107 protein-coding genes, 1 tRNA gene and 2 pseudogenes (2 of these 110 running past the window's edge) are annotated in these 113289 nt (G+C 61.7%); 59 read left to right on the top strand and 51 right to left on the bottom strand.

From position 1 onward, the window contains the following. Positions 1–1330 carry the 3' portion of a PAS-domain containing protein gene (locus PAF18_RS12975; protein WP_271116119.1) on the top strand. The gene continues 236 nt to the left of window position 1, outside the view, so the window shows 1330 of its 1566 coding nt (coding positions 237–1566); its start codon lies beyond the left edge, outside the window; the stop codon is at positions 1328–1330. Between the two features lie 47 nt (positions 1331–1377). Here the strand turns inward: PAF18_RS12975 and PAF18_RS12970 are convergent, their stop codons facing one another. From PAF18_RS12970 to hslV, 3 genes are all read right to left on the bottom strand, one after another. Further along, entirely contained in the window at positions 1378–1569 is a 192-nt protein-coding gene (locus PAF18_RS12970) for a PLD nuclease N-terminal domain-containing protein (RefSeq protein ID WP_271116118.1), read from the bottom strand. Between the two features lie 67 nt (positions 1570–1636). Then, positions 1637–2935, bottom strand: coding sequence for an ATP-dependent protease ATPase subunit HslU (gene hslU / locus PAF18_RS12965; RefSeq protein ID WP_271116117.1), 1299 nt, complete (start codon positions 2933–2935; stop codon positions 1637–1639). A 58-nt stretch (positions 2936–2993) separates the two neighbouring features. Further along, entirely contained in the window at positions 2994–3551 is a 558-nt protein-coding gene (hslV, locus tag PAF18_RS12960) for an ATP-dependent protease subunit HslV (RefSeq protein WP_271116116.1), read from the bottom strand. Positions 3552–3652: 101 nt separating this feature from the next. Between hslV and PAF18_RS12955 the strand changes: the two genes are divergently transcribed. Next, positions 3653–4528, top strand: a complete 876-nt coding sequence (locus PAF18_RS12955) for a hypothetical protein (RefSeq protein ID WP_271116115.1) — start codon at positions 3653–3655, stop codon at positions 4526–4528. Positions 4529–4564: 36 nt separating this feature from the next. On the opposite strand, the gene trxA is transcribed toward PAF18_RS12955, so the two are convergent. The 9 genes from trxA to PAF18_RS12910 form a co-directional block, all read right to left on the bottom strand. Beyond that, entirely contained in the window at positions 4565–4885 is a 321-nt protein-coding gene (trxA, locus tag PAF18_RS12950; RefSeq protein WP_271116114.1) for a thioredoxin, read from the bottom strand. Between the two features lie 58 nt (positions 4886–4943). Beyond that, the gene (addA, locus tag PAF18_RS12945) at positions 4944–8321 is read right to left on the bottom strand and encodes a double-strand break repair helicase AddA (RefSeq protein ID WP_271116113.1); all 3378 of its coding nucleotides are present in this window, start codon (positions 8319–8321) and stop codon (positions 4944–4946) included. Continuing rightward, positions 8314–11262: a double-strand break repair protein AddB gene (addB, locus tag PAF18_RS12940; RefSeq protein WP_271116112.1), complete on the bottom strand. Its 2949-nt coding sequence runs from the start codon at positions 11260–11262 to the stop codon at positions 8314–8316. Before addB ends, addA begins: the two co-directional genes overlap by 8 nt. Further along, positions 11252–11920 carry a nucleotidyltransferase family protein gene (locus PAF18_RS12935; protein WP_271116111.1) on the bottom strand — a complete coding sequence of 223 codons (669 nt, stop codon included), beginning with the start codon at positions 11918–11920 and terminating at the stop codon, positions 11252–11254. The genes addB and PAF18_RS12935 overlap by 11 nt, the downstream gene beginning before the upstream one ends. Next, a complete protein-coding gene (gene tsaE / locus PAF18_RS12930; protein ID WP_271116110.1) occupies positions 11920–13350 on the bottom strand; it encodes a tRNA (adenosine(37)-N6)-threonylcarbamoyltransferase complex ATPase subunit type 1 TsaE in 1431 nt (476 codons plus the stop codon). Before tsaE ends, PAF18_RS12935 begins: the two co-directional genes overlap by 1 nt. Beyond that, complete coding sequence (locus PAF18_RS12925; RefSeq protein WP_271116109.1) at positions 13332–14390, bottom strand: aldo/keto reductase; 1059 nt, start codon at positions 14388–14390, stop codon at positions 13332–13334. Before PAF18_RS12925 ends, tsaE begins: the two co-directional genes overlap by 19 nt. Before the next feature lie 65 nt (positions 14391–14455). Further along, positions 14456–16237: a sensor histidine kinase gene (locus PAF18_RS12920; protein ID WP_271116108.1), complete on the bottom strand. Its 1782-nt coding sequence runs from the start codon at positions 16235–16237 to the stop codon at positions 14456–14458. 6 nt (positions 16238–16243) lie between these two features. After that, positions 16244–16834, bottom strand: a complete 591-nt coding sequence (locus tag PAF18_RS12915) for an RNA polymerase sigma factor (RefSeq protein WP_271116107.1) — start codon at positions 16832–16834, stop codon at positions 16244–16246. Positions 16835–16839: 5 nt separating this feature from the next. Continuing rightward, positions 16840–16986 carry a NepR family anti-sigma factor gene (locus PAF18_RS12910; RefSeq protein WP_271116106.1) on the bottom strand — a complete coding sequence of 49 codons (147 nt, stop codon included), beginning with the start codon at positions 16984–16986 and terminating at the stop codon, positions 16840–16842. A 93-nt stretch (positions 16987–17079) separates the two neighbouring features. Here PAF18_RS12910 and PAF18_RS12905 point away from each other — a divergent pair, with 93 nt between their 5' ends. Both PAF18_RS12905 and PAF18_RS12900 read left to right on the top strand, forming a co-directional pair. Continuing rightward, the gene (locus PAF18_RS12905) at positions 17080–17883 is read left to right on the top strand and encodes a response regulator (protein ID WP_271118136.1); all 804 of its coding nucleotides are present in this window, start codon (positions 17080–17082) and stop codon (positions 17881–17883) included. Then, on the top strand, positions 17880–18980 hold the full coding sequence (locus tag PAF18_RS12900; RefSeq protein ID WP_434802261.1) for a THUMP domain-containing class I SAM-dependent RNA methyltransferase: 1101 nt from the start codon (positions 17880–17882) through the stop codon (positions 18978–18980). The genes PAF18_RS12905 and PAF18_RS12900 overlap by 4 nt, the downstream gene beginning before the upstream one ends. Here the strand turns inward: PAF18_RS12900 and PAF18_RS12895 are convergent. The 4 genes from PAF18_RS12895 to PAF18_RS12880 are packed head-to-tail and all read right to left on the bottom strand — an operon-like array spanning position 18962 to position 22082. Continuing rightward, complete coding sequence (locus PAF18_RS12895) at positions 18962–19861, bottom strand: YihY/virulence factor BrkB family protein (RefSeq protein WP_271116104.1); 900 nt, start codon at positions 19859–19861, stop codon at positions 18962–18964. The genes PAF18_RS12900 and PAF18_RS12895 overlap by 19 nt on opposite strands. A gap of 49 nt (positions 19862–19910) precedes the next feature. Then, on the bottom strand, positions 19911–20633 hold the full coding sequence (gene dnaQ / locus PAF18_RS12890; RefSeq protein WP_271116103.1) for a DNA polymerase III subunit epsilon: 723 nt from the start codon (positions 20631–20633) through the stop codon (positions 19911–19913). Next, complete coding sequence (gene coaE / locus PAF18_RS12885; RefSeq protein WP_271116102.1) at positions 20626–21225, bottom strand: dephospho-CoA kinase; 600 nt, start codon at positions 21223–21225, stop codon at positions 20626–20628. The genes dnaQ and coaE overlap by 8 nt, the downstream gene beginning before the upstream one ends. After that, the gene (locus tag PAF18_RS12880) at positions 21222–22082 is read right to left on the bottom strand and encodes a shikimate dehydrogenase (RefSeq protein ID WP_271116101.1); all 861 of its coding nucleotides are present in this window, start codon (positions 22080–22082) and stop codon (positions 21222–21224) included. Before PAF18_RS12880 ends, coaE begins: the two co-directional genes overlap by 4 nt. Before the next feature lie 370 nt (positions 22083–22452). Here PAF18_RS12880 and PAF18_RS12875 point away from each other — a divergent pair, with 370 nt between their 5' ends. The 7 genes from PAF18_RS12875 (at position 22453) to PAF18_RS12845 (ending at position 29697) form a co-directional block, all read left to right on the top strand. Continuing rightward, positions 22453–22899 carry a CopD family protein gene (locus PAF18_RS12875; protein ID WP_271116100.1) on the top strand — a complete coding sequence of 149 codons (447 nt, stop codon included), beginning with the start codon at positions 22453–22455 and terminating at the stop codon, positions 22897–22899. 166 nt (positions 22900–23065) lie between these two features. Further along, positions 23066–24337, top strand: a complete 1272-nt coding sequence (rho, locus tag PAF18_RS12870) for a transcription termination factor Rho (protein ID WP_271116099.1) — start codon at positions 23066–23068, stop codon at positions 24335–24337. Between the two features lie 6 nt (positions 24338–24343). Then, complete coding sequence (mnmE, locus tag PAF18_RS12865; RefSeq protein ID WP_271116098.1) at positions 24344–25603, top strand: tRNA uridine-5-carboxymethylaminomethyl(34) synthesis GTPase MnmE; 1260 nt, start codon at positions 24344–24346, stop codon at positions 25601–25603. A 12-nt stretch (positions 25604–25615) separates the two neighbouring features. Beyond that, positions 25616–27454, top strand: coding sequence for a tRNA uridine-5-carboxymethylaminomethyl(34) synthesis enzyme MnmG (mnmG, locus tag PAF18_RS12860; RefSeq protein WP_271116097.1), 1839 nt, complete (start codon positions 25616–25618; stop codon positions 27452–27454). A 2-nt stretch (positions 27455–27456) separates the two neighbouring features. Next, a complete protein-coding gene (gene rsmG, locus PAF18_RS12855; RefSeq protein ID WP_271116096.1) occupies positions 27457–28050 on the top strand; it encodes a 16S rRNA (guanine(527)-N(7))-methyltransferase RsmG in 594 nt (197 codons plus the stop codon). After that, positions 28043–28822, top strand: coding sequence for a ParA family protein (locus tag PAF18_RS12850; RefSeq protein WP_271116095.1), 780 nt, complete (start codon positions 28043–28045; stop codon positions 28820–28822). The genes rsmG and PAF18_RS12850 overlap by 8 nt, the downstream gene beginning before the upstream one ends. Beyond that, positions 28819–29697, top strand: a complete 879-nt coding sequence (locus PAF18_RS12845; protein ID WP_271116094.1) for a ParB/RepB/Spo0J family partition protein — start codon at positions 28819–28821, stop codon at positions 29695–29697. Before PAF18_RS12850 ends, PAF18_RS12845 begins: the two co-directional genes overlap by 4 nt. On the opposite strand, the gene PAF18_RS12840 is transcribed toward PAF18_RS12845, so the two are convergent. From PAF18_RS12840 to rph, 4 genes are read right to left on the bottom strand one after another with little or no spacing between them, the layout of a single operon-like run. Further along, complete coding sequence (locus PAF18_RS12840; RefSeq protein WP_271116093.1) at positions 29694–30047, bottom strand: YbaN family protein; 354 nt, start codon at positions 30045–30047, stop codon at positions 29694–29696. The two genes, PAF18_RS12845 and PAF18_RS12840, sit on opposite strands and share 4 nt — an antisense overlap. Then, positions 30047–31201 (bottom strand): radical SAM family heme chaperone HemW, encoded by a 1155-nt coding sequence (gene hemW / locus PAF18_RS12835; protein ID WP_271116092.1) that lies wholly within the window; start codon positions 31199–31201, stop codon positions 30047–30049. Before hemW ends, PAF18_RS12840 begins: the two co-directional genes overlap by 1 nt. Positions 31202–31261: 60 nt before the next feature. Beyond that, entirely contained in the window at positions 31262–31873 is a 612-nt protein-coding gene (rdgB, locus tag PAF18_RS12830) for an RdgB/HAM1 family non-canonical purine NTP pyrophosphatase (protein ID WP_271118135.1), read from the bottom strand. Further along, positions 31870–32580 (bottom strand): ribonuclease PH, encoded by a 711-nt coding sequence (gene rph / locus PAF18_RS12825; protein ID WP_271116091.1) that lies wholly within the window; start codon positions 32578–32580, stop codon positions 31870–31872. Before rph ends, rdgB begins: the two co-directional genes overlap by 4 nt. A gap of 62 nt (positions 32581–32642) precedes the next feature. On the opposite strand from rph, the gene hrcA reads away from it, so the two are divergent. From hrcA to PAF18_RS12810, 3 genes are all read left to right on the top strand, one after another. After that, a complete protein-coding gene (hrcA, locus tag PAF18_RS12820) occupies positions 32643–33698 on the top strand; it encodes a heat-inducible transcriptional repressor HrcA (RefSeq protein ID WP_271116090.1) in 1056 nt (351 codons plus the stop codon). A 65-nt stretch (positions 33699–33763) separates the two neighbouring features. After that, positions 33764–34255: a nucleotide exchange factor GrpE gene (locus PAF18_RS12815; RefSeq protein WP_271118134.1), complete on the top strand. Its 492-nt coding sequence runs from the start codon at positions 33764–33766 to the stop codon at positions 34253–34255. Between the two features lie 41 nt (positions 34256–34296). After that, positions 34297–34917 carry an ATP-dependent Clp protease proteolytic subunit gene (locus PAF18_RS12810; RefSeq protein WP_271116089.1) on the top strand — a complete coding sequence of 207 codons (621 nt, stop codon included), beginning with the start codon at positions 34297–34299 and terminating at the stop codon, positions 34915–34917. Between the two features lie 136 nt (positions 34918–35053). Here PAF18_RS12810 and metK read toward each other — a convergent pair whose 3' ends face one another. Both metK and ahcY read right to left on the bottom strand, forming a co-directional pair. Further along, positions 35054–36241, bottom strand: a complete 1188-nt coding sequence (gene metK, locus PAF18_RS12805) for a methionine adenosyltransferase (RefSeq protein ID WP_271116088.1) — start codon at positions 36239–36241, stop codon at positions 35054–35056. A 1-nt stretch (position 36242) separates the two neighbouring features. After that, complete coding sequence (gene ahcY / locus PAF18_RS12800; RefSeq protein ID WP_271116087.1) at positions 36243–37634, bottom strand: adenosylhomocysteinase; 1392 nt, start codon at positions 37632–37634, stop codon at positions 36243–36245. 127 nt (positions 37635–37761) lie between these two features. Between ahcY and PAF18_RS12795 the strand changes: the two genes are divergently transcribed. From PAF18_RS12795 to PAF18_RS12780, 4 genes are all read left to right on the top strand, one after another. After that, complete coding sequence (locus tag PAF18_RS12795) at positions 37762–38688, top strand: glucokinase (protein WP_271116086.1); 927 nt, start codon at positions 37762–37764, stop codon at positions 38686–38688. An 82-nt stretch (positions 38689–38770) separates the two neighbouring features. Further along, complete coding sequence (locus PAF18_RS12790; protein WP_271116085.1) at positions 38771–40684, top strand: autotransporter assembly complex protein TamA; 1914 nt, start codon at positions 38771–38773, stop codon at positions 40682–40684. Beyond that, positions 40684–46698: a translocation/assembly module TamB domain-containing protein gene (locus PAF18_RS12785; protein WP_271116084.1), complete on the top strand. Its 6015-nt coding sequence runs from the start codon at positions 40684–40686 to the stop codon at positions 46696–46698. The genes PAF18_RS12790 and PAF18_RS12785 overlap by 1 nt, the downstream gene beginning before the upstream one ends. Positions 46699–46854: 156 nt before the next feature. After that, on the top strand, positions 46855–47196 hold the full coding sequence (locus PAF18_RS12780; protein ID WP_271116083.1) for a DUF2853 family protein: 342 nt from the start codon (positions 46855–46857) through the stop codon (positions 47194–47196). Between the two features lie 9 nt (positions 47197–47205). On the opposite strand, the gene PAF18_RS12775 is transcribed toward PAF18_RS12780, so the two are convergent. Next, positions 47206–47820 carry an enoyl-CoA hydratase/isomerase family protein gene (locus PAF18_RS12775; RefSeq protein ID WP_271116082.1) on the bottom strand — a complete coding sequence of 205 codons (615 nt, stop codon included), beginning with the start codon at positions 47818–47820 and terminating at the stop codon, positions 47206–47208. Between the two features lie 74 nt (positions 47821–47894). On the opposite strand from PAF18_RS12775, the gene PAF18_RS12770 reads away from it, so the two are divergent. From PAF18_RS12770 to PAF18_RS12760, 3 genes are all read left to right on the top strand, one after another. Then, complete coding sequence (locus PAF18_RS12770; protein ID WP_271116081.1) at positions 47895–49565, top strand: DUF2125 domain-containing protein; 1671 nt, start codon at positions 47895–47897, stop codon at positions 49563–49565. 115 nt (positions 49566–49680) lie between these two features. After that, entirely contained in the window at positions 49681–51018 is a 1338-nt protein-coding gene (locus PAF18_RS12765) for a TldD/PmbA family protein (RefSeq protein ID WP_271118133.1), read from the top strand. Next, positions 51005–51793: a 3'(2'),5'-bisphosphate nucleotidase CysQ gene (locus PAF18_RS12760; RefSeq protein ID WP_271116080.1), complete on the top strand. Its 789-nt coding sequence runs from the start codon at positions 51005–51007 to the stop codon at positions 51791–51793. Before PAF18_RS12765 ends, PAF18_RS12760 begins: the two co-directional genes overlap by 14 nt. A gap of 24 nt (positions 51794–51817) precedes the next feature. On the opposite strand, the gene PAF18_RS12755 is transcribed toward PAF18_RS12760, so the two are convergent. Genes PAF18_RS12755 through PAF18_RS12740 form a run of 4 tightly spaced genes read right to left on the bottom strand, consistent with a single transcriptional unit; the run spans position 51818 to position 55877 of the window. After that, positions 51818–52465, bottom strand: a complete 648-nt coding sequence (locus PAF18_RS12755) for a PqiC family protein (protein WP_271116079.1) — start codon at positions 52463–52465, stop codon at positions 51818–51820. A gap of 2 nt (positions 52466–52467) precedes the next feature. Next, the gene (locus PAF18_RS12750; RefSeq protein ID WP_271116078.1) at positions 52468–54513 is read right to left on the bottom strand and encodes a PqiB family protein; all 2046 of its coding nucleotides are present in this window, start codon (positions 54511–54513) and stop codon (positions 52468–52470) included. A gap of 3 nt (positions 54514–54516) precedes the next feature. After that, positions 54517–55206 carry a paraquat-inducible protein A gene (locus PAF18_RS12745; RefSeq protein WP_271116077.1) on the bottom strand — a complete coding sequence of 230 codons (690 nt, stop codon included), beginning with the start codon at positions 55204–55206 and terminating at the stop codon, positions 54517–54519. Next, positions 55203–55877 (bottom strand): paraquat-inducible protein A, encoded by a 675-nt coding sequence (locus PAF18_RS12740; protein ID WP_271116076.1) that lies wholly within the window; start codon positions 55875–55877, stop codon positions 55203–55205. Before PAF18_RS12740 ends, PAF18_RS12745 begins: the two co-directional genes overlap by 4 nt. Positions 55878–56031: 154 nt before the next feature. On the opposite strand from PAF18_RS12740, the gene PAF18_RS12735 reads away from it, so the two are divergent. From PAF18_RS12735 to PAF18_RS12710, 6 genes and pseudogenes are all read left to right on the top strand, one after another. After that, on the top strand, positions 56032–57624 hold the full coding sequence (locus tag PAF18_RS12735; protein ID WP_271116075.1) for a GMC family oxidoreductase: 1593 nt from the start codon (positions 56032–56034) through the stop codon (positions 57622–57624). 72 nt (positions 57625–57696) lie between these two features. Beyond that, positions 57697–58452: a flagellar motor protein MotB gene (locus PAF18_RS12730; protein WP_271116074.1), complete on the top strand. Its 756-nt coding sequence runs from the start codon at positions 57697–57699 to the stop codon at positions 58450–58452. An 83-nt stretch (positions 58453–58535) separates the two neighbouring features. Then, positions 58536–59897: a flagellar hook protein FlgE gene (locus PAF18_RS12725; RefSeq protein ID WP_271116073.1), complete on the top strand. Its 1362-nt coding sequence runs from the start codon at positions 58536–58538 to the stop codon at positions 59895–59897. A 12-nt stretch (positions 59898–59909) separates the two neighbouring features. Continuing rightward, the gene (flgK, locus tag PAF18_RS12720; protein WP_271116072.1) at positions 59910–61367 is read left to right on the top strand and encodes a flagellar hook-associated protein FlgK; all 1458 of its coding nucleotides are present in this window, start codon (positions 59910–59912) and stop codon (positions 61365–61367) included. Positions 61368–61369: 2 nt separating this feature from the next. After that, positions 61370–62383, top strand: a complete 1014-nt coding sequence (locus PAF18_RS12715) for a flagellin (protein WP_271118132.1) — start codon at positions 61370–61372, stop codon at positions 62381–62383. Further along, positions 62380–63482 (top strand): annotated as a pseudogene (locus PAF18_RS12710) (flagellar basal body P-ring protein FlgI). Before PAF18_RS12715 ends, PAF18_RS12710 begins: the two are co-directional and overlap by 4 nt. Before the next feature lie 164 nt (positions 63483–63646). Here PAF18_RS12710 and PAF18_RS12705 read toward each other — a convergent pair. Next, entirely contained in the window at positions 63647–64426 is a 780-nt protein-coding gene (locus tag PAF18_RS12705) for an SDR family oxidoreductase (RefSeq protein WP_271116071.1), read from the bottom strand. 169 nt (positions 64427–64595) lie between these two features. Here PAF18_RS12705 and PAF18_RS12700 point away from each other — a divergent pair, with 169 nt between their 5' ends. From PAF18_RS12700 to PAF18_RS12660, 9 genes are all read left to right on the top strand, one after another. After that, complete coding sequence (locus tag PAF18_RS12700) at positions 64596–65132, top strand: DUF1269 domain-containing protein (RefSeq protein ID WP_271116070.1); 537 nt, start codon at positions 64596–64598, stop codon at positions 65130–65132. Between the two features lie 58 nt (positions 65133–65190). Continuing rightward, complete coding sequence (mtgA, locus tag PAF18_RS12695) at positions 65191–65922, top strand: monofunctional biosynthetic peptidoglycan transglycosylase (protein WP_271116069.1); 732 nt, start codon at positions 65191–65193, stop codon at positions 65920–65922. A gap of 161 nt (positions 65923–66083) precedes the next feature. Next, on the top strand, positions 66084–67130 hold the full coding sequence (locus PAF18_RS12690; RefSeq protein ID WP_271116068.1) for an autoinducer 2 ABC transporter substrate-binding protein: 1047 nt from the start codon (positions 66084–66086) through the stop codon (positions 67128–67130). Between the two features lie 66 nt (positions 67131–67196). Further along, positions 67197–68717, top strand: coding sequence for a sugar ABC transporter ATP-binding protein (locus PAF18_RS12685; RefSeq protein WP_271116067.1), 1521 nt, complete (start codon positions 67197–67199; stop codon positions 68715–68717). Next, positions 68714–69706, top strand: a complete 993-nt coding sequence (locus PAF18_RS12680) for an ABC transporter permease (protein WP_271116066.1) — start codon at positions 68714–68716, stop codon at positions 69704–69706. Before PAF18_RS12685 ends, PAF18_RS12680 begins: the two co-directional genes overlap by 4 nt. A gap of 10 nt (positions 69707–69716) precedes the next feature. Further along, on the top strand, positions 69717–70727 hold the full coding sequence (locus PAF18_RS12675) for an ABC transporter permease (protein WP_271116065.1): 1011 nt from the start codon (positions 69717–69719) through the stop codon (positions 70725–70727). A gap of 1 nt (position 70728) precedes the next feature. Continuing rightward, a complete protein-coding gene (locus PAF18_RS12670; RefSeq protein WP_271116064.1) occupies positions 70729–71811 on the top strand; it encodes a DUF4432 family protein in 1083 nt (360 codons plus the stop codon). A 1-nt stretch (position 71812) separates the two neighbouring features. After that, positions 71813–72739 carry a ribokinase gene (rbsK, locus tag PAF18_RS12665; RefSeq protein WP_271116063.1) on the top strand — a complete coding sequence of 309 codons (927 nt, stop codon included), beginning with the start codon at positions 71813–71815 and terminating at the stop codon, positions 72737–72739. A 276-nt stretch (positions 72740–73015) separates the two neighbouring features. Beyond that, a complete protein-coding gene (locus PAF18_RS12660) occupies positions 73016–73189 on the top strand; it encodes a hypothetical protein (RefSeq protein ID WP_271116062.1) in 174 nt (57 codons plus the stop codon). Positions 73190–73201: 12 nt separating this feature from the next. Here the strand turns inward: PAF18_RS12660 and rlmN are convergent, their stop codons facing one another. Together rlmN and PAF18_RS12650 are read right to left on the bottom strand one after the other, a co-directional pair. After that, positions 73202–74374 (bottom strand): dual-specificity RNA methyltransferase RlmN, encoded by a 1173-nt coding sequence (gene rlmN / locus PAF18_RS12655; protein ID WP_271116061.1) that lies wholly within the window; start codon positions 74372–74374, stop codon positions 73202–73204. Positions 74375–74501: 127 nt separating this feature from the next. Continuing rightward, entirely contained in the window at positions 74502–75026 is a 525-nt protein-coding gene (locus PAF18_RS12650) for an invasion associated locus B family protein (RefSeq protein ID WP_434802221.1), read from the bottom strand. A 146-nt stretch (positions 75027–75172) separates the two neighbouring features. Between PAF18_RS12650 and PAF18_RS12645 the strand changes: the two genes are divergently transcribed. After that, positions 75173–76159: an asparaginase gene (locus PAF18_RS12645; protein ID WP_271116060.1), complete on the top strand. Its 987-nt coding sequence runs from the start codon at positions 75173–75175 to the stop codon at positions 76157–76159. Positions 76160–76264: 105 nt separating this feature from the next. On the opposite strand, the gene ykgO is transcribed toward PAF18_RS12645, so the two are convergent. Both ykgO and PAF18_RS12635 read right to left on the bottom strand, forming a co-directional pair. Further along, entirely contained in the window at positions 76265–76390 is a 126-nt protein-coding gene (gene ykgO / locus PAF18_RS12640) for a type B 50S ribosomal protein L36 (protein WP_042245282.1), read from the bottom strand. A 79-nt stretch (positions 76391–76469) separates the two neighbouring features. Continuing rightward, positions 76470–76544: transfer RNA gene (locus PAF18_RS12635), tRNA-Val, on the bottom strand. Between the two features lie 161 nt (positions 76545–76705). Between PAF18_RS12635 and PAF18_RS12630 the strand changes: the two genes are divergently transcribed. From PAF18_RS12630 to PAF18_RS12620, 3 genes are all read left to right on the top strand, one after another. After that, entirely contained in the window at positions 76706–77584 is an 879-nt protein-coding gene (locus PAF18_RS12630) for an N-formylglutamate amidohydrolase (RefSeq protein WP_271116059.1), read from the top strand. Between the two features lie 20 nt (positions 77585–77604). Beyond that, positions 77605–78039, top strand: a complete 435-nt coding sequence (locus PAF18_RS12625) for an NUDIX hydrolase (RefSeq protein WP_271116058.1) — start codon at positions 77605–77607, stop codon at positions 78037–78039. Between the two features lie 233 nt (positions 78040–78272). Continuing rightward, a complete protein-coding gene (locus PAF18_RS12620; protein ID WP_271116057.1) occupies positions 78273–78977 on the top strand; it encodes a FadR/GntR family transcriptional regulator in 705 nt (234 codons plus the stop codon). Between the two features lie 201 nt (positions 78978–79178). Here PAF18_RS12620 and PAF18_RS12615 read toward each other — a convergent pair whose 3' ends face one another. Together PAF18_RS12615 and PAF18_RS12610 are read right to left on the bottom strand one after the other, a co-directional pair. Beyond that, positions 79179–79844: an HAD family hydrolase gene (locus tag PAF18_RS12615; protein WP_271116056.1), complete on the bottom strand. Its 666-nt coding sequence runs from the start codon at positions 79842–79844 to the stop codon at positions 79179–79181. Continuing rightward, a complete protein-coding gene (locus tag PAF18_RS12610) occupies positions 79841–80593 on the bottom strand; it encodes a hypothetical protein (protein WP_271116055.1) in 753 nt (250 codons plus the stop codon). The genes PAF18_RS12615 and PAF18_RS12610 overlap by 4 nt, the downstream gene beginning before the upstream one ends. A gap of 170 nt (positions 80594–80763) precedes the next feature. On the opposite strand from PAF18_RS12610, the gene PAF18_RS12605 reads away from it, so the two are divergent. After that, on the top strand, positions 80764–81174 hold the full coding sequence (locus tag PAF18_RS12605; protein WP_271116054.1) for a RidA family protein: 411 nt from the start codon (positions 80764–80766) through the stop codon (positions 81172–81174). A 310-nt stretch (positions 81175–81484) separates the two neighbouring features. Here the strand turns inward: PAF18_RS12605 and PAF18_RS12600 are convergent, their stop codons facing one another. After that, positions 81485–82402 carry a LysR substrate-binding domain-containing protein gene (locus tag PAF18_RS12600; protein ID WP_271116053.1) on the bottom strand — a complete coding sequence of 306 codons (918 nt, stop codon included), beginning with the start codon at positions 82400–82402 and terminating at the stop codon, positions 81485–81487. A 54-nt stretch (positions 82403–82456) separates the two neighbouring features. On the opposite strand from PAF18_RS12600, the gene PAF18_RS12595 reads away from it, so the two are divergent. Continuing rightward, on the top strand, positions 82457–82855 hold the full coding sequence (locus PAF18_RS12595; RefSeq protein ID WP_271116052.1) for an ATP-binding cassette domain-containing protein: 399 nt from the start codon (positions 82457–82459) through the stop codon (positions 82853–82855). A gap of 530 nt (positions 82856–83385) precedes the next feature. Here PAF18_RS12595 and PAF18_RS12590 read toward each other — a convergent pair. From PAF18_RS12590 to PAF18_RS12565, 6 genes are read right to left on the bottom strand one after another with little or no spacing between them, the layout of a single operon-like run. Then, positions 83386–84798 carry an FAD-dependent oxidoreductase gene (locus PAF18_RS12590; protein ID WP_271116051.1) on the bottom strand — a complete coding sequence of 471 codons (1413 nt, stop codon included), beginning with the start codon at positions 84796–84798 and terminating at the stop codon, positions 83386–83388. Continuing rightward, positions 84798–85733, bottom strand: a complete 936-nt coding sequence (locus PAF18_RS12585; RefSeq protein WP_271116050.1) for a polysaccharide deacetylase family protein — start codon at positions 85731–85733, stop codon at positions 84798–84800. The genes PAF18_RS12590 and PAF18_RS12585 overlap by 1 nt, the downstream gene beginning before the upstream one ends. Next, positions 85730–86674: a polysaccharide deacetylase family protein gene (locus tag PAF18_RS12580; RefSeq protein WP_271116049.1), complete on the bottom strand. Its 945-nt coding sequence runs from the start codon at positions 86672–86674 to the stop codon at positions 85730–85732. The genes PAF18_RS12585 and PAF18_RS12580 overlap by 4 nt, the downstream gene beginning before the upstream one ends. A gap of 28 nt (positions 86675–86702) precedes the next feature. Further along, complete coding sequence (locus PAF18_RS12575; RefSeq protein ID WP_271116048.1) at positions 86703–87380, bottom strand: isochorismatase family protein; 678 nt, start codon at positions 87378–87380, stop codon at positions 86703–86705. An 8-nt stretch (positions 87381–87388) separates the two neighbouring features. After that, positions 87389–88273 carry an isocitrate lyase/PEP mutase family protein gene (locus tag PAF18_RS12570; RefSeq protein ID WP_271116047.1) on the bottom strand — a complete coding sequence of 295 codons (885 nt, stop codon included), beginning with the start codon at positions 88271–88273 and terminating at the stop codon, positions 87389–87391. 29 nt (positions 88274–88302) lie between these two features. Continuing rightward, positions 88303–88794, bottom strand: a complete 492-nt coding sequence (locus PAF18_RS12565) for a nuclear transport factor 2-like protein (protein WP_271116046.1) — start codon at positions 88792–88794, stop codon at positions 88303–88305. Positions 88795–88897: 103 nt separating this feature from the next. Here PAF18_RS12565 and PAF18_RS12560 point away from each other — a divergent pair, with 103 nt between their 5' ends. The 6 genes from PAF18_RS12560 to PAF18_RS12535 all read left to right on the top strand — a co-directional run bounded on the left by PAF18_RS12560 (position 88898) and on the right by PAF18_RS12535 (position 94803). Continuing rightward, positions 88898–89671 carry a GntR family transcriptional regulator gene (locus PAF18_RS12560; protein WP_271116045.1) on the top strand — a complete coding sequence of 258 codons (774 nt, stop codon included), beginning with the start codon at positions 88898–88900 and terminating at the stop codon, positions 89669–89671. Positions 89672–89826: 155 nt separating this feature from the next. Continuing rightward, on the top strand, positions 89827–91224 hold the full coding sequence (gene leuC / locus PAF18_RS12555) for a 3-isopropylmalate dehydratase large subunit (RefSeq protein WP_271116044.1): 1398 nt from the start codon (positions 89827–89829) through the stop codon (positions 91222–91224). An 11-nt stretch (positions 91225–91235) separates the two neighbouring features. After that, positions 91236–91883: a 3-isopropylmalate dehydratase small subunit gene (leuD, locus tag PAF18_RS12550; RefSeq protein WP_271116043.1), complete on the top strand. Its 648-nt coding sequence runs from the start codon at positions 91236–91238 to the stop codon at positions 91881–91883. Positions 91884–91923: 40 nt separating this feature from the next. Beyond that, a complete protein-coding gene (gene dctP / locus PAF18_RS12545) occupies positions 91924–92925 on the top strand; it encodes a TRAP transporter substrate-binding protein DctP (RefSeq protein WP_434802220.1) in 1002 nt (333 codons plus the stop codon). A gap of 67 nt (positions 92926–92992) precedes the next feature. Further along, positions 92993–93493 carry a TRAP transporter small permease gene (locus PAF18_RS12540; RefSeq protein ID WP_271116042.1) on the top strand — a complete coding sequence of 167 codons (501 nt, stop codon included), beginning with the start codon at positions 92993–92995 and terminating at the stop codon, positions 93491–93493. After that, the gene (locus tag PAF18_RS12535) at positions 93493–94803 is read left to right on the top strand and encodes a TRAP transporter large permease (protein WP_271116041.1); all 1311 of its coding nucleotides are present in this window, start codon (positions 93493–93495) and stop codon (positions 94801–94803) included. Before PAF18_RS12540 ends, PAF18_RS12535 begins: the two co-directional genes overlap by 1 nt. Positions 94804–94942: 139 nt before the next feature. On the opposite strand, the gene PAF18_RS17510 is transcribed toward PAF18_RS12535, so the two are convergent. Further along, positions 94943–95185 carry a MerR family transcriptional regulator gene (locus PAF18_RS17510; protein ID WP_353620660.1) on the bottom strand — a complete coding sequence of 81 codons (243 nt, stop codon included), beginning with the start codon at positions 95183–95185 and terminating at the stop codon, positions 94943–94945. A 62-nt stretch (positions 95186–95247) separates the two neighbouring features. On the opposite strand from PAF18_RS17510, the pseudogene PAF18_RS12525 reads away from it, so the two are divergent. After that, a pseudogene (locus PAF18_RS12525) lies at positions 95248–95388 on the top strand (IS5/IS1182 family transposase); the annotation flags it as partial. Between the two features lie 77 nt (positions 95389–95465). On the opposite strand, the gene PAF18_RS12520 reads toward PAF18_RS12525, so the two are convergent. From PAF18_RS12520 to PAF18_RS12505, 4 genes are read right to left on the bottom strand one after another with little or no spacing between them, the layout of a single operon-like run. Next, entirely contained in the window at positions 95466–96779 is a 1314-nt protein-coding gene (locus PAF18_RS12520) for a TRAP transporter large permease (protein ID WP_271116040.1), read from the bottom strand. After that, positions 96779–97339, bottom strand: coding sequence for a TRAP transporter small permease subunit (locus PAF18_RS12515; protein ID WP_271116039.1), 561 nt, complete (start codon positions 97337–97339; stop codon positions 96779–96781). Before PAF18_RS12515 ends, PAF18_RS12520 begins: the two co-directional genes overlap by 1 nt. A 4-nt stretch (positions 97340–97343) precedes the next feature. Continuing rightward, on the bottom strand, positions 97344–98387 hold the full coding sequence (gene dctP / locus PAF18_RS12510; protein ID WP_271116038.1) for a TRAP transporter substrate-binding protein DctP: 1044 nt from the start codon (positions 98385–98387) through the stop codon (positions 97344–97346). A 35-nt stretch (positions 98388–98422) separates the two neighbouring features. Next, positions 98423–99721, bottom strand: coding sequence for a hydroxymethylglutaryl-CoA reductase, degradative (locus PAF18_RS12505; protein ID WP_271116037.1), 1299 nt, complete (start codon positions 99719–99721; stop codon positions 98423–98425). Between the two features lie 120 nt (positions 99722–99841). Here PAF18_RS12505 and PAF18_RS12500 point away from each other — a divergent pair, with 120 nt between their 5' ends. Further along, positions 99842–101245 carry an aminotransferase-like domain-containing protein gene (locus tag PAF18_RS12500; RefSeq protein WP_271116036.1) on the top strand — a complete coding sequence of 468 codons (1404 nt, stop codon included), beginning with the start codon at positions 99842–99844 and terminating at the stop codon, positions 101243–101245. 241 nt (positions 101246–101486) lie between these two features. On the opposite strand, the gene PAF18_RS12495 is transcribed toward PAF18_RS12500, so the two are convergent. Further along, complete coding sequence (locus tag PAF18_RS12495; protein ID WP_271116035.1) at positions 101487–101894, bottom strand: LysR family transcriptional regulator; 408 nt, start codon at positions 101892–101894, stop codon at positions 101487–101489. 108 nt (positions 101895–102002) lie between these two features. Here PAF18_RS12495 and PAF18_RS12490 point away from each other — a divergent pair, with 108 nt between their 5' ends. The 9 genes from PAF18_RS12490 (at position 102003) to PAF18_RS12450 (ending at position 110102) form a co-directional block, all read left to right on the top strand. Next, positions 102003–103031: an ABC transporter substrate-binding protein gene (locus tag PAF18_RS12490; RefSeq protein ID WP_271116034.1), complete on the top strand. Its 1029-nt coding sequence runs from the start codon at positions 102003–102005 to the stop codon at positions 103029–103031. 74 nt (positions 103032–103105) lie between these two features. Beyond that, positions 103106–104173, top strand: a complete 1068-nt coding sequence (locus tag PAF18_RS12485; RefSeq protein WP_271116033.1) for an ABC transporter ATP-binding protein — start codon at positions 103106–103108, stop codon at positions 104171–104173. Further along, complete coding sequence (locus PAF18_RS12480; protein ID WP_271116032.1) at positions 104170–105021, top strand: ABC transporter permease; 852 nt, start codon at positions 104170–104172, stop codon at positions 105019–105021. The genes PAF18_RS12485 and PAF18_RS12480 overlap by 4 nt, the downstream gene beginning before the upstream one ends. Then, complete coding sequence (locus PAF18_RS12475) at positions 105018–105818, top strand: ABC transporter permease (RefSeq protein ID WP_271116031.1); 801 nt, start codon at positions 105018–105020, stop codon at positions 105816–105818. Before PAF18_RS12480 ends, PAF18_RS12475 begins: the two co-directional genes overlap by 4 nt. Then, on the top strand, positions 105815–106933 hold the full coding sequence (locus tag PAF18_RS12470; protein ID WP_271116030.1) for an NAD(P)/FAD-dependent oxidoreductase: 1119 nt from the start codon (positions 105815–105817) through the stop codon (positions 106931–106933). The genes PAF18_RS12475 and PAF18_RS12470 overlap by 4 nt, the downstream gene beginning before the upstream one ends. After that, a complete protein-coding gene (locus PAF18_RS12465) occupies positions 106926–107219 on the top strand; it encodes a (2Fe-2S)-binding protein (RefSeq protein WP_271116029.1) in 294 nt (97 codons plus the stop codon). Before PAF18_RS12470 ends, PAF18_RS12465 begins: the two co-directional genes overlap by 8 nt. Beyond that, complete coding sequence (locus PAF18_RS12460) at positions 107216–108607, top strand: FAD/NAD(P)-dependent oxidoreductase (protein ID WP_271118129.1); 1392 nt, start codon at positions 107216–107218, stop codon at positions 108605–108607. Before PAF18_RS12465 ends, PAF18_RS12460 begins: the two co-directional genes overlap by 4 nt. Continuing rightward, positions 108607–109761: an NAD(P)/FAD-dependent oxidoreductase gene (locus PAF18_RS12455; protein ID WP_271116028.1), complete on the top strand. Its 1155-nt coding sequence runs from the start codon at positions 108607–108609 to the stop codon at positions 109759–109761. Before PAF18_RS12460 ends, PAF18_RS12455 begins: the two co-directional genes overlap by 1 nt. Beyond that, on the top strand, positions 109758–110102 hold the full coding sequence (locus tag PAF18_RS12450; protein ID WP_271116027.1) for a RidA family protein: 345 nt from the start codon (positions 109758–109760) through the stop codon (positions 110100–110102). Before PAF18_RS12455 ends, PAF18_RS12450 begins: the two co-directional genes overlap by 4 nt. A 245-nt stretch (positions 110103–110347) precedes the next feature. On the opposite strand, the gene PAF18_RS12445 is transcribed toward PAF18_RS12450, so the two are convergent. The 4 genes in view from PAF18_RS12445 to PAF18_RS12430 are tightly spaced (each overlapping or abutting the next) and all read right to left on the bottom strand, a layout consistent with a single transcriptional unit that may run on beyond the window. After that, positions 110348–111151 (bottom strand): HpcH/HpaI aldolase/citrate lyase family protein, encoded by an 804-nt coding sequence (locus PAF18_RS12445; RefSeq protein ID WP_271116026.1) that lies wholly within the window; start codon positions 111149–111151, stop codon positions 110348–110350. Continuing rightward, a complete protein-coding gene (locus PAF18_RS12440) occupies positions 111145–112008 on the bottom strand; it encodes an HTD2 family dehydratase (protein ID WP_271116025.1) in 864 nt (287 codons plus the stop codon). The genes PAF18_RS12445 and PAF18_RS12440 overlap by 7 nt, the downstream gene beginning before the upstream one ends. Beyond that, positions 111996–113105, bottom strand: coding sequence for a CaiB/BaiF CoA transferase family protein (locus tag PAF18_RS12435; RefSeq protein ID WP_271116024.1), 1110 nt, complete (start codon positions 113103–113105; stop codon positions 111996–111998). The genes PAF18_RS12440 and PAF18_RS12435 overlap by 13 nt, the downstream gene beginning before the upstream one ends. Continuing rightward, on the bottom strand, positions 113105–113289 hold the end of the coding sequence (locus tag PAF18_RS12430) for an acyl-CoA dehydrogenase family protein (protein WP_271118128.1). It continues 979 nt past the right edge of the window; the window shows 185 of its 1164 coding nt (coding positions 980–1164); the start codon falls outside the window, past its right edge; the stop codon is at positions 113105–113107. The genes PAF18_RS12435 and PAF18_RS12430 overlap by 1 nt, the downstream gene beginning before the upstream one ends.

Genomic DNA, 113289 nt, shown 5'->3' with positions numbered 1-113289 from the left:
GCTGACCCGGCATTTCGACGGGCTGGACGGGCTGGACGATCACGGTACCGGGATCGAGCTTCTGGGCAAATCCGGGACCGGCTCGGCTCGTCTGCGTCTGCTGGCGGAACCCGCAGCGGACGGAGCGTTACGGCTGACCCTGGTGCGACCCGATGCAGAGGCGGCGGGTATCGTAGTCGATTCCCTCTCTCAACAGGCGATGGAGGAGGAGCTTTCGCTTCTCCGCGGGATGCTGAACCATGCCCCGGCGATGATCGCCAGGCGCGACAAGGACGGTCAGGTGATCTGGGCCAATGCGCGCTACCTGGCGGCGGCAGAGCGGCGAATGAATGACGAAACGTCCTGGCCGCTCCCCGATTTCATCGAGATCGACCCAAACAGCACCGCCAGCGACGGCGCCCGGCGCGCGCGGGTGGATGCCGCCGGGATCGCCTATTGGTTCGACTGTCATGAGCAAGAGGATGATCATGGCAGCACCGTCTATGCGCTGCCCGCCGATGCAACCGTCCGGGCCGAACAAAGCCTTCGCGAGATCCTGCAAACCCTGACAAAGACCTTTGCTGACCTGCCGATCGGGCTGGCGATCTTTGACCGCGAAAGGCAGTTGCAGCTGTTCAATCCCGCGCTGATCGACCTCACCGGCCTGTCCGCAGCATTTCTCTCCAGCCGGCCCTCGCTGTTCAGTGTGCTCGACCAGCTACGTGAGCTGCGCATGGTCCCGGAGCCGCGCGACTACCGATCCTGGCGCAAGCAGATCACGACGCTGGAATCGGCCGCATCGGCCGGACATCATGTCGAAACCTGGTCTCTGCCGGGCGGGCGTACCTATCGTGTTACCGGCCGCCCGCATCCGGGCGGCGCGGTGGCCTTTCTGTTTGAGGACATCACCTCCGAAATCACGCTCGCCCGCAAATTCCGAGCCGAGCTGACATTCGGGGCACAGGTGCTCGACGGACTGGACGAAGCGCTGATCGTGTTCAACGCGGTCGGGCAGGTCGTGACGACGAATCAGTCATATCAGAAGCTATGGGGCGATCCTCCCGAGCGCATCAACGAGGCGCTGCGCATCTGGCGCGGCGACTGGGACGAGGCCCCCGGACTTGAACGGCTCGAGGAAGAGCTTCACCGAGAGGACTGCTCCGGGGAAGGTCATGGGGTGTTATTCGGCCCGGACCGCAGCGGCGTGCTGGCCTGGACAGTGCGCGCGCTGCCCGGCGGCAAACGCATGTTGCGGTTTTCGCAGACGAGTGCTGCCCCTACGAAAAATGCCCTGGTCGAAGAGCGACCCACCCTGCTGAAAGACGACCGGCCCGAAAGCCTGCGAGGCTGACGGGCCGGAACGTGATTTTCCAAAACGTTGCGCCGCCTCGGCGCGGTTTATCGAAGGTTCGATTTCGGACCCGCAATATACCAGGCGATCAGGCCCACCACCGGCAGCACCGCCACGATGATGACCCAGATGATCTTGCTGGATTTCTCTGCGCCCGAATTAATGATCTGAGCGATGGCCCAGACATCGAGCGCAAAGATGATGAGGCCGATCAGGCCACTGAACATGTTGAACTGCATAATTGCTCCACTGACGAATGGGACTTCAGCGACTCAACGATAGGCAGGCGGCACAGGTTCCCCGCCGCTACAGCACATAGCGCGACAGATCCGCCGAACGCGCCAGGTCGCCCAGATGCTGTTCAACGAAACCGGCATCGACCCGCACCGTCTCGCCATTGCGGTCCGGCGCGGTAAAGGAAAGCTCCTCGAAGACCCGCTCCACTACGGTGTAAAGCCGACGTGCGCCGATATTCTCGACACTGCCATTTACCTCGGCGGCAATCCGCGCGAGGGCCGCGATGCCGTCCTCGGCGAACTCGACCTCGACGCCTTCCGTGCCCATCAGCGCGGTATATTGCCGGGTCAGCGCATTGTCGGTTTCGGTAAGAATCCTCACGAAATCCTCTTCGGTCAGCGCGCGCAGCTCGACCCGGATCGGCAGACGCCCCTGCAATTCGGGCAGCAGATCCGACGGTTTCGAGACATGGAACGCGCCCGAGGCAATGAACAGAATATGATCCGTCTTCACCGGCCCGTATTTTGTCGACACCGTGGTGCCTTCGATCAGTGGCAGAAGATCGCGCTGCACACCCTCGCGGCTTACATCGCTGCCGCGCGCATCGGTGCGGGCCGAGACCTTGTCGATCTCGTCGATGAAGACGATGCCGTTCTCCTGCACCGATTCCAGCGCCGCAGCCTTTACGGCCTCGTCATCCAGCAACTTGTCGGCCTCTTCCGCGATCAGCAGCTCATAGCTTTCCGCGACCGAGACCTTGCGCGTCACCCGGCGCCCGCCGAAGGCTTTCATCAGCCCGGACAGATCCATCATCCCCATGCCGCCTTGTCCGGGGATCTCCATCCCGCCGAGCGGATTGGAATTGTCAGTGATCTCGATCTCGATCACCGTGTCATCCAGCTCGCCGCGCTTCAGCTTGTCGCGGAACATGTTTCGGGTCTGTTCGCGCGCGCCCTCACCGGCCAGCACCTCGATCACGCGATCCTCGGCGGCCTGATGCGCGCGAGATTTCACATCCTCTCGCATCCGCTCACGGGTGTCGATCATCGCTGCGTCGGTCAGATCGCGGATGATCTGTTCGACGTCGCGCCCGACATAGCCCACCTCGGTGAATTTGGTCGCCTCGACCTTGATGAAGGGCGCATGCGCCAGCTTTGCCAGCCTTCGGCTGATCTCGGTCTTGCCGACGCCGGTCGGGCCGATCATCAGGATGTTCTTCGGATAGACCTCGTCGCGCAGGTCGTCCGAAAGCTGCTTGCGCCGCCAGCGATTGCGCAGCGCCACGGCCACGGCGCGCTTGGCGTCCTTCTGGCCGATGATGAAACGATCCAGCTCGGACACGATTTCGCGGGGGGTGAGTTCAGTCATGTTCGCTCTTTCACCTTGATCGAAATATCCCGGGGGTGCGGGGGCAGCGCCCCCGATTTCAGGCCCCAAGCGTTTCGACGGTCAGATTTCCATTGGTGTAGACGCAGATATCGGCGGCAATCGCCATCGCCTTTCGGGCCACCGCTTCGGCGTCCAGATCGGTTTCCAGCAATCCCCGCGCTGCGGCGAGCGCGAAGTTTCCGCCCGAACCGATGGCCGCGATGTCATGCTCGGGCTCCAGCACGTCACCCGCGCCGGTGACGACATAAAGCTGAGCGCCATCGGTCACGATCAGCATCGCCTCCAGATTGCGGAGGAACTTGTCGGTGCGCCAGTCCTTGGCAAGCTCGACGCAGGCGCGTTGAAGCTGACCGGGAGAGGCCTCGAGCTTTTTTTCCAGCCGCTCCAGAAGAGTGAATGCATCAGCGGTCGATCCTGCGAAGCCCACCACGACATCCTGCCCGCCCGGGGACAGCCGCCGCACCTTGCGCGCCGAACCCTTCATCACCGTCTGGCCTACGCTGACCTGACCGTCGCCGGCCACGACGACCTTGCCGCCGCGCTTGACCGCGAGGATGGTGGTGCCGTGCCAGCCCGGAAAACTTTCATCCGCCATCAATCTCTCCTTCGTTCCTGTCCAGATAGGCAAGCCCATCCCGGCCCGCAAGCCATTGCCCGGGCGCGCGGCCCGTTCTAACCTGCGGAATGGCCGAAAGAATGCTGCGAATTCATCTGGATCCGGCGATGCTGGATCACGCCCGCTCGGGCAATTTCAACTTCATGAACCGGGTCCGGGCTGCCGCCGAAAGCCGCGGCTGGCAGACAGAGCTTGCCCCGGAAAGCGATGCGCCGCCGGAACGCTATGTCTACGCGCTGCATCACATGGCTGGTCCGTCGCATCGGCGCGCCAAGATTTTTCGCCGCACCTATATCTATCCCTACTGGCATATCGAGCGTGAACCTCAGCGCTGGCGGTGGCCGGTCGCCTCGGCACGTTTCGATCCCGACACCATCGACCAGGATGCGGCGCGCAAACTGATCCACGAGCTGCGCCGGCGCGTCATGCCGGATCTCGCCCCGACCGAGCCGACCCATGTGCTGATCCCGCTGCAACGCCAGCTGACCGAAACGCGCTCGTTTCAGACCATGAGCCCCGTCGAGATGGTCAATGCCGTCGCCGCCACCGGACGACGCTGCATCGCTACGCTGCACCCGAACGGAGACTATACCCAAACCGAGCTTGACGCGCTGCACACACTGACCGCTGTCTATCCCAATCTCAGCATCGGCGGCGACAGCCGAGCCTTGCTGGCTGGCGCCGAATTCGTCGCCACGCAGAACAGCGCCGTCGCCTTTGATGCCTATCTGCTGGCCCGTCCCGTGGTGCTTTTCGCGCAGATCGATTTCCACCACATCGCGCTGAATGTCTCTGAACTGGGCGTTGAAAAAGCGTTGGAACGCGCGCCGGACTACAAGGCGCATTATGCGAAATATCTGTGGTGGTTCCTGAAGGAACAGGCCATCGACGCCATGGCGCCGGATGCCGATCTGCGCATTCTCGCGGCATTGAAAAAGGGCGGCTGGCCTATCTGACCGCCGCCCCCCCTTTGGATCATCCGCCCCGGAGGATCAGACGTTCTCGTCGATCCAGGCCTTCAGCGCCGCTTTCGGGGCCGCGCCGATCTTGTTCGACACGACCTTGCCGTCCTTGAACATGAACAGCGCCGGAATGCCGCGAACACCCATCGAGGCCGGGCTCTCGGGGTTTTCGTCCACATTCACCTTCACGATCTTGATCTTGTCGCCATATTCGTCCGAAAGCTCTTCCAGCGCCGGGCCGATCTGCTTGCACGGTCCGCACCATTCGGCCCAGAAATCGACGATCACCGGAGTGTCGGATTTCACGACTTCGGCGTCGAATTCGGCGTCGGTGACAGGTTGGGTGGCCATGGCAGTTTCTCCTGAATGGCGGCCGGACATGCCGGCGGGAATAAGGTTAACTCAACAGCTAGGAACGTTGCGAGGCAGGGTCAAGGGCCGCGCTTGCCGCATCGAGCAGCGCATCGGGCAGCCACATCAGCGAGCGGGACGCAGTCCACAACACACCGCTGGCAACCTCGCGTTCCGGCCAGAGCGCCCGCGCCGCGGCCCGATAGACAGCCATCTGACGCATGATCCCGTCCGGCACGGCCTCGGGCGTTGGCGGCACGGTGGCGTTGGATTTATAGTCGATCACTCGCACCAGATCAGGGGTGACCATGATCCGGTCCACGACGCCGCGCACCACGCCCGGCCCTGCAAGCGTCAGGGTCAACTCGACCTCAGTCAGAACCGTCGCCGCCTCGGGCAGCGCGAACAGCCCGGCCAGAGGGGGCGCGTCCTGCACGGATATGAACTCTGCCATGAGACGGTCGAACATGCCGCGATCCGGCAGCCCGCCTTCCGAGGCGCTCAGCAACGCGCGGGCGCGATCCTGCCATTCTTCCCGAGGCAAGCCGGGCAGATGTTCCAGCAACAGATGAAGCCGCGTGCCGAACAGCATCGCCGCCTCCGGATCGTCGCCATCCGGCCCGGGCAGAGCCTTGGCCCCGCCCAGATCCGACGCGGCACGGGGCGCCCTGGGGCGCGGCACCGGATCGGGCAGGGTCCAAAGCCATGGCGCTTCGGCGCGCGGCGCAGGCTCTGCGGCGATCCGTTCCTGCGCCTCAGGCCATTCTCCGAAACTGAAGCGCCGGGCCATGCCGAGCGCGGTTTCGAAACCCTCTTCCGGAAGGTCGCTGCGGCCAAGCCCCTGTTCGATCATCGCATACCAGCTTTCCTCGCCGCTTCCGGGATCCCCGTCGGTCGCCACGATCAGCCAACTTTCGGCCCGCGTCATCGCCACGTAAAGCAGCCGTTTGCGTTCACGCTCCTCGCGTTCGGTCGCGTCGTCGATCATCGTCTGAACCGGCTGCGGTCGCTCGTCCTTGCGGCCTGACAACATCGGCACCGCATCCGGCCGACGCAGCACCTGCGCAGGGGGCTTGGCGCGCGTCTTCTTCGTGTCAGGCAGGATCACGATCGGGCTTTCCAGGCCTTTCGAGCCATGCACCGTCATCACCCGGATCAGATCCGCGCCTGAGCCGGGCTGGCGGCGCACCTCGACGTCATCTGCTGAGAGCCACACGAGAAATCCGGTCAGCGACGGCACCTCTGTCCGCTCATAGGCAAGCGCCTGGGTCAGCAATTCGTCGATCCCGTCCTCGGCCTCTGGCCCGAGCCGCGCCAGTAACCGCTCGCGCCCGCCATGCCGGTTGAGAAGCCGAGAGATCAGATCGAAGGGGCGCAGTTCGGATCGGTCCATCATATCGGACAACAGCGCCAGCGCCGCGCCATGATCCGACGCACGCAGCCGCGTCCACAGATATTCGCCCCGCTTGCGACCATGCGCGAGCCGATACAAGGCATCCTCATCCAGCCCGATCAGCGGCGAGCGCAGCAGACCGGCGAGTGACAGGTCGTCCTCGGGCGTTGCAAGGAAGTTCAGCATGGCGCGGATATCCTTGACCGCTAGCTCGGCGGCGAGTCTCAGCCGGTCCGCACCGGCCACCGGCAGCTCTGCCGCTTTCAGCGCGCGGATGATCTCGCCGAAAAGCGGTGATTTCCGGCCCTGAACCAGGATCAGGATATCGCCCGGCTGCACCCGGCGAACGGATTCGCGTGTCTCGATCGATGCGCCGGATACGGGATCCAGCATCAGTGCCACCTGCCGAGCGATCTCGGCGGCGACGCGAGTCGAAGCTGCGTCGGGTGCAAGCTGATCGACAGGGTCTTCCCAGGGCGCGTCCTCTGGTCTTTCCGGCGTCTCGGGCACCGGCCACAGATCGACACGGCCGGGGCGGCCCGAATGGAACGCCCGATGCGCGCTCTCCTGTCCCAGCGCGATGCCACCATCATCCGCGAATACTGCGTCGACGGCGCCCAGTATCGCCGGCGAGGACCGGAACGAAAATTGCAGGTCCAGCATGGCCATCGGGCGATCCACCGCGTCAAAATCCCGTTCGAACTGGTCGCGGCGGGCTTCGAACACCTGAATATCGGCACCCTGGAAGGAATAGATCGACTGTTTCGGATCGCCGACGACGAATAGCGTCCTCAGCCGCTCGGACTCGCCCGCGGTGAATTCGGCCGTGAGGCGCTCGACGACGGTCCATTGCTCGGGGGATGTATCCTGCGCCTCGTCCACAAGAATATGGTCGATCCCGCCATCCAGCCGGAACAGCACCCATTGAGCCAGCGCCGGGTCCGACAGAAGCCCTGCGGTGCGGGTGATGAGATCGTCGAAATCCAGCCAGCCCGCTGCATTCTTGCGCCGCTCGTAGCGCCGCGAAAATTCGCGCCCGAACCGCAGCAGCGCCGCGCTGCGCCGCGTGAAATCGAGCGCCACGCGTTTCTTGCGCGCTTCGGCCACGCGCTGCATCAGATCGTTGAACTTGTCGATGAAGGGCGCGCAAGAGCCCTTGCTCAGCTTCTGCGTCGGCAGCTTGCCGATCTTCGGCCCGAAAGGCTGGGCGGCGCCTGAGCCAAAAAGCAGCGCGCTTTCCAGCAACGCAAGATCCGCGACGCCGGGCGCAGACCAATCCACACTATCAAGATCCGCTGCGAGATTTGCGTCGGTTTTTCCGCCCGCCGCCAGAAGCGGGATCAGCTCAGCGATCCAGGCGGCCTCATCGCCCTGAAATACATCAGCGATAAGATCCGCCTCGGCAAGCGGGGCAGGCAGACCCACTGCCGCGCGCAACGCCTCTTCCCCATCTGGGATATCAAAGCCCCGCGTGAGCTGGGCCAGCAGGACATCGACCCTGTCGCCGGAATCTATGGCTGTGATGTCGGCAATCTCCGGCACCTGGCCAGCCGCCATTTCTTCCAGCACCTCGGCACGCAGCAAGCTGGCCGAGCGGTCATCCAGCTCGGTGAAGCCGTGCGGCACCCCGGCTTCAAGCGGGAAGCGCCGCAGCAGCGCCGCACAAAAGCTGTGAATCGTCTGCACCTTCAGCCCACCGGGCGTCTCGATCGCCTGCGCAAAAAGCCGGCGCGCCGCGGGCAGATCGGGCGCGTCGGCCACGCCCAGATCCCGCAGCGCCACGCCCAGCTTTTCGTCCGGCAGCATCGCCCAATCGCCGAGCCGCTTTAGAAGGCGGTTCTGCATCTCGGTCGCGGCGGCTTTGGTGTAGGTCAGGCACAGCACCCGCTCCGGCGCGACGCCGTTCAGCAGCAGACGCGCAACGCGGTCGGTCAGCACCCGCGTCTTGCCCGAGCCCGCATTCGCGGTCAGCCAGACGGAGTGCCGGGGATCGGCGGCGATAAGTTGCTGTCTCGTGGCGTCATCGGGACCGTGTTCAGTCATCGCCGCCGACCCTCATCCGCATCGGCGCGTCGCGCGCTCCCCATTCCCCATAGCGCGAAAGATGGTCGTAATCGCTGACATCACCGGCTTTCTGCAAGGCGCGCCGTGCCGTGAAGCCCTGATCGCCGCGCAGGTAGCGCTGCATCAGGATCAATAACTTGGCCCAGGTCTCATCAACCATATCGGGAGAGAATTTCCGATGAAGCGTTTCGCCGTCTCCGCCAAGCTGGATATAGCTGACCCCTTCCACCGCCACCGCGCCGAGCGTCGGGAACGCACCCTTCACCACCATTGCCGCTTCCAGCATCAGCTGCTTGTCGAAATGGGCCATCTCGTTGTCGTTCGGCGGTTTGCCTGATTTATAGTCATAGACATGCGCGACCATATCATCGTCCAGCAGGTCGATGCGGTCCGGCTTAGCGTTCAGACTCGCGCCGAGACCGGGAAGATCGATCCGTCCTCTGCTCTCGACAACCACCGGCCTGCCGCGCGACAGACGATGAAGCTCATCGGTTGCGATCTGGTCGGAGATACGGTCCATCCGGGTCTGCCAGAAGGCGCGCGCCGCCGGCCAGGGCACTTCCGAGGCCAGCACCTCGGCGGCGACTTTGCGAAAGCGCGCGCTGAGCTCGGAGATCGGGGTTTCCGGGTCGGGCGGCGGTTGCAGAAGCCGCTCGGCGACCTTGTGCAGCACCTGACCGCGCAGCGCTGCACCCGGTTCGGGCCGCAGCGGATCGAGAGGACGCAGGCCGAGGACCTTGCTGGCATAGATCGCGTAGGGATCACGGATCAGCGTGCGGACCTGGGTGACCGAGATATTGTCGAAGGCAGGCGCGGGCGGAATCGGCGCCGGCCGCGGCGCGGGATCAAGCTGATAGCGCGGCTGGTTCAGCTGCCGCGCAAGATCCAGCCACGCCGCGCCACGCTTGCGCATCGCACCCAGCGCCTGCGGTCCCGCGCGCTCGGGGAGACCGGCCATGAGATTTGTCAGGCGGTTCAGCCAGCGTGACGGAATGGTCTCGGCATCCGCATCTCGACGCGCGCGGGTCATCACCACCTCGGGCGCGGCAACAGCCTGCTGGAAGTCATGCGCCGACAGACCGATCTGCCGCTCTGGCAGGGTCAGCCCCGCCTCTTTGCGCATGGCACGTGACAGCCACGGATCGGGCGGCAGGGCCTGCGGCCAACCGCCCTCGTTCAGCCCGGCGAGGATCACGATGGCCCCATCTCCGCGGTTTGCCTCGGTCCGGGCATCGCGGGGTCCGAAGGCGCGGATCAGCGGATGGCCCTGATCGCGGCCGCGAACCGCATGTGCGGAAAGATGGCGGTCCACCAGATCGGCGTAATCATACGCGCTCATCGGCTGCGCCCGGTCGGCATGTTCGGCAAGCTGCGCCAACGCCGCATCGGCCAGCCGTCCTGCCGGCTCGTCCCAAAGCCGTGACGCCTGTGCCGTTCCGCCCGGCCCCGCCGCGAGCAGCTCGGCAAGCTGCAGATGTTGTGCAAGGCGAGACGACACCGGGCGCGGCGACTCGTCCTGTTCAACAGCGACCACAAGATCGAGTGTGTCTGCAAGCCACTGCGCCCAGATCTTGCGGTGCTCATCGTGCTTCGTGGCCCACTCCCGGAGAAAGGCGGGGTCAGGGAAGGCGGGACCGTTCCTCCGCAACTCCAGTTCGAGGTCGCGGGTCTGGCGAAGAAATTCCCCATGGGTCGAGCCGGTCGCTGTGATCGGGTGTTTCAGAAGGGTAAGCAATGCATCGACGCTCAGCTTGCGTCCGAACAAAGCTGCCACATGCCGCAGGAACAGCCCCTGCGCTGTCAGATGCAGCGGCTCTCCGGCGCTGTCTTCGATCACGAGCCCCCAGCGGTCGAGTGACGCCGCCACCCGCCGCACCAGACCGCGATCCGCCGCGAAAAGCCGGATGGGTCGGGACTCGCCCACCGCGTGGCGGATGAGCGCGGCGATGGCGTCAGCCTCTTCCTGCGGCTGATCCGCCTCGATCAGCGTCAGCCCTGCCGTCGGCCCCGAGAGATCGGGCAGTTCAGGACCCTCGGCTATCCACTGGTCAGTGACCGGCGCCGGACGCAACGCCAGTGAGATCAGCCGGTTGCGGTCCGGGATCTCTGTTTTCACCCATGGCCTGACACCACCCGCTCGCAACGCGGCCAGACGGGCCTGCGGGTGATCGTCCGAAGGACCGTCCAGCATCCGCCAGATCGCTTCCGGCTGCACGAAGTCATAGCCCGGCAGCACGATCGTCCCGAGCCGCTGCGTCGCAAGCGCTTTCAGAAAGCATCGCGTCGCCCCGTGCGAACCGGTCGAACCCACCGCCAGGATGGGCGCATCAAGACAATCCGGCCCCTCCGCCCACTGCCGCGTGTAGGTGTCGGCCGCATGACGCTGCCGGGCCGGCCGATCGACCGGCGGACCCCCGAGATAGAACTCCGCGGCAATTTTCAGGAATGCGAGAGAGCGTTGCCAATGTGCAGCATGATCCCGCGTATCGATCCGGCTCAGGCTATCGACCCCGCAGCCTTCGAACTGCATCTCGCCCATCAGGTCAGCGAGCGATTGCGACAGCTCCGGCACGGACTGGCCAGCGCCAAGCGCAGGCTCTCGCTCGATCAGCCGTGAGACGAGGTTCCCAAGCTCCAACACACGCGCCAGCGGCGCCACCGGCCCGTCCGGCAGATCCGTATCAAGATTGGCCAGAAGTCGGAATTTCGGCAGCAGAAGCGGACCATGGTCGGCAGCATATTCGTCAAAGGCCGTCCGAAGCGAGGTCATGGTGCGGGCGGCGTTGACATAGACGGTGACGGCGGCAAGTGCCTCTGGCGGTTTTCCTGCGGTGCGCGCGATTAGCCCCCGAACCACGTCGCGACAGAAATCAGCGCCCGGCGGCAGGGCATAGACACCGCCCTCCCAGTCATTCCACATTTTCGGCCAGCATCGTCTCGGCAAGAGGGATCGTCTCGGGCCGTCCAAGATCGCACCATTCGCCATTATGGACGACACCAAAGGCGCGACCCTCGGCGATGATCAGATCCCACAGGCGGTTCAACGAGAAAGCGTCGTCCCCGACCTCGGACAGCCGCCCGGTCTTGCAGATCTGGCAACCGGCATAGATCATGTCGCCCGCTCGGCTGATCCGACCCTCTGCATCTCGGCTGAAATCTCCCGGACCCACGCGACCCCGCGCGCGATCATGCGGAAACAGCATCAGCAGCGCATCCATGCGCTCTGGCTCCCAGGCTGCATTCAGCGCCCTTAGCGGATTGGACCCGGTCCAGATCACATCCGGGTTCAACGTCATGACCGCATCCTCTCCCAGCAACGGCAGCGCCTTGCGCAGCCCGCCGCCGGTTTCCAGCAACGCCTCGGATTCGTCCGAGATCGCCACGTCGCTGCCCGCCAGGTGATCGCGGATCTGATCGCCGAGGTAATGCGTGTTCACCACGATCCGGCCAATTCCCGCCTCTCGCGCCATATCGAGGCTGCGATCCAGCAGGCTGCGCCCGGCCACCTCGATCAGCGGCTTGGGACGTGTATCGGTCAGCGGGGCCATGCGGGTGCCCTTGCCGGCGGCGAAGATCATCAGCGGGGGCATTGCGCGCGGATCCTTTCGATATTTTTCTGTGTCGGTGCAGGGATCCGTGCCACCAGCCGGGCGAGCGGTGCCAGCGCCGGGTGACCGATCTCGCGCTGGATCAGCGACCAGCAATGCGGCATGAAATCCAGATAGCGCGGTTTTGCGTCGCGAATGCAAAGGCGCGTGAAAATTCCCATGATGCGCAGATTACGCTGTGCGCCCAAAAGCGCAAAGGCCGGGTCGAATGTTTCGCGCGCCATGCCCGACACGGCGAGGAACCGGGCGATTGCAGAATCTTCGACATCGCGCGGGATGGCGCGGCGCGCGTCATGCAGGGCCGAAACCAGATCATAGGCCGGATGCGTCGCCACCGCGTCCTGAAAATCCAGAAGGCCAAGCCGGTCATCCGGCGTCAGAATGATGTTCTCGGCGTGAAAATCGCGCAGGCTGGTGACAGGTGCAGCGCCAGCGCAAAGCTCTGCGTGAAGCGCGGCGATGGTCGGTGCGATCTGCGCCGCGGCAGCACGGGCATCGGCATCCGCACCGATCGCTGGGGGGTAATGCTGCGCAAAAATGCCGACCTGCTCGGCCATGCGCGGACCATCCAGAGCCATGATCCCCGGCGCGGGCGGATAAGACGCAAGCCGGGCCAGCATCTCTGCGATCCGCTCGTAAAGCGGAGCGATGCGCGCCGGCTCGGCATCGATGATCCGTGCCACCTGCGCGTCTCCAAAATCCTCGATCAGGGCCAGACCGGCTGGACGATCCGCCGCATAGACGCGCGGCACCGTAAATCCACGTTCCGCGAGCCATGCGGTCATCGCGAGATAGGGCGTCAGCGTCGCCGCATCGGTGTCCATCAGCACCGCAGAGCCGCCATCACGGTTCAAGCGGAAATAGCGCCGTGCCGAGGCATCCCCAGCCAGAAACGCGACATCCGCATCCGCCCAGCCTGCATCGTTGACGAAGGCGGCCCGCTCAGCAGCGCGCCGAACCCGATGCCATCGCGCGGTGTCGCCGTGAAGCGTGACCTGGCGTTGATCGGGGTCGTCAAGATGCGCAAAGCTCAGCCGCAATGTGTCCGGCCAGTCTCCGGCCCGATCCGGCCATTCGACCAGCAGGATGGAATCGTCAGCGGCATCGGTCAGGCCAAGCTCGTCGATCTCTTGCGGGTCGCCGAGCCGATACAGATCTGCGTGCCAGATCGGCGGATCGGCATCGTAGCTTTGCACCAGTGTGAAGGTCGGGCTTGGCACATCTTCATGGGAGTTGCGCAGCCGGGCGCGGATAAGACCCCGCGCAAAATGCGATTTGCCCGCACCCACCGGACCATCGAGCAGCAGCGTATCGCCTGCGCGAAGCTCTGTCGCGACGGCGCGGGCGAGCGCGTCGCTCAAAGCGACGCCGCCGGTCAGCGTCAATAGGGCATCGGCCATGCGCGGTGCACGTCATCTATCGCTGTTTTCAGCTCGTCACTGAGCGTCGTCTCAAGCCCTGTGAGCTGATGCTTCAACTGATCGATCGACGTCGCACCGAGGATCGGGATCACCGGGAAAGGCCGGGTGCGCTGCCACGCAAGCGCCATATGCACCGGGTCGATGCCATGCTCTTCGGCCAGCTTCAGATAGGCCGCGACAGCGCCATGCGCGCGTTCTGTCTTGCGTCCGCCCAGAATGCCGCCGCCGCCATGCGCCAGATCGACCGCAACCCGGCTGCCCTCGGGCACCGCGTCATCCTGATATTTCCCGGTCAGCAGCCCCGCAGCGAGCGGAGAGTAAGACAGAAGTGTGACATCTTCATTGACCGCAACCTCGGCCATATCGGTATCGTATAGCCGTTGCAGCAGCGAATATTCGTTCTGCACCGATACCACCCGCGGCGCTCCGAGCCGCTCGGCCATATCGATCCAGCGGATTGTGCCCCAGGCGGTCTCGTTGGACAGGCCGAACTGGCGGATCTTTCCGGCACGCACAAGATCCTCCATCGCGCGCAACACATCCTCGAAATGATCGAGATTGCTCGCGCGGCTCTGACCCGAAGGATCGTAGCGCCAATTCTGTCGAAAGCTATAGCTGCCGCGTGCCGGCCAATGCAGCTGATAAAGGTCGATCACATCGGTTTGCAGCCGCTTGAGCGAGCCCTCGACGATGCGGGACAGATTCTTGCCGGAAAAACCCTCGCCATCGCGGACAGCGCTTCCTTCGCCTGACGCCTTCGTGGCGATCTCGACCTCGTGCCGCCGCCCGCTGCCGGCAAGCCAGCTTCCGATATATTCTTCGGAGCGTCCTGCTGTCTCGGCGCGGACCGGGTTGACCGGATACATCTCGGCGCAATCCAGGAAGGTGATGCCGGCCTCCAGGGCCGCCTCGATCTGCGCGTGGGCATCATCCTCGGCGGTCTGGTTGCCGAAGGTCATTGTGCCGAGCGAGAAGGCGCTGACCTCCAGATCGCTGCGGCCGAGTGTTTCGCGTTTCATCCGGTCTCCTTTAATCTTCGCGCGCGACGCTATCGCCGCCGGCGCGGGATGGAAAGCCCGCGCATCTAGTGACGCGACCCTTCCCGCGCTGCCGAGGTCAGCACGACATTCCGGTCCTCGATCGGCAGCGGGCGGATTTCCTCGATGCGGAATACGAGGGACAGCGTGAATTCGGTTTCCGACGTCTCGATCACCGCCTCACCATCGAGTTGCAGGGCGAACGCCTCGATCAGTTGGCCGCCGAGGCCCGTGCTTTCGATGTTGAGGTCCTTCTCGCCGATCGAATTGGTCACTTTCAGCTCGGCATGATCGCCATCCACGCGCACCAGGCTGACCCGCGCCCATGCCTCATCGTGGCCCGGCGGGATGCCTGCATATTTCATCGCGTTGGTGAAAGCCTCGTTGGTCAGCAGCGTCAGCGGCACTGCCTGATCAGGCTGAAGGATCAGAGGCTCCAGCTTGGTGTCGACCTTCAGCCTCTTTCCGGGGCCCATCGAAGCGCTGGTCATCTGATTGATAACCTCGGAAATGAGCCGATCAGCATCGACCGATTCCAGATGTTCCGCCTGATAGAGATTCTTGTAGATCGAAGCCAGAGACGCCACACGATCCTGCACGGACCGCAGCGTGCGCTTTGCATCGTCATCCTCGATCAGCCGCCCCTGCATCGAGATGATCGAGGCGATAAGCTGAAGATTGTTCTTCACCCTGTGATGCACCTCTTTCAGCAGGACGGTCTTCTCGTCGATAGCCGCTTCGAGCGCCGCCTCGTCGCGATTGAGAATTCGCACCATGTTATGAAAGGTGCGCGACACATCGGCGATCTCGGTCGGGGCGTCTTCCATGATGCGGGGCGGCGCGGCGCGGTCGCCCACGGCAAAGCGGCGCATCTGGCCGCGCAACTCGCGGATATGGCGCAGAACAAGACGATACACCGCGTAATAGGCGACGCCAAGCGACACCGCCCAAAGCGCTACGGCAAACAGCACCGCGGTCAGCTTGGTGACGCGGTAGCCCTGCACCCCTGCCTCCATCGGGCTGAAACTGCCCAGCGCATAGACAAGGCCGGGAACCACCGAGACGACGGCAAAGACGCGCTGCTCACCCGAGGCCGTGATGTCCGTAAAGGTGGTCTCCGCCCGTGATATCAGGCTGCGGAGTGTCTCATTCCGGGGCAAGGCGCCGCTGATATCTTCGACGACACCCTCATCGGCGGACAGTATGTCGCCCTCGGCATTGAAGGTGATGGTGCGCGCGCCCTTCCCGCCATAGATCGACCCATGCGTCGATTGCAGCAGTTCCTGAGACAGCGAGACCGAGACATAGCCCAACAGCTCGCGTTCGCGATAAAGGGGCTGCGCGACCACAACCACCGCCTGCTGACTGACCGCGCCGCGCCGCATCGGGACCACAACGGTGGTCGGGCTCGCGAGAAAATGCTCATAGGCGGTGAAGCCGTTCATGTCCGCGACGATCTCGCCGGAATTGCACTCCGATGTGCCGTCCAGCCGGGTGAAGCCGGCATAAACATAGGTCGCGCCCCGTTCGACGAAGCTCTTGAGCATGTTGGAACAGGCCGCCGCATCGTCGATGCCGCGCAGCACCGCAGGGCCAAGCGCATCCGCTGTTCCAAGCGCGCTCTGAAGCAGCGCCCGCTCACCCGCAGCGGCTGCGCCGGTGCGCCCGACAATGGCGGTCTCTGCCGAGCGTTCCGCTTCGCCCGACAGATACATCGTCTGGATCAGCGACATCAGCCCGATCGGCAGGATCGCCACCGAAAGCAGCGCCGCGAGACGGAATCCGAGACCCTTCGTGAACTGGAGTGTCTCGAGCAGGCCCCGCAGCATCGTGCCTCAGCGCATCACGGGCGAGTTCGACGCCATCGCCGCCAATGTGGTTCGGTCGGTCATTTCCAGCTCTTCGCCCTCTTCGAGATGAAGCAGCTCGGCCAGCTTGCGGCGGCCACGATTGGCGCGGGATTTCACCGTGCCGACCGCAACGCCGGTCATTTCAGCGGCTTCTTCATAGGAAAACCCGGAAGCTCCGACCAGGATCAGCGCCTCGCGCTGCTCATCGGGCAGATGGGCGAAGGCATCGCGGAAGTCCGACAGGGCGAGACGCCCGTCATGTTCGGGGCGCGTGGCCAGCCTCGCGGCATGAATACCGTCTGCGTCAGACACTTCGCGCTTGGTCTTGCGACGGGCGGAATAGAAAGTGTTGCGCAGAATGGTGAACAGCCACGCCCGGAGATTGGTGCCGGGCTGGAATTTATCCATATTCGTCCAGGCCTTGACGATGGTGTCCTGCACAAGATCATCCGCCGAGGCACCTTCGCGGGTCAGAGACAGCGCAAACGCGCGCAGCGCGGGAAGATGATCGACAAGTTCGTCGCGGGGGTTGGCGCCGGACTTCTGATCCTGCGCGACCTTCGATTTATCAGCCAAGTCTCTCACTCCTGCTCGCGGAGTTTTTCAAGCAAGGCGAGCAATTCGTCGGGTATGTCCTGCTCACTGTCCTGCTGGTAGACGCGTTTCAGATTTTCGTCGATCTGCTTGTCGAGAGCAGCTTTTTTTCGCTCGTCGCGCTTACTCGTCATAATTTTGTTAATCCCGCCAATCTTGTGCGCACGCCGCTCAACCGATAGATGACACCTAGGTTCCATTTGAGGGCCGCGACGATCGAGGTTTACATGTCTTCTGCCGATCTTGCCAAGTCTATCGGGCGCGAGCTGCCCTTTTTGCGGCGCTACGCCCGCGCGCTTACGGGTAGCCAGACCGTCGGCGACAAATATGCTGCCGCCGCGCTGGAGGTCATCCTGACCGACCGGAGCGTGATGGACGGGCTCGACACGCGGGTCGGATTGTTCCGGGCGTTTCACGCCATCTGGGATTCCAGCGGTCAGCCGGTCGCCGACGCGGATGGGGGCGCGCGGGGGGCGCGGGCGCAGTCGCTGATGTCGAAACTGACGCCCAATTCGCGCGAGGCCCTGCTGCTGAGCTCGATCGAGGGGCTCCGCTATGACGAGATCGGACAGGTGATGCAGATCGACGCCGGTGAGGCCGAGGATCTTGTGCGCATCGCCATGGACGAGATGAGCCAGTCGGTCCGCGGCAAGGTGATGATCATCGAGGATGAGACCATCATCGCGATGGATCTCAAGGGCATCGTTCAGGCGATGGGCCATGAGGTGACGGGCATCGCACGCACCCACTCCGCCGCGATCCAGCTGGCCGACGAAAAACGTCCCGACCTGATTCTCGCCGATATTCAGCTGGCCGACGGATCGTCGGGCATCGACGCGGTGAACGAACTGCTGCAATCGCTGGGCGACGTGCCGGTGATCTTTGTCACCGCCTTCCCCGAACGGCTGCTGACCGGCGACCGGCCGGAACCGGCCTTCCTGATTTCGAAACCCTATACCGAGGATCAGGTCAGCTCGGCGCTAAGCCAGGCCATGTTCTTCTCGTCGACCGAAGGGCTGGCGGCAAGCTGAGCGATCTGGGGATTTTCCTTGTCGCGACGCCGGGGTTGGAGCAGCCGCTGGCCGATGAGGCGCGTGATGCGGGCTTTGCCGATCCGAAGATCGTGCCGGGCGGGGTCGAAACGCAAGGCGACTGGACCGAGGTCTGGCGTGCCAATCTGACGCTGCGCTGTGCGACGCGGGTTCTGGTGCGGGTCGCCTCGTTCCGGGCGATGCATCTGGCGCAGCTCGACAAGCGGTCCCGGAAGCTGCCCTGGGCCGACTGGCTTGACCCCTCTGTCCCGCTTCGGGTCGAGGCAAGCTGCCGCAAGTCGCGTATCTACCACGCCGGCGCCGCAGCTCAGCGGATCGAGCGCGCGCTGCGCGAAGAGCTTGGCGCGAATATCTCGCCCGATGCCGACGTTGTGGTAAAGCTGCGGATCGAGGACGACCTCGCCGTTGTCAGTCTCGATTCCTCTGGCGAGAGCCTGCACAAGCGCGGCCACAAGGAGGCCGTGGCGAAAGCCCCGATGCGCGAGACCATGGCCGCGGCATTTCTGCGCGAATGCGGTTATCAGGGGCGCGAGCCGGTCCTTGACCCGATGTGCGGCTCGGGGACATTCGTGATCGAAGCCGCAGAGATCGCAGCGGGGCTGTTGCCCGGCCGGGACCGGAATTTTGCGTTCGAGCGTTTTGCCAGCTTCGATCCGGATATTTGGGTCAGGATGAAAAGCACCGCCGTGCGAGCTCCGAAGTTTCTTTTCAGCGGCAACGACCGCGATGCCGGAGCCGTGCGGATGAGCCGCGAGAATGCCGAGCGTGCGCAGGTCTCGGCGTTCTGCGATTTCCGACAGGGCGCCTTCGCCGATCTGAAACCGCCCGAAGGGCCGCCGGGGCTGGTCATCATCAACCCTCCCTATGGCACACGAATTGGCAATAAAGGCCCGCTTTTCGGGCTGCATGCGCAGATGGGCGAGGTGCTGATGTCACGTTTCCGCGGCTGGCGCGTGGGGATCGTGACGTCGCAGCCGGGGCTGGCAAAGACCACTGGACTGCCCTTCAAGCCACCCGGCCCCATCGTGGCGCATGGTTCACTGAAGATCCGGCTCTATCAGACAGACCCGCTCTGAGCCTGTTCTGCCTCGTCACGCAGGGATTGTCGTGCCTCGCGCGCAGCGGCGACGCGGCGGCGGCGGCGCAGCTCGACATTGAAGATCGCGCCGAGCATCACCGAGAAAGCCGCCAGATAGAACCACATCAGCAGCGCCACCACCGCCCCGATGGAGCCGTAGATCCGGTTATAGCTGTTGAAGCTGCCCAGATAGGCTGAGAACGCCAGCGAGGCGAGGCCCCAGGCAATGGTCGCCACGATGGAGCCCCAGGTGAAAATCGGCGTGCGCGGGCGGCGCACATTCGGGCCGTAACGGTAGAGGATCCCGATCCCGATCATCACGATCAGCAGCATCCCGGCCCATGGTAGCCCGGTAATCAGCCAGCCGCGCAGCGGACCAAGCGCGAAAAGATTGAGGATGATCGGCACGACCACAATGGTCACCAGCCCCATCAGCACGACGCCCACAATCGCCAGCGTCAGCACATAGGCCAGCACAAAGCCGACGATGGTCGAATGGGCGCGCACCCCATAGGCGGCGTTCAGGCCGCGCACAAGCGCGTTAACCCCGGCCCGCGCGGCGATGGTGGCGATCATGAAGGACAGAAAGGTCGTCCAGCCAAGCTGCGTGCGCCCGCCTTCGGTCAGCGAATCCACCTGTGCCTGAAGGATATCCATCGCCTCTGGCGGGATAAATTCTTCTCCGACATGGACATATTGCTGAATGATGTTGGGATCATACCAGAGCCCCCACAGCGCGATGATCGCCGCGAGGCCTGGAAACACGGCAAACATCGCATAGAAGGCCACGCCTGCCGCGATCAGACCCATATGGATCTTGTCCATCCGCTCTCCGAGAGCTGCGATGAACTGCCAGATGTCCCGCAATGGCCCGATCATGTGCCCCGCCCGTTCAACTGGGTCAGTGTCGGCGCTCTGTTCGGGAAGATCAACCGGCTGAGGGGCTGACGTAGCGATGCCACAAGGCGTTTTCACCGATCTTCGCGACGAATTCCTCATGGGCGGCACGTTCTGCATCGCTCAGCCGTGAAGCGAGTGCTGCGGGGCGCTGACGCGCGTCGCTGCGCGATTGATGCCGTTCGGTTGGGCCGTTTTGATCATGCTGCTCAGACGGCGCGCTTAACACAAGGTCGGGTTGGCGACCGCCGATCAGTTCGAGATAGACCTCGGCCAGGATCTGGCTGTCGATCAGAGCGCCGTGCAAGCTCCGCGCCGAGTTGTCGATATTGAAGCGGCGGCATAGCGCATCGAGCGAGTTCTGAGCACCGGGAAATTTTTCGCGCGCAATGGCCAGCGTATCGATCGCGCGCGACCAGGGCAGTTTCGGACGACCCAGAGCAGCCAGCTCGGCATTGAGAAATTTCATGTCGAAACTGGCGTTGTGGATGACCAGCTTCGCGTCAGGGCCGATAAAGTCGAGAAATTTGTCGGCGACCTGTTCAAACAGCGGCTTGCCGCTGAGAAATTCCTGCGTGAGGCCGTGGACGGCGACCGCCTCGGCCGGAACATCGCGCTGCGGGTTGATATATTCGTGGAAGGTATTGTCGGTGGGCAGATGGTTGATCAGCTCGACCGCACCGATCTCAACCAGCTTGTCGCCCTTGTCCGGGTCGAGCCCGGTGGTCTCGGTGTCCATGACGATTTCACGCATCTTTCCGCTCCTCAATTTCGCGGCAGATTTCGTCGACCGCCGCATGCGCTGAAGACAGATCGTCGGTGGGAATGACCCAATCCGCGCGGGCACGTTTTTCGTCGTCGGGAAGCTGGCGAGACAGGATCATCGACAGCGTTTCTTCGGTCATTCCCGGACGGGCCAGCACACGCTTCCGCTGGGTGGCGGCGTCGGTCGAAACGACGGCGACCCCATCCATTCCAGCTTCCGCCCCGGTTTCGAAGAGCAGCGGAATATCCAGCACGACGAGGGCCGCGCCGCCTTGTGCGGCCTGCGAAATGAACTCTGCACGGTCCCTTGCGACAAGCGGGTGGACGATGGCTTCGAGCTTTTCAAGCGCAGCGTCATCCTCTGCCAGAGCTTCTTTCAGAAGCGCGCGATCCACAACACCGTCCCTGATGACACCCGGAAACGCGGCAGAAACCTGCGACATGGCAGCGCCGCAGCTGGTATAAAGGCGATGGACGGCGGCGTCGGCATCCCAGACCGGATAGCCACGCTCGGCGAACATGCGCGCTGTCGTGGACTTGCCCATGCCGATGGACCCCGTCAGGCCAAGACGAAACGTCACAGCACAGCCTCGCGCAGCGCATCATCTACTTCTGGCCTTATGCCAAACCAGCGCTCAAAACCCGGTGCCGCCTGGTGCAGCAGCATGCCGAGGCCGTCCACGATCTCGCATCCGCGCCGTTCAGCCTGTTTCAGGAAATCTGTCATCAGCGGCGTATAGACGAGATCTGTTGCAAGCGTCCCCGCGGAAAGCGCTTCGAGCGGCAGCTTCAGCGGGCTTTTCCCCGCCATCCCCATCGACGTTGCATTCACAACCGTGCGCGACCCTTCCAGCATGTTTCCGGCCTGCGCCCAGTCATAGACCACGACCTTGGCACCGAATTCAGACTTGATCTGATCGGCGCGCAAGCGGGTGCGGTTGCTGATCCGGAGTTCGGGCACACCGCTTTCAAGCAGCGATGCGACCACAGCACGCGCCGCGCCGCCCGCACCGATTACCGCGGCCGGCCCCTGATCGGCGCGCCAGTCTGGCGCATATTGCATCAGATTGGCGATGAATCCGTAACCATCTGTATTATCAGCATGAATTTTTCCATCCTGGCGAAAGATCAGGGTGTTAGCCGCGCCAATCAGCGCCGCGCGATCCGTGACAATATCGGCCAGCTTCAGCGCCGCTTCCTTATGGGGAATCGTAAGATTGACGCCGACAAATCCCATGCGAGGCAAAATGCCCAGCACCGCACCGAGATCTTCGGGATGCACCGGAAGAGCTATATAGGCGCCCGGCAATTCGTAGCGTTTCAGCCAGTGACCATGCAGAAGCGGCGAACGGGAATGGGCGATCGGCCAACCAATGACTCCGGCAATTGGCGCATGGTCCGGTCTCGAACCCGGTTCTTCTTGGTTTTGCAAGGTCATGGGATCTTGGATAGCGTTACTCTCCCACCGGTGAAAGCGAAAATCCTACCTCGTCAGAGTGCTGGCCTTGGATGAAATTGTGGATAAGCGCGGGGATGGAAGCGGGGGCGGATCGCTCTGGGGATATGCGATGAGAACCGAGCGCGAACGACAGGCTTTCATCCACAGTTGGACAAAACTGTCGTCGCTTTCCACAGTGTGTGGAAAAGAGGGTCTTATCTGTCTAACTAACTGTTATAATAATATAATTGTCGTTATTCTTTACTGGCTTCTGTGGATAACACGGGGTCGGGCGCTCTATCCCATCATACACATGGCCTACAAACATCATCATCTTTCTTATCTCATATTTTATTTATAAGAGAGGTCCATGTCTGATCTTCTCTCTTCGATCTATCCATGGATAAAATCACTGCATATCATGGCCGTGATTGCTTGGATGGCAGGCCTTTTCTATCTGCCTCGGCTGTTTGTCTATCATGCCGAGAGAGGTGGAAACTCAGACGAGCCGGCGGCGTCCTTCATGATTATGGAGGATAAGCTGCTGCGGCTGATCATGCGTCCCGCGATGATTGTCGCATGGATCTGCGGAATGCTGTTGGTGCTCACGCCGGGTATCGTTGACTGGACGATGGTTTGGCCTTGGCTGAAAGGTGTTTCCGTCCTGATGATGACCTGGTTTCACCACTGGCTGGGACGCCAGCGTGTCGCTCTGCGTGATGGGGCCGGGCTGGATGGTCGGCGTTATCGGATGATGAACGAGGTTCCGACCCTGTTGATGGTGATCATCGTATGTTCTGTGATCTTGAAGTTTTAAGAGATGGCTTCCATCTGTTGATCCGAGATGAGTCCGTGCGCCTGACACGTTGACTCGAATCACGCGCTGCTTTAAGGGCCGCGCAACGGTCTGCCCGTCCGGTGCGGATATTTTCCTTTGAACAATAGAAATCGATGCCCGTGCGGGTGCGATATGCGGTGATGCGATGAGCGAAGAGCGGTTGAATCTGTCCGATCTGAAGGCGAAAAGCCCGAAGGATTTGCTGGCGATGGCCGAGGAATGGGAGATCGAGAACGCCTCGACCATGCGCAAGGGCGAGATGATGTTCTCGATCCTCAAGGAGCATGCGGAGGATGGCTACGATATCGGTGGCGACGGTGTGCTGGAGGTCGTTCAGGACGGGTTCGGCTTTTTGCGCTCGACCGAGGCAAATTATCTGCCCGGCCCCGACGATATCTATGTCAGCCCCGACATGATCCGGCAGCACGCGCTGCGCACAGGCGACTCGGTCGAGGGTGTCATTCGCGCGCCCGGAGAGAATGAGCGTTATTTTGCCTTGACCAAGGTCGAACGCATCAATTTCGAGGACCCGGAGCGGGCCCGGCACAAGGTGGCCTTTGACAACCTGACGCCACTTTATCCGGATGAGCGGCTAAAGATGGAAATCGAGGACCCGACCATCAAGGACCGCTCTGCGCGGATCATAGACCTGGTGGCTCCGATCGGGAAGGGGCAGCGTTCGTTGATCGTGGCGCCTCCGCGCACGGGTAAGACGGTGCTGCTGCAAAACATCGCCCATTCGATCGAGAAGAACCATCCCGAGTGCTATCTGATCGTGCTGCTGATCGACGAGCGGCCGGAGGAAGTGACCGATATGCAGCGCTCGGTGCGTGGCGAGGTGGTCAGTTCGACCTTCGATGAACCGGCAAGCCGACATGTGGCCGTGTCGGAGATGGTAATCGAGAAGGCGAAGCGCCTGGTCGAGCATAAGCGAGATGTGGTGATCCTGCTGGACTCGATCACGCGGCTGGGACGTGCGTTCAATACCGTGGTTCCTTCTTCGGGGAAGGTTCTGACAGGCGGTGTGGATGCGAACGCGCTGCAGCGCCCGAAGCGGTTCTTTGGTGCCGCGCGAAATATCGAGGAGGGTGGCTCGCTTACGATTATCGCAACCGCGCTGATCGATACGGGATCTCGGATGGATGAAGTGATCTTTGAAGAGTTCAAAGGCACTGGTAACAGCGAAATCGTGCTCGACCGCAAGGTCGCCGATAAGCGTGTGTTCCCGGCGATGGATATTCTGAAGTCCGGCACGCGTAAGGAAGAGCTGCTTGTCGATTCGAAGGATCTTCAGAAGACCTATCTGTTGCGGCGTATCCTGAACCCGATGGGAACGACGGACGCGATCGAGTTCCTGATTTCGAAGCTGAAGCAGACGAAAAACAACTCCGAATTTTTCGACTCGATGAACGCGTGAGATTTCTTGGACACCATTTTCGCAGAAGCGACCCCGCCCGGCCGCGGCGGCGTGTCGATCATTCGGGTCAGCGGGCCTGAAGCGCAGCGGATTGCAGAGGAGCTGACGGGTCCTTTGGGCGATGCCCGACATGGGTATCTCAGGCAGATCTCGGACGGCAATGATCGTATCGATCAGGGCCTGGTGATGCGCTTTAACGAAGGGGCGAGCTTTACGGGCGAGGCCGTGGTCGAATTTCACCTGCACGGTGCGCCCGTCGTGGTGAAACGACTCGAGCGTGCTATCCTGTCGAGAGGTGCAAGGCGGGCAGAGCCGGGCGAGTTCACGCTGCGGGCGTTTCAGTCTGGAAACATGGATCTTGCGGAGGTGGAGGGCCTGTCTGATCTGCTTGCTGCAGAAACCGAGGCGCAGCGTAAACTCGCCGTTCAAGTAAGCGGGGGCGCGCTTGGCCGTCTTGTGGAAGGCTGGCGCGACGACTTGGTAGAGGCAGGGGCGATGCTGACGGCGGCAATCGATTTCGCCGACGAGGAAATCCCCGATGATGTCGCGGCAGATGTAGATCGGAGGATCGAGCGGGTTCGGCGATCGGTCGAAGCGCAGCTGGCCAGCTATCCGGCGACTGAACGGTTGCGGCAAGGCTTTGAGGTTGCCTTGGTCGGCGCACCTAACGCGGGCAAGTCATCGTTGTTAAATGCGATTGCACGTCGGGATATCGCCATAGTTACTGACCAGGCTGGAACGACGCGGGATATCGTCGAGTTTCGCGCTGACCTGAGAGGGTTGCCGGTGACGTTTCTGGACACTGCCGGGATACGTGAGACCAGCGATCTTGTGGAGGGCATCGGTATTGATCGGTCGCGAGACCGCGCCCTGAACGCTGATCTGCGGGTGTTTGTGGGTGAGATCCCAGAAGATATGCTTGATCATAAGTGCCCCGGCGACCTTGAGATCCACACCAAGGGTGATCTTACCGGTCGCGATGGGGCCGTATCGAGCGTGACGGGGGAAGGCATCGACACTCTACTCTCAGAGATTTTTGAAGAGCTGCGGGAACGTGTTTCGGAAACGGGACTGGCGAGCCACGCTCGGCAGGCGGACGCCCTGAGCGATGCGGCGCGGGAGTTGGCGCATGTCTCGGGCCATGAGGTAGAGATCGTTTCGGAGCATTTAAGGGCAGCTAGCCACCACCTCCAGAGATTGATTGGCAGAATCGATGTCGAGGATTATCTTGACCGGGTCTTCAGCAGATTTTGTATTGGAAAGTAGAGGCCGTTTCACGTGAAACAATTCGATGTCATCGTCGTTGGCGGAGGCCACGCTGGCACAGAGGCTGCTGCTGCTGCTGCGCGTCTTGGACGGCGGGTCGCGCTGGTGACGATGTCGGAGCGCGATATCGGAACGATGTCCTGTAATCCGGCAATTGGTGGTCTGGGCAAAGGGCACCTTGTTCGCGAAATAGACGCCTTGGATGGCCTCATGGGCCGGTTGGCTGATGCAGCCGGAATTCAATATCGGCTTCTAAACCGGAGAAAGGGGCCTGCTGTCCAAGGGCCGAGGACGCAAGCTGATCGCGATGCTTACCGGCGTGCCGCCCGCAACGCGGTAGCTGCCGAACCTAATATCCGCGTGATATTGGGCATGGTTACCGACCTTGTGGTGGAGGGAGGCCGAGTCGCTGGTGTGAAGATGGGTGATGAGCAGATCCGTGCTCAAAAGGTCGTCCTCACGACCGGCACCTTTCTCAAAGGTCTGATCCATATTGGTGAGAGGACGGTTATGGCAGGCCGCTGGGGCGATCAGTCTTCAGCGAGGCTGTCCGACCGGATAGCCGAATTGGGCCTGAAACTGGGCCGCTTGAAGACGGGCACTCCGCCCCGCTTGAAGAGTGCCTCCATCAACTGGGCAGTATTGGATAAGCAGCCAGCGGACGAGAGTCCGGTTTTTCTTTCTTTCGCGACCTCAGGAAAGCAACTGCGCCAGATCGAATGTGGGGTTACTCACACCAACGAAAAGACGCATCATATCATCAGAGAGAATCTCCATAGATCGGCTATGTATGGTGGTCGGATTGAAGGCGCAGGTCCGCGATATTGCCCTTCCATTGAAGATAAAATCCACCGTTTCGGTGACAAGGACTCTCATCAGATCTTTCTTGAGCCTGAAGGGCTAGAGAGCGACCTCGTATATCCGAACGGCATCTCGACATCGCTCCCCGAGGATGTGCAACAAGATTATGTCCGGACGATCGTCGGCTTGGAGCGCGCAGAGATTGTTCAGCCGGGTTACGCCGTGGAGTATGATTATGTTGATCCACGAAATCTGGATCAGTCGCTGCAGCTAAAAGAGATGCCAGGGCTCTATCTCGCAGGTCAGATTAATGGAACGACAGGTTATGAAGAGGCTGCGGCGCAGGGTCTGGTCGCAGGGTTGAATGCGGCTTCGGACATGCCGGTGCACTTTACCCGAGCAAGCTCCTACATCGGGGTGATGATCGATGATCTTACGAGCCGCGGCGTTTCTGAGCCTTACCGGATGTTCACATCTCGGGCGGAGTTTCGCCTGTCGCTGCGTGCAGATAACGCCGATCAGCGACTGACACCATTGGGTATTCAACTTGGGTGCGTGGGTCGGGCACGTGAGGCCAGGTTCAGTGAGAAGGCTGCAATGTTGTCCGCGGCACGGGAAGATTTATGCGCGCGTCTATATTCCCCGAAGAACCTTGCGGAACATGAGATAAAGTCTGGCCGCGACGGCCAGCGCCGATCGGCATTTCAGTTGCTGTCGGGCGACGCGTGCCTGAATAAACTGCGCGAAATTGACAGCGAGCTTCCGCATTGGCCTGAGGCGATCGAAATTCAACTTAAAATTGACGCTATCTACGCTCAATATGAGGAGCGTCAGCAACGCGAGGCGGAAAGTCTGGCGAAAGACCGAGCCGTCGAGCTGCCAGCACAGTTTGACTACAGCACCATCCCTGGCCTTTCGAACGAGATCAAAGGTAAGCTGGCAAAGTATCGACCGAGTTCGATCGCCGAAGCGTCGTGTATCGAAGGGATGACGCCTGCCGCCTTGTCGCTGCTTTTGGCGCTCACCCGTCGCTCTCGCCGTGCAGGCTGACATTGAGTGTTTCACGTGAAACAAAGCGCCGGCTTGATGCTTATACAGATCTGCTCATCAAGTGGAACCGGACCATAAATCTGGTTGCTCCTAGCACGATCAATTCGATTCATCATCGGCATATCAGCGACTCTGCGCAACTTTACACGCTGGCCACACCGACAGACGGGCGCTGGCTGGATCTTGGCAGCGGAGGCGGTTTGCCAGGTGTTGTGATTGCCATCATGGCCGCCGGAACGAACGTTGAATTCGAACTCGTCGAAAGCGACACGCGAAAGGCCGCGTTCCTAAGAACCGTTGCGCGAGAACTGTCCCTACCCAATCTCGCGATTACCGCCAAAAGGATTGAATCATTGCCGACTGGCGATCATCAATTCGTGAGCGCCAGAGCCCTAGCCCCATTGAAAGCTCTGCTTCCCCATGTCCATCGGCTAATGTCGCGCGACGGTGCGACATGGCTGCTCAAAGGCCGAAATTGGAAACGTGAAGTCGAAGAGGCTAGACGCTCTTGGCGCTTCGACATAGAAACCTACCAAAGTGTGACTGACGCCGCCTCTGCTGTCATTCAACTGAGGAATATCGAGCAAAATGACTGATACCGTCGTGATCGCCGTCGCCAACCAGAAGGGTGGTGTCGGAAAAACCACCACAGCGGTCAATTTGGGTTCCGAGCTTGCTGCGAAGGGCAATCGCACCCTGATCATAGACTTGGATCCGCAGGGAAATGCCTCGACGGGGGTTGGCTGCCCGGTGAAAGGCCGGGCTGCGACGTCTTATGATCTGCTGTCAGGACAGCACCGGCTCGCCGAAACAGTGGTCGAAACCGTTATCGAACGGCTTTTTCTGGTTCCGTCGACACCGGATCTCAGCTCCGGCGATATTGATTTCGCGTCGAAGCCAGACCGCATTCGCCTGCTTAAAACCGTTTTGGCGGATAATGAGGACTTCGATTACATCCTCATCGACTGCCCACCCGCGCTCGGTCTTCTGACGATCAACGCGCTGGTCGCCGCTACATCGGTTCTCGTCCCGCTACAGGCCGAATTTTATGCGCTCGAAGGTTTGTCGCAGCTTTTGATGACTGTCCGGGAGGTTCGGCAGGGCGCAAATCCCGACCTCCGCTTGGATGGGGTGATTCTCACGATGTATGATGGCAGGAATAATCTGTCTCAACAGGTCGAGGCTGACGCGAGGGCGACGCTGGGCGAACTGGTCTATAGCACCATCATACCACGAAATGTCCGTATCTCGGAGGCTCCCTCCCACGGGCTTCCGGTCACCATCTATGACCCTGCGTCATCGGGCAGCCGTGCCTATAAGGCGCTTACCCAAGAATTCCTCAGCCGGCAGATGGAGATGCAAGTATGAGCCAGAACAAACGCAGCAGCCTTGGCCGGGGGCTTTCGGCGCTTATGGCGGACCTCCAGACTGACGAGGGTAACGCCACGTCGCAACCGCGCGGCAACGCATCCGCCGTGCCGATTGAGCAAATCACACCAAACCCCGACCAGCCTCGCCGCATATTCGACGAGGCGGCCCTGAGCGAGCTCGCCGACTCGATCCGCCACCGAGGTGTGATCCAACCGCTTATCGTCCGCCGCCATCCAGACGACGAAAACATCTATCAGATCGTTGCCGGCGAGCGTCGCTGGCGCGCTGCGCAGCTTGCGCAGCTGCACGAGCTTCCGGTCCTGGTGCGTGACTTCAGCGACGCCGAAATGCTGGAAGTTGCCATCATCGAGAATATTCAGCGCGCCGACCTCAACGCAATAGACGAGGCCGCATCCTATCGTCAGCTCATGACGCGCTTCGGGCATACTCAGGAAAAGCTCGCCGAAGCTCTCGGAAAAAGCCGAAGCCATATTGCAAATTTCCTTCGTCTTCTGAACCTGCCTGACCAGGTTCAGGACTGGGTGCGGGAAGAAAAGCTCAGCGCTGGTCACGCGCGCGCATTGATTACAGCCGAAAATCCCACCGCACTTGCCCGAAAGATCATCGACAAAGACCTTTCCGTTCGTGAAGTTGAAGCGATGATGCGAGAGAGGTCGCCCAAGCTATCGCGTCCTCGGCAAGTTGACGAGAAAGATGCCGACACGCGAGCCTTGGAGGGTGACCTGACCGCAACGCTCAATATGCGTGTCCGGATCAAACATGCCGGCACCGATGGCGGCAAAATGGAGATCACGTATCGCGATCTGGAACAGCTCGACCGGCTTTGCCAGATCCTTGCGGGAAGCGCCTAAGCCTCGGCCCGTGTAACGATATAGATCGCTACGAGGCCAAGTATCGTTGCCTGTGCAATCAGGAAAAGATGCGGCACATCCAGAAAATAGGCGATCACCACGCTGCCTGTCATGGCTGCGACCGCCATGACCTTGGCCGAACGGCGTATCGCCCCCCGTTCCTGCCACCTCCGGATATCGGGACCAAACACCGGATCAGAGAGCAGCCGCTGGCGTAGCTTCTCGGACGATCGGCTGAACGCCCACAGCGCGACGAGAAGAAAAGGCACGGTCGGAAGAATTGGCAGGAACGCACCGACGACGGCGCAGCTGACCGCAACCCACCCGATGGCTAGATAGACTAACCTCATCAGCCGACCATCTGCCGCAGAACATAGTTCAGAACCGGGCGACCCTGCCGCGTCACCCGCGCGCGGCCATCCGCGATCTCCAGCAAATGATCGGCGATCAGTTGGTCCACTCGTGGATGATCAAGTCTGCCGCCCTTATCCTTGTATCGCGCCAGATCCATACCCTCCGCAAGCCGCATCGACATCAACAAATACTCGGCCGCTACGTCGTCGCGTGTGAGGGTCTCTGCGTCGATATCGCCATTGCCAGCCTCGTCCACCAACCGCAACCACTTTCCCGGCAACGGCTCCGCAATATTGGCATGGCGTCCGGTCTGGCTGCTCAGCCGTCCATGTGCCCCTGGACCGATACCAACCCAGTCGCCCTGGCGCCAGTAAATCAGATTATGGCGCGATTCGGCTCCGGGCCGTGCATGGTTAGAGATTTCATATCCCTCCATCCCCAAGGAAGCGAGATAATCATTAGTTTCCAGATACATATCTGCGGCGACGTCGTCGTCTGGCAAGCCGCGCAAATGCCCCGAGCGCTGTCTCGCAGCAAAGATCGTCCCGTCCTCGATGGTCAGCTGGTAAAGCGATAGGTGATCGACGGCCATCGAGACCGCCTCTGTAAGTTCACTGCGCCACGCTTCGCGGGTCTGTCTCTGACGCGCATAGATCAGATCAAAACTGACGCGCCTAAAATTTTCCTTCGCAAGATCGAAGGCTCGGCGCGCTTCTGCAACGCTGTGCATTCGCCCAAGCCGCCGCAGGTCGTCGTTATTCATCGCCTGCACCCCAAGCGAGAGCCGGTTGACCCCGGCTTCGGCATAGGCCCGGAAGCGCCCGGCATCGACGCTGCCGGGATTTGCCTCCATCGAAATTTCGATATCATTGGCAAAGCTCCAGCTTGCGCGCGCAGTCTCGATCACCCCGGCCACGGTCTCAGGCGCCATGAGCGACGGTGTGCCACCGCCGAAGAAGACGCTGTTCAGAACACGGCCCGGTGTCAGCGATGCGAAGCGAGCGATTTCGGCGCGATAAGCCCGATCCCATCGTGCGTGATCGATGACGCCGGCCACGTGGCTGTTGAAGTCGCAATAAGGACATTTCGACGCGCAGAAAGGCCAGTGCACGTAAAGCCCGAACCCCCCGGCTTGCCAGCCCTCGGTCATCGGGTAAGACAGAGACGGCAAATTGCTTCGCCGTAGCGCCGCAGTGCAGGTGGGATGCCGTCAGGCAAAACAGGTCTCGATGAGCTTCTTCACCGCCCTGGCGCGGTGGCTGATGCGGTTCTTGTCCTGGGGGCTCATTTCGCCAAGTGTCACGTCCTGCCCATCCGGCTGAAAAATCGGATCGTAGCCGTGGCCCTCAGCACCCTTTGGTGGCCAGACCACCTGTCCCGGAAGGACACCTTCGAAAAGCTCTTCATGCCCGTCAGGCCAGGCCAGAACCAAAGTGCACCGAAACTGCGCGGTCCTTGGGTAGGGAGCGTCGCGCGCCTCGAGCTCGCGCCAGGTCCGCGCCATCGCCATACCGAAATCGCGGCCCTGACCGGTCTCGGCCCAATCGGCGGTATAGACCCCAGGCGCGCCGTCCAGCCCGTCGACGCTGATCCCGCTGTCATCCGAAAGAGCCGGCAGACCGGTCGCCTTGACCGCGGCATGAGCCTTGATCCTTGCGTTACCGGCAAAATTGTCTTCCGTCTCGACCGGTTCGGCGAGATCAAGCTCCTTCGCGCCGACAACTTCAACACCATAGGGCGCAAGAAGCGACTTCATCTCTGCGAGCTTGCCGGCATTATGCGTAGCTACCAACAGCTTCTCGCCCTCGAAACGCCGCATCAGATCGCTGCTTTCTGTGCCGATGTCAGCTCGGCGACGCCAGTCTCTGCCAGATCCAGCAGGTTGTTCATCTGGTTGCGGCTGAAGGTTGCGCCCTCCGCAGACATCTGAACCTCAATCAGTTGACCGGCTCCGGTCAGCACGAAATTACCGTCCGTTCCCGCCTCGCTATCCTCGGCATAGTCCAGATCCAGCACCGGTTGGCCCGCATAGATGCCGCAAGAGACGGCGGCGACGTGATCAAGGAGCGGATCTGAGGTCACCATCCCCGCATCCAGCAGCTTGTTCACCGCGAGCCGAAGCGCGACCCAGCCGCCGGTGATCGACGCGCAGCGCGTGCCGCCATCTGCCTGAATCACATCGCAATCCACCACGATCTGCCGCTCTCCTAAGGCCTGCCGATCGACGCCCGCGCGCAGTGATCTTCCGATAAGCCTTTGAATTTCAACGGTTCTTCCGCCCTGTTTGCCAGAGGCCGCCTCGCGCCGATTGCGCGTATTGGTCGCCCGCGGCAGCATACCGTATTCCGCCGTGACCCAACCCTGGCCCGAGCCCCGCAGAAAAGGAGGCGCCTTTTCCTCGATCGAAGCGCTGCACAACACATGGGTCCCGCCGACCTTGATGAGGCAGGAGCCCTCGGCATGACCCATCACGCCAGTCTCGATTGAAATCGGCCGCATTTCGCTTAAGTTTCGGCCCGAAGGACGCATCGGATTTCCTTTCCTCTTTCTGCGTCCAATTACAGGCCCGCCAAGGACGGACGCAACCCCGCATGACCAACCGGCCCCTGCTTGATGAGCTCAACGACCGCTCGCGCGAGGTGTTCCGCCGTGTGGTCGAAACCTATCTGACAACCGGCGAGCCGGTCGGCTCGCGCACGCTGACCCGCGACATGTCAGAGAAAGTCAGCGCTGCGACGATCCGCAATGTCATGCAGGATCTGGAATATCTCGGCCTCCTGGATGCGCCGCATATCTCGGCCGGACGCCGACCGACCCAGCAAGGGTTGCGGCTCTTCGTCGATGGTCTGATGGAGGTCGACCCCGTCGCGCCGACGGACCGCGCGCGGATCGAAGAGACAATGGGGAGCGATGCCGGTGACGTGACCGGGCTTCTCGACCGTGTCGGTGGCGCGCTGTCTTCAATGACACATGGGGCCAGCCTGGTGCTGACCCCGAAACACGAGGCGCCGATCCGGCATATCGAATTCGTCAGCCTCGGGCCGGACCGGGCGCTTGTGGTGCTGGTCTTTTCCGACGGCCATGTCGAAAACCGTTTGTTCACGCCGCCACCCGGCCAGACGCCCTCCTCGATGCGCGAAGCCGGGAATTTCCTGAACGCGCTCGCCGAGGGTCGTACCCTGACCGAGCTTCGCGGCCATATCTCCAGTCAAATCAGGGCGCGCCGGCGCGAGGTGGACGCGCTCGCCGCCACCCTCATCGAGCAGGGCCTGGCCACATGGGAAAGTGCCGCCTCCGACGCAAGATTGATTGTCCGGGGCCGCGCGAACCTGATCGGCGAGGAAGCCGCCGATCTCGACCGCATTCGCGAGCTGTTTGACGATCTCGAACGCAAGCGCGACATCGCCCAATTCCTCGACCTCACCGAAGGCGGCGATGGGGTCCGCGTCTTTATCGGCTCGGAAAACAAGCTTTTTTCACTTTCGGGTTCCTCTCTGGTGGTTTCTCCCTATATGAACTCCGACCGAAAGATCATTGGCGCGGTGGGCGTGATCGGCCCGACGCGGCTCAATTATGGGCGGATCGTGCCAATCGTCGATTACACTGCGCAGTTGGTCGGACGGGTGCTGTCCGGCCCGAAAGGATGAAGAGCATGAGCGATCAGAACCCCGATGGGCAGCCGCCTGAGGACTTCCCCCTCGACGAGGATTTCATGGACCCGTTGGCCGATCCGGACGACGAGGTAACGCAGCTGAAGGCCGAGCGTGACGAGCTGCGCGACCGTTTCGTCCGCGCGCTTGCCGATGCGGAAAATGCCCGCAAGCGCGCCGACAAAGAGCGTCGGGACGCCGAGAAATACGGTGGCACCCGCCTCGCCCGCGACCTGCTGCCGGTCTACGACCATCTCCACCGCGCTCTCGATGCCGTGCCCGATGAGCAGCGTGGTGCCAATGCTGCGCTGCTGGAAGGCGTCGAGCTGACGCTGCGAGAGCTTGGCAATGTTTTCGGCAAGCACGGCATCACCGTGCTGCGTCCAGAGAACGGCACAAAGTTCGACCCGCAGCTTCACGAGGCAATGTTCGAGGCGCCGGTGCCCAATACGAAAGCGGGCGAAATCATTCAGTTGATGGAGCCTGGTTTCATGCTGCATGACCGGCTGCTGCGCCCGGCCAAGGTCGGCGTGAGCTCTACCCCCGCCGCGTGAGCCCCGCCGCGCCGCACAGAAATCAGAAGCGAGAGGACAATATGCCCCAATACAGGCTGGACGACGAAGACGAGCGTGAGGAAGATAACGAAAAGCAGGAGGGGCTCGGCCTTCCGGATCCCGGCAATATCGGCAAGCTTTACTTCAAGTCGCGCAATGTGATCGTCGCGGGCGAGATCAACGACAAGCTGGCGCAACGCACCGTGGCGCATCTGCTGGCGCTGGCCGAGGAAAGCGACGACCCGATCACCATGCTGATCTCGTCGCCGGGCGGGCATGTCGAATCGGGCGACATGATCCATGACATGATCAAGTTCATCCGGCCGACGGTGCGTTGCATCGGTTCCGGCTGGGTTGCCTCGGCCGGGGCGCTGATCTTCGTTGGCGCGGCGAAAGAGAATCGCTATTGCCTGCCGAACACGCGCTTTCTGCTGCACCAGCCCTCGGGCGGGATCGGCGGCACTTCGAGCGACATGATGATCCAGGCCGAACAGGTCCGGCTGATGCGTGAACGGCTGAACCAGATCTTTGCCGAGGCCACCGGCCAGAGCGTCGAGCGGATCGAGGAAGATACACAGCGCGACTTCTGGCTGAATACCGAGGAAGCCCTGGAATACGGTTTGTTGGGCAAGGTCATCAACTCGGTGGACGAACTCAAGTAAACGCTATCGATCGCAATGATAAAGGCCCGGATATGTCGCTGTATCCGGGCCTTTTGATTTCGGTATCTCTGCGGGGTGGCCATAAAGGCCCCTAGGCAGTTTCCGGGCTCACTCTGCCCTGCTCGCAGCAGAAGGCCTAGATCGCGGCCTTCAATGCCTCGGCCCGGCCCGTGTCTTCCCAGGTGAAGCCGCGATGAATCTTACCGGCATAGCTGATATCGGTCGGAGCCTTGCCGAAATGCCCATAGGTCGAGGTGGCGCGATAGATCGGGTGCAGCAGGTCCAGCTCGCCGATGATGGCGAAGGGACGCAGGTCAAAGACCTGACGCACCGCGGCGATGATCCTGTCGATCGGGACGGTTTCCGTGCCGAAGCAGTTCAGCGAGATCGAGGTCGGCTCAGCCACGCCGATCGCATAGCTGACCTGGATCTCGCAACGCTTGGCAAGCTCCGCGGCGACGATGTTCTTAGCCACCCAGCGACCGGCATAAGCGGCGGAGCGGTCGACCTTCGAGGGGTCCTTGCCCGAGAATGCGCCACCGCCATGGCGGGCCATGCCGCCATAGGTGTCGACGATGATCTTGCGCCCGGTCAGGCCGCAATCGCCGACCGGGCCGCCGATGACGAATTTGCCGGTCGGGTTGATGAAATATTTCGTCTCGCCCGAGAGCCATTCGGCAGGCAGAACCGGCTTGATGATCTCTTCGATGACAGCCTCGCGGAGGTTTTCCAGCGAAATGTCCGGATTGTGCTGCGTCGAAAGCACCACCGCATCGACACCGGCCACCTGCCCTGCATCGTCATAGCGGAAGGTGACCTGAGATTTCGCGTCGGGCCGCAGCCAGTCGAGCTGCCCGTTGCGACGCACCTCTGACTGGCGTTCGACCAGGCGATGCGCGTAGGTGATCGGCGCCGGCATCAGCACGTCGGTTTCGTCCGAGGCATAGCCGAACATCAGCCCCTGATCGCCGGCCCCCTGCTCTTCCAGAGCTTCGCGGTCGACGCCCTGATTGATCTCGGGCGACTGCTTGCCGATGATGTTGATGACGGAACAGGTCGCGCCGTCGAAGCCGACATCGGAGGAGTTATATCCGATATCGTTGATGACATCGCGGACGATGCTTTCCAGATCGACCCATGCCGAGGTTGTGATCTCGCCCGAGATGATCGCGACGCCGGTTTTCACCATGGTTTCGCAGGCGACCCGGGCGCGCGGGTCCTCAGAGATGATCGCGTCCAGCACCGCGTCGGAGATCTGGTCCGCGATCTTGTCGGGATGGCCCTCAGAGACGGACTCCGAGGTAAAAATATTATACTCGCTCATGTCAGTACCGATAATGATCCGATTTGAAAGGCCCGTCCTTGGGCACACCGATATAGTCGGCCTGTTCGGCCGAAAGGCTGGTCAGCTTGGCGCCGACCTTTTCAAGGTGCAGCATGGCGACTTTTTCGTCGAGATGCTTGGGCAGGATATAGACGCCGGGCTGGTATTCGTCGCCCTTGGTCCACAGCTCGATCTGGGCGAGCACCTGATTGGTGAAGCTGGCCGACATCACGAAGGACGGGTGCCCCGTGGCGTTGCCGAGATTCAGCGGCCGGCCCTGGCTCAGCAGGATGATCCGGTTGCCCGAGGGCATCTCGATCATGTCCACCTGGTCTTTGATGTTGGTCCATTTGTGGTTCTTCAGCGCCGCGACCTGAATTTCATTGTCGAAATGGCCGATATTGCCGACGATGGCCATGTTCTTCATCTCGCGCATATGCTCGAGCCGGATCACGTCCTTGTTGCCCGTCGTGGTCACGAAGATATCGGCAGAGGCAACGACTTCTTCCAGCGTCACCACCTCGAAACCGTCCATCGCGGCCTGAAGCGCGCAGATCGGATCGACCTCGGTCACCTTCACCCGCGCGCCTGCCCCGGCCAGCGACGCCGCCGAGCCCTTGCCGACATCGCCATATCCACAGACCACCGCGACCTTGCCGGCCATCATCGTATCGGTGGCGCGGCGGATGCCGTCCACCAGCGATTCCTTGCAGCCGTATTTATTGTCGAATTTGGACTTGGTGACAGAGTCGTTCACGTTGATCGCCGGGAAGGGCAACAGACCCTTCTTGTGCAGATCATAGAGACGATGCACGCCCGTGGTGGTTTCCTCGGACACGCCTTTGATCACGTCACGCTGCTGAGTGAACCAGCCGGGGCTTTCCTCCAGCCGCTTGCGGATCTGGGCAAACAGCGCCTCTTCCTCGTCGCTGGTCGGGGTCGAGATCAGTTCGTCCTCACCCGTTTCGACGCGAGCGCCGAGCAGGATATACAGCGTGGCGTCACCGCCATCGTCGAGGATCATGTTGGCGGTGCCTTCGCCGAAGCGGAAGATCTGGTCGGTATAGGACCAGTATTCTTCAAGCGTTTCGCCCTTGATCGCAAAAACCGGCACGCCCGATTTCGCGATAGCCGCCGCCGCGTGATCCTGCGTCGAATAGATGTTGCACGATGCCCAGCGCACATCCGCGCCAAGCGCGACCAGCGTTTCGATCAGCACCGCTGTCTGCACGGTCATATGAAGGCTGCCCGCGATCCGCGCGCCTTTCAGCGGTTTGCTGTCACCATATTCGTCGCGCAGCGCCATGAGGCCCGGCATTTCCGTTTCGGCAATATCAAGCTCTTTCCGTCCATAATCGGCCAGAGAAATGTCCTTGATCGTATAGTCTGTCATGGGAGGCCCCTTTTATGCTCAAAAGCCGATAGCACCGGCCCCGTAAAAATTCAATGAAGCCCGGCAACTTGCACGCGCGTGATGCCTCGCGTATCGGAGGTTTCGATCAGAATAAGGGGGGCTCACCATGGCGATGCTTCTGGCTGATGTCGGCGGGACCAATGCACGACTGGCCATCGCGCGGAACGGCGTGATCGACGGTGACAGCGTGACGCGGTATCGCGGCGATGATTACGACAGCTTCGACCGTGTCGTGCAGACCTTTCTCGCCGGGCAGGGCAACCCGCGGCTGACCGCGGTCTGCGTCGCGGTGGCGGGCCCGGTCTCGGGTGGCAAGGCCGAGCTGACCAATCGCGACTGGGATTTCTCGGAGGATCGGCTGGCGCGGCTGACCGATGCCGATCATGTGAGGCTGATCAACGATCTCATGGCGCTTGGCTATGCCACGCCACGGCTCGGCCAGGACGGGGTATCGCTGCTGCGACCGGCACCGGCGCATCGCGATCTGAACGGGCAATCGCTCGTGGTGGGCGCCGGCACCGGATTCAATGTCTGCGGAGTGCGCCATCTGTCCGGTGGGGCCATCACCTGCCAGGAGGCCGAAGAAGGCCATACGAGCCTGCCCCATAACATCGCCATTCGTCTGGCAGAGCGTGTCGGGACAGATGAGATGCCGGCCTTCTTTTCGACCGAGGAAACCTTCGCCGGGCGCGGTCTGACGCAGCTTCATCACGCGCTGCATGGCGTGAAGGTGGCGCGCGCCGAAGCGATCTCGACCGCGGCGATGCAGGGCGACGCGCAGGCCGAGGAGACCTATCGCATCTTCACCGAGCTGTTCGGCCTAGTCCTGCGCGAGCTTGCGCTGCGGTTCATGCCGCTGAACGGGATGTATCTGGCGGGTTCGGTGGCACGCAGCTTTGCTCATCGCAGCGAACAGCTTGAAAGTGCGTTTCTGGCCGAGCCCTATATGCGCCACATCACCGAAAACACGCCCCTGCTGCTGATCCGCGACGATATGGCCGCACTGCATGGCTGTCTGGCCGCGATCACGTGATATTTGCTTGCCGGCCCATGTGATCTCTGGATTTCATGGCCGGAAGCTGCAACAAAAGTAGCACTGGGCAAGAGGGGCAGGTATGCAGCGGACCGCAACGGTTGCCGTCGTCAGCATCGTGGCCGCAGCCATCGTGGCTGTGGATGCCGCGGCACAATCCGCGTCGTCCTCTAACCCGTTTGCCGGAATTTCGCGCCTGTTCAACGGCCGCGAAGAGCCGGTGACGAATGACGAGGGCGAGGTGCTCGGCCCCCCGGTCGAGCTGGATTTCGTGATCGTGAACGGCGATGAGGATCTGGAGGGTCAGCTGCGCAGCGCATCGCTGATCACGGGCGCGCTAGAGGAAAACCGCGGAACCGGGCAGGATATTCTGGCGGCCGCGCGGGGTGATTATGCGCGGGTTCTCGGGGTGATGTTCGACGAGGGGTATTTCTCGACGATCATCAATATCACGCTGGACGGGGTCGAGGCGGCAGAGATCGCGCCGCTGGATGCGCCGGAATATGTCGGCAATGTCGTCGTCACAGTCGATCCCGGTCCGCGCTTCAAGTTCGCGCGCGCCGATATCGACCCGCTCGTGCCCGGCACCGCGCCCATCGACGAATATGCCGTGGGCGAAACCGCGGGCACCGGCATCATCAAACGGGCAACATCCAGCGCGATCAGCGACTGGCGTGACAACAGCCACGCAAAAGCCCGTGTCGCCGGGCAGGAGATCATCGCCGATCACAACGTCTCGCGGCTGGAATCGGATGTCGATCTGAACCCCGGCCCGCCCGTGACATTCGGCCGGCTTCAGGCGACCGGTAACCAACGGCTCAGCACCCGGCGGTTGCTGAAGATCGCGGGCTATCCGGAGGGCGAAGAATTCGATCCCGAAAAGCTGGAAACCGTGCGCAAACGTCTGCGCCGCTCGGGCGTGTTCTCGGCCATCACTCTGGTCGAGGCCGAGACGCTGAACCCCGACAATTCAATGGATGTGGGCCTGACGGTGGTCGAGCAGAAGCCGCGCCGGATCGGCGCTGCATTCGAGCTGTCGAACACGGATGGCGCGATGATCTCGGCCTATTGGCTGCATCGCAACCTGCTGGGCGGGGGTGAGCGTTTCCGCATCGGTGCCGAGGTGAGCGATATCAAGTCCGATACCGATGCGCAGGATTACGAATTCGACATCCGCATCGACCGCCCGGCCACGCTACATCCCGATGTGACGGGGTTTATCGACCTGTCGCTCTCCGAGGAGAACGAGCCGGAATATTACAAGAAAAGCGCCCAGATCGGGCTGGGGTTCAATTATATCCGCAGCGAGCGGCTGACCGCAGAGACAGAGCTGCGCTATACCAAGTCGCAGGTGAATTACGGCTCGGGCTATTATGATTACGAGACTGTCTCGCTGCCAAGCGGTGTGACGTGGGACCGCCGCGACGACATGAACAACGCCAAGGACGGGTTCTGGCTCGAAGGGGAGGTGGCACCGTTTCTGGGGCTCGAGGATACCGGTTCCGGCGTGCAGCTGTCGGGTGAGGGGCGCATCTATCGCAGCTTCCTTGCTGAGAATAAGCTGACCCTGGCGGGGCGCGCGAAGCTCGGCACGGTTCTGGGGCCACAGATCCTGGAGATCCCGCCGGATTATCTGTTCTTCTCGGGTGGCGGCGGCAGCGTTCGCGGGCAGCCCTACGAATCGCTCGGCTTCGATGTGCCGCTGCTCGGCACGGATGACGAAGCCTATGTCGGCGGGCAAAGCATCGTGAACCTGAATTTCGAGACCCGCTATCAGCTTCGCGAGAATATCGGCGCGGTCGCCTTTGTCGATGCCGGACAGATCTGGAACGACGCCGCCTGGAACGGTGAGACGAAATGGCATGCAGGGGCGGGGGTCGGCGTCCGATATAACACGCCCATCGGCCCGATCCGCTTTGACGTCGCTACCCCGATCGAGGGGGACGAGGATGACAGCAAGGTGCAGCTTTATCTCGGGCTGGGGCAGGCATTCTGATGATCCAGCGTATCCTCATCTGGCTGGCGTTGGTCGTCATGCTGCCCCTCGGCGCTCTGGCGCAGGATGATCCTGACGAAGACGCGACAGTCGCGGAAATCTCGGAACAGGAATCCGACGATGAGGGGTTTCTCACCCGGTTTCTGCAAAGCCGCCTGTCAAATGCAGGCCGCTCGGTCGAGATCGACGGTTTCCGCGGGGCGCTGTCATCGCGTGCAACCTTCGACAGCATCACCATCGCAGATGCGGATGGCGTCTGGCTGACGCTGCGCGACGGCGCAATCCAGTGGAACCGCTCTGCACTTCTGCGAGGCCGGGTCGAGGTCGGCGAACTGACCGCCGATCTGATCGAGATCCCGCGCCCTCCGGTGGGTGAGGAAGAAGAAGAAGCCCGCGCCGAGGCCCGCAGCTTCTCGTTGCCTGAACTGCCCGTGGGCATCGCCATCGAACAGATCGAGGCCGGCCGCGTCGTCCTGGGCAGCCCGCTGCTCGGCGAGGAAGCAGAGATCACGGTGAGCGGGTCGATGTCGCTGGCGGGTGGCGAAGGCGTCGCCGATGTCGTCATCAGCCGCATTGACGGCAAGAAGGGCGAGTTCACCTTTGACGGCAGCTTCGACAATGACAGCCGGGTGCTGAATATCGACCTGTCGCTTGACGAGGACCCTAACGGGATCTTCAGCCGGATCGCCAATCTCGAAGGCCGCCCCGCCGTCACCGCGCAAATCAATGGCGAGGGCCCTCTGAGCGATTATCAGGCCGATATCCAGCTCGCGACCGATGGAGTGGAACGGATCACCGGCGATCTGACCTTCCTCGCCGAAGAGCGCGGCGACGCGAACGGCAACAGCTTCGAGCTGACGCTGGGTGGCGACGTGGCGACGCTTCTGCCGCCCGAAAACAGGGAGTTCTTCGGGGAAAGCACCCAGATCGTCGCCAGCGGCTGGCGCGCCGATAGCGGGCGGCTGGAAGTCGATGCGCTGGATTTCGACACAGACGCGCTCAAGATCAGCGGCAGCCTGGCGACAAATGACCAGAATGCGCCGCAGATGCTGGACCTCAACGTCGATTTCGGTCAGGAGGCCGGCGCAAAGACCCTGCCCGTCACAATACCCTTCGTCGACCCGCCGATCACTGTTTTATCGGGCAATCTGGACGTGGGGTATAACGCCGCCGAGGGTTCGGACTGGGCGTTGAGCGGTTGGCTGACCGAGATCGATCGCGACACGACCCGGCTCTCGCGCCTCGACCTCGATGGCGAGGGTCAGGTGACACTCGCCGAGGGCGACACGCTGGAGCAGATCGACGGCACCCTGAGCTTCGATGCCAGCGGGATCGAGCTGGTCAGCGAGCGCATTCAGAATGTCGTCGGCGACCGGATCAGCGGCGTGACAGGTTTCGATTTCACGCCAGGGCAGGTGCTGAGGCTGAGCTCGATGGAGATCAGCGGCAAGGATTACGGCCTGGACGGTGCGCTGACCGTCGACGGGCTCGCCAGCGGGATCGTGCTGTCCACGTCCGGCATCGTGGCACGGCACGACAATCTGTCGAACCTGTCCGAACTGGCCGGCCGCTCGTTGTCGGGCCGGGCCGAGGCTAATATGACCGGCTATTTCCAGGCGCTGACCGGCGCTTTCGACATTGACGGGACCGTCACCGGCACCGATCTGGCTGTGGATGATCCGCGCCTCGACAATCTTCTGTCCGGCGAGTCGACGATCACCGTCTCGGCCGGGCGCACCGAGGATGGCACTGAACTGCGGGATCTGTCGGTGAATGCGCAGCGCATCTCGCTGGACGCAGCGGGCACGATCAACGACGATATGGTCGATCTGACCGCGAATTTCGATGTGCCGACGCTGGCCGATCTCGATCCCAGCTTCGAAGGGGCGCTGAGCGCGAATGCCCGGCTGACGGGAACCACGGGCGCCCGGCAGCTCGCCGTGACCGGGCAGGCAGCGGGACTGCGCACCGGGATTGACGCGCTGGATGGCGCTTTCGCGGGCGAAACCGATCTGACCGCCGCGCTGCGCGAAAACGGCGAAGGCAGCTTCGATCTGACCGAGCTTCAGCTTCAGAATGGCCAGCTGACCCTTGACGGCACCGGGACCATTGCGGGCAGCGATGTGGATGCGCGGTTCGATCTCGATTTCTCCGATCTCGCCGCGCTGGGCGACCGCTTCGCCGGTGTTCTTGACGCGACTGCGCAAATCGAGACAGAGGCCGGGATCCGCGATATCACCGTGACCGGCACGGGTCAGGATCTCTCGGTCGGGCAGGCCGATCTGGATGCCGCGCTGCGTGGCGATACGGAATTCACGGTAAACGCAACGCAAAACGCCGATGGCATCGAGATTTCCGATCTCAGCGTCGAGAACGATAAGCTTGATGCCACTGCCTCCGGGCGGATCGCCGAGGATGGCACCGACATGCGGGCCCAGCTTCAGATCCCCGCGCTGGCGGCCTTGGGGCGCGGCTGGGAGGGATCGTTTACGGCAGATGCGGTGCTGGATCAGGCGGCAAACGGTCTGCGGAATATCCGTGTCGACGGGCTGGCACAGGATCTGTCGCTCGGTCAGCAGAATGTCGATGGCGCGCTGAGCGGGGAGACGCGGATCGAGATGCGTGCGCAGCAGCAGCCCGACGGCGCGCTGACGCTGCAATCGCTGGATGTGTCGAACGAGCAGCTTTCTGCGAACGCGTCAGGCCAGCTTGTCGAGGGTGCGGTGAACGGCGAAGCTTCTGCCCAGATTGCCAGCCTCGCCGCGCTTGGTCAGGGCTGGTCCGGGACGCTGGACGCGACCGCCGAGATCGACACTGACGCTGCCGGGACGCGAAGGATCGAGATCGACGGCACGGGCGAGAATATCAAGCTGGGTCAGGAACAGGCCGATGCGGCTCTGACCGGCACGACCGTGATCGACATCATTGCCGAGCAAGCCAGCGATGGGGCCATACGGATCGAGCGGGCGGATGTCCGCAACGAACAGCTCACCGCCTCGGCTGAGGGCGAGATCGGCGAGGCCAGCACCAACGCGACTGCGGATATCTCAGTCAGCGATCTCGCGTCGCTCGGTCTTGGCTTGCAGGGCGCTCTCGATGTGGATGCAAGCTTCGCCGATACAGGCGACGGTGCCCGGCGCCTGACCGTGACCGGGGAGGGGCAGGATCTTGCGCTCGGTCAGCAGGGCAATGCCGGAACGCTGACCGGGACGACCGATATCAACGTCTCGGCGGTTGAGCGCGACGGCAGCTATACGATTGAGCAGGCACGGCTGAGCAATGATCAGACCCTGATCAATGCCGAAGGGATGATCGGCCCATCGGGCACCGATGCCAATGCCGAGATCGAGATGACTGACCTGTCGGCGCTCGGGCTTGGCATGTCGGGCGCGCTGTCGGCCGATGCCAGCCTTCAAGACGATGGCAGTGGCGCACGCAGCTTTACGGTCGACGGGATCGCCTCGGATCTGGCGCTCCGCCAGGCGGGGGCGGATCGGGCGCTTTCGGGTGAGACCCGGTTCCGGGCGACCGGCACGCAGCAAGAGGGGCTGATCACGCTTGAATCGGCGCAGATCGACAATCCGAATCTTTCGGGCAGCGCCTCGGGGACATTTGGCGACGGCCAGACCGATCTCGACGCTGAATTGCAGGCGGGGGATCTGGCATTTCTCGGCGGCGGTTTCGGCGGTGCGGTCGATGCCGAGGCGCAGATTCAGGATACGCCACAGGGGCGCAGCTATGATGTGAGCGGGACGGCGCAGGATCTCAGCATCGGCAGCGCCCAGGCCGATGCGGCGCTGGCTGGCGAGACGCGCTTTGCCGCGCAGGCGGTTCAGGATGGCGGCCGGATCACGATCAGCCGGTTGGATGCCGAAAACCCGCAACTCTCCCTGTCGGGCGACGGCGTGATTGGCGGCGGCGAGACCCGTTTTCAGGCCGAGGCGATCAGCCGGGATCTTTCTTTCCTTGGCCCGCAATTCGGCGGCGCCGTCGAGGCGAATGCGCAGCTCGTCGATCAGGGCGGGGTGCAAAGCTTCGAGATCACCGGAACCGGGACGAATATCGGCGTTGGGGTGGCTCAGCTAGATGCCGCGCTTGCCGGCCAGACCCGGTTCACCGCAAGCGGAAGCCGCGACGGGCCTGTGATCGCGCTGGAGGCGGCGCGGGCCAGCAATGGCCAGTTCACCGCAACCGCGGAAGGCGTCTATGGTCCGGATCAGACCGATATCGATATCGATCTTTCGGTCCCAAGCATCGGATTTGCCGGCCCCGGATATAGCGGCTCGGTGAACGCTACGGCACAGATCACCGATCAGAATGGCGGGCGCCGGATCGCGGCCCAGGCCACTGCAAACGGACTCGGCATCGGGAATGAGCGGGTGGACGGCCTGCTTTCCGGCCAGACACGGGCCGAGCTGGTGGCGGTGCAGGATGAAAGCGGCATCACGCTTGAACGCCTGGATGCGCGGAACGGCCAAATCCAGATCATTGCCGATGGCAATCCTGCGCAGGGCCTGAACCTGGACGCTCGTCTGGCGGATCTGGCACCATTGGTGCCGGGGATCGACGGCCCGGCGCAAGCAGTGGGCACGGTGCAGCAGGTCGATGGCGGAACGCAGCTCGATATTGCAGTCAGCGGTCCGGGCGGCACGCAGGCGCAGCTTTCGGGGCTGCTTGCCGGTGAGGCGACCGATCTGCGCATGTCGGGGATCAGCAACGCCGCGGCGGCGAACGGGCTGCTTCGGACGCGCAGCATCGAGGGTCCGGTCGATTTCGATCTTCGCATGCAGGGTGCGCCGGGGCTCGAGTCGCTGACCGGGCAGGTCAATCTGAATGATGGGCGGCTTGCCGAACCGGCGATCGGGCTGACGGTGGAAGACCTGAATCTGACCGCGCAGCTGGCGCAGGGGCTCATTAATCTCGACGTGGACGGCGCTTTGAGCGCTGGCGGGTCTGTTGCGGTGGATGGCGCTGTCGATCTGCGCAGCGGCGCGCCGGTTCTGGACCTGACCGCCCGGCTGAATCAGGCCGTGATCCGAGATCCCGCGTTGTACGAATTGACTGCCGACGGCACCGTCTCGGTGACCGGCGTGGCGGCGGATGGCCCGCTGGTGAGCGGGACGATCAACATCCTCGAGGCCGAGTTCCGCATCCCCTCGACCGGTCTGGGCGGCGCGCAGGACATTCCCGACATTCAGCATGTGAATGACAGCTGGCAGGCCGCCGCCACTCGCGCCAAGGCCGGGCTGGAGCCATATGGCAGCCTGGCTGCGCAACAGGCCGAGCTGGGCGGACCGGCGGCGACGCCGCCGCCGAACCCGGCGCGCTTCGATCTGACCATCAACGCGCCGAACCAGATTTTCGTGCGCGGTCGCGGCGTCGATGCCGAGCTTGGCGGCGATATGCGCCTGACCGGGGACGCCCGCAACCCGGTTCCGATCGGATATCTCTCCCTGATCCGGGGCCGCGTCGATCTTCTGGGCAAGCGGTTCGATCTGACCGAGGGACTGGTAGAGTTGCAGGGCAGCCTGATCCCGGTGATCCGGCTGGTAGCGACGCATCAGGAAAACGACATCACGATCCGCATCATCATCGACGGCGAGGTGCGCGAACCCGACATTACCTTCGAATCCGATCCCGAGTTGCCGGAGGAAGAGGTCCTGTCCTATCTGCTCTTTGGGCAGGGTCTGGACGAGATCAGCCCGCTTCAGGCGGCGCAGCTGGCCAATGCGATTGCCGTTCTGGCCGGTCGGGGCGGGATCGGCGTGGTCGGGAATATCCGCGACGCGACCGGGCTGGACGACCTTGATCTGACCATGGACGAGGATGGCAGCGTCGCCGTGCGCGCGGGCAAATATCTCAGCCGCAACGTCTATACCGATGTCGAGCTGGACGATCAGGGCAAGACCCAGATCAACCTGAATCTCGATGTGACGAACTCGGTCACCGCGCGCGGCTCGGTCGATAGTGAGGGCGAAAGCACGCTCGGTCTCTATTATGAGCGGGATTACTGATCGGCCGATCTGCTGCGCAGGATTCGTGATGCAGCTTGTCATCCAGTTGTTACTTCTGGATAATTTCATTAATTCAGGACTTTACCCACGCGGAAACCGACTCTAGGCTCCGAAGGTGTTTGACAAATATCAAATGCCTGACAGGAGGTTAATCGAATGAGCAAGCGTGACGACATGATCGCGAAATACGCGGCCGACATGAAAGAGAAGATGGGGGTGACCCCGGATATGGATCTGCTGACAAAGGTCACCATTGGCTGTGGTCCGTCGATTTATAATGCCGACAGCGAAACCGTCGCAGGCAGCGACATGGAAGAGCTGGAGCGGGTGAAGAACAACTTCCTCGTCAAGAAGCTCGGCCTTGCGGACGGCCCGCAGCTCATGGAGGCGATCAAGAAGGTGCTGAACGATTATGGCAGCTCGAACCGGAACAAATATCGCGCGGTGATCTATTACGCGCTGACCAAGCATTTCGGCAAGGAATCCGTCTACGGCTGACCCTTGCGCTCAGGCGATCATTGCCTTGATCGCCATGACATTATCCGGGCTTGCCGAGACGACATCCTTGGCAAGCCCAATGGCGTCATCGATCAGCTGATCGCGCGGTGTCAGCCGGTCGACGAGGCCCCAGCCCAATGCGTCCCTCGCAGAGATTTTCTGCCCGGCCATCAGCAACATCTTCGCCCGCGCCGGCCCGACAAGCGAGGCAAGCCGTCGCGCGTCCCCATCCGGCGGCAGATAGCCCAGACGCATGACCGGATAGAACATCTCGGCCTCGGGGACTGCGATCCGCAGATCGGCGGCGATCGTCACGCCGAAGGCACCGCCCGCCATTGTGCCGTTTATCGCCGCGATGGTGAGACAGGGCATCGTTGCCATGCGCGCGGACAGCCGCGCCCAGCTTTCCGACCCGATCAGACCCTCTCGCGCCTCGTCAAGATCGGCACCGGCCGAATAAACCTTGCCCCTGCCGGTCAGGATCACCGCACGAGCGGGCGAATTTGCCGCTGCATCGAGTTCCTGCGCCAGCCGAACCAGCATCTCTTCGTTCAGCGCGTTGGCCTTTTCCGGCCGATCGATAACCAATGTCACGATATTGTTGACGCATTTCTGGACGATCATTCGGCATCTCGCTAGGCTCTGCTGCGTTAAGTTGCAGGTTTCTCAAATTCCATAACAGTACTCAAGGTGACCTTATGGCCGTCAAACTTACCTCCGCTACCGCCATCGGCCTGATTTTGGCCAGCAATCCCGCTTTGGCGGAGGTGACTCCGCAATCGGTGTGGGAGCGGCTGTCCGATTATTACGAGACGGTCGGCATGACGGTCGAGACCGGTTCGGTTGATGATTCCGGGGATCGGCTGACCGTGAATGACGTGATCATCTCGCAGGACAGCGAGAAGGGCAGCACAGAATTCGATATGGGTCAGTTCGTGCTTTCAGCGAATGACGATGGCAGCGTCGCGGTCGATCTCCCCGATGAGTTCTCGGGCGTTATCACCATGGAATATCCTGAGGCCGATGCGCAGCATACGGGAGATTCACCCTCGGGGGACAGTGTATCTGACGACAGCCTGGATGGCGCCGAGGACGCGGCCGAGGCGGGCGATGACGCCTCTGAGATGGCCGGCGAGGCTGACACGGCAGAGCCGCAGCAGATGCCGCTTGACGCCTCCAACGTGCCTCAAGGCCCAACCAAGATTAATTTTACTGTCCGTCTTCAGGATGACTCGATGACTGTCAGCGAAGATGGTGAATCTACGGTTTATGACTACGATATCCCAGTGGTCGAAGCGGTCGTGGATCGCATCGAGATGCTGGACGGGACAACTGTGGAAGCTCCGCTTCGCCTTACGATGAACGATATCACGGGCACGGACCGGTTCAGTGAATCGGACGGTACCAGCGTCGGTCAATCCGGGACAATCGCGTCGCTTGATGTGAAATTCGCTTTCGGGGATGAGGCTGCTGGCGGTGCGGTCGACGGCTCTGCCACGATCAATGGCCTGACGATCAAGAGCCAATCCTTTATTCCTGCTGACGCCAACCTCGGTGAAGATATCGCCGCGGCCATGCGCGCCGGTCTGGATGTCAGCGGTACGTTCGGCTTCGAGTCGATGGAAACGAATGGCGAGATTAACGCGACCGATCCTGCTGAGGCCGGCTCGTTCAGCTCAACCAATGAGCAGGGCGAAATTACCTTTGCCATGGCGGGCGGTCATCTGGCCTATGGCGGTCGTTTCGGACCCGCGCAGATCGAGGCGCAGGGCGGCAATCTTCCGGGTCCGGTGTCCTATGGCGCCGAAAATACCGAAGCCAGCGTCGAAGTGCCGGTCATGGCCAGCGACGAGCCGCAGGATTTCATCGCGGTCTACAGCCTTCAGGGGGTGGAGCTTTCGGACAGCCTATGGTCGCTCTTCGATCCGCAATCGGCGCTGCCGCGCGACCCTGCATCGGTTAATATCGATATTGACGGCACCGCGGTGCTCGATCTGGATCTGCTGGACGACCAGGCTTTCGCGGAAAGCCCAAGCGCCGAGGTCGGCGCCTTCAAAACGCTCAGCATCAACGATATTTCTCTGTCCATGCTCGGAGCGGATGCGCAGCTCTCGGGTGAACTCTCGGGTCTCGACGTGCGCGAGACGCCTGCTCCCGTCGGCTCGATCTCCGGTCGCTTCGAAGGTCTGAACGGTATGATCGACGCGCTTGTACAGGCCGGGCTGGTTCCTGAGAATCAGGTGATGGCGGCGCGCATGATGATGGCCATGTTTGCCAAGGCTGATCCCGAGAATCCCGAGGTCATGACAACCGAGCTAGAGTTCCGCGAAGGCGGCGAGATCTTTGCCAATGGCCAGCAGGTCAAGTAAGACCTGACTCAGTCGACAGGACCGGGTCCCCGCCTCGGCGCGGCGGTCCGGTCATTATCTTGTTGCAGCTTTGCCCGAAGTGCTCGATGAAGGGGTGCCGATTGGCAGGATCATCATGCTGAAATCGTTAACAAATTCCTTGTTAAAAGCCGCACGGGACGCAGGTGCCGACGAGGCGGAGGCGATTGCCATCCGCGCGGCCGCGACTGGGGTGGATGTGCGCGACGGGCGGCTGGAACACGCCGAGCGGGCCGAAGGTGTGGAAATCGGGCTGCGCGTGTTGATCGGTGGGCGTCAGGCCAGCGTCTCGGGTGCCGACCATAGCGAGGCGACGCTTGAGACCATGGCCAGACGGGCCGTCGCGATGGCCCGCGCCGCGCCTGTCGATGACAGCCTTGGCCTTGCCGATCCCGACCAGCTTGCCGGCGATACCGACGCAAGCAGCCTTGAGCTTTTCGATCCCGGTCCCGAACCCGATCCGGAGACGCTGGAACAGCGTGCCTTGCGGGCCGAAGCGGCGGCGATGGATGTCCAGAATGTTCGCACGGTCGAATCGGCCGGGGCGAATTATTCTCAGCGTGAGACATGGCTTGCGCTCAGTAACGGTTTCGAGGGCGGGCATCGCCGCAGCCAGCACGCGGTCAGCTGCACTGCGATCAGCGGATCCGGCGCGGCGATGGAGCGGGACCATGCCGGCGAAGGCCGGATCTGGGAAGAGGACATGCCCTCCCCCGAAGAGATCGGCATGTTGGCAGGCGAACGTGCCGTCGCCCGCGCTGGCGCGCGGAAGCCGCCGACGGGGGCATTTCCGATTCTGTATGACGAACGGATCTCGTCGGGGCTGATCGGCCATTTGCTTGCGGCGATCAACGGGACCGCGATTGTCCGCGGTGCAAGCTGGTTGCGCGCCGCGATGGACATGCAGGTTCTTCCCGAGGGCGTCTCGCTCCATGAAAACCCGCATTTGCCGCGCATGTCGGCCTCGCGGCTCTTTGACGCAGAGGGGCTGCCGACCGAGGCTCGGGATATCGTCAGCGATGGTGTGCTGCGCGGCTGGACGCTGGACCTGGCCACGGCGCGCAAACTGGGGCTCGACAGCACTGCGAGCGCGGTGCGCGGCATCGGATCGCCGCCTTCGCCGGGTAACTCCAATATCGTGCTCAGCGAAGGGCTGCGGAATCGCGATGATCTCATTTCGGATATGGGGCGCGGCTTGATCGTGACCTCGTTGCTGGGCAGCTCTATCAACCCGACGACCGGTGACTATTCGCGCGGTGCGGCGGGACTTTGGGTCGAGAACGGTCAGATCAGCCATCCGGTGAATGAATGCACCATTGCTGGCAATCTGCGTGACATGCTCTTGCGGCTGACCCCTGCCAATGACGCGCGCGACTGGCGCGCCTTTCGTGTTCCCAGCCTGCTCGTGGAAGGAATGACCGTTGCCGGAGCGTGATCTAGCGCTGTTGATCGAGGCCGCGCAAGGCGCCGGAGAGATTGCCCGACGTTTCTGGCGGCAAGAGCCCGCCATCTGGGAAAAGGACGCCGGCGCGGGCCCGGTGACCGAGGCCGATCTGGCGGTGAACGACTATCTTCTCGACAAGCTGATCGGCGCACGGCCCGGCTATGGCTGGCTGTCCGAAGAAAGCACTGACGATGCGGCACGGCTGGATGCGACACATTGCTTCATCATCGACCCGATCGACGGCACGCGCGCCTTCATCGACGGGCAGCAGGGTTTCTCGCATTCGCTGGCTGTCGCGCGGGAGGACGAGATCGTGGCGGCGGTGGTTCATCTGCCCGAGATGGAGCTGACCTATGCGGCGCATCGCGACGGACCCGCAACGCTGAACGGACAGGAAATCGCCGCGACCGAGGCGAGGCTCGCTTCGGCGGACGTGCTGACCAGCAAGGCGGCGATGGAGCCGGGATACTGGATCGGTCAACACCCGCCAGAATTCAAGCGCAGCTTCAGACCCTCATTGGCGTGGCGGCTATGCCTCGTCGCAGAGGGCCGGTTCGACGCGACGATGTCTCTGCGCTCAGCCTGGGAGTGGGACATCGCCGCCGGCACGCTGATCGCCGAGCGCGCCGGGGCGGTTGCGACCGACATGCGCGGCAAGCGGATGCGCTTCAATAACCCCGAGGCACGGCTGGATGGGCTGGTCATCGCCGGCCCCGCACTTCATGCCGAGATCATGGATCGGCTGGCGACAGGTCCCCGCGGCTGAGCCGCGCTGCACCGGTCGCTGTAATCAGAACAGAGGCGGCAGATCGGCGAAGGGATCCCCGCCGCCACCGCCCGGCACCGTGGCAACAATCGTCGTGCCCGGCCCGCCAAGGGTCGAGATCTGTTCGGCCAGAAGCGTAATGGACTGCGAGGCGGCCAGCGCGACCGAGGCGGGGGTGTCATCCTCGACCGGGACGGCGATATCGAAGCCGCGTGAGTGATGCGCCCCTGCGCCGCTGCCTTCCGCGGAAAGAAAATAGCGCCCTTCAAGCCGGAAATAGCCGTCATTCGTCGCTAGCGCCTTTTCGACACGAACATCCAGCTTCCGCTCTGGCGGAGAAGAGAGCGGCCAGGGTTCCGGGATCACAGACGCCCCGGAAATCTCGGAAATGGCACGGGCGAGCGTCACGGTGAAAGCGCGCTGAGGCTGATCGGCCCAAAGGATGCTGCTGTTCGAGCGGACCGCGCCGTCCTCGCCCTGCCACGCGATCTCATCGCCGGCGGCATAGTCCGGCAGCGACACTTCCAGGAGCTCGGTCGCGCCAAGCTGGTCCCCGGCGAACTGGGTCGAGGCAGGCGGGTCGATCACATAGCGTTCGGTCCCTGTTCCGTTGCCGCAGGCGGCGAGGCCGAGGCCGATCGTCAGGAACAGGCAGAGGGTCAAAGGTTGCATCACTATCGTCCCAGAATAAATGCGCGTGGATTGCGTTCTATCGTGCGGGCGAGCGAACCGAAAGACGAGGCCGCGCGGCCCAGTTCGCGGATCATCGCCCGTGCATCATTGCTGATCGCGCCATTGTCGCCATAGGCCGCGATCACCTGCTCGGCCCGCGCGGCGAGACGCTGGAACCGGGCCGAGAGCTCTGGCAGGGTCTGCGCCGCCTCTGCGACCTCGTCCGCAGCAACCCGGGCCGAGGCCAGCGTGTCGTTCAGGCTGCCGGCGGCATTGCCGTCGCGCAGATCGTTCAGCAGACCGGATGCGGCTTCAAGCGTATCGGACAGGTTTCGCGGCAGTTCCTCGGCATCCTCAGAGCCAAGCATGATCCGCAGGTCCGAAAGTATGGCTTCGGCCTGCGCCGAGATCTCCTCGAAGCCGAAATCCTCGACCGCCTCGGCGGCTTCGTCAATCTGCTCGACCATGTCGGGCATCTCCGCAGCGGCCAGCCTGACCGCTTCAGAAGCCTGCGCGGCCTCATCGAGCAGCCGCGACAGATTGGCCGCGGCGTTCTGTTCGCGCAACTCGGCGGTCATTTCCTTGATGTCTGCGGCGGCGAGCCGCGTTTCCTCAAGCGTCTCGCGCAGAGTGCCGGGGATGGCGCGGGTGTCGGGGGCTGCCGCGATCTGGGTGACCGCATCCATCATATTCGTCGCGGATTGCAGCAATTCCTCGATGTTCAGCGAGCCAAGCCGGTCCATGAGACCCTCCGCAGAGGCGCTGAGATCGGAGATCACCGGCGGCGCCGAGGGCATGATCGGATAAGGGTCGGCGTCGAGATCGAGCGAGGCCGGCTCGGGGCGCGGCTCGTCGATGAGCTCGATCACCTTGGTTGTGCCGAGAAAGCCGGTCGAAGAAACACGCGCCCGGAGGCCGCTCTCGACCCGATCGGCGAGGAATTGCAGCGCGTCATCGTAGCTGCTGCCCTGTTCCAGTCCGAGGCGGCCCGGCGAGATCACAAAGGTGATCCGCTGCATGATCTGTTCATCCTCGGGCCGGGATTCGTCGATATCGACCCCCAGCTCGGTCACTCGTCCGATGGTCAGCCCCTCATAGGTGACATCGGCATCGGTCGCGAGCCCGGCGACGTCATTCTGGGCCAGCATGGTAAGGCGGATATCTTCTTCCGCCGCGCCGAACAGGCTGGCCCGCGCAGTTTCCTCGTCCTGTTGCAGACGGAAGACATAGCCTGCTTCGACAGGCTGACCGCCGGCGGACATGGTGGCGAAGGCCACGCCGCCCTGCACCAGCTTGGAGAGCGAGTCGACATTCAGGCTGAGCCCGCCCGCACCAAGCGAAACCGAGAAGCCCGATGTGTCCCAGAACGCCGAGGCGGTGGTCAGCCGCTGATCGTGCGGGGCTTCGATGAAGACGTCGGCGAGAACCGATTCATCTTCTTCCGAAAGCCTGAGATTCTGCATCCGGCCCACTTCCAGCCCCCGGAACGTGACCGGCGCGCCCTCGGCAAGCCCCTTGGCGCCGGGCGACGACAGCACCACCCATGTGCCTTCCCCGGCCGCTCGGGCGAGGGTCGGCTTGTCCAGCCCGATAAATTCCCGCGTCGGCTGGCCCTGCTCGGCATCCCAGAAGCCTTCGACGAACACACCCGACAGCACGGTATCGAGACGCGAGATCCCCTGCGCCGAGACAATCGGGCGAACGATCCAGAATTCGGCTTCGGTGTCGATATATGGCGAGACATCGGGTTCGACGCGGATATCGACGACGACACTGCGCAGATCGCCGGTGAAGCGGACGGATTCGACCTCGCCCACGGTGATTTCGCGGAATTTGAGCGTGGTTTCGCCAGGCACGATGCCGGTGGCGTCGCGGAAGGTGACCGAGATCAGCTCTCCTCTGCCCGAATATGAATTCCAGGCGAGCCCAAGCGTTACCGCCAGCGCGATGATCGGCACCAGCCAGATCAGCGAGGTCCCGGCGCGGGCAGCGCGGGCGGCGGTGCGCTTGGCGGCATGGGAGGGTCGGAGTTGAGGCGCGTCACTCATTAATCAATTGGTCTCTTTTCGACGGTGCAACGGTAAGCCACGCCAGATCAGGCGCGGATCGAAGCTTTGCGCCGCCAACATGGTAAATGCAACAGATAGAGCGAAGGACGCCGCAGCCGGTCCGGGTTTGATGGAAATCACGAAGCCGAGCTGAACGAGTGCCGACAGGATCGCGACGACAAACACGTCGATCATTGACCATCGGCCGATGAATTCGACCACCTCGTAAACATGCAGCCGCAGATGCGCATCGCTTTCGGTGGCGGGCTTTCCTGCTGTGATCCCCAGCCAGATGATCGCCACGAACTTGCCGATCGGCACCATGACCGACGCTGCAAACACGACGATTGCGATGAACCAGTCGCCATATTTCGCCAACTGCACCACACCGCCGATGATCGTCGCGTCTCCGCCGCCGCCGAAGCCGCCGAGCGACCGGGTGGTCATCATCGGCAACATGTTGGCCGGAATGTAAAAGACCATGCCTGCAAGCAGCCAAGCCCAAACGGCCTGAAGGCTTCGCCGGTCAGGCGGGGTCAGGGGTGAGAGGCAGCGGGCGCATTCCTCGCGGTCCTCGGGCCAAACCCGTCCGCAGCTTCGGCAGCCGATGAGCCCGGCGCGATGCGCGGTCAGGATCGGCGGATGGGTATCGTCGGGGACAGAGTCGCTCGGGGCGGCGTCGGGGTTGTTCATGCCGGTTCCACCCGCTCACGCCCGTCGGTGGCGGCGCCCGCATCCTCGATCGCATCCCAGATCGTGGTCGAGCACATAAAGCTGCGATTGGCGAGGCTGACGAAGATCAGCGCGCAGAACGCCCAGAAAGCCGGGCCGAAATTGATCGTGGCCAGTCCGCCGACCTTCACCATGGCCACCGCGGTGCCGATGATGAAGATCTCGGCCATCGACCAGGGTTTAAGCTGCTCGGACAGGCGGAAAGCCCGCACTGCATTCGCATAGGGCTTTCGGCGCCGGGCGAGCGGCCAGAGCGTATAGATCAGCAGAGCCGCACGCAGCGCCGGCAGCGCCACAATGGTTGCCATGATGGCTACGGTCAGCGGCGCGATGATGCCGTCGGAAAAGGCCATCGCAACCCCGAAAAGCGACGTGCCATGCCCCATCCCGAGCCGGGAGATTTCCAGAAACGGAAAGAAGATTGCGCCGATCATCAGCACCATGGTGGTGACGGCCAGGGCAATGATCTGAGTAAAGGCACCGGTCTTGGGTCGCGCCAGCACGCCGCCGCAGCGCACACAGCGCGCGGTCACACCCGATTCCAACTCTTCCTCGATATGCAGCGCGTCGCAGCGTGGGCAGGCAATCAGACCTTCACCCGTGCGCACATCATATTCGGCACCATCCAACATCAGCTTAAGATACGGTGGCCGGCGGTAGCATCAAGATGCGAAGCCCCGCCTGCGCCGCAATCCTCCGTGATTGCGTCATGTTGGTGACAGCTTGGCCCCGGAAGGCTGGCGCCGCCGCAATTTTTCGCAGATGCTGGCCCTTGAGGGAGGCGTCATGAGCTACGATTTCATCATCGTCGGTGCCGGCAGCGCAGGCTGCGTGCTCGCCAACCGGCTTTCCGCCGATCCACGAATGAAGGTCCTCCTGCTGGAGGCCGGGGGCCGCGACAACTATCCCTGGATCCATATTCCGGTCGGCTATCTCTATTGCATCGGCAACCCACGAACCGACTGGTGCTATCGCACTGCTCCGCAACCCGGTCTCGACGGGAGAGAGCTGGTCTACCCGCGCGGCAAGGTTCTGGGAGGGTCCAGCTCCATCAACGGGATGCTGTATCTGCGCGGTCAGGCGCAGGATTATGACGGCTGGCGTCAGCTTGGCTGCGCCGGATGGGGGTGGGACGATGTACGGCCCTATTTCCTAAAATCCGAGGATTATGTCGACGGCGACAGCGACCACCATCGGGCTGGCGGCGAGTGGCGCGTCGAGCGGCAGCGACTGCGCTGGGATGTTCTTGACGATTTTGCCCGCGCCGCAGCGACGCTGGGCATACCGCAGGTCGACGAATTCAATGACGGGGTCGGCGAGGGCGTCGGTTACTTCAAGGTCAATCAGCGCTCCGGGCGCCGCGTCTCTGCTGCGGGAGCCTTTCTCCGACCGGCGCTGAAGCGACCCAACCTGCATCTGCGCACGAATGTTCATGTGCGGCGCGTGGTGATCGAGAATGGCCTCGCCACAGGGGTCGAGATCGAACAGGGCGACACACGAGAGACGGTCAGTGCGGCGCAGGTCGTCCTTAGCGCCGGGTCCATCGGCTCGCCCCAGATCCTTCAGCTTTCCGGGATCGGGCCAGCCGCGCTGCTGCGTGCGCATGGAATCGAGGTCATCCGTGACGCGCCGGTCGGCGAAAATCTTCAGGACCATCTCCAGATCCGCTGCGCCTATAAGGTCAGCGGCGCGATGACGCTGAACCAGATGGCGGGATCATTGTTCGGCAAGGCCAGGATCGCCGCCCAATACGCGCTGTTCCGCTCCGGCCCGATGAGCATGGCTCCGAGCCAGCTTGGGGCCTTTGCCCGCTCGCGGCCCGACATGGCGACCCCTGATCTTGAATATCATGTACAGCCCCTGTCTCTCGACGCATTCGGAGGGGATCTGCATGATTTCCCTGCGATTACCGCGTCGGTGGTGCCGCTGCGTCCCGAAAGCCGGGGCCATGTGCGGATCACCTCGCCGGACCCTTTGACGAAGCCCGAGATCTCGCCGAACTATCTTTCGACCGAGGCCGACCGGCTGACCGCTGCCGACGCGATCAGGCTGACACGAAGGATCATGAAGGCCGAACCGATGGCGCGATACCGGCCCGATGAATTCAAACCCGGCCCGACCGGCGATAGCGATGCGGCGCTGGCCGATGCCGCGGGGCGTATAGGCTCCACCATCTTTCATCCGGTGGGCACGGCGCGGATGGGCGCCGATCCAGAATCCGTGCTCGATCCCGCGCTGCGTGTCAGAGGCCTATCGGGGCTTCGTGTGGTCGATGCGTCGATCATGCCCCGCATCGTGTCGGGCAATACGAACTCACCGACGATCATGATCGCCGAGAAGGCGGCAGACATGATGCTCCGAGAAATGCGCGGCATTTGATCCGTTAACTTGGATTTTGTCGGGAAGCGGCGATGCTTCAGTCTGGGTGGACCGGATTGACGGGGGTGGCACATGGCCACGAAGAACAGCAACGCGCCGATCATCATCAAGCGCATCACCGCCGCGCCAGAGGGCGGGCATCACGGCGGGGCGTGGAAGGTGGCCTATGCGGATTTCGTTACCGCGATGATGGCATTTTTCCTGCTGATGTGGCTGCTGAATGCCACAACGGAAAAGCAGCGTCAGGGTCTCGCCGATTATTTCAGCCCGACCGTCGTGCGCACCGCCTCCGGAACCGGCGGTGAGGGCGAAACTCGGGGTGACGCAAAGGGCGCCTCGCTTCCCGCCGAAGATCGAAGCGATCCGGTCGAGGTGCTGAAGCGTCATATTCAGGACGAACTCGAAGGTCTCGGCGGGGAATCGATGCAGATGAAGAACCTGTTGCGCCATGTGGTGACGCGCGTCACCGATGAGGGGCTCGTGATCGAACTTGGCGACCTTGCCGATGCTCCCCTTTTCGAGGCCGAGACCGCGCAACCTACCCTAATCTTGCGCGAATTGTCCCGAGTCATCGCTCGCGTCCTGTCGCGCACCACGAACCAGATCGCAATCGCCGGTCACGTTCGCTCTTATCCTGCGGTGCTTGCGCAGTCGCCGGTCTGGAACCTGTCGAACAAGCGTGCGGATGAATTGCGCGTTCTTCTGGAACAGGCGCGGTTCCCCGATCAGAGGGTGCAGCGCGTGACAGGTCATGCGGACCGAATGGCCACGCCCGCGAATCCGGCGGCCGTTTCGAACAACCGGCTTGAAGTGATTTTACTCAATTAATGGGGCCGCCCTGATGGGGATTAGGCCGATCTTAAACTTTCTGGCGCAATCTGCGCTCGACACAGCAGTAAAAGGGTCATCGAATGTCGATCTCGTCTTCCCTCAACGCAGGCGTGGCTGGCCTCGCGGCGAATGCCACGCGGCTGGCGACCATCTCGGACAATATCTCGAACTCTGGCACGTTCGGCTATAAACGGGTAATCGCGGATTTCGAGGGGATGGTTATCAATCAGGCGCGCGGCGCCGGTGTCTATTCTGCCGGTGGTGTGCGCGCCTCGACGACCAGGCTGATCGACCAGCGCGGCACGCTTGTGCCGACCTCCAACCCCACCGATCTGGCGATCTCGGGCCGCGGTATGCTGCCGGTGATGCCTTCGGTCTCTCTCGGCAACCAGTTCGGCGATAAACCGATGATGATGACCACGACCGGGTCGTTCCGCACCGACGCCGAGGGGGTGCTGCGCACAGAATCGGGTCTGGTTCTTCTCGGCTGGCCGGCCAACGCCGATGGCACCATCCCTTTGATGCCGCGTGACACGATGGGCGGGCTGGAACCCGTGGTCATCAACGCCAATCAGACCGCTGGAGACCCGACAACGAAGATGTCCTTGGGCATCAACCTGCCGGCAACCCGGACCGAGGCTGGGGGCAATACTGATGCACTCACTTCCAAGATCGAGTATTTCGGAAATCTCGGCACGTCAGAGGCGCTGAGTGTCAGCTTCGTCCCCGGCACAACGCACAGCTCCGGCATGTCGAATACATGGACAATGCAGCTGCGCGACTCCGCCTCTGTGGATGATCCCACGACCACCGCGGACGAAACGGTGATTGCAACGCTGAAATTGATCTTCTCGAATGATCAGACCAAAGGTGGCACGCTGGCACAGGTTCAAAACGATGCTGGCGCAGCCCATCCGGATTACGATCCGGCCACCGGCACTCTTGCCCTGACAGTTGGCAAGACGGCGAGCTATCCGGGCGACGCGATGACAGTGACCATCGGCAAACTTGGCGACCCGAACGGGCTCACGCAGCTGGGCGATAAGTTCGCGCCAACGAACATCGCAAAGGATGGCTCGCCAGTTGGAAACCTGACCGCGGTAGAGGTGGACGAGAACGGCTATATCCGGGCAACCTATGACACCGGGTTCATTCGGACCATCTATCAGATCCCGCTGGTGGATGTGCCCAACCCTAATGGTTTGATATCACTGAATAATCAAACCTATCAGGTATCGCCCGACTCCGGATCGTTTTTCTTGTGGGACGCCGGTGACGGGCCGACCGGCGCTGTTGTCGGCTATGCCAGGGAAGGGTCGACCACCGACGTGGCGGCGGAGCTCACCGACCTGATTCAGACGCAGCGGGCCTATTCGTCCAATGCGAAAGTCATCCAGACGGTGGACGAGATGCTTCAGGAAACCACGAATATCAAACGCTGAGGATGACCGGGGATGAGCACAGCTAACGCCCTCAACAACGCCATTAGCGGTCTGCGCGCTGCCGCGCGCGGCACCGAGGTTATCTCATCCAACCTCGCGAACGCGCTCACACCGGGTTATGCGCGCCGCGAGGTCGAGCTGTCGCCGAGGATCTTGGCGAATGACGGCGGCGGGGTTCACGTCACCGGTGTGAAGCGCATCGTTTCCGAAGCTGTGCTTTCTGATTTCCGAATGGCAAGCTCCAACCTCGCAAAGTCGAACGTGCGACACGAATTCTACGCTACGCTCGAGGCCTCGATCGGCATGCCTCAGAATGACGACTCACTGACGGCGAGGGTGACCGCGCTGCAAACGGCGTTGGTCTCCGCCGCCAGCCGACCGGAAGGCGCAATTCGTCTTCGCGGGATTTTCGAGGCTGCGTCAGATCTCGTCGGCAAAATCAACGCGATCAGCGACAGCATACAGAGTGCCAGGACAAATGCTGATCGTCTGATAGCGAAGCACGTTAAATCTCTCGATCAAAACCTCAATGAGGTTGCAAAACTCAACCGTCACATCATTGTCGAGCGCGCGAATGGTCGGGATGCCTCTTCTCTGATGGATGCAAGGCAGAGCGTCATTGACCAAATCGCCAAGATCGTCCCGATACGAGAGATGCAGCGCGATAATGGCCGTGTCTCGCTGTTCACCGCCGGCGGAATGGTGCTGCTAGATGGAAAATCACCAGTCAAGATTGAGTTCAATCCCACAGGTCGCATCACGCCCGACATCAACGAACACTCAGCTCAGCTGGGACAGATCCTGATAGATGGAGAGGCGTCATCTAACGTCAAGCTGAGCCTCATCTCGGGCGGCGCTCTTTCTGAACTTTTTGAGCTACGCGATAATTACGCCGTAAAGGCCCAGGCCTCTGTTGATGCTTTGGCACGTGAACTGCACGACCGCTTTGCGTACGGTGGTCCAGATTCCACGATCCCACCTTCCGGTTCGGGCCTGTTCACAGACGGGAATCTTTCCTTCGACCCGTCAAATGAGCGTGGCCTTTCTGCTCGACTGAAGGTGAATAGCTCCGTGGACGAACGCAGCGGCGGAGAGCTTTGGCGTATTCAGCACGGGGTGTATGCATCGGACAGGGGGGACGCCGGAGATGCGCGCCTGATCCAATCTCTCGCCGATCGGCTGACTGAAATACAGCCGTTTGCATCCGCGTCCCTGGCCAATCTTCAAGGCGACATCACTACGGTCGCCGGCGACATTCTCTCAGCGACCGCCACCGAGAGACTGTCTGCCGAGCGAGAGATGACACATGATCAGACCTTTAAAACCACGCTGCAGGACACTCTCCATGCCGACGCCGTCGACAGTGACGCGGAAATGGAACGGCTTCTTCAACTAGAACAGGCCTACGCTGCCAATGCAAAGGTAATCCAGGCCATCGATGAGATGCTGAAGAACATTCTGAGGATTTGAAAATGAAAGCTGTATCAGTAGGAGATCTTTCAAGATTTTCCGGTATGAGAGCGGCAAATGCCGGATTGCGAAAGGATATTCAACGCTTGTCGAAAGAGGTCACGACAGGCGTTCGTACGGACCTGCCCAAACATCTCGGAGGCGAGCTTTCTCAGCTAGTGCGCATCGAAACAGAGCTTCGGGCTGCCGATACCTACCGCGTCGTTCAAACCGAGGCAGGGTCAATCGCCAATGCAATGCAGGCGTCATTTTCCACCCTGCAGGAGATCGCAGAGGAGATGGCAACAACGACATTATCAGCCAATTCGCTGGCGACAGGTTACAGCCTCAAGATGGCTGCGCGCGATGCGAAGGCGCAGCTCGAGCGGGTGGTCGATGCGCTAAATATCACGGTTGGCGGGCGTTTCCTGTTTTCCGGATCAAAGGTCTCGACACCGAGCCTGGCTTCTGCGGAAGAGTTGATATTGCAAGCAGAGGAGGCCTTGAAAGGCTCTGGAAGTGCGGCAGAGGCGCTTCAGCGACTGCAGAACTGGATCGATGCGGAACCGGGTTCGGGGGGATTCACCGATCGGGCCTATCAGGGTTCCGGGTCGCCCTCTTCCAGCTTCAATATTTCAGGCTCAACAACTGTTAGCTTTACGCAGACTGCTCAACACCCAGCCATCCGAAAGGTTCTATCGGGCCTGCTTATCGGGGCGGTGGTTGACGGGGGGCTTTTCGAGAATAATTTCACAGAGCAGTCGAGCCTAATGAAGTCAGCGGGCGACCTGCTACTAGAGGGCGATACGCTTTTAGGCCTTGCACGTGCCGAGATCGGAGCGGATCAGGCGAAGATCGAGGCGTCAACGGCGGAGCTTTCTGCGAAGGTCACCAATCTCGGATTGCAGAGATCTCGCTTAATCGGGGCCGACAGCTATGAATCCGGAAGTCAGCTGGTCCAGGCCCAATCGCAGTTGGAGGCGCTATTATCTCTTACTGCGCGCCTTTCTAGGTTGAGCTTGGCGAATTACCTGTGAAATATCTGCTCTCATTCCTGCTCGTGTCGTTCTTCTCGCTCACCACCGCGTGCGCGGCAAGCGTGAGGCTGAAAGACGTCGTCGGATTTGACGGCGTCCGCGGCAATGATCTGGTTGGCTATGGGCTTGTGGTCGGCTTGAACGGCACCGGCGATAGCCTTCGAAATGCGCCTTACACCGAAGACATGATGGTAACTTTGCTCGAGCGGTTAGGTGTTAATGTCAGCTCTGATCAGTTTCGTCCTAAGAACGTTGCCGCGGTGATGGTAACGGCGGTCCTACCGCCATTTTCCAGGGCCGGCAGTCAGCTGGATGTGACGGTCTCCGCCATCGGCGACGCCAAGAGCCTGATGGGAGGTATGCTCATTATGACGCCGCTGAGCGCGGCGGATGGCGATGTCTATGCTGTAGCGCAGGGGTCGGTGATAGCGGGCGGCGTCTCGGCACAAGGGGAAATGCCTCTGTCGTGCAGGGGGTGCCCACATCTGGATCGATACCTTCCGGCGCGCGGGTGGAGCGAGAGGTGGACTTCGATTTTTCGACGCTGCGCAACATTCGTCTCGCCTTGAAGCAGCCCGATTTCACCACCGCGTCACGGATCGAGCGCGCGGTTAATAGCAGCGGCGTCGGCCGCATTGCACAGATGGTCGACGCAGGGACCGTGACGTTGGATCTTTCGGATCTCTCCGGCGCCAACCCCGCGCGTATCCTTAGCCAGATCGAAAATCTGCAGGTCGAGACCGAAGGCAGGGCGCGGGTCGTGGTCGACCATCGTTCCGGCACGATCGTCATGGGCGAGGATGTGCGCGTGTCACATGTCGCCGTGTCGCAAGGAAACCTCACGCTGCGTGTCCAGGAAACGCCCCTGATTTCGCAGCCGAATCCTTTTGCGCGTGGTGAAACTGTGGTTGTGCCAGATAGCGAAGCCGAGATCACCGAAGAGGCTGGGATCGGGTTCGCCGAGGTGCAAAGCAGCTCATCACTGTCTGACGTGGTCGCCGGGCTCAACTCGCTCGGCGTGTCGCCACGCGACCTTATCGATATTCTGAAGGCGATACATTCGGCCGGCGCCCTTCATGCCGAACTGATTGTGAACTGAGCCGGCGATGGAGGCATTGCGATCAGATAAGGAGGCGCGATTTCCTTCGAGGCGCGGTCGGTGTTGCGATGGCGGATGCGGCAGTGGAGCCTGACGCGGCTGCGTGGGTACCCCGAGTGCCGCGGAGCTCAGATTCTTCCCGTTCAGGCAGCACTGCGGAAAATCTACATCGTGACGTTCAGCGCGCCACCATCGAGCAAAAGGTTCTGACCGACAATGAATTTGGCCTGGTCACTGCACAGAAAGGCGCAGGCCGCGCCGAAGTCGCTCGCCTCGCCATAAGCACGGGTTGGGATGCTGGCTTGGCGGCGGGCTCGGGCCTCTTCGATGGTGATCCCTTCGGCCTTGGCGACCCCGCCGTCAAGACCATCGGCTCGGTCGGTGGCGTGGATCCCGGGCAGGAGGTTGTTAACGTTGACGCCGTGCCGCGCCACGTCACGGGACATGCCGGCTACGAAGCCGGTCAGGCCGGCGCGGGCGGTGTTGGACAAGCCCAATACGGGAATAGGCGAACGAACCGATTGCGAGGTGATGTTCACGACGCGACCCCAACCACGTTCGATCATGCCGGGAACGGCTACCTGTATCAGTGCGATCGCACTGAGCATATTGGCGTCGATCGCCTTGATGAAGTCGTCGCGGGACCAGTCCTGCCAATGACCTGCCGGCGGCCCGCCGGCATTCGTCACCAGAATGTCAATCTCTCCGGCGACTTTCAGCACCTTGGCCCGGCCGGCGTCCGAGGTGATGTCTGCGGCGACAGCCTCGACCTGCACACCGTGCCTTGCGGCGATCTCGCTGGCGGTGTCGCGCAATGCCTGCTCGCCGCGGGCGTTTATGACAAGGTCAACGCCTTCGGCGGCGAGCGCTTCTGCACAGCCTTTCCCGAGCCCCTTTGAGGCCGCACAGACGAGTGCTCGCTTACCCTTGATGCCGAGATCCATAGCTATCCTCCTTTTTCGGATCACAGGGAAGCGCGGTCTTGCCGTTTTGTCCAGAGGCCTTCATTCGCGCGGAACCGCCACTGCGCCCCACGAGTTTTCGGTCGGGTGCGTCTTGGCACATATATTCCGCATGTGCGCCCCCGCATCCGAAAACGCGAAAGGGATTCCAATGTCTGATCTGCTTGTGATCGCATTCAACGACGAGACATCCGGCTTTGAGCTGCGGGCCGAGCTGGTGAAGCTACAGAGCGAGTATCTCATCAAGCTGGAGGATGCGGTCGTTGTGACCCGGCCAGCTGCTGACGATATCCAGCTTCATCAGACCCTGAACCTGACCGCTGCCGGGGCGGTTGGCGGGACGTTCTGGGGGACATTGGTGGGGCTTTTGTTCCTAAATCCGCTGGTCGGCGCGGCTGTCGGTGCCGGATCCGGGGCGCTGGCAGGCTATCTGACGGATTACGGGATCAATGACGATTTCATGCGCGAAGTGGGCAATAAGGTCACGCCAGGCGGGTCGGCGGTGTTTCTGCTCGTGCGTGAGATGACCGGGGACAAGGTGCTGGACCGGATCTCGGATTTCCATTCGCGCGGGCGGGTGATCCAGACTTCGCTCTCAAATGAGGATGAAGAAAAACTGCGTGAGGCGTTGGCCGGCACTCAATCGCCGCTCGTGCCCGAGGATGCGAAGGGCGCGGTGACGAAGTAGGCGCGAGATCGGGCGGCTCGACTTGACGTGGGGTGCGCGCGCGTGACACTTCGCGCCCATGCGCCGACCGATTACCGACGACCCCATTTTTGAAGAGCAGCCGCCGAAGCAGGCCTCTCGGCGACGCTTTTCGCTCTCGGGTTGGCTGCTCGGCTGGCTGCGCTGGCTTTTGCTTCGAGCGCTGCTCGTGGCATTTATTGCGGTGCTGATCTTCGCGATCTTCAATCCGCCAACCACTTGGACCATCGTTGAAAGCGCCAGGACCTACCCGATTGCCGAGCGGAAGTGGACAACTGCCGAACAGATCGCGCCGGTCATGCTGCGATCCGTCGTGGCCGCAGAGGACGCAAATTTCTGTCGTCACTGGGGGTTCGACATGAATGAGATCCGCCGGGTTGTGGCCTCGGGTCAGCGTGGCGGGGCCTCGACGCTGACTCAGCAGGCGGTCAAGAATGTCTATCTCTGGCAGGGCCGAAGCTGGACGCGGAAGGTCATTGAGGCTGTGATGACCCCGATGGTCGAGGCTGTGTGGACCAAGCGGCGGATCCTTGAGGTCTATCTGAACGTCGCGGAGTTCGGGCCGGGCATCTTCGGCATCCATGCTGCGGCTTCCCATCATTTTGGCACCACTCCCGACCGGCTGACCGCCGTGCAGGCCGCTCGGCTGGCTGCTGTGCTGCCAGCGCCGAAGCAGCGCGGGACGGCTGCGCCGTCAAGACGCTCGCGCGCGATTGCCGATGGTGCGGCAACCATCGCGAAGGACGGGCGCGATCGCTGCTTCCTGTACTGAGTAACGCTGCCCGGCCGCGCCCCCCACCCCGCATTCCCTAGACCTTGACGCGCCTGCCCGGAAACCGGCCTCAGTCCGGCTTGACGGCTTTGAGTTCCGGTGCAACCGTAACCGCCGGATCTTGGGGTGGCCGGGAGGGCCGTCCCACCAGGGAGGGAAAAATGAAAAATTTCATGTCTGTGCCGCTGCTCGGGGTAATGGCGTTCGGTTCGGCTGCGCTAGCCGAGGGGCCGGTCGATGTCAGCAACGTCAATAGCGAGCTGATCGAGACCGCCGAGGACACCGAATACACCATCGCCACGGTCGTGAAGGTCGACGGTATCGCCTGGTTCGACCGGATGCGCGAGGGTGTCGAACAGTTTGCCGAGGATACCGGGCACGACACCTATATGGTCGGCCCGTCTCAGGCCGATGCCGCGGCGCAGGTGCAGATGATCGAAAACCTGATCGCGCAGGGCGTGGACGCGATCACTGTGGTCCCGTTCAGCGTCGAGGCGGTCGAGCCGGTGCTGAAAAAGGCCCGCGACCAGGGCATCGTGGTCATCAGCCATGAAGCGTCGAACATCCAGAATGCCGATTATGACATCGAAGCATTCGACAATTTCGCCTATGGCCAGAACCTCATGAAGGTGCTGGGCGAGGCGATGGGCGGCGAAGGAAAATATGTCGCCACGGTCGGCAGCCTGACCTCGAAAAGCCAGATGGAGTGGATCGACGGCGCCGTGGCCTATCAGGAAGAGAATTTCCCCGACATGACGCTCGCGATGGACCGGCTGGAGACCTATGACGACGCCAATCAGGATTACACCAAGCTGAAAGAGGCGTTCACCGCTCAATCCGACATCACCGGGATTGTCGGCGGCCCAATGCCGACCTCGGCCGGGGCCGGGCGGATGATCACCGAATCAGGTCTGGAGGGGCAGGTGCATTTCGCGGGCACCGGGCTGGTCTCTGTCGCGGGCGAATATCTGGAGAACGGTGCGGTCGAGTATATCCAGTTCTGGGATCCCGCCGTTGCCGGCTATGCGATGAACATGCTGGCCGTCGCTGCGCTGGAGGGGCGTCAGGATCAGATCCAGGCCGGGCTGAACCTGGGGCTCGAGGGCTACGAGGATCTGACCGCCCCCGATGAGAGCGCGCCGCACAAGCTTTATGGTGCAGGCTGGGTCGGTGTGACCTCCGAGAATATGGGCGAGTACGATTTCTGAGCCGATCCGCCGCACTGCCGGGGCGACACGTCCGCCCCGGCCTTCGTTTTCTGCTTCCAACCCGGTATGATGAACGCAGACCGTCACACCCCCCTTATCGAGATGCGCGGCATCTCCAAGCATTTCGGCGGCGTCACCGCGCTGGATGAGGTATCGCTGTCGATCATGCCGGGCGAGATCCACTGCCTGGCCGGTGAAAACGGATCGGGGAAATCGACGATCATCAAGATCATTTCGGGGGTCTATCAGCCCGACGGCGGAGAGATCCTGATCGACGGCAAAGCTGCGGGCGTGCTCGACCCGGTCCGGTCAACCGCTGCCGGAATACAGGTGATCTATCAGGATTTCTCGCTGTTTCCGACGCTGAGCCTGCGCGAGAATCTGACGCTGAATTCGTTTCTTCATGAAGGGGCGCGGATCGTGGATCGCAAGCGCGCGCAGCAGATGTCGCAGGCAGTCCTACGCAGGCTGGATGTCGATCTGCCGCTGGATGCTGCCGTCGAGACGCTGCCGACTTCCGGGCGGCAGCTTGTCGCGATCGCCCGCGCCGTGCTCGCCGATGCGCGTCTTATCATCATGGACGAGCCGACCACCGCGCTGACCGGGCGCGAGGTCGAACGGCTGTTCCGAATCACGCGCGAGCTGCAATCGCAGGGGATCGCGATCCTGTTCGTGAGCCACAAGATGCGCGAGATGCTGGACCTTTCCGAACGGCTGACTGTGCTTCGCAACGGGCAGAAGGTGGCCGAGGGGCCGATTGCCGATTTTGACGAGGTGGCGATCACCCATGCCATGACCGGGCGCGCGCTGGAGAGCGGGCGTTACGATGCCCCGGCCGCGACGGGGACACCCCGGCTTGAATTTCAGGATGTCAGCGTCCGCGACCATCTGCGTAGCGTCTCGCTGCGCCTGCATCCCGGCGAGGTGGTCGGCGTCAGCGGGCTGATCGGATCTGGCCGGACCGAGCTGGCCCTGGCCGCTTTTGGCATGCTGCCGCCCGAGAGCGGAGAGATCCGTATCGACGGCCAGCCCGTGGCGCTGAACTCGGTGCAGGATGCGGTCAACGCCGGGATCGCCTATGTGCCCGAGGACCGATTGTCCGAAGGGCTTTTTCTAAGCCGTTCGATCCGCGACAACGCGATTGTCTCGTCGCTGCGGCGCTTCGCGCCCGGTCTGTGGCTGAACCGCAAGGCAGCGCAAGAGGCGACGCGGGAAATGTTCGACCGCATGACCATCGCCGCGCCCTCGCCGGATGCTGCGGTCGGCACGCTCTCCGGCGGTAATCAGCAGCGCGTGATGATCGGGCGCTGGCTTATGACCGGGGCGAAGGTATTGATCCTTAACGGGCCCACGGTCGGGGTCGATGTCGGCTCCAAGGCGACAATTCACGAGATCATTCACCAACTCGCGCGAGATGAAGGGATCGCCGTGCTGATGATCTCGGATGATGTGCCCGAGCTGGTCGCCAACTGCAATCGCGTCGTGACCATGGCCGGCGGCCGCATCACAGGCGAGCTTGGCGGCGCGGAACTGACCGAGGACGCGCTGAACGAAACCCTGCGCCTGAATGTCGAGGAGCCCGCATGAGCCAGCGCAACCCGGCATGGTGGAAAAGCACCGAGGCGATGGTCGCGGGCATCCTGTTGATCGCAATGGTGCTGATCGGTCTGGTGAATCCGGCCTTCTGGTCGTTGGACAACCTGTTCAGCCTCGCACGCTCGAATGTGGTGATCGGGATCATGGCGCTTGGTGTGCTTCTGATCATGATCTCGGGCGGTATCGATGTCAGTTTCCCGGCCTTTGCCGTGGCCGCGATGTATCTGGTGGTGCGGGCAATGGTCGATTACGAGCTGGAGGGCATCGTCTGGCCGTTTCTCGCCGCCACGCTGATCGGGGCAGCGCTCGGGCTTGTGAATGCCGGGCTTGTTCACAAGCTGAATATGATCCCCTTGATCGTGACGCTTGGGACGGCGGCCATGGCACGAGGGCTGCTGAACGGCGTTGTGGGCACCTCGAACGTCAATATCAACAAATTTCCCGACTCTCTGATCGAGGTCGGAAAGGCCGATCTGGTCACGCTGACAAACGCAAAAGGTGGCACATTCGGCCTGACGGCGACGGTGCTGGTCTATCTGGGCCTGGCATTGATGGTGCATCTGGTGCTGTCGCGCACCATGATCGGACGCTCGGTCTATGCTTACGGCGCCTCTCCCGAGGCGGCCAAACGCGTTGGTTTTCGCACCGGGCGGACGCTGATCTTTGCCTATGTCACCGCCGGAGCGCTGGCCGGGTTCGCCGGGCTCCTGCACAGTTCCATGATCTGGATGGCCAATCCGCGCGATTTCGTCGGCTGGGAGCTGGACGTGATCGCCGCTGTCGTGCTCGGTGGGGCGTCGATCTTTGGCGGGCGCGGCTCGGTGCTGGGGACCATGCTGGGGGTTTTCATTCTGGTGATGATCAAGAACTCGCTGATCCTGATGGGCATCGACACGACCTGGCAGCGAGTCGTTGTCGGGCTGATGCTGATCGCGGCAGTGGCGCTGACCGCTCTGCGCGACAGGAAGGCCATTGTGTGAGGAGCCGAGGATGAGCGCAACCGATAACAGCTCCTCGACCCGCTCGCTGACCGCGCGGCTCAGCGCCGCCGCCGGGGGCGCCACGAATATGCAGCTTCTGCTGGTCTGTTTCGTCGTGCTGATTTCCATGAGCCTTCTGAACCCGCGCTTCCTCAACCCCTATAACTTCGAGTCGATGGCATTCTTCCTGCCCGAGCTTGGCATCCTTTCCATCGCAGTGATGATTGCCATGCTGACCGGCGGGATCGATCTGTCCATTGTCGGCATCGCCAATCTTTCAGCGATAACGGCGGGTCTGTTCTTTCAGCGCATGGGCGGTCCCGAGGCCGGGATCGGCGTGGTGCTCATCGGGGTCGGGCTGGCGCTTTCGGTCGGGCTGATCGGAGGGGCGATCAACGGCCTGTTGATCTCGCGGCTTCGAATCACGCCGATCCTCGCGACGCTCGGGACCGGGCAGGTCTTTACCGGAATCGCGGTGGTGCTGACCGGCGGGCCAGCCATTGTCGGCTTTCCTGCCGCCTGGAATGCCATCGGCAATGCCAAGCTTGGGCCGGTGCCGGTGCCTTTCGTGATCTTTATTGCTGTCTGTCTCTGCGTCTGGTTGCTGCTGACCCGCGCCGCCTTCGGCTTGCAACTCATGCTGATCGGGACCAATCCGCGCGCAGCCGTTTTCGCCGGCATCAACCGGGCGCGGATGCTCATGTACAGCTATGCGCTGACCGGCCTTCTCTCGGCGATGGCGGGGATCATCCTGTCAGGGCGCACCAACGCGGCCAAATCGGATTACGGCGCATCTTACCTGTTGCAGGCGGTGCTGATTGCGGTGCTCGGCGGGACCAACCCGGCGGGAGGCCGCGGCAATGTTCTGGGCGTGGCGCTTGCGGTGATCTCGCTGGTGATGCTCTCATCGGGCTTCCAGATGATGCGCGTGTCAAATCATCTGATCGACTTCATCTGGGGTGCTTTCCTCATCGCGGTGCTGGCATTGAACCATCTTCTCAGCAATCGGAAGGGGGATTGAGATGATAGCGACGATCCCGCTTCATCCCGATCAGTTCACAGCCGCCCCGCGCGAGCTTGCACGGTTCGGCGGGCTGGATGCGATCGCGTTTCGCTATGCGACCGGAGTGGCCGCCCTGAGGCTGGCCAACGCACGCGGCATGGTCGAGATCCTGCCCTTCATGGGCCAGATCATCTGGCACGGCGAATTCGATGGTGTCCGGCTGGGCATGGAAAGCCAGTTCGATTCGCCCCGTGAAGCCGATAGCATCATCGGCACCTATGGTTGCCTTGGCTTTCATTCCGGCCTTTTGGCCAATGGCGTGCCGACCGCCCGTGACGACCACCCGGTACACGGCGAGTTCCCGGTCTGCGCCATGGATGAGGCCTGGCTGGAGGTTGGCAGCGACAACAACGGTGCCTTCATCCGGCTTTGCGGCGCGCGCAGCTATATCGCGGGATTCGGCCCGCATTACCGCGCCACCCCGTCAGTGACTCTTCATGAGACGGGCAGCATGATCGGCTGGACGATGCGCGTCGAAAATCGCTCTTCCTTTCCGATGCCGCTGCAATATATGGCGCATCTCAATCCGGCTTTCGTCGAGGGTGCCGAGATCTGCCAGCCGGCCCCGTTCACGCCCGACCGGACGCAGGTCCGCCAGGCTGTTCCCGCGCATGTGACGCCGAACCCGGATTATCTGGCTCTGATTGATCGGCTGGCACAGGACCCCTCCGCGATGCGCCGTCTCGGCCAGCCGGAATACGATCCCGAGCAGGTCTTTTATATCCGTGAACCTGCCATGGACGCGGACGGAATTGCTCATCTCATGCTGCGCCGGCCAGAGGGTGACGGCATCGCCGTCGCCTATCGCCCGGCGCAATTCCCGAAGCTGGTGCGGTGGATCCTCGCCAATGGTGACACCAGGGTGGCCGCCTTTGCCCTGCCCTCGACCTGCGAACCAGAGGGTCGCGCGGCCGAGCTGGAGAAGGGAAATGTCATCGAGCTGGCGCCGGGTGCTACGGCGGAGTTCGGTCTCAGCTTCGGTTATGTCGATACCCAGGAGGCCGAGGCGCTGGCATCGGCAATCGCGAAGATAGGAGGCTGAGATGTCAGAGAGCCAAGGCCGCATCGGGGTCGTCGGATCGAACATGGTCGATCTCGTGACCTATACCGACCGGATGCCCGGTCCGGGCGAAACCATCGAGGCGCCGGAATTCGAGCTCGGGTTCGGTGGCAAGGGGGCCAACCAGGCAGTGGCGGCGTCCCGGCTGGGATCATCTGTCATGATGGTGACCTGTGTCGGCGACGACATGTTCGGCCAACAGCAGATCCGTAACTTTCAGGAGAACGGCATCGACACCAGCCATGTTCACAGGGTCGAGGGCAAGTCGTCCGGGGTTGCCCCGATTTTCGTCGAACCTTCTGGTGAGAATTCGATCCTGATCATCAAGGGTGCGAACGCGTCGCTCTCTCCCGATCTGGTCGATCAGGCCGCGCCCGCGCTCGAAGGGTGTGACGCGATCCTGATGCAGTTGGAGGTGCCGCTGGCGGTGAATTACCACACAATCGCCTGGGCCGCCTCGAAGGGGATCACCACCATCCTGAACCCCGCCCCCGCTTCGACCGAGCTTGACGTGGCGCAACTGGCTGGCCTCTCATTCTTCTGTCCCAATGAGACCGAGCTCGCGACGCTGACCGGCATGCCTACAGACAGCGATGACGACATCATCGCCGCCGCGCGCAACCTGATCGCGCAGGGAATCGAGCAGGTGGTTGTGACGCTGGGTGGGCGCGGTGCGCGTCTTGTCACCGCCGAGAAGGTCGAAGAGATCGCCCCCGTGAAGGTCGCGCCGGTGGATACGACCGGCGCCGGGGACGCCTTTATCGGCAGTTTCGCGCACTACCTGGCCTCGGGCGCGGACGCTCCGGAGGCGCTGCGGAAAGCTGCGTTTTACGCCGCGACCTCGATCACCCGCCGCGGGACGCAAAAATCATATTTAACGCCAGAGGAGCTTGAACGCTTCTCGTTATGAAGGCCGCCGGAGGATAGACGGTGACTGCAACCCTCCACTCCTTCAGCTTCACCCCCGAGGGAAAGAGGCCGCGAGAACAGGAAAGCCACGAAGCCGAGATCAAGACTGGTCGTGGCCGAAGAGGCGAGCAGCGCCTGAGCATCTGGATTAAGACGACCCGGCCCGGCGACACAACGGATGATCGCGGCGTGGAAGGCTGGGAGTCCCAGTTTCTGGTCAGTGTGGACCCGCCCGTTCCGCAGCTCCCTCGCGCCGGGAAGACGATCACCATATCGGATGAAGACGACCCCGATATCTGCTGTGACAGATTTTCTGTATTACTGGGACCACGGGCGCCTTACCTCGGCCCGCATGCAGATCGGTGCCGAGAAGAGCGGTTTTCAGCTCTGCTTTACCGGCGAACGCGACTTTGGAAACAAGGTTAGCTTCCACGCCCCGTTCCAGACCTGATGTCCCGACGCGTCAGGCGCCCGCTTCCGCCGCGACTTCGGCGCGCGATTTCCGGCCGCGCTCGGTCGCCGATTTCAGCTGCCCGCAAGCCGCCATGATATCCTCGCCGCGTGGCGTGCGGATCGGGCTGGCGTAACCCGCCTTGTAGATGATGTCGGCGAAGGCCTCGATCCGTTCCCAGCTTGACCGCTGATAAGGCGCGCCCGGCCATTCATTGAACGGGATCAGATTGATCTTCGCAGGGATGCCCCGGATCAGCTTGACCAACCGGCGCGCATCCTCGTCGCTGTCATTCACACCGTCGAGCATTACATATTCAAAGGTGATCCGCTCTGAATTGGACAGCCGCGGATAGTCGCGCAGCGCGTTCAGCAGCGTCTCGATGTTCCACCGCTTGTTGATCGGCACAAGCTTGTCGCGCACCTCATCGGTGGTGGCGTGAAAGCTGACGGCGAGCTGGCAGCCGATTTCCTCGGCAGTGCGCGCGATCTCGGGCACCACACCAGAGGTGGACAGAGTGATGCGCCGGCGGCTTAAAGACAGCCCTTCATTGTCCATCACCACCTTCATCGCGTCGCGAACCGCCTCGAAATTATAAAGAGGCTCGCCCATCCCCATCAGCACGACATTGCTGACCAGACGGGCCTCATCCTTCGGCTTGCCCTGCTCGGGCCATTCTCCCAGATCGTCGCGTACCAGCATGACTTGCCCGACGATCTCGCCTGGCGTCAGGTTGCGCACCAGCTTCTGGGTGCCGGTGTGACAGAAAGAGCAGGTGAGGGTGCAGCCGACCTGGGATGACACGCATAATGTCCCCCGGCCCTCTTCCGGGATATAGACCGCCTCGACCTCGTGCCCGCCGGCAATGCGCAGCAGGTATTTGCGGGTACCATCCTCCGAGATCTGGCGGCTGACGACCTCGGGCACGGCAATCTCGAAACGCTCCGACAGCAGCGCGCGATAATCTTTCGAAAGGTTGGTCATCGCCGCGAAATCGCGCACACCCCAGTAATAGACCCACTGCCAGATCTGCCCGACCCGCATCTTGGCCTGTTTCTCCGGCGTGCCGGCCTCGATCAGCACATCGCGCAGCCGGTCGCGGGTCAGGCCGACGATATTCGTTCGCCCGGTCTCTGGTAGTTTGCGCGGAATGGTCAGCACGTCTTGCGTGATCGGAGAGGTCATGGCGGCAGATTCCCTTGGAAGCCGGCAGATGTAGTGAAAAAGCGCACGCCAATCAAGGCGCGCGCTTTCATCCTGACGTAAATATCCCGCGGGGCGCGGGGGCGCGCAGCCCCCGCATCGGCGGGTGTTACTGACACTCGGCCTTGGCGGCGTTGGTCGCGGCGGTGATGCCCGACAGGCTGAACGTATCGACCGTCTGAGTCCCGCGCGAGGACATGCCGGTGATCTTGGCTTCGGCCCCGGCGCGCAGCGCCGCGATCAGCCGCGCATCTTCCGATGAGGACCCTGTCCAGGCGTTCTCACCTTCGGTGAACATGTCGAATTCCTGCCCCCCGACGTTCAGATCCACGGTCGAACCGGGATTGAACGGATAGCCGCCGGTAAAGCTGACCTCGCCCGCCGAGCCGGGACGATAGGCCACGTAAAGACGAATATCGCCGCGCTGCACCTCGACCTGCTGGCCGTCCTTGGTGTTCACGGTGGATTTCGGCGGCGACACCGCCCAGCATTCGCGCGGATCGCTTCCCGCGAAAACTGTCCAGTCACCTTCGGTGGTGACGACATTGGTGGATTCCTGCGCCTGCGCCGCACCGGCGAGTCCGGTCGCAACTGCTAGGATCGCGGCAGCGCCGCGCAGCTTGGTCATGGTCATGTTCTGCCTCCTGCCGATAGCTTTCTTAACGATGCCTGTGGCCATTGATTTGTTTCAACGTCAAGATAACGCCAAACGCAGGCGCGAAAAAACCCCAATTGGCAGGAAATCGCGCATTTGTCAGGAAAATGAGAGGAAGCGGAATCATGCCATCTGCGGAAATGATCGAAATCTGGCGCGGCGAATTGCAGGAGGGGGTCCATCGCGGTCACGCGGTGATCCATGACGGGCGTGACGTGGTCGCCTCTTGGGGTGATGCCGATGCGGTGATCTTCCCGCGCTCCTCCTGCAAGATGATCCAGGCGCTTCCGATGCTCGAATCGGGGGCGGCGGATGCGGCGGGGCTGACCGCGGAACAGCTTGCGCTTTCCTGCGCCTCGCATAACGGCGCGGTAACGCATGTGGAAAGGGTCGGCGCATGGCTGGACGGAATGGGGCTGGGTGAGGCCGATTTGCGCTGCGGCTGCCACCGGCCCTGGGACAAGGCCGAGGCGAAGCGCTTGCTCTGTTCGTCGAGTCAGGCGAACCAGCTTCATAATAACTGCTCGGGCAAGCACGCTGGCTTTCTGACCTGGACGCGCCACGCCAAGGCCGGGCCGGAATATGTCGAGATCGACCACCCGTTGCAGCAGGCCATCCGGCAGGCCACCGCCGAGGTGACGGAGGAAGAGCCGGCAGGTGTGGGCATCGACGGCTGCTCGGCGCCGAATTTTGCCGGTTCGATCACCGGGCTGGCCCGCGCGATGGCCGCTTTTGCTCAGCCGGCGAATGACGCGCGCGGCCGCGGAATGGCGCGGCTGATCGATGCGATGCGCGCCCATCCCGAACTGGTGGCCGGTGAAGGCCGCGCCTGCACCGAGCTGATGCGGGCTATGGGCGGCAAAGTGGCGGTCAAGACCGGGGCCGAAGCGGTCTTTATCGCAATCATCCCCGAGAAAAGACTGGGCGTCGCCGTGAAGATCGAGGATGGCGGCACCCGCGCCTCCGAGGCGGCGATTACGGCGCTTATGGTGCATCTCGGGGTTCTGGACCGCGAACATCCGGTCGTCGGTCGGTTGCTGACCGATCCGATGAAGAACTGGCGCGGGCTCGAAGTCGGAGGCCTTCGTCTCGCGCCCGGTTTTCTGGGATAGCAAACGCTGCGGCGGATGTCGGGTAACCCCGGCAGAGATGAAAAAACCCGCCATCTCTGGCGGGTTTCAGTTGCTGGCCCGGTGAAGGGGCCGCCTCCGTCACGCTCAGCCCTGGCGGGCCTTGAAGCGACGGTTGGTCTTGTTGATCACATAGATCCGGCCCTTGCGGCGCACCACCTGGCAATCGCGGTGGCGGCTCTTGAGCGAGCGGAGCGAGTTGCGAACCTTCATCGGTCTTCTCCTCATCGCGGCGCTCAGCCAAGCGCCTTGAAACTGAAATACCCCCGGCCCATGTCCGGGGGCGCGAAAATGGTGGGCGGTACTGGGATCGAACCAGTGGCCACTACGATGTCAACGTAGTGCTCTACCTCTGAGCTAACCGCCCGTTCCCGTGCGATTCGGCCCAAATGGGCGCAAGCTCGCGTCGGTTCGGGGGTCTATATAGTCAGTTTTCGGCGGTTTCAAGACGGTTGGCGACAGAAAAGCGCGCCGTTATAACCGGACCAGCCGGGGCGTCCAACGCCGCCCCGCCGAGCGGAGGACTCGATGGATCAGGCCGCCACGCCTGCCGACGCATTCAGCCATGAAATCCGCCGTCCCGAGGTCTGGGCCAGCGGCGTGATCGTCTGCTCGCCGCATTCCGGGCGCGATTTTCCCGACTGGTTTCTGGATGAGAGCTGCCTCGACATAGCCACGCTCAGGTCGTCGGAAGATGCCTATATGGACCAGCTGATCGAGCCGGCTCTTGCGGCGGGCGCGGTGACGCTGACTGCGCGTCTGCCGCGCAGCATCGTGGACCTGAACCGCAGCGCATCGGAACTCGACCCTGATGCGGTGCAATGCGGGCCGCGGCGGCCAGCCACCCCGCGGGCGATGGCGGGGCTGGGCGTGATCCCGAGAGTCGTGGCGGGCGCGCGGCCGATTCGCAATGCGCCGATCACGATGGATGAGGCGCAACGGCGGATCGAGACCTATTGGCGCCCCTATCACCACGCGCTTCGCAGGCTTATCGACGAGGCGCTCTCCAGCTTCGGCTGGGCAATCGTGCTGGACATGCACTCCATGCCCCACGATGCGGTCGGGCATCTGATCCCGCCACAGCCCGAGGTGGTTATCGGCGACCGCCACGGCGTCAGCTGCAACGCCGTCCTGCGCGAGAGGGTCTGCGCGCTGTTTCGTCAGTCCGGCTTTGGTCTGCGGCTCAATGCGCCGTTCTCGGGTGCTTATGTGGCGACGGCCTATGGTCGGCCGACCCAGTCTGTGCATGTGCTTCAGATCGAAATTGATCGCGCGCTCTATCTGGACGAGCAGCGGATGGAGCCATCGCCGTCATATAACGCCTTCGCTGAGCGTCTGGCCAATATCTTGACCCAGGCCGCGCTGCTGCGTCCGGATGCGGGACGCGTCAAGGTCGCCGCTGAATGAATGTGCCACTCGCGACAGAGGTGGCATGGCGCGAGGGTGAGGATTTTATCGGTACAAAGCTGGTCCTGACCATCGACGGCAAGATGCTGGTCTATCTGCGCGACGACTTTCCCGGGATCGCCTTTCCGGGCCATTGGGATTTGCCGGGGGGAGGCCGGGAAGGTGCCGAATCCGCCGTCGATTGCGCGCTGCGTGAATTGAGGGAGGAGTTTGGCCTCGGCTTTCTTCCGTCGCGTCTCGCGCGCAGATTCGCATTTTCAAGTCCGATCGACGAGCGTAGCATAGCAATCTTCTATACGGGGCAGCTCGATCAGTCCGACATTGCTGCCATCCGCTTCGGAAATGAAGGGCAGACGTGGCGGCTCATGGCAGTGTCCGACTATATCCGGCACGCGCAGGCAGTTCCGCATTTTCGTGCGCGGGTGGCACATTGTCTGGGCATAGTGTTGCGCTGAGGCCAGCCCCGTCAGATCTGTATTTGTTATCGTGACGGCGGTTCACTTGAAAAACTGTTCAAAATACCGGTGTATAGAAACTGTTGCAAAGTTAACGACTTGATAACGATTTTCGGTTTATGATGGTGCGCAAGTTTCGGATCATCCCGTTAAATCAAGTAGTTACATCGGTTTGACCGGACTGTTTATAGTAGAGGCACTTAGTAACCGTCGCTTTTTTTGAAGGTAACTGAATGAACCCACGACGCAGTCTTGCAGATGTTGTGTTCGAACGGCTCGAGCAGTCGATCAAGTCCGGCGCCTATGCCGATGACGAACGCTTGCCCACCGAACATGAACTTTCTGCTGAATTCGAGGTCTCGCGACCGATCGTCCGCGAAGCCCTTCGCCGTTTGCGCGAACGCGGCCTTGTCTATTCACGACAGGGTGCCGGCAGTTTCGTGCGCACGCAGGGGCTGAAAAACCCGCTCGGGTTTGGAAAGCTCGAGAATGTCGCCGATCTGCTCAACTGCTATGAGTTTCGCATGATCATAGAGCCCGAGGCCGCCGCGCTCGCCGCTGAACGCCATACCGCCAACTCGCTGGCCACCATTGGTTCCGCGATGGAGCTGATGCGCAGCGCAGCCAATCGCCACGCGCAGCGGGAAGAGGCTGATTTCCAGTTTCACCTTGCGGTCTGCATTGCCAGCGACAACAGCTATTTCTCGATCTCCATGGCGGCGCTCAAGGAGCATCTGGCGGCAGGTCTGCGGTTTCAGGGCATCACGATTCAGACCGATGCCAGCGGCACGCCGCGCGGCCTCGCCGAGCATGAGAGAATCTTCGACGCGATTCGCAACCGCAACGGGCAGGAAGCGCGCAGCCTAATGCTGAACCACCTGCGCGGCGGGCGCGAACGTCTGTTCGAGAGGCGCAGCCCAGGCCTCGCCATCGAGTAAGCGCCTACGCCGAAACCGGCGCGCCGATTGCAAAGCTTCCGGATGACGGGATCGCGCTTGCGTTTGCGCTTAGTGGTGTTGGGGCGGTTGCCTGACCGACACACCACATCTGGCTTGCGTGTTGCGCCGTTCGCTGCCGATGCGGTCAACTCGAAAAGCGCGGCCTTTCCACCGCCCTGAAAATGGGCAACTTATGCCTGGTCAGAGCGAAAACAGGCGACGAAGGGCCCGATAATCCGGGGCGCGGAGATCGCAGAAGCGAAGCCCATCACGCCCGGCCTCGGGGCCGACTGCCACCGTGAACAGCCCCGCATCCTTGGCCGAGCGCGCCCCGGCGACCGCATCCTCGAAGGCGATCAACCTTGCCGGAGCGCGGCCGAGCCGGTCTGCCGTGACGCTATATGGCATCGGATCGGGCTTTCGGCGTGGCAGTGGGTCGGCAGAGACCACAAGATCGACAGAATCCGAAACGCGCAGCTCGGCGAGTGCATCTCGGATCAACCGCTCGGGCGAGGACGAGCATATCGCGACGACCAGACCCAGCCCCTTCACGTCGCGGAGAAACGCTGCCGCTCCCGCAATAGGCGTGCGAAGCTGAGGCAGCCAATTATCCGCCTCGGTAAAGATCTCCTCCTCGATGGCGCGGGCAGCGCCCTTGTCGGAGGGGGCAAACACTTCGGCAACGAGATCGTCCATGCTACGCCCAATGCTGGCTTCGAGCTGGGCGGCGGTGATCCTGCGCCCATGGCGCTCGGCGACGATGTTCTTGGCGCGCGCCCATGCGGGTTCGCTGTCAACCAGCGTGCCGTCGAGATCGAACACCGCACCGGCAAAATCGGTCAGGGATGGATTCTGGCAGGATTTCATGTCGCTTCCTGCGCCATTCGGACCAGAGGCCGCATCCTGCGCCCCTTGACTGTCCAGCTTGTCGCAAAGGCGAAGCAGGCCAGCGTTTCTAGCCAGAAGATCGGACGCAGCGCCGAAAGGCGGCCTTCGGGATCGAATACGAGGATTGCGGCCATCGCGGCCAAAGCGGCAAGGATGACCCACCCGCAGATCCGATAGATCCTCTGCCGCGCGCGCTTCTCGGCGGTCTCCCTGCTGCCGCGAACGAACAATACAAGACAGAAGATGGCAAGCGCGCCGAAGAATATCCCCGCGCTCGCCAGATGCAGCAGCGCCGTGACGCCTTCACCCAGCACACATTGCGCGACCGTGCAGTCCACCGGTTGCTCGACAGTGACGGGCGCACCGGCAGGGTTTTCATAGACGAGATCTTCGGCCGTGGGCAGCAACGCGATGCCAAGCGCGCCGATTGCGGCCAGCCTTGCGATATTCTGGTCGGTCAGCAATTGCGGGGTCAGAGGACGATACCCCTCGTAGCTCCAGAGAAACACCGCCTGTGCACAGAGCGTGCCGACAAGGATCTCGCGCATCGGGCTGTAATAATAGGCCGAAATACTGTTAAGGATCCCGTCCGCCGACAGGATCCCATAGAGGATCAGCACCACGGGCAGGAAGAAGCCCAGATAACCGATGGCACGGCGAACCGCGAGGAAGGATAGCACGAGATCATTCTCTGCCTTCTGCCGCAGCTCGGCCTGGGTTTCCGCCATCGTCGTTCTCCGCTTTGGGTCAGCCAGAGCAGGATGCGCCCGCAGCGTCAAGCCGCGCCACGGCGAAGCACAAGCTTTGTGCTTGAACATTTTAAGATTGAAGTTTTACGGCGGGCTCGCTAACCTCTCCATTGTCAGCAAGATATTGGCGGAAAATCTGGGGAGCGAGAATGGCGGGACAGACGATCCACCCCGAGGGATGGGCTCCGGCGCTGGGCTATGCGAACGGCATGTTGATGCCGGATGGGACGCTGCATGTCGGGGGTCAGATTGGCTGGAATCGCGACAAGAAGTTCGAGACCGGCGACTTCATCGGCCAGATGGAACAGACGTTGAGCAACATCGTCGAGATCGTCCGCGCTGCGGGCGGAGACGTGCCGGATATCGGTCGCCTGACATGGTTCGTGAAGGACAAATCCACCTATCTCGCGCATCAGCGTGAAATCGGCGACGCCTATCGCCGCGTGATGGGCCGGCATTTCCCGGCCATGTCGCTGGTTGTGGTGGCCGATCTCGTCGAGGACGAAGCTCTGATCGAGATCGAGGCGACCGCCTTCATCGGCACTGAGTCTAATCCCTAGACCAACCATTTTCTCCGGGAGAAGGTCACACGGGCCGGCGATGGCGATAAGCGTAGCCTTGCACCCGGTGAGTGCCGGCTTCCTCGCGTCATGGATGTTTCCAAGCTGCGCCTTGGCTGTGCTGCCGCCGGGCGTCCAAGGAAGAGGCCGGAACGGTCTGTCGCAGCCACGGCTGGCGCTGAATACCGATTCCCGTGAGCTGCCGCGAACTCAATCAGCCGCTCTGCTTGAGCGTGACCCCCTCCGTAAAAGATCAGCGACGGGGCATCGAACTCACGACTGCGAGGCAGGGCAATTTCATCGCGCAGCGCTACTGCTCAAACCCGAAGCTTCGTTCGATCAGGCCAATATCCTTACGCAGATTTTCCATGAGCACCAGCGCCAGCTTCTGCACCGGTTCGAAGGCAGACGTATAAAGCCAGATTTTCATGCGGATCTCGGGCGTGGTTCGTTTGAACACGACCTTTTCTTCTGGCCAGCCCGGCGTAATCAACGAAGGGACCAGGGACACGCCGAGCCGTTCGCTGACAAGGGCGCATGCGGCATCGGCCATCTGAGCCTCAACGCCAAACTCCAATGTCACGCCGGCCTCGGACAGGGCAGCAAGGATAAGTTGATGCGATGTATCCGCGCGCCCAAGCGTGATCAGCCGGTCACCCGCAAGCTCGGCCAGATCGATGCAGTCCCGATCAATAAGCCGATGATCGGGCGGGAGGGCGCAGACCATGGAACAGGTTGCAAAGGGTCGGCACGAGATACCTGGGTCCTGGGACGCCAGCAGCGAAATTCCGAAATCTGCCTCGCCGGTGAGCATTGAGGATGCAATGCTCGGCGATGTGCGTGTCAACAATTGAAGAGATATATCCTTGTGAGCGCGCATAAATTGCGCTGCTGCCCGTGGGAGCACTCGAAAGCTCAGCGCCGGGAAGGCGACGACCGCCAGGTCTCCGCGCTCCAGGCCGCGTATGGCCTTGGCGGTGTTTTCGACTCGGGCGACTCCGGCTTGGAGCTTCTCTGTTTCCATGAACAGCCGGCGGGCTTCGGCCGTTGGTCGGATCCGGCTGGATGCGCGCACGAAAAGCTTGAAGCCACACGCATCCTCGAAGGCGCGAATCATCTTGCTTACGGCAGGCTGGCTGACGAACAGCGTTTCCGCCGCCTTGCTGATAGATCCGCCTTTCATGACGGCGTTGAAAGCTTCGATTTGCCGGATATTGGGGCGTGCCATGCAGCAATTATAACCGTTTGGAATGGGTCTGTTAACTAAATTCAATAGTATCCGGTGACCTTGCGCCGCCTAATCAAGCGGACGGCAACCGGAAACTCCACCGAGAACCTTGCGCGGCTACAGGCTCAGCAGAGCGCGCAGGAGCTGGACGTCGTGATTATGGATGACGGGCCGATGAATCAGGCCGATGCACTGGGCGTCAGCGCCCCCATCGAAGATACGCCGCGGCCACCCGCTTTTTCAATCATAAGTCAGGACTGTTGCATGGCATTCCTTGAGCTTCAGGGGCTGACAAAACACTATCACCGGATTGCTGCTGTCGAAGATCTCGATCTGAGCGTGGAGAAAAGCAGTTTCGTATCTCTGCTGGGTCCGTCCGGTTGCGGCAAGACCACGACCCTGCGAATGATCGCCCGCATTACCACGCCGACCCGGTCCGTATCCACGCGGTAATGACTCGAGGCCGCATGTGAGCGGAGCGAGCAACCGCTTGCGGGCCAGAGCCTGGCCAATGAGCAGAGGCGTGCATTTCGCCAGCCGACTGCTTAACCTCAAATGGTCGGCGTCCAATCCGCGTTCGGCCATGATCTATTTAAGATTGCGGTAGTAGACACCTTAGCGGACATGAGAGAACACCATGTAAATGACCTCCGAATTCGGAAAGTGAACGCGCTTGAGCTCAATGAGGCCAACAGCCCTTCGCCAACCGCTTCACGCCGCCGACAAACTGGCAGCCCCGGAGAAACCAGAAACTTCGCGAAAGGAATCTCCCGGGGGGTGCAGGCGCACAGATGTTCGAGCCACATCGAAACAACCTTCAGCGCGGTGCCGATCAGGGGTTCGACCGAACGCCAACAGAGGCTATAGGATTTGCCCATCAAAGCCACCGCACTTCGCAATACTTGCACGTCCACGACACCGAAAGGCTCGGCGTAGCTGGCAGCGACTGAACCTGCGCCTCGTCAACAGGATCTGAAAATGATCTAGCCTTCGCCGCCGCCCTCGACCGCACGCGCTGCTGTCCTTGCTGCGATCGCGCCCATGACCACGGCGCTCAGCAAGCCGTTGCCGGCGCTGTAGCCGCTGTCACCGCTGCCGGAGACTCCTCTCGCGGCACCTCCGGCGGCATAAAGATTCGGGAAGGCAGAACCATCCTTGCGGAGCACCCTGCCTTGCGGGTCGATCTCCAGCCCGCCCTGAGTGTGGAACAGCGCGCCCGTCACCCGAATCGCATAATAGGGCGGGTGTAGCTTTGTTTTTCTGCCGAAGGCTCTGCCGAAACGGTCGGTGGCGTTTTCATCGGAGAGCGATGAAACCTCTGACAGCGTCTCTTTCAGGGCATTGATTGGCAAGTCGAGCGCGACGGCCATCTCGTCCGCAGTCTGGAAAATCCTGACCGCCCCGGCGGCCTCTGCATCGCGATAGTCCTGAAACTCGGACAAGGCGCCATGGATGCGGGAATCATAGACGTTCCACACCGTCTGGCCCGGCTGGCGCAGCACCACGCGGGCCTGTTCGGAATAACCGCCATGCTCGTTCGAAAAGCGCCGCCCTTCAGCGTTGATCTGGATCCCGCCGCGCAGCATGACGACCCATGCGATCAGCGTCTGTTGCGGCACCGCCAGCGAGCCGTGACCCTGATAGGCCCCAAGGTCACGAAGCGAGGCGCCGATGGCCTCGCCCCATTCCACCGCATCTCCGACATTGCCGTCGTGGCCGTGATAAGGGGCGTTCTCCATCTCGGGGATGTATCGGGCGACGAGCTCGGGGTTGCCGCCAAAGCCGTTGCAGGCCAGCAGCAGCGCGTCGCAGCCGATTGCCTCACGCTGACCGTCGGGCCTCGTGAGTCCCACGCCCTTGATCCGCCCGTCTGCGGTGACGTAAAGATCCTCGGCCCGGGCGCGGGTCATCACTGGCACGGCAGCGGCTTCGGCGGCGGCGCTGAGGTATCCCATCAACTCTTCACCTGTCCGACGCGGCGTGGCGTGCATACGCATTCGGCTATGACCAGGATAAAGAAATCCGGTCACCAGCGAGAACGCCACACCGTGAATATCGGCCAGCCATTCGATGACGGATGCGGATTCCCTTGTCAGAGCGGCGAGGACATCCGGGTCCGCCTCGTGACCGTTCTTGCCCTGAATATCCGATGCCATGATCTCGGGGCTGTCCTCTACGCCCTGCTCGGCCTGAAACCGCGTCCCGGCTGCGGGGATAAAGCCCGAGGACATCGCTGTGCTGCCCCGCGGAACCGCATCGCGTTCAAGGACGGCCGCATCCAGACCCGCCTCATGTGCCGCAAGCGCGGCGACGAGGCCGCAGGCACCGGCGCCCACAATGAGGAAGGGCATATGTACGTCGAATTCGGTATCGTCATCGGCCCGAATAATCGGCATCAGCGCTCACCCGCGGCTTGTTTTTGGAAAGCATCGAGGATTTCTCCGGAGGTCGCCTGCCAGACGGTATCCTGTGCGAACAAGTGATCCAGCACAGCCTCCAGGCTGGAGATGCGGTGAGGCTGGCCCACCATCCATGGATGCAGGCTGAGCCCGAGCATGCGGCCGCCTTTCTCCTCAGCCTCGCGCGCCAGAAAATCGACGCTGTCGCAGACCTGTTCTACCCATGAATCTTCAGAGTGGAGATTTTGTCCCATCACGAACTGGTCCTCGATCTCGCTTGAAAGCGGTATGGTGAAGATCGGTCCGCTTTCGGTTCGCATTTTGTACGGCATGTCGTCATTCACCCAATCCGCGCAGTATTCGACGCCGTTTTCCGCCAGCAGATCGAGCGTATTTTCGCTCTGGTTCCGCGCCGGGCTGAGCCACCCGCGGATCGGCATGCCGGTCAATTCGCGCAGAGTGTCTAGCGATCGCCTGACCAGCTCGGCCTCCTCTGCACGATCCTGTCCGCCATAGTGGAGATCGTCCATCGACCAGCCGTGGCAAAGGATCTCAGTCCCGATGCCGCGCAGCCGGTCGACCAGATAGGGGGTCTGCTGCGCGAGGCGGGTGTTCATGGCGAAGGTGGGTTGCAGGCCGCGCCGCTCGAAAAGATCGAGCAGCCGATAAATCCCGACCCGATTGCCGTAATCCCTCAGCGTGAAGTGGCGTAGATCCGGGTAGGGCATCTTCATGCCGTTAGGAACCTGGAACGGAATACCACGCTGATTTAGAGGGTAGAATTGCAGCGAGACATTAACCCAGATCGCCAGCTTTTTGCCGCCGGGCCATTCGATCGGCGTCCGGTCGGCGAGCATGGTCCAGTCATAGCGGCAGTGGTCGTAGCCGTATCGACGCGCGGGATATCGCAGATAGTCGTCAGAAACAGTCATGACGTCCCTTTCGATCGCGTTTCGATATCGCGCAGCGCCTCGTCATAGTGGTTCTCGAGAAAATGCGCGGCGATCTCGCGCCCGGTCGTTACCCAGACATCCGAATGGCCGGTGATATATTCAAGCGCCTCCTCGAAGGCCTTGATCCGCTGCGGGCAGCTGATCTGATAGTTATGAGTCGGGATACACATAACCGTGGCCGACACAGCGCCTTCCTCGTATAGTCTGTCGAAATGTCGCTTGAGCATGGTCAGGTAATGCCGTGGCTCAACCTTGTTGACAGCGAAGACAATAGTATCGTTCATCTCCAGCGAATACGGCACTGAGACAAACCGGCGGCCAGAGCGCAGCCGGATGGGTGTCGGTTGATCGTCATGGAACAGATCGCAGGTATAGATCCCGCCCTTCTCGCCAAACATTTCCTGTCCCACCTCGGCAAAGAGGTCGAGCGTATGTTCCGAATGAGAGAGCGCCGGTGCCAGGTAGCCGCTACAGGGCTGGCCGGTGTGGCGGTGGATGGTCTCGATCGAATCGCGGATCATCTCCCGTTCCTGATCCTCGCTCAGCCCATAGGTGTAGCGAGTGTTGTAGATGCCGTGGCTGAAGAATTCCCAGTCCCGTTCGACACACATCTCGATGACTTCGGGGTGATGCTCGCATAGCGCCGTCGATAACGAGATGGAGCCTCGAATACCGTATTTATCGAGAAGTGCCATCTGACGGTGATGACCGACCCGGTTGCCGTAATCCCGGATGCTGAAGCCGGGAACCGAGGGGTGCGGCGTCGGCCAGGGCTTCCGTTGCGGGTTCGGCGGCGGGTCATATTCGTAATATTCGATATTTGGCGCCACCCAGAAGGCGACACGCGCATCACCCGGCCATCGTATCTTGGGCCGGTTCTCGTACGGCCAGTAATCATAGGCGTCTGGCGTTTCCTTCATCAGGTCCTCCCTCCCCTCGAGAACCGGCTCAGCCGGTCGCCTTCGTACGTTCTTTCAACCAGCTCTGGACCTCTGCGACGGGCAGCACATCGGCGTATTTGAGATGCAGGTCGGTAAGATTTGCGTAGTGATAGCTCTCATGTTTGTCGGCGACGCATTCGATGGGAACGATAGTGCGATAGCCGCGCGAGAGGCTGTCTACCGCAGTTGCGCGGATACATCCCGATGTCGAACCGCCCGTGATGATGACGGTATCGACCTGATGCCAAACGAGCAGCGACTGGAGCGGCGTCTCGAAAAAGGCGGAGGGCATCCGCTTGGTATAGATAACGTCGCGCTCTCGGTCGATTTCGCAGCGATCGTCGAATGCGTGACGGTCGGAATCATATTTGATGTTCTGAAGCGAGTCCGGCGTGTCGGTTCGGGTGCCCCATACGCCCGCGTCCTCCGCAGAGTCGAGATAGGCGACATGGGTCCATATGACGGGCCAGCCGAGGGTGCGAAAGGCGCGGGACAGCGCGTTGACATGGCTGAGCTGATCGGGATCGGCCTCGTATGCAGTCTTGTAGAGATCTTTACGCGTATAGGCTTTCTGCGGGTCCACATTCACGAGAACGGCTTTCTTGCCAAAGCCGAAGGGGACGCGTTCCGGGTTCTTCTTGACCTCGAAGAAGATCTCCTTTGCAGTCTTGTCGGTGGTGATCATATCTCGTCTCACTCCTCCTCTGGGTTTTCGTATTTCTGCCCCAGCTCGAGCATCTGCTGCGTCCCGAGATAGGCGTTCAGCTCGTTGAACTTGAGCATACGGTCCTGGAATGCCGCCGTGGTGCCGTCGCGATGAAGCGTCGCGAAGAATTCGGTTGCCATATGGGTCAGCGCGCGCACCAGGGCGCCGGGAAAGATCACCAGCGAAAAGCCCAACTCCTGCAATGCTCCGGCGTCTCTCAGCGGCGTGTCTCCGCCCTCGACCATGTTGGCCATCACCGGCACCCTATCCTTGAACCGTGTCATGATGTCCCGAATATCCTCATCGGTGCGAATGCCCTCGACGAAGAGGATGTCGACGCCTGCCTCAACATAGGCTTCGGCACGGTCGAGCGCGGCCTGCGTGCCCTCGACGGCGATCGCGTCGGTCCTGCCGATGATGAGGGTCCGGTCGCTCTGGCGGCTGTCGAGCGCGGCTTTCAGCTTACCGGTCATCTCGCCTGTCGGGATGAGGGTCTTGCCGCGAAGATGGCCGCAGCGCTTGGGATAAGTCTGATCCTCAAGCTGGATCGCGTTCGCCCCGGCGCGTTCCAGCAGCCGCACGCTGCGCATGGCGTTGATCGCATTGCCGAAACCTGTGTCGCAGTCCACGATGATCGAAAGATCGGTGCGCTCTCGGATATGCGAAAGTGCGTCGTTGATTTCACTGAGGCTCAGCAGCCCGATATCCGGCCTGCCCAGCATCGTATAGGCGAGGCTTGCGCCCGACAAATAGACCGAGGCAAAGCCAGCCTGCTCGGCCAGCGAGGCACCGAGCGCGTCATAGACGCCGGGTGCCACTTCGATCGTGCGGCTTGCGATGCGGTCTTTCAGGCTGGTGGGATTGTGGGTCATGGGCGCAGGTTCCTCTTTATGCACTGATCTTAGCGCGAAACGAGCGTGAGGTCGTTCCAGACATCCTGCCGGGTCAGCAGGCCGTGGCGAAGCTCGAAACGGTCGATGAAGCGAATGCCTTCGAAGGCGCTGCCGTCATTCCATTCCCCAGACAGCGTGCCGTGGCAGACGATCACGCTGTGATCGGGATAAGGGCTGACATCGCAGGCATGGATGTTTTTCCGGATGCTGCGGTAGCGGCTGCCGGCCCAGGCGACCAATTCTTCCAGCCGTGTCATCTTCGGGCTTCCTGGAAATTGCATTGTGAAGCCGGGGCCGAGAAGCTGCTCGGCTTCACCAAGCTCGCGCGCCTCCATAAGTGCGAGAAATGATCGCACGATCGCTTCCGGCGCGGCGGGTCCGCATGCTGTCGCTTCGACACCTGCTGCGTAGCGATCTGTGATGACCTCTCCCGGCATAATTTGTCCTCCCAAGGCCCTGCGTCCTTCGTGCAGGCTTAACGGCACTTCGCCACACAGCAATATGTACTATAGAAGATACAATTAATATCCTTTCCCTGTTCATGTCCGTCAACCCGGTTTATCGAGAGGAACGGCAATCAAGACCATCAAGCGGGACAAGCCAGTGAACGAGATTAGAGCGTCGGTGACCGAAGGCAGCAAGGCGCACAGAATTTACCTGCTTCTCAAGGACGCCATCGAAAGTGGGCGACTTTCGCCCGGCGAAAAACTTCCGGGCGAGGTCAGGCTTGCCGAGCAGCACGGGGTATCGCGGGTGACGGTTCGCCGTGCGATGGACGCGCTGCGCGCAGCCGGGTTGGTCAGCAGGCGCGCGGGGCGCGGTACCACGGTTCTGGAACAGCCCCTGAAAACCACGCTGACGGCGAGCGTCGAGAATCTTTTGCCGAACATGCAAAAGATGAGCGACGCCTCGCGCGTACGTTTGCTTTCATTCGCTTATATTTCAGCCCCGGCCCAGATTCGCGATCATCTGCGACTGGGGTCGTCGGCACGTGTTCAGAAATCGGTGCGGGTGAGGACCATAGATGACGAACCCTTTTGTTATCTGACCACCCATGTGCCCGAGCGTTTCGCGCTGAAATACAACGAGGCCGATCTGGAGACCTCACCTCTCTTTGCTTTGCTGGAACGGAGCGGCGTCAAGGTCAGCCAGGCCACGCAGACGATCTCGGCCGTGCTGGCGGATCCGGAAGTCGCGGAAGCGCTTGATGTGACGGTGGGCTCACCTCTCATTGCCCTTACCCGGGCCATGTTCGATAAATCGGGGGAGGGGATCGAGCATCTCGATGCGCTCTACAGGCCCGACAGGTTCAGGCTCCATTTTGATCTCGTTCGCACTGGCGACGCTGGTGAGCGGAGCTGGACCTCACTGTCCTGACGGTGATCCGACCAGAGCCTGCTCTTGGCTTCACCAGAAGTGACCGCGGTTTCACAGAACATTTTAATGAGTCATCGAAAACACATTTGACTGTTGCCCGAAGAGATGCTTCCAATGAACTGACGACAGGGTCGCTACCATTGTGAGAGGAGCACATGGCACAGCCGTCGACGCTTTTCGATAAGGTATGGGACGCGCATGAGATCCTGCGCGGCGATGATGGCCGCAGCCTGCTGTGGGTAGATCGCCACTTCGTGCATGAGGGGTCCTTTCATGCGTTTACGGCCCTCGCAGAGCGTGGACGAAAGGTTGTGCGCCCTGACCTGACCTTTGGCGTCGCGGATCACTACGTGCCGACCATCCGCACCGATCTGCGCAGAAACAGCGAGCCCCGGATTCTCGACATGGTGCGCCAGCTTCGCGACAATGCCTCCAGCCAAGGAATCCATCTTTTCGGTCTTGATGATCCGAGGCAGGGAATCGTGCATGTTGTCGGACCGGAGCAGGGGCTGACCCTGCCTGGGCTGCTGATGGTGTGCGGTGACAGCCATACTTCGACGCATGGGGCTTTCGGCTCGATCGCATTCGGTATCGGCGCCTCCGACGTGGCGCATGTCCTCGCGACCCAGACTCTCTGGCAGATGAGGCCGAAACGGATGCGCCTGACGATCGAGGGGTCTTTGGGAAGCGGAGTCAGCGCAAAGGACGTGGCGCTGACCTGGATACGCAAGCTCGGCGCCGACGGTGCACGAGGGCATGTGATAGAATACGCGGGCGAGGCCATTCGTGCCATGTCGATGGAGGCGCGGTTGACTCTATGCAATCTGTCCATCGAAGGCGGTGCACGCTATGGCATGGTTGCACCGGACGACACGACGATTGCCTATCTGCGGGACCGCCCCTGGGGTCCTCAGGGTTCGGATCTGGACGCAGCGGCCGAGGACTGGCTGGAACTACGCACGGACGAGGGCGCGACATTCGACCGCGACGTGGTCATCAGCGCCGATGAGATCGCGCCGACGGTCACCTGGGGTGTGTCCCCAGAGGAGGCGCTTCCGATTGATGAAACCGTGCCCGATCCTGCCGCGGCGACGGAACGTGACAAGGCGCAGCAGATCAGCGACAGTCTCGATTACATGGGGCTGACACCGGGACAAAAACTGACGGATGTGTGGATCGACCGTGTCTTTATCGGCTCATGCACGAATGCGCGGATCGAAGACCTGCGTGCTGCAGCCGCCATTCTGAAGGGTCGCCGTAGCCGGGTGCCGGGGCTTGTCTCGCCCGGATCTTCGCTGGTCAAACGCCAGGCCGAGGAAGAGGGGCTCGACAGGATCTTCATTGAGGCCGGGCTGGAATGGCGTGAATCGGGTTGTTCGATGTGCGTCGGTATGAATGGCGACCGCGTACCATCGGGTGAGCGCTGCGCATCGACCACCAACCGCAATTTCCGGGGCCGGCAGGGGCCGGGGTCGCGGACGCATCTCATGTCGCCGTCGATGGTCGCAGCGGCGGCCGTCACCGGGCATCTGTCGGATGTCAGGACGCTGTAGAGGGGGCAACGATGGAGCCATTTACCCGCATCGCGGCACCAGCCGTGCCGCTGCCTCGATACGGGCTGGACACCGACCAGCTGATTCCGTCGCGCTTCATGAAGGAGCCGCGGAAATCGGGCTATGGAAAATTTCTTCTTTATGATCTCCGGCACGACGAAAACGGCTCGCTGAATGCCGACTTCATCCTGAACCGTGCTGAGGCATCTGAAGCGAGAACGCTGGTCGCACGGCGGAACTTCGGCGCAGGATCGTCGCGCGAGGCGGCGGTCTACGCGTTGGTCGATTTCGGTTTCCGCTGTGTGGTGGCACCGAGTTTCGGGGATATTTTTTCGGCAAACGCAGTGAATAACGGCTTGTTGCCCGCAACCGTGTCCGAGGAGCATCTGGAGGTCATCCTGACGCTGCTTGGTGACGAGCTCGGCCCGATGGTGGTCGATCTCGAAAAGCTGAGCCTGAGCCTCGGCGATCAGGAGATTCCGTTCACCGTGAATGACAACTGGCGGAAAAAGCTGCTGAACGGCTGGGATGACATTACGCTGACCCTGCAACATTCAGATGCTGTCGAGACTTTTGCCGCAGAGCGTTTCGAGGCCTTTCCATGGGCCGCGCCCATCCATCAGGACCGCAACGAAGGTGGCACGTCCCCTAGGGTGTGATCGCCGACATAATAACGATATCAACAGAGGAAAGAACCAGATGAACACCCCCATCGCAGCCATGATCGGCGGCCTGACCCTGCTGGCCGCAACCCCGACGCTGGCCGAGGATCGCCTGACCGCAGTCCATGCGTTTCCGACCTCGCTCATCTATACGCAGAGCTTTCTGGAGTTCGTCGATGCGGTGAATGAGCGCGGAGAAGGCGTGATCCAGATCGATGTGCGTGGCGGTCCAGAGGGGATCGGGCTGTCCCAACAGCCCGAAGCAGTGCGTAACAAGGTCGTCGACATGGCCTATACCGCCGCCAGCTTCTATGCTGGCACGGTCCCGGAGCGGGATGCGCTTGTGGCATCGAACACCAACGCGATCTATGCACGCGAGAATGGCGGGATCGACCTGCTAAACCAGATTCACCAGGAAAAGATGGGCGTCTATTACCTGGGTTGGTTTGATAGTGGGGTCAGTTACAATCTCTATATGATCGAAGAGCCGAAGCTAGATGATGAGGGCAATCTGGACACGGCGGGGCTGAAGCTTCGCAGCAACCCGGTCTATGATGCCTTCTTCAAGGATTATCTTGAGGTTCAGCCAATCAGCATGCCGACAACGGATGTATATTCCGCGCTGGAACGCGGAGTCGTCGATGCCACTGGCTGGACCGAAATCGGGCTTAAGGACCTCAAATGGGATAACTTCCTTAACTACAGGATCGACCCACCCTTCTTCTCGACAGATATGGGCGTGATCGTGAACCTGGATAGCTGGAACAGTCTCACCGAGGAGTCGCGCAATATCATTCAGGAAGTCGCGATTGAACACGAACGGACGAGCGCCGAGCGGTTCGAGACTCTGGCGGAGGAGCAGCGTGCAGAGCTTGAAGGCGAGGGAATGAATGTCATCACCTTGGAAGGCGACGCTGCACAGCGCTATTCGGACGCCGCACGCGACGCCACCTGGGAGCGGATGCGAACCCAGATGGAGCGCCACCCCTCGGGTTTAGAAAATTACGACGCACTTATCGAAAAGTTCAACGATCTCTGAGTCTTGGTAACGAATAGATCAGGCGCGCCGGTCACGCGCCTGATGCAGGAAGGGATAGACGCAGGGCATGCTGAACCGAATTTACCTGGGCATCCTCAACGGCATGGCGGTGTTTGCCGGTCTTATGCTTGTCTGGCTGCTGGTGGCTATTGTGCTTGCCGTGGTGATCCGCAATCTCGGTGCGCAGCCCTCAGCGTGGTTTTTCCTCTCCACGGAATATGCGATGTTCTATCTGACCCTGCTCGGGGCGCCGTGGCTTGTGCGCAAAAAAGGCCATGTTCATATCGAACTGCTCACATCCGTATTGTCGCCAACGGCGCTGAATATCCTCAGCCGGTTCGTCGCCGCGATCTGCACCATCACTTCCCTGGTTCTGGCCTGGAAAGGATTGGAGCTTGTGCTGATGAATATCGAGCGCAGTGACTATGATGTGCGTGCCTTCTTCGTCCCGAAATGGATACTCACGATTGCCTTTCCGATCAGTTTCACGCTGATGGCCATCGAATTCGCCCGCTTCGTGTTCGGCAAGGAGATCCTTCATACCGGTGAAGCGGGGTTCCAGGAATAATGGAATGGTATCTCGCGCTGGCGTTCCTGCTGAGCCTTATCCTGGTTCTCATGGCCATCGGTACGCCAATCGCCATGGCATTTCTTGCCGCGAATGTCGTCGGCGCGTGGTATTTCATGGGCGGCGGCTCCGGCGTGATCCAGATGCTGGATAACGGCTTCGGCGCGCTGTCGAGCTTCGCTCTGGTGCCGATTCCGCTCTTCCTTCTGATGGGTGAGTTGTTCTTTCGCACCGGGCTGGGGATGCGGATGTTCAATGCCATCGACAGGCTGATGGGACGCGTGCCGGGCCGGCTTTCCTATGTGACCGTTGCGGGAGGCACCGCCTTCGCAACTCTCAGCGGGTCATCGATGGGCTCGACGGCGCTGATGGGCTCGCTGCTGGTCCCCGAGATGGAGCGGCGCGGCTATAAGAAACATATGGCGATAGGGCCGATCCTGGGGACGGGCGGTCTAGCGATCATTATCCCGCCATCCGCGCTTGCTGTGCTTCTGGGTACGCTCGCCCGAATAGATATCGGCGCGCTGCTGATTGCCGGGATCGTCCCAGGGCTGGTTCTGGCCGGGCTTTACATGCTGACCATTTATATTCAGACACGGATCGACCCGGACGCGGCACCCGCCTATTCGCTGGAGGCCGTTCCAGCAGGGGAAAAGCTGATCCTTGTGCTGCGCGACATCCTGCCCATGATCAGCGTCATGGCGATCATCATCGCGCTGATGCTGTCCGGCTTCGCAACGCCTTCGGAGGCAGCCGCCTTCGGCGCGCTCGGGGTGATCCTGCTGGCGGTGATCTTCAGGTGCCTGACTTTCACGGCATTCCAGGAATCCGTCGTCGGCGCGCTGAAGGTTACGCTGATGGCCTATCTGATCGTCTTCGGTTCTGCGACGTTCAGCCAGCTTCTCGCATTTTCCGGTGCGTCGAGCGGTCTCATCCAATGGGCGATAGGGCTGGAGCTCTCCCCGGTGCTGATGCTGTTAACGATGTTTGCGGTCCTTCTCGTCCTTGGAACCTTCATGGAGCAAATCAGCATCATGATGCTGACCGTGCCGTTCTTCTTTCCGCTTGCGGAAACCCTGGGCTTCGACCTGATCTGGTTTGGTGTGGTTGTCCTTCTGGCTCTGGAGATCAGCTTTTCGACACCACCGCTCGGGTTGCTTCTCTTCGTCATGAAGGGCGTCGCTCCGCCGGGCACATCGATGCGGACGATTTACATGGCGGCGATCCCGTTCATCCTGTGCTCGATGCTGCTGGTCGGTCTGATGATTGCCTTTCCAGGCATTGCCACCTGGCTACCAGGCATGATGTAAGCTTGGCCGATGGCTAAGAGGACGGCCGTCGGCGGTTTTGCGAAAAACTTTCTGTCTTGTGTCGCTGCCGGAGGTACGCTCCACTGAAGGGGCGTTCTTCGAAATTCACGACCGAAATGACCTGAAGACGGTCGCTGTCTCAGCAGCCAGGTTTGTGCGCGTCAGCATTCTTGCCATTCCGCGCCAAAATGTTGCGGAGGTCGTCAACTTCTTCGGCTCTGTAGAACCTATGACCGCGACCGTCAGCGTGAACGTCTGCGAAGCTGCCATCTTTGTGGCGGTTGCGCAGGTTCGAGGTACTAACGCGCAGCACTTCGGCGGCCTCGGTCGCGCTGAAGCGGCGCAAGGACTTGCGCTCTTCTGGATCGAACGCAACTTTCATCTGACGGCCAAGCGACTCAGCAAGACTGTCTGCGAATGCTCCGATATTGGAAGAGCCTATGCCGTTGGAGGCGTTGGAGCGAGAAAGGCATCTGCGCGAAGACGACTGTGGGACTGACTGCCGAGCACGTCGAGAAGACGACGGTGATGAGCTACGCCACTGACATGAAAGCTCACCGAACGGCGTCCAGTCCGGGCCTCAAACTGTTCCCCACACGCGTGGGGATGAGCCGAGTTCTGGCAGATCGAGGTTAATGAGCACGCAATAGCGACGAGGTGTCCTATCGTCCCATCAGCCCCGGCAGCCATGTCATCAGGCCGGGAAAGGCCGTGCAGATCAACAACCCGATAAATTGCAGCGCGAAGAAAGGCAGGATGCCGCGATAGACTGTGCCCATGCCGATATGCGCAGGCAGCGTGCTTTTGATGTAGAAAAGCGTATAGCCGAAGGGCGGGCTGATATAGCCCATCTGAATCGTCAGCGCGAAGAGGATACCGAACCAGATCGGGTCAAAGCCCAGATGCTGTACAATGGGCATGAAGACCGGCACGGTCAGCAGGATAATCCCGATTTCGTCCAGTACCGTGCCCAGAAAGACCAGCAGGACCATCATCATCGCAAGGATGATATAGCGATTAACCTGAAGCGCCCCGATAAGGCCAAGCAGCGTATCCGCCCCTCCCAGCCCGGTGAAGATCGCGACGTAGGCCTTCGCGCCGAGCGTGATCCACAGGATCATGGCGGTTGCCGTCATCGTTTCCGTGCAGGCGGCGCTGATGATCGGCCATTTCAGGGTGCCGCGCAGCCCGGCTGCAAGGGCCGCGCCCGCGACACCAACTGCTGCGGCCTCGGTCGGCGTTGCAATGCCGAAGAAGATCGAGCCGAGCACCATCACGATGATCGCCGTCGGCAGGATCAGCGTCCTTAGAGAGGCCAGTTTTTCGGCCCGTCCGGCATTCGGCGCCTCGTCCCGCAGGGGGGCCATGTCCGGCCGCAGACGGCAGATCACTGCGATGTAAAGGATGTAGAGCCCGCCAAGCAGCAATCCCGGCACGATCCCCGCGATCAGCATCTTGCCGATGCTGACCTGCGCCGTAACCGAATAGACAATCGTTAGCACCGAGGGCGGGATGAGGATCCCCAGCGTGCCCGACGCGCAAATCGTCCCCGTCGCCAGCCGCGCATCATAGCCCCGGCGCAGCATTTCCGGCAGTGCCAGCATCCCCATCGCCGTCACTGCGGCACCGACGACGCCGGTCATGGCCGCCATCAGGATGCAGATGACGACCGTGCCGATGGCCAGCCCGCCACGCAACCGGCCGAACCACAGCTCCATCGCGCGGTAAAGATCGCCGATCACGCCGGACCGCTGCAACAGAACCGCCATGAAGATATACAGAGGTATGCCCAGCAATGCCTCGGACTTCATGGTATCGAAGATTTGCAGGATCAGCAGGACAAGCGCATTCGCATCCCAGAAAAGCACGGTGAACAGCACCGAAAGCCCGCCCAGCACAAAGGCGACGGGCAAGCCGGTCAGCAGGAACGCGGTCAGCCCGCCGAACATCAGAACCAGGATCAGCGTCGGCGACATCAAAGCATCTCCTCGGCATCATGATTGTGGCGGATCAGCGCGGTGGGGTCGCCAAAGATTACACGCAACCATTCGGCGAGCGCTTGCATACCCATGAGCAGCAGCGCCACCGGGATTGCCAGCTTCACTGGCCAAATCTGCGGGTTCCAGGTCGAGAATGACGTCTCGCGATACTCGAAGCTGTCGATGGCGAAGGGTACGGCATAGATCAACAGGATGAAGCAGAAGGCGATGATGATCGGATAGTTCAGCAACTGGAAGACGCGTCGCGTCCGGGGCCGGGCGCTTCGTTCGATCAGGTCCATGTTCACGTGACCGCGCGTGTGCAGAAGATAGGGCCCGCCTAGCAGGAAATAGGGCCCGAAAATCATCAGCGCCAGCTCCATCGCCCAAGGTGAGGGCGCATTGAAGAGATAGCGCATAAGCACCGCCCACAGCATAAGCGGCACGATCAGCATCATGGCGAGCCCGGCCACGCGGAACAGCACCCGGTTGACGCCGGTCACGGCCCTTGTATAGGCCGCGACACCTGCGGGAAGGTTCTGATAGTGCTGCGCCACAGCGTTACGACAGAAGTCCCAGATCTCGCATCTGCGCCATCTGCGATTCAAGGATCTTCACGGCAAGCGGATCGTCCTTTGTCGCCTCGCGCCAGACCTCTGACGCCTTGGCGCGGCCTTCGCTGACATCGTCGCCGGACAATTCGATCACCTCGACACCCGCAGCCTTGAAGGTCTCCAGCGCCGATGCATCGGTCTTGGCCTTGTTTTCCTGATAGGCGTCCGAAACCTCTTTCGCGGCTTCCGCCAATGCCACCTTGAAGTCTTCGGGAAGTGCGTCGTGCGCGCGGCTATTTGCGACATAGCTGGTTGCGGTGGTCGGCTGATGGACGCCGGGCAGGATGATGAAACTTGCCACCTCGCCCAAGCCCGCATCCAGATTGGCCTGCAAATCGCCCCGATCGGCAATGTCGATCAAACCCTTGTCCAGCGCCGAATAAACCTCTGCCGTAGGCAGTGGGCTGACCGCAACGCCGAAGGCGCTCATCACCGTGGATGCCAGGCCGGTAAAGCGGCCCTTCTTGCCGTTCAGATCGCCCAGGGTACGAATTTCGACCTTGGAATGTATCGGCTCCTGATCATAAATGGTGGGCGCGATGTAATGCAGGCCGGCAGGGCCGTATGCCTCGCGCGCCATGTCGATGCCGCCATTATCATAGAACCAGGCACTGTAATCTTCCGATTTCAGATAGCCGAAGGGGATCGTGCTGGTAAAGGCAAGGGCAGGGATCTTGCCGGCGGAATAGCCGTCGAAAGTCTTCATCAGCTCAAACGCACCGCCGCGCACAGCGTCGAAGGATTCCGCGGGCGGCACGATTTGCCCGGCCGAAAACAGGTTCAGTTCGAAAGCCCCGCCGGTCTTTTCCGCGACGAGCTTGACGAAGATGTCCTCATAGGTCTGTGGCGTGGTTCCGCCATCCCACAGGGACTGCATCTTCCAGGTCACTTTGTCGGCGCCTTGCGACAAGGCGGGCGCGGCAAGTGCCGATGCAGCGACGGTTCCAAGGCCGGTGGCAACGAAGCCGCGGCGGGTCAGGCGAATGGTCATGATGTCCTCCCTTTATGATCCTTGATAATCAGGCATTACCTGCGCAGCGCATCCAGTATGTCACGCGCGCGTTCGACGCGCACATCGTGATCGGCAGAAAGCCGGCGGGCGATTTCGTCGATTTCCTCCCCCTTCGCACCGGCAACGATGGCGATATTGCGGGCGTGAAGGGCCATATGGCCGCGCTGAATTCCCTCGGTCGCGAGCGCGCGCAAGGCGGCCATGTTTTGCGCCAGACCGACGACGACGGCGATTTCGGCGAGCTCGGCGGCCGAGCCGATGCCAGCCAGCCTCAGCGATGCCGCGGCCATCGGGTGCGTCTTGGTCGCACCGCCGACGGTTCCGACAGCCATGGGCATCTCAAGCGTTCCGATCAGATTGCCGTCGCGGTCTTTTTCCCATGTTGTCAGAGATGTATAGCAGCCATCGCGTGCGGCGAAGGCATGCGCCCCGGCTTCGATTGCGCGCCAATCATTGCCGGTCGCAACGATCACCGGGTCGATGCCGTTCATGATACCCTTGTTATGCGTCGCCGCGCGATAGGGATCGACCTCTGCCAATGCCTGCGCATCCAGTATACCTTCGATCACCTCGGCACCTTGCATTGTCCTTGTGGTCAACGCCTGCGGCGTGACACGAACCCAGGCGCGCGCCAATCGCCGGTCGGCGAGGTTCGACAGAATGCGCAGGCGTGCGGTACCTTCAGCCAGCTCTGCCAGCCGGGGCGCCAGGAATTCGGCCATGGTATTGACGGTATTCGCCCCCATCGCGTCGCGCACATCGACCAGCAGGTGCACCACCACCATCGCACCGCGCCGGGATTTTTCAAAGACATGCACCTCGATGTCGCGACAGCCGCCGCCAAGCCCGACCAGCACCTTGTCACGGCCATTCGCGGCATCGACCAGCTCATCGCGCGCCGCAAGAATCCGCTGGCGCGCGCCATGTGGATCCGCAATCTGAAGGATCTGCACCTGAGCGCGCATGACCGGATCGGTGGTCGAGGCGTGAAAGCCTCCGCAATCGCGTGCGATCCGCGCCATATAGCTGGCGGCGGCGACAACTGACGGTTCTTCGACCGCCATGGGGATCAGCCGGTCGACGCCATTGATGGTAAAATTTGTGGCCACACCCAGCGGCAATTCCAGTCGGCCGATCACGTTCTCGATCATGCCGTCCGCGGTTTGCATAGGAAGCGCGTTCGAAGCCTGCAGCAGCGCACGATCTTCGGGCGACAGACCGGCTGCATCGCCGACGGCTGCAAGGCGCTGGGCAGGGGTCATGGCACGCATATTGGCAATACGCGAATTGGGTCCGTTCGCAGGATATGACATGAAATTTCTTTCCAGAGGTCGCGCTGAAAACCGAGTTCAACAAGATTGTATCCTTGCATCAAGGTACAATTCTTCCATAATCATGTTGACTGTACCGGTCTATTCAGGGGGACAGTTCCGATGCCTGATGCGCGCGGCACGCTGTCGGCACGGGTGATTGCCGAACTAGAGGGCCGCATTCGTTCGGGCGCAGTGGCCGTCGGCGCGCGCCTGCCTTCGCTGCGTCAGGCAGCGTCGCAATTCGGCGTCTCGAAGAACACCATGGTCGAGGCATATGACCATCTGGTCGCACGCGGCCTTCTGGAGGCGCGGCCCGGATCCGGCTTTTATATCCGTCGACAATACGGGGCCCCGCAGCCGCCCGACCGCCCGCGGTTGCAGGAGGCGGTCGATGCGGCCACCCTGCTGTCGGAGCAACTGGAGCGCCGGTTCCGCACGCGTATCGGTGAAGGGCGTCCGCCCGCCGGCTGGATCGACGGCGCGGTCGCAACCCGTCATCTGCGTCAGGCCATTCACGGTCCAGGCCGAAGCTCGGGTCAGCATTACGACGCGCCCGCCGGTTTCCTGCCTCTGCGCGAGACACTGACCGGGATGCTCGCGGAGCGGTCGATCCCGGTCGATCCGGGAAGCGTCGTCCTGACCCTGGGTGGTAACCATGCCTTCGACCTGATCATCCGTCAGATGGTGCGTCCGGGCGATCCCGTGCTGGTCGAAAGCCCGGGCTATTATCCGCTGTTCGCGAAGCTGAAACTGACAGGTGCCCGCCTGATCCCCGTCGCCAGAACGCCCGACGGCCCCGATCCGGCGCAGCTTTCCCGCGCGGCCCGATCCAGCGGCGCGCGGCTGTTCTTTACACAATCTCTGGCGCATAATCCGACCGCCTCGTCGCTTGACCTGCCGACCGCGCATCGGATCCTTCGCGTGGCTGAGGAGTTGGGGCTGACAATTGTCGAGGATGACATCTTTGGGGATCTGTTGCCGCCTTCGGCGACGCGGCTGGCGGCACTTGACGGGTTGCAGCGTGTCCTGCTGGTCGGCAGCTTCGCCAAGACGCTGTCGGCAACATTGCGCGTAGGCTATGTCACCGGCCCGCCCGCCCTGGTCCAGCCCTTGCAGGCGCTGAAGATGCTGACAGTGGTGAACAGCTGCGGCCACACGGAGCGCGTCGTCCACGCGGTGCTGGCCGATGGGACGTATCGCCGCCATCTGGGCCGGCTGAGGCGGCGCATCATGACAGGCGCCGGACAACTGCGCCAATCCGCGCAGGAGCTGGGATTGCGGCTGAATGTCGATCCGGGCGGGGGCTATTATGCCTGGCTGGAGCTGCCGGCTGGCATCGACGACATGGAACTAGCCCGCCGCGCGGCTGAACGCGACATCTTCCTTGCCCCGGGCACGATATTCATGCCCGAAGGTCACCGCGACTCGCGCGGTTTCCTGCGGCTGAATGTTGGGTATGCCGATGATCCCCGCTTTTCCCGCTTTCTGCGCGACGATGTGGTTGCCTCTGCCAAGCGAGGCTGAAGGACATGCTGGGAATCTGTCGCCTGTTTCGGTGTTGACGGATGCTTGTCACAAAAGGCGCAGGAGGCGCCGATCCGGCTAAGTAAATACGGGCTTCGGTCGCACCGTCCGCGCGCCGGTCAGCCCGAAAGGATCGCTAATGTCGGCGAGGCGCATATTCTGGCCGTGATCCATATGGGACGGTGCGCTCACCGATAGCGACAGTGGGAGGTTTGCAGACGTTCTGCCGGGATCAGCGCCGTCATTCGGACTCGAAGCTTTGTTTGATATTGAAGAGATATATATTCTTGTGAGCGCGCATGAACTGCGCTGCTGCCCGTGGGAGCACTCGAAAGCTCAGCGCCGGGAAGGCGACGACGGCCAGGTCTCCGCGTTCCAGACCGCGTATGGCCTTGGCGGTGTTTTCGACTCGGGCGACTCCGGCTTGGAGCTTCTCTGTTTCCATGAACAGCCGGCGGGCCTCGGCCGTTGGTCGGATCCGGCTGGATGCGCGCACGAAAAGCTTGAAGCCACACGCATCCTCGAAGGCGCGAATCATCTTGCTTACGGCAGGCTGGCTGACGAACAGCGTTTCCGCCGCCTTGCTGATAGATCCGCCTTTCATGACGGCATTGAAAGCTTCGATTTGCCGGATATTGGGGCGTGCCATGCAGCGGTTATAACCGTTTGGAATGGATCTGTTAACTAAATTCAATTGTATCCGGTGACCTTGCGCCGCCTAATCAAGCGGACGGCAACAAGATGACAGGGAGACCAGATGAACAAGCGCCAGCTATTGCTCGCCACGATCCTGACGACCGCGACATCCGGGGCTGCCTCCGCGCAGGAGGTGCTGACTGTCGGGGGTTATGGAGGATCGTTCGAGACACTCATGAAGGAACTGATCATACCGCAGTTCGAAGAGGCCAACGACGTCACGATTACCTTCGTGCCCGGAAACTCCACCGAGAACCTTGCGCGGCTCCAGGCTCAGCAGAGCGCGCAGGAGCTGGACGTCGTGATTCTGGATGACGGGCCGATGTATCAGGCCGATGCGCTGGGCTTCTGCGCCCCCATCGAAGATGCGCCGGTCTATGCTGATATCTACGACATTGCTCGGCTGAGCGACAACGCTGTCGGCGTCGGCTTTGTCGCCACCGGGTTCGCCTACAATGCGGAATGGTTCGAACGCGAAGGCTGGGAGCCTCCGAAGAGCTGGGAGGATCTCGCCGATCCGAAATACGAGCAGATTCTCTCTGTGCCGCCGATCTCGAACACATATGGGCTGCACACGCTCGTGATGATGGCCCGACTGAATGGGGGCGGGGAGGATAACATCGACCCTGGATTCGAAGCGATGGCGAATGATGTTAGCCCGAATGTGCTGGTCTTCGAGCCATCTTCGGGTCGTATGTCGGAGCTGTTCCAGTCCGAGGAGATCGCGCTCTCGATCTGGGGTTCGGGCCGCACGAAGTCTTTGGCCGATACCGGTTTTCCGGCGAAATTCGCCTATCCTCAGGAAGGCGCGGTCGCGCTGATGCTGGCGGCCTGCCCGGTTGTCGACAGCGACGTGCCCGAAAAGGCGCAGGCCTTCATGCAGTATCTTCTTGACCCGGAAATCCAGGTCAGGATCGGGGATGCGATGGGCGCCGGCCCCGTGAACACCACATCCGAATTGCCGCCCGAGCTGGCAGAGGTGCTGCCCTATGGCGACAAGATCGACGATCTTCTGGCGGTGGATTGGGATGTGATCAATCCCGCCCGTCAGGAGTGGACTGCCCGTTGGGCGCGCGAGGTCGAGCGTTAACGCCTTTGTCTCACCGCCGCGGCGCAGAGGCGCCGCGGCTACCGGCTTTTTCAATCATAAGGCAGGGCTGTTCCATGGCATTCCTTGAGCTTCAGGGGCTGACAAAACACTATCACCGGATTGCTGCTGTCGAAGATCTCGATCTGAGCGTAGAGAAAAGCAGCTTCGTATCTCTGCTGGGTCCGTCCGGTTGCGGCAAGACCACGACCCTGCAAATGATCGCCGGCTTTACCACCCCGACATCGGGTAAAATAATGCTGGACGGCAAGGATCTGTCCAGCGTTCCGGCCCGCAAGCGCGGTCTGGGCATCGTTTTTCAAAGCTATGCGCTGTTCATGCATATGACGGTAGCCGAAAACGTCGCCTTCGGGCTGGAAATGCGTAAGGTGGACAAGGCTGAACGCGACCGCCGCGTTACCGAGAGTCTGGACCTTGTGCACCTGAGCCATCTGGCCGATCGTTACCCTTTGGCCATGTCCGGCGGCCAGCGGCAGCGCGTTGCACTGGCCCGCGCCCTGGTGATCGAACCGGCCTTGCTGCTTCTGGATGAGCCGCTCTCGAATCTGGACGCCAAGCTGCGCGAGGAAATGCAGCTGGAACTGCGCCGCATCCAGCAAGAGGCCGGCGTGACCACCGTCATGGTGACGCATGACCAGTCCGAGGCGCTGGCGCTTAGCGACTCTGTGGTCGTGATGGAAAACGGGCGACTTCGTCAGGAGGCCAGTCCTTTCGATGTCTATGAATCTCCGTCCTCCTCTTTCGTGTCGGGGTTTCTGGGCAAAAGCAACAATCTCCGGGCCGAATTGAAATCCAGTTCCGCAGAAGGCTCAGAAATCGTGTGCAACGGCGTCTCACTGAGCGCGGGATCGACCGAATTGCCGCCAGGACCGGTCGAGATCGCCTTGCGGCCGGAGCGTATAAACATCGACGCCGCTGGCAGCGGACTGCCGGGACAGGTCACCGAGCGGGTTTTTCTGGGTAGTCAATGGCTGCTGAAAGTAGACACCGATCTGGGAGAGTTGCTGGTTTCGCGGGGCAATGTCGGCCGCCAGGAGGCTGCCGTGGGCGACAGGGTCTTCCTGCGCTGGGACAGCGCGCATTTGCGCATCCTTCCGCTTGAGGCAGAGGTCGCGCGGACATGACCGGTCAACGCCCCTGGCTGCTGAGCGCGCCGGCACTGATCCTGTTCGCGGTGCTTCTGATCGCACCGCTGATCATGACCTTCCTACTCAGCTTCAACAGCTTCGATTTCTACGACGGCATCGGAAGCGACATGTCGCTTGCCAATTACCGCGAGGTGCTTGGCGATTCCTATTTCTACGAGATTTTCGGCCGCACCTTCGCCATTGCCCTCGCCACCACGGTGATCTGTGCCATCATCGGAGTGCCGCAGGCCTATTTCCTGAACCGGATGACGCCTTTCTGGCGATCGATCATGGTGTTGGTCACGCTTGGCCCGCTGTTGATTTCGGTTGTGGTGCGAACGCTTGGCTGGGCCATCCTTCTCGGCAATAAAGGCGTAATCAACACTTTCCTCACCGATCTTGGCCTCATCGAGCGACCCATCCGCATGATGTACACCTCCGGCGGGATCGTCCTGGCCCTTGTCCATGTGATGATTCCCTTCATGGTGCTGGCGGTATGGGCCTCGCTCCAGCGTCAGGACCCGGCGACGGAAACGGCGGCGGAATCGTTGGGGGCGGGGCCGTTCACGGTCTTTCGCCGGGTTGTCTTTCCGCAGGTCATCCCCGGTGTGCTTTCGGGGTCGCTCATCGTCTTTTCGCTGTCTGCAAGCGCCTTTGCGACGCCGGCAATTCTGGGAGGACGACGCGTCAAGGTGGTGGCCACATCCGTCTATGACGAGTTCATGAACACGCTGAACTGGCCGCTTGGCGCAGCCATCGCGATGCTGCTGCTGCTTTCCGTGATGATCGTGATGATCAGTTGGAACCGGCTTGTCGAACGGCGCTACAAAGAGGTGTTCGAGTGAAAACGAACGGTATCTTTGCCAGCCTGTTTTCGGTGCTTTTCGCGCTCTTCATGCTGGCGCCGATCATCGTCGTGATCGGGGTGTCCTTCACACCGACGGGGTTTCTGGAATTCCCGCCAAGCGGCATTTCCCTGCGTTGGTTCCGCGAGATCTGGGACCACCCGGATTTCATTGCTGCCGCCTGGGTCAGTCTGAAGCTGGCCTTCGTCTCAGCAACGGTCGCGACATTGCTTTCGCTCCCTGCGGCACTCGCGATTGGCCGCGGCCGGTTCCCCGGGCGGGACGCGCTGCAATCGCTGTTCCTGTCGCCGCTGATGGTGCCGACCGTGGTTCTGGGCATCGCGTTTCTGCGCTTTCTGACCCTGGTCGGATTGAATGGCACGTTTTTCGGGCTGATGCTGTGCCACGCGATCATCATCACCCCCTTCATTCTGCGCCTCGTGCTGGCCGCGGTCACCGGGCTTGACCAATCGGTCGAAAAGGCTGCGACCTCGTTGGGTGCAAGTCGCTGGACCGTGTTTCGGCGCATCACCTTCCCGGCGATCCTTCCCGGCGTGATCGGGGGGTGGGTGCTGGCCTTCATCACCAGCTTTGATGAGCTGACCGTGACCGTCTTTATCGTCAACCCGTCGACAACGACGCTACCGGTGAGGCTTTTCTCGCATATTTCGCAGACGACCGACCCGCTCGTCGCCTCGATTTCTGCGGTCGCTATTGCATTTACTGTCATCCTGATGCTCTTCGTCGACCGGCTTTATGGCCTGGACAGGCTATTGATCGGGGAGGGCAAAAGGTGAGCGGAGACAGCCAGACCGCTGATGTCGTCGTTATCGGCGGCGGCCTCGTCGGGGCGGCGATCGCATGGGGCCTCCTCGATCACGGCCATAGTGTCACCGTGTTGGACGAAGGCGATGTTGCGCTTCGTGCATCGCGTGGCAATTTCGGGCTGGTTTGGGTGCAATCAAAGGGAGACGGCCTGTCCGAATACGCGCGCTGGACACGGCGATCCGCCGATCTATGGACGGATTTCAGTGAGAGGCTTGCTGAAGAGACCGGCATATCGCCCAATTACGAAAAGCCGGGAGGGCTCTATTTCACGCTGACCGAGGAAGACGATGCCCGCATCCGTGATCAGCACAAGAGGATGCATAACGTCAACGGCGCGGCGGGCTACGGTGCCGAGATGCTGGATCGCCAACAGTTGGATGAGATGCTTCCCGGACTTGGCCCCGACGTGATCTCGGGCTCCTATTGCAAGCATGACGGCCACACCAATCCGCTTCTTCTTTTGCGCGCCTTGCATCGCGGCATAGCGAAGCGCGGAGGGACATATCATGCAGATGCCGGGGTCCGGCAGGTTGCAAAGGACGGTGACGGGTTCCGCATTACCACGGCAGCGGGAAGCTATCGCAGCGCAAAGGTGGTGATGGCCGCCGGGCATGGCAACACGACGCTCGGGCCGATGCTGGGCATGGATGTGCCGATCCACCCGGAAAAGGGGCAGATCCTGGTGACAGAGCGCGCCGAGCGTCTTCTGCCGTTGCCGACCCATCTTCTTCGCCAGACCAACGAAGGCACCATCATGATCGGGGACAGCCATGAAGACACGGGCTATTCCACGGCCTCGAGCTCTGGCGTGATGTCCGATGTCGCGGCGCATGCGATCCGCTGCTTTCCGGCGCTGGCAAAGCTGCGCGTCGTGCGGTCCTGGGGCGCCGTAAGGGTGCTCAGCAAGGATGGCTTTCCGATCTATCAGCAATCCGAAGAGCTACCCGGCGCATTCACGATCAACTGCCATTCCGGTGTGACATTGGCTGCCGTTCATGCGGGGCCTTTGGCAGCCGCCATTGCGGGCAATGGGCTCGGCTCTGATTTCGACGCGTTTTCTGCCAGGAGGTTCACGAATGGTTAGCCTGATCGATGATATAGAAGGGCAGATCACCTTCCTGTTTGAAGGCCAGCCAGTGACGGCGCGCCCCGGAGATACCGTAGCCTCCGCGCTGGCCGCTGCGAACACCCGGCATCTGCGCGACAGCGTGGTCAGCGGCGAGCCGCGCGGAGTCTTTTGCATGATGGGCGCCTGTTTCGATTGCCTGGTCGAAATCGACGGGGTCCAGAACAGGCAGGCCTGCATGACTCCGGTGGCCGATGGCATTTCGGTCAAACGCCAGCGTGGCGGCGTGGAGGTCGCGCTATGAGCGAAAGGTCAGATATTGTCATCATCGGCGCCGGACCGGCCGGTATGGCCTGCGCGATCGAGGCGGCGGGCAAGGGTTTGTCGGCGGTCGTTCTGGACGAAAATCCGGCGCCGGGCGGCCAGATCTATCGGTCCGTGGAAAGCGTCGGACAAAAGAGACTGGATATCCTGGGCCCTGACTACGCCAAGGGAAAAGCATTGGTTTCCGCATTTCGCGAAACGGCAGGGATCGACTATCGGCCGTGCAGCACGGTGTGGAATATCGGCTCTGACCGGCGCGTCGAATTCTCGCAAGGCGGTCGCTCTTTCGGCATTCTCGCCGGGAGCGTCGTCGTCGCGACCGGCGCGCTCGAGCGGCCATCGCCGGTTCCGGGCTGGACATTGCCGGGTGTGACGACGGTGGGTGCGCTTCAGATCCTGCTGAAGGGATCCGGCGTCGTTTACGACGATGCCGTGCTGGTCGGCGCCGGGCCGCTTCTGTGGTTGCTGGCCGCCCAGCTGGTCGATGCCAAAACGCCGCCAAAAGCCATTGTCGAGACGACACCACCCCGGCATGTGCTCGGTTTATTGCCGCAACTTTTCGGTTCCTTGGCGGCACCGGGCTATCTGCGCAAGGGTCTCTCGATGATGCGCAAGGTGCGGCGCGCCGGTATTCCGCATCATTCGGGCGCGACGAATATCCGCATTGAGGGCGACAGCCAGGCGACCGCCGTGCGCTTCGAAAGCCGGGGTAGGTCGCACCACATCGCCAGCTCAACGATTGCGCTGCATCAGGGCGTAGTCCCGAACCAGCAGATTACCCGACTGCTGCAATGCGACCATTTTTGGGATGACAGCCAGAAATGTTTCCGACCGCTTTTGGATGAGCGTCGCCAAACCAGCATTCAGAGGGTGTTCGTCGCCGGTGACGGAGCAGGCATCGAAGGCGCTGCGTCGGCAGAGATGCAAGGCCGTCTCGTCGGTCTGTTGATTGCCGCCGAAGCCGGTCACGTCGAGAATGAGCGTATCGACAGCCTGCAAAGTCAGTTGAAGCGCGAGGCAAGCGTGCGACCTTTCCTGGAAAAGCTCTATGCGCCCAGTTCTGAGGTCTTGTCGCCTGCGGATGAAACGATCGTCTGCCGGTGCGAGGAAGTGTCGGCGGGCGCGATCCGCAAAGCCGTGGATGATGGTGCGCCGGGACCAAATCAGGTGAAATCGTTCCTTCGCACCGGCATGGGTCCGTGCCAGGGCCGGGTCTGTGGCCTGGCCGTCGCATCGGTCATTTCTCAGCGCACGGGAAAGCCGCCAGAGGACGTGGATTATTATCGCATCCGCCCGCCGCTGAAGCCTTTGCAGCTATCCGAGCTGGCCGCCTATGACGGCGCTTCCCCTGATAAGGCTGTCGGTTAATGACCGGACCGACGGAATCTGCGTCGCCGGACCTTCTGATCATCGGAGGCGGCATCCACGGCTGCGCCGCTGCATTCTTCGCGGCGAAACGCGGCATGTCCGTCACGGTGCTGGAAAAAGACAGTGTTGCGCGACATGCATCGGGCGTGAATGCCGGCGGGGTGAGACGGCTGGGGCGCGACTTTGCCGAGGTGCCCATTTCGGTCCGCTCCATGGAAATCTGGCATGAGATCGGCTCTCTGCTGGATGACGAGACCGGCTTTCAGATTGCCCCGCAGATCAAGGTAGCTGAAAACGAGGCGGAGCTCGCAAAACTCTCCGAGCGTGCCGAGGCGCTGGAAATGCAGGGTTTCCGGCACGAAGTCCTGCTGGACCGCGCTCAGCTGCGCGAATTGCTTCCGGCGGTTGCCGATCACGCCGTCGGTGGCCTGGCCTGTCTGGATGACGGCTTCGCGCAACCCTTCTGGGCGACGACCGCATTTCGGCGAAAGGCCGAAAAGCTGGGCGCTCGGTTTATCGAGCACGTTGCAGCCGAGAGGATCGAACAAGACGGCACGGGTTGGCTGGTCACGACAGCCTCAGGGATCATTCGAGCGTCAAAACTGCTGGTCTGCGCCGGGGCCTGGTCTGGCGCACTTGCCGCCCAGCTCGGCGAAGATGCTCCGGTTCGGGGCATAGCGCCCCTGATGATCGTCACTGCCCGGCTGCCCCATTTCTGCGACGCCGTGGTCGGGGCGGCCGGCCGACCGCTTTCCTTCAAGCAGATGCCAAATGGCACTGTTGTCATCGGCGGCGGCCGGCGCGGCATCGCTGATCCGGCGCGGAACAGGTCGGAAATCCTGTTCTCTCAGCTCAATCTGACCGCCGAGACGGCGATCAGCCTTTTTCCGATCATGGCCGAAGCAACGATCATCCGAAGTTGGTCGGGTATCGAAGGCTGCATGCCCGACGAGATCCCGGTGATCGGCCCATCGAAGCGGCATGAAGGCATTTTCTACGCTTTCGGCTTTTCCGCTCATGGCTTCCAGCTGGGCCCCGCCGTTGGCGAAACGATGTCAGAGCTGATTGCCACGGGCGCGACCCAGACCGACCTGACCGCATTTGCCATTGACCGATTCGAAAATCACCGTCGCAGCCAAGGGGGACAACAATGATCAAGCGCTACGTACCAAGCAAGATCAATCATCGCGTCGTAGAGGCCGCAGGCATGCTGCATTTCGGGGGACTGATTGCCGACGATCTGAGCCTGGACATGAAAGGGCAGACCAAGCAGATCTGTGAAAAGCTCGACAGTCTGCTGGCCGAGGTTGGTTCTGCCAAGGAAAACCTTGTGACGGCTATGATCTACATCACCGACTTTGCGCAGAAAGATGGTATGAACGAAGCGTGGCTGGATTGGATCCCAGCAGAGCATCTGCCCACGCGCGCGACGATCGGTGTCTCTGATCTCGGGCAGGATGTCCTGATCGAGATCGTCGTGAGCGCAGCCCGCTGACAAGGCTGCGGTAAAGCCAGTCAATGCCATGGTCACGCGGCCAGCGCACGGAACTCTGGAAGGTGACTTTACGCCTCGACAGCATGGTGAAGCCGTGGTCGTCTGACGATTTCTGATGTGCGATAGGCTGCGGCGGAAGCGCTCGAAGAATGGGCTAGGGATCAGCCGAACGTCGAGCCTACTGCTTCGGAAAACATCCGCGCCCGTCCGCGTCCCTCAGTCGATGAGGGTTGCGGCAGATACAGTCAGTTATCTGTTGGCAGCCGGCCAAGAATATCTCGCGCCCGCTGACGAACCGGCTCATCGATCATCGCGCCGTCGATCGATACGGCCCCGTCGCCAGACGCCAGAACCCGCCGCGCCCAGGTGATTTCATCATTCGAAGGGGTATAGGCGCGGAAGACGGCGGGCACCTGCTTCGGGTGGATGCAAAGCTTGCCGCCCATCCCCAGCGCCTTTGCATGGCGCGCGTCGTCAAGGGTTTCCGCCGTATCGTCCAGACGCGCGGTAACACCGTCCAGCGGGGCAACGATACCGGTAAGGCGCGAAGCCAGAACAAGTTCGCAACGCGCAGACAGCAATGCCTCGCGGGTGTGATCACAGCCGAGATCGGCGCAGTAATCGATGGAGCCGAATAATAGCCGACCGATTTCGGGGATGGACGCGATCTGGCGGCAATTGGCCAGTCCAAGAGCCGTTTCGATCAGCGCCATCACAGGCGCATGTCCACCAAGGCTGCGACAGGTTTCCGCGATCGAATCGACATGCTGCGCCTTGGGCAATATCACCGCAGAGATCGCCATTTTTCGCACCGCTGCCACATCGGCGTCGTGCCATCGCGTTCCATAGGCATTGATCCTGACGATGACCGGCTTATCGGTGAAGTCAGATCGCAACAGATCCCGCGCAGCGTCTTTTTCGTCTGCTGCGACCGCGTCTTCAAGATCGAGTATCACCGCATCAGCCTGTGTTGCGGCAGCCTTCCCGAACCGGTCAGGGCGGTTGGCAGGCACGAAAAGCGGGGCGCGAATGTTCGCGATATCTACCATTCCGCGTAAGCTTCCATCGCGACGGGCCCTTCCTTTCCGGCGGTCCATAGTTTGAGCCGCCCGCTCTCTTCGGAGGCGTTCAGAAAGAAGCTGCCACCGGCAAAAAGACTGCTCAGGCTGCGGAAGCTGAACCGGACCGGCGCGCGCTTTCGCAGCTCGGCTGCGTATTGGATCAGCAACATCGCCTGCAGGGGCCCATGCACGACGAGGCCGGGATAGCCCTCTTCGTCGGTTGCGTAGGGCTGGTCGTAGTGGATGCGGTGAGAATTAAAGGTCAGTGCTGAATAGCGAAACAACAGTTCCGGCGTGGCTGCTATCTCGCGCCTGTCATCGCCGGGGGTCGCGGCAGGTCGCTGTCGCGTCGACGTCTTCCCGGGTGGGGCGACATCGAGATAGACGATGTCCTGCCGCTCGGTCAGGATGGCGCGGCCCGAGGCACTGAACCGATGCGTCACCGTAACGAAGCAAAGCGGCCCCGCCTGTCCTTGTTTCAGGACCACATCGTCAACCACCGAGCGGCGCGTCACGTCTTCTCCGATCTTCAGCGGCGAATGAAAGCTTAGCGCGCCGCCGGCCCACATCCTGCGCGGCAGGCTGACCGGCGGCAAAAACCCTCCACGCGTCGAATGTCCGTCGACTCCGAGCGACGCGGTCGGCGGGGCTGGCTGGCAAAGGCAATGATGGATCATCAACGGCGCCTCGTGTCCGGCGTCAGATGACGCATCGCGATCCAGTGTCGCATTGAGCCGTGCGGCCAAGGTAGAGGTCAAGGTCTCGGTCAGGCTTTCCTCGTTGCCGATCCAGCCACGCAGATGGTCGATGTCGATCTTGCCCGCATTCTCTGTTACGCTGTCCATGGATCATCCTCCCTCTTGTTAAGTGAAGGGACAGGGCCATAGCGACGCTCTGAGTCCGCAAACCTTGCGGCCGGCGCCGGATAGCTGACTGGTCCGTTCGGCGTCCCGACCGTCACGCGGCGCAGATGAGGGTGCGCCGACAATGTGTCCATGTCGCTGACCGAGGCAAGAGCGACATCCGCCGCCAACAAAGCCTGCGTTGCCTCAGCGGCATCCAGTCTTGAAAAACCGTCCGCGATCAGCGCGTCGGTTTCGGACCGGTTGGCCACACGTGCGACATTGGTGGCAAATCGCGGGTCGCGGCCCAACTCGGCCCGGCCCAGAAAGGAATCACAAAGCTTGCGCCATTCCCGGTCGCTCTGCACCGAGATCAGGATCGCCTCGTCGTCTTTCGTCCTGAACACGCCATAAGGCGCGATCGAGGGGTGGGCCATGCCCAACCGTTGCGGCGGCTTGCCCGCTTCGGCATTCAGCAGCGGCACGGTAAGCCAGTCCGCCATGACATCGAACATCGAGATGGAGATCTGAGCCCCTTTTCCAGTGATGCCGCGCTGGATCAGTGCCTCCAGGATGGCGGCATGGGCGGTCGCACCGGTGGCGATGTCGACAATAGAGATTCCGACTCGCGCCGGCTCTTCGGGGCCGCCGGTGATCGAGCACAGCCCCGACTCCGCCTGAATCAGCAGGTCATAAGCCTTGCGGTCGGCCATTGGCCCGTCCTCGCCATAGCCTGTGATCGAACAGGTAATCAGCCGCGGCCATTCCCGTGCCAGGCGGTCGAAGTCAAAACCCAGCCGGGCAAGCGCGCCGCGCTTGAGGTTCTGGATCAGCACATCCGCGCCATCCAGCAATTCCTTGAGCTGCGCCTGATCCGCGGGATCGCGCAGATCCAGCGTCACGCTTTCCTTGCCCCGATTGAGCCAGACGAAATAGCTGGATTGGCCGAGCGCCACATCATCATAGCCGCGTGCGAAATCGCCCTCGGGCCGTTCTATCTTGATCACCCGCGCGCCCGCATCGGCCAGCCGGGAACTGGTGAAGGGCGCGGCCACCGCCTGCTCGATGGCAATAACGGTGAGTCCTTCGAGAGGGCGCATCAGAAAGACCTCGGCAAGCCCAGCATATGTTCGGCCACATAGCTGAGAATGAGATTGGTCGAAATCGGCGCGACCTGGTACAGCCGGGTCTCGCGGAACTTGCGCTCGACATCATATTCATTGGCGAAACCGAAGCCGCCATGAAACTGGATGCAGGCATTCGCCGCCTCCCAGCTGGCCTTGG

It is taken from the genome of Paracoccus sediminicola (assembly GCF_027912835.1).
In the GTDB taxonomy this organism is placed as follows: domain Bacteria; phylum Pseudomonadota; class Alphaproteobacteria; order Rhodobacterales; family Rhodobacteraceae; genus Paracoccus; species Paracoccus sediminicola.
The sequence above is the reverse complement of the archived record's forward strand: the minus strand, read 5'-3'. Positions and strand labels throughout refer to the sequence as shown.

Excerpts from the sequence above, each read along its gene's own strand:
- PAF18_RS12970 (WP_271116118.1), bottom strand. The coding sequence starts at position 1,569 with ATGCAGTTCAACATGTTCAGTGGCCTGATCGGCCTCATCATCTTTGCG.
- hslU (WP_271116117.1), bottom strand. The coding sequence starts at position 2,935 with ATGACTGAACTCACCCCCCGCGAAATCGTGTCCGAGCTGGATCGTTTC.
- hslV (WP_271116116.1), bottom strand. The coding sequence starts at position 3,551 with ATGGCGGATGAAAGTTTTCCGGGCTGGCACGGCACCACCATCCTCGCG.
- PAF18_RS12955 (WP_271116115.1), top strand. The coding sequence starts at position 3,653 with ATGCTGCGAATTCATCTGGATCCGGCGATGCTGGATCACGCCCGCTCG.
- trxA (WP_271116114.1), bottom strand. The coding sequence starts at position 4,885 with ATGGCCACCCAACCTGTCACCGACGCCGAATTCGACGCCGAAGTCGTG.
- addA (WP_271116113.1), bottom strand. The coding sequence starts at position 8,321 with ATGACTGAACACGGTCCCGATGACGCCACGAGACAGCAACTTATCGCC.
- addB (WP_271116112.1), bottom strand. The coding sequence starts at position 11,262 with ATGTGGAATGACTGGGAGGGCGGTGTCTATGCCCTGCCGCCGGGCGCT.
- PAF18_RS12935 (WP_271116111.1), bottom strand. The coding sequence starts at position 11,920 with ATGATCTTCGCCGCCGGCAAGGGCACCCGCATGGCCCCGCTGACCGAT.
- tsaE (WP_271116110.1), bottom strand. The coding sequence starts at position 13,350 with ATGGCCGATGCCCTATTGACGCTGACCGGCGGCGTCGCTTTGAGCGAC.
- PAF18_RS12925 (WP_271116109.1), bottom strand. The coding sequence starts at position 14,390 with ATGAAACGCGAAACACTCGGCCGCAGCGATCTGGAGGTCAGCGCCTTC.
- PAF18_RS12920 (WP_271116108.1), bottom strand. The coding sequence starts at position 16,237 with ATGCTGCGGGGCCTGCTCGAGACACTCCAGTTCACGAAGGGTCTCGGA.
- PAF18_RS12910 (WP_271116106.1), bottom strand. The coding sequence starts at position 16,986 with ATGACGAGTAAGCGCGACGAGCGAAAAAAAGCTGCTCTCGACAAGCAG.
- PAF18_RS12905 (WP_271118136.1), top strand. The coding sequence starts at position 17,080 with ATGTCTTCTGCCGATCTTGCCAAGTCTATCGGGCGCGAGCTGCCCTTT.
- PAF18_RS12895 (WP_271116104.1), bottom strand. The coding sequence starts at position 19,861 with ATGATCGGGCCATTGCGGGACATCTGGCAGTTCATCGCAGCTCTCGGA.
- dnaQ (WP_271116103.1), bottom strand. The coding sequence starts at position 20,633 with ATGCGTGAAATCGTCATGGACACCGAGACCACCGGGCTCGACCCGGAC.
- PAF18_RS12880 (WP_271116101.1), bottom strand. The coding sequence starts at position 22,082 with ATGACCTTGCAAAACCAAGAAGAACCGGGTTCGAGACCGGACCATGCG.
- PAF18_RS12875 (WP_271116100.1), top strand. The coding sequence starts at position 22,453 with ATGTCTGATCTTCTCTCTTCGATCTATCCATGGATAAAATCACTGCAT.
- rho (WP_271116099.1), top strand. The coding sequence starts at position 23,066 with ATGAGCGAAGAGCGGTTGAATCTGTCCGATCTGAAGGCGAAAAGCCCG.
- PAF18_RS12850 (WP_271116095.1), top strand. The coding sequence starts at position 28,043 with ATGACTGATACCGTCGTGATCGCCGTCGCCAACCAGAAGGGTGGTGTC.
- PAF18_RS12845 (WP_271116094.1), top strand. The coding sequence starts at position 28,819 with ATGAGCCAGAACAAACGCAGCAGCCTTGGCCGGGGGCTTTCGGCGCTT.
- PAF18_RS12840 (WP_271116093.1), bottom strand. The coding sequence starts at position 30,047 with ATGAGGTTAGTCTATCTAGCCATCGGGTGGGTTGCGGTCAGCTGCGCC.
- hemW (WP_271116092.1), bottom strand. The coding sequence starts at position 31,201 with ATGACCGAGGGCTGGCAAGCCGGGGGGTTCGGGCTTTACGTGCACTGG.
- rph (WP_271116091.1), bottom strand. The coding sequence starts at position 32,580 with ATGCGTCCTTCGGGCCGAAACTTAAGCGAAATGCGGCCGATTTCAATC.
- hrcA (WP_271116090.1), top strand. The coding sequence starts at position 32,643 with ATGACCAACCGGCCCCTGCTTGATGAGCTCAACGACCGCTCGCGCGAG.
- PAF18_RS12815 (WP_271118134.1), top strand. The coding sequence starts at position 33,764 with ATGGACCCGTTGGCCGATCCGGACGACGAGGTAACGCAGCTGAAGGCC.
- PAF18_RS12810 (WP_271116089.1), top strand. The coding sequence starts at position 34,297 with ATGCCCCAATACAGGCTGGACGACGAAGACGAGCGTGAGGAAGATAAC.
- metK (WP_271116088.1), bottom strand. The coding sequence starts at position 36,241 with ATGAGCGAGTATAATATTTTTACCTCGGAGTCCGTCTCTGAGGGCCAT.
- ahcY (WP_271116087.1), bottom strand. The coding sequence starts at position 37,634 with ATGACAGACTATACGATCAAGGACATTTCTCTGGCCGATTATGGACGG.
- PAF18_RS12795 (WP_271116086.1), top strand. The coding sequence starts at position 37,762 with ATGGCGATGCTTCTGGCTGATGTCGGCGGGACCAATGCACGACTGGCC.
- PAF18_RS12790 (WP_271116085.1), top strand. The coding sequence starts at position 38,771 with ATGCAGCGGACCGCAACGGTTGCCGTCGTCAGCATCGTGGCCGCAGCC.
- PAF18_RS12785 (WP_271116084.1), top strand. The coding sequence starts at position 40,684 with ATGATCCAGCGTATCCTCATCTGGCTGGCGTTGGTCGTCATGCTGCCC.
- PAF18_RS12780 (WP_271116083.1), top strand. The coding sequence starts at position 46,855 with ATGAGCAAGCGTGACGACATGATCGCGAAATACGCGGCCGACATGAAA.
- PAF18_RS12775 (WP_271116082.1), bottom strand. The coding sequence starts at position 47,820 with ATGATCGTCCAGAAATGCGTCAACAATATCGTGACATTGGTTATCGAT.
- PAF18_RS12770 (WP_271116081.1), top strand. The coding sequence starts at position 47,895 with ATGGCCGTCAAACTTACCTCCGCTACCGCCATCGGCCTGATTTTGGCC.
- PAF18_RS12765 (WP_271118133.1), top strand. The coding sequence starts at position 49,681 with ATGCTGAAATCGTTAACAAATTCCTTGTTAAAAGCCGCACGGGACGCA.
- PAF18_RS12755 (WP_271116079.1), bottom strand. The coding sequence starts at position 52,465 with ATGCAACCTTTGACCCTCTGCCTGTTCCTGACGATCGGCCTCGGCCTC.
- PAF18_RS12750 (WP_271116078.1), bottom strand. The coding sequence starts at position 54,513 with ATGAGTGACGCGCCTCAACTCCGACCCTCCCATGCCGCCAAGCGCACC.
- PAF18_RS12745 (WP_271116077.1), bottom strand. The coding sequence starts at position 55,206 with ATGAACAACCCCGACGCCGCCCCGAGCGACTCTGTCCCCGACGATACC.
- PAF18_RS12740 (WP_271116076.1), bottom strand. The coding sequence starts at position 55,877 with ATGTTGGATGGTGCCGAATATGATGTGCGCACGGGTGAAGGTCTGATT.
- PAF18_RS12735 (WP_271116075.1), top strand. The coding sequence starts at position 56,032 with ATGAGCTACGATTTCATCATCGTCGGTGCCGGCAGCGCAGGCTGCGTG.
- PAF18_RS12730 (WP_271116074.1), top strand. The coding sequence starts at position 57,697 with ATGGCCACGAAGAACAGCAACGCGCCGATCATCATCAAGCGCATCACC.
- PAF18_RS12725 (WP_271116073.1), top strand. The coding sequence starts at position 58,536 with ATGTCGATCTCGTCTTCCCTCAACGCAGGCGTGGCTGGCCTCGCGGCG.
- flgK (WP_271116072.1), top strand. The coding sequence starts at position 59,910 with ATGAGCACAGCTAACGCCCTCAACAACGCCATTAGCGGTCTGCGCGCT.
- PAF18_RS12715 (WP_271118132.1), top strand. The coding sequence starts at position 61,370 with ATGAAAGCTGTATCAGTAGGAGATCTTTCAAGATTTTCCGGTATGAGA.
- PAF18_RS12705 (WP_271116071.1), bottom strand. The coding sequence starts at position 64,426 with ATGGATCTCGGCATCAAGGGTAAGCGAGCACTCGTCTGTGCGGCCTCA.
- PAF18_RS12700 (WP_271116070.1), top strand. The coding sequence starts at position 64,596 with ATGTCTGATCTGCTTGTGATCGCATTCAACGACGAGACATCCGGCTTT.
- mtgA (WP_271116069.1), top strand. The coding sequence starts at position 65,191 with ATGCGCCGACCGATTACCGACGACCCCATTTTTGAAGAGCAGCCGCCG.
- PAF18_RS12690 (WP_271116068.1), top strand. The coding sequence starts at position 66,084 with ATGAAAAATTTCATGTCTGTGCCGCTGCTCGGGGTAATGGCGTTCGGT.
- PAF18_RS12685 (WP_271116067.1), top strand. The coding sequence starts at position 67,197 with ATGATGAACGCAGACCGTCACACCCCCCTTATCGAGATGCGCGGCATC.
- PAF18_RS12680 (WP_271116066.1), top strand. The coding sequence starts at position 68,714 with ATGAGCCAGCGCAACCCGGCATGGTGGAAAAGCACCGAGGCGATGGTC.
- PAF18_RS12675 (WP_271116065.1), top strand. The coding sequence starts at position 69,717 with ATGAGCGCAACCGATAACAGCTCCTCGACCCGCTCGCTGACCGCGCGG.
- PAF18_RS12670 (WP_271116064.1), top strand. The coding sequence starts at position 70,729 with ATGATAGCGACGATCCCGCTTCATCCCGATCAGTTCACAGCCGCCCCG.
- rbsK (WP_271116063.1), top strand. The coding sequence starts at position 71,813 with ATGTCAGAGAGCCAAGGCCGCATCGGGGTCGTCGGATCGAACATGGTC.
- PAF18_RS12660 (WP_271116062.1), top strand. The coding sequence starts at position 73,016 with ATGAAGACGACCCCGATATCTGCTGTGACAGATTTTCTGTATTACTGG.
- rlmN (WP_271116061.1), bottom strand. The coding sequence starts at position 74,374 with ATGACCTCTCCGATCACGCAAGACGTGCTGACCATTCCGCGCAAACTA.
- PAF18_RS12650 (WP_434802221.1), bottom strand. The coding sequence starts at position 75,026 with ATGACCATGACCAAGCTGCGCGGCGCTGCCGCGATCCTAGCAGTTGCG.
- PAF18_RS12645 (WP_271116060.1), top strand. The coding sequence starts at position 75,173 with ATGCCATCTGCGGAAATGATCGAAATCTGGCGCGGCGAATTGCAGGAG.
- ykgO (WP_042245282.1), bottom strand. The coding sequence starts at position 76,390 with ATGAAGGTTCGCAACTCGCTCCGCTCGCTCAAGAGCCGCCACCGCGAT.
- PAF18_RS12630 (WP_271116059.1), top strand. The coding sequence starts at position 76,706 with ATGGATCAGGCCGCCACGCCTGCCGACGCATTCAGCCATGAAATCCGC.
- PAF18_RS12620 (WP_271116057.1), top strand. The coding sequence starts at position 78,273 with ATGAACCCACGACGCAGTCTTGCAGATGTTGTGTTCGAACGGCTCGAG.
- PAF18_RS12615 (WP_271116056.1), bottom strand. The coding sequence starts at position 79,844 with ATGAAATCCTGCCAGAATCCATCCCTGACCGATTTTGCCGGTGCGGTG.
- PAF18_RS12610 (WP_271116055.1), bottom strand. The coding sequence starts at position 80,593 with ATGGCGGAAACCCAGGCCGAGCTGCGGCAGAAGGCAGAGAATGATCTC.
- PAF18_RS12605 (WP_271116054.1), top strand. The coding sequence starts at position 80,764 with ATGGCGGGACAGACGATCCACCCCGAGGGATGGGCTCCGGCGCTGGGC.
- PAF18_RS12600 (WP_271116053.1), bottom strand. The coding sequence starts at position 82,402 with ATGGCACGCCCCAATATCCGGCAAATCGAAGCTTTCAACGCCGTCATG.
- PAF18_RS12590 (WP_271116051.1), bottom strand. The coding sequence starts at position 84,798 with ATGCCGATTATTCGGGCCGATGACGATACCGAATTCGACGTACATATG.
- PAF18_RS12585 (WP_271116050.1), bottom strand. The coding sequence starts at position 85,733 with ATGACTGTTTCTGACGACTATCTGCGATATCCCGCGCGTCGATACGGC.
- PAF18_RS12580 (WP_271116049.1), bottom strand. The coding sequence starts at position 86,674 with ATGAAGGAAACGCCAGACGCCTATGATTACTGGCCGTACGAGAACCGG.
- PAF18_RS12575 (WP_271116048.1), bottom strand. The coding sequence starts at position 87,380 with ATGATCACCACCGACAAGACTGCAAAGGAGATCTTCTTCGAGGTCAAG.
- PAF18_RS12570 (WP_271116047.1), bottom strand. The coding sequence starts at position 88,273 with ATGACCCACAATCCCACCAGCCTGAAAGACCGCATCGCAAGCCGCACG.
- leuC (WP_271116044.1), top strand. The coding sequence starts at position 89,827 with ATGGCACAGCCGTCGACGCTTTTCGATAAGGTATGGGACGCGCATGAG.
- leuD (WP_271116043.1), top strand. The coding sequence starts at position 91,236 with ATGGAGCCATTTACCCGCATCGCGGCACCAGCCGTGCCGCTGCCTCGA.
- dctP (WP_434802220.1), top strand. The coding sequence starts at position 91,924 with ATGAACACCCCCATCGCAGCCATGATCGGCGGCCTGACCCTGCTGGCC.
- PAF18_RS12540 (WP_271116042.1), top strand. The coding sequence starts at position 92,993 with ATGCTGAACCGAATTTACCTGGGCATCCTCAACGGCATGGCGGTGTTT.
- PAF18_RS12535 (WP_271116041.1), top strand. The coding sequence starts at position 93,493 with ATGGAATGGTATCTCGCGCTGGCGTTCCTGCTGAGCCTTATCCTGGTT.
- PAF18_RS17510 (WP_353620660.1), bottom strand. The coding sequence starts at position 95,185 with ATGAAAGTTGCGTTCGATCCAGAAGAGCGCAAGTCCTTGCGCCGCTTC.
- PAF18_RS12520 (WP_271116040.1), bottom strand. The coding sequence starts at position 96,779 with ATGTCGCCGACGCTGATCCTGGTTCTGATGTTCGGCGGGCTGACCGCG.
- dctP (WP_271116038.1), bottom strand. The coding sequence starts at position 98,387 with ATGACCATTCGCCTGACCCGCCGCGGCTTCGTTGCCACCGGCCTTGGA.
- PAF18_RS12505 (WP_271116037.1), bottom strand. The coding sequence starts at position 99,721 with ATGTCATATCCTGCGAACGGACCCAATTCGCGTATTGCCAATATGCGT.
- PAF18_RS12500 (WP_271116036.1), top strand. The coding sequence starts at position 99,842 with ATGCCTGATGCGCGCGGCACGCTGTCGGCACGGGTGATTGCCGAACTA.
- PAF18_RS12495 (WP_271116035.1), bottom strand. The coding sequence starts at position 101,894 with ATGGCACGCCCCAATATCCGGCAAATCGAAGCTTTCAATGCCGTCATG.
- PAF18_RS12490 (WP_271116034.1), top strand. The coding sequence starts at position 102,003 with ATGAACAAGCGCCAGCTATTGCTCGCCACGATCCTGACGACCGCGACA.
- PAF18_RS12485 (WP_271116033.1), top strand. The coding sequence starts at position 103,106 with ATGGCATTCCTTGAGCTTCAGGGGCTGACAAAACACTATCACCGGATT.
- PAF18_RS12480 (WP_271116032.1), top strand. The coding sequence starts at position 104,170 with ATGACCGGTCAACGCCCCTGGCTGCTGAGCGCGCCGGCACTGATCCTG.
- PAF18_RS12465 (WP_271116029.1), top strand. The coding sequence starts at position 106,926 with ATGGTTAGCCTGATCGATGATATAGAAGGGCAGATCACCTTCCTGTTT.
- PAF18_RS12460 (WP_271118129.1), top strand. The coding sequence starts at position 107,216 with ATGAGCGAAAGGTCAGATATTGTCATCATCGGCGCCGGACCGGCCGGT.
- PAF18_RS12455 (WP_271116028.1), top strand. The coding sequence starts at position 108,607 with ATGACCGGACCGACGGAATCTGCGTCGCCGGACCTTCTGATCATCGGA.
- PAF18_RS12450 (WP_271116027.1), top strand. The coding sequence starts at position 109,758 with ATGATCAAGCGCTACGTACCAAGCAAGATCAATCATCGCGTCGTAGAG.
- PAF18_RS12445 (WP_271116026.1), bottom strand. The coding sequence starts at position 111,151 with ATGGTAGATATCGCGAACATTCGCGCCCCGCTTTTCGTGCCTGCCAAC.
- PAF18_RS12440 (WP_271116025.1), bottom strand. The coding sequence starts at position 112,008 with ATGGACAGCGTAACAGAGAATGCGGGCAAGATCGACATCGACCATCTG.
- PAF18_RS12435 (WP_271116024.1), bottom strand. The coding sequence starts at position 113,105 with ATGCGCCCTCTCGAAGGACTCACCGTTATTGCCATCGAGCAGGCGGTG.